The sequence below is a fragment of the Psychrobacter sp. ANT_WB68 genome (assembly GCF_008369115.1).
In the GTDB taxonomy this organism is placed as follows: Bacteria; Pseudomonadota; Gammaproteobacteria; order Pseudomonadales; family Moraxellaceae; genus Psychrobacter.
Genome location: NZ_VOAZ01000003.1, coordinates 288356 through 403698, shown reverse-complemented (window position 1 = coordinate 403698; position 115343 = coordinate 288356). Strand labels below are relative to the sequence as shown.

Here is a 115343-nt window from a genome sequence, read left to right as displayed (position 1 = left end):
TGGCTTTTACGCAATGGCTGACTGGCTCTAGTAGAAGCTGGTTTATTGTCGCCAATACTTTCTGCTTGAAATTTATAATCAGTCTTAGCGTTTTTTGGTAGGGTATTTACTTGAATGGTGTCAATTATAGTCATCGCTTTGTCATCGCTTTTGGTATCAGGTGATATAAATAGTGAATGTGGTGTTCAGAGCGCTTTCATCGGTTGGTTTTATATTAATGAACACTAAACCGTTTATCACTATAAACTATGCTTTTATTTTTATCCAGCGCTACGGTAGCTTGTTATTGATGGCGATTTTTATTTATTGAAAGAGGCAGCGGATAATTTGATGACAGCTAATATTGCTAAGCACGAAGTATATTTACAAATACAGATTATCTAGACGTGGCTTTTGACTAATGCTTACTATAGCGTGCCAGTTGGTTTAGCTCTAGTAAAAACACTCCGCTGTCAACAATCTACAACAGTAAGCAAAGCTTACGAAAGTTAATGGAAGTTTTAGCAAGATAGAGGTAATGAGGTTTGATTTAGATGAAGAAAACTTAAGAAGGTTTAGATATTTACTAACCTGCCAAATCATTCATATTCACAATCGGTAGCATCACCGCCATCACAATAATCATCACTACCACGCCCATGAGTACTAGCATTAACGGCTCAAGTAAAGACAGCAAAGTACTGATAAAGTTGGTCGCTTCCGCTTCTTGCATATTAGCCGCGCGGCTGAGCATATTTTCAAGCTCGCCTGAATTTTCACCACTTTTAATCATCTGTACCATCATTGGCGGAAAGTAGGCGGACTTTTCTAATTGACTTGATAAGCTTGAGCCTTCTGTCACCCTATCGGCTGCGGTGATAATGCTTTTTTGAATATGTAAGTTGGTCGTGACCGCAGCGCCTATATGTAAGGCCTCAATTAATGGCACACCTGAACGTACCAATATCGCCAATGTACTGGCAAAGCGTGCGGCATTAAGCCCTTTTGATAAGCGCGCCAATATCGGTAATCTGAGAACAATACTATCTATGGCTAATTTACCGGCTTGCGTCTGGGCAAAGCGATAAAACAAAAATGCCGTCGCTGCCAAGACGAGTAACATCAACCACCACCACTGAGTGATGATGTTTGATAAGCTCAGCACAATTTGGGTAATCAAAGGTAGCGCTTGCTCAGATTGCTCAAAGACTTTGACAATTTTGGGCACCACAAAGCTCATCAAACCCATAATCACCCCAATCGCCATCACCATCAGCACAATAGGATAGACCATCGCCCCTTGAATTTTCTTTTGCAGAGCAAAGCGGTTTTCGGTGTAATCTGCCAACTGATTGAGGATTAAATCTAAGTGACCAGACTTTTCCCCTGCCGCAATGGTAGCAATATAAAGGGGTGGAAAACTGGTTGCCTGCTGCAACGCACGCGCCAAGCTTAAACCTTCTAGCACATGCGAGCGTACGGCAAGCATGAGAGATTTGATGTGGGTTTTTGGTGACTGTTTGGCGACCGCCGCAAGCGATTCTTCAAGTGGAATACCGGCTGCCAGTAATACTGATAACTGACGCGTCAGCAATGCCAATTCATAAGCAGACGGTTTTTTATAGCGGTTTTTGTTTTGGTTCTGTCTGTCATTGACGGCGGTGACTTCAACGGGCGTCCATTGTTTATCACGCAGCTGCTGGCGAACTTGGCGCGCAGAATCGCCTTCGAGCAAGCCTTTTTGAACACTGCCATGGTCGTCTAACGCTTTATAATGATAAGCGGGCATAGCAGCGAATATCCTAAGGTAGTCAATGAGGAAAGATAATAGATAAGGGCTTATAGAGAGCGTGTATTTAGCATTAATATCTTAAAAAAGTGGCGTAGAATCACTGCTATCTGGCATCAAACCTTGTAATAATAAAACGTCTAAATGCTGTTGTTGCAGCTTCTTATCGAAATCATTGACCTCGGCAATCAGCATTCTCTCGATACGCTTATCGCTGGCAAATACGCTTAATCGCGCACAAATAACCGCCAGTTGATAAATACGTTTTTTGCAATAACCATCTAAGCCTTGTAGTAGCCGCACCATATGCGGCGTCTCTAGACTGGCGTATTCATAGCCGCTCACGACCTGCGGACCGAGCGCGGTAACACCATAACTGATAGACAGATGGGCGCAAAAATAGCAGCTAAATAAATAGCCAACCACATGACCAATATAATAACCGCGGTCATAAGTAAAGCTACTGACCCCAAAATGCCCCAGGACATAACTGTTTAAACTGCCTTGATCTACGATAGGCTTGTCATGTTTAAGCTTACCAACGGTAGCAAGGCACAGCGGATTGTGTCCATCTTGCGTCGTTAGTTGCCAACCGGCTGGCTGCTGAGCGGGCATATGACGCACGATATCTTCGATAATATCATCAACCACATGCAGCTGCTGCCAAAGGCGCTCTAGTCCATCCGTATCCATAAGGCCACGTTTATCAAGCTGCTGCGCGAGTAAATATTGCTGATATTCTGCAAACTGTGTTTTTAGCGTTTGCACCAGATAGGTAGGACGGGTAGCGGCAGACGCCATATAGAGTTGGCGCGTGCGCTCATGCTGAGTGTGATAAAGCGTCACACGCTGGGCGGCGACATTAGTCTCGCTGTTAGCATTAGGCAGGGTATGATTGGCAGGTATTGGATTAGTAGTATTTAGATGTGATTGCTCAGAACTTAGTTCAGAATTTAACTGGGCATTTGGCAAGGTAAATAATGCCAATAATGCGGCCTTATCAAGCGCGTCCGTTACTTGACTTTTTTGCTTATTTTTTGCAGCCTGTTTACTACTCTTCACCTTACTTTTAACGTCTTCTTTATTAACGCTGTCTGTATGGGTGGCAGGCGTAGTCGCACCTTGGTGGTCATTTAAGGTTACGGTTGGTTTAGCGGTCGGTTCAGTCATAAAATACCATCAGCTGCAAAAAATCAACATCGCCCAAGTCATATTAGGTATCAGCATCGCATAGCTGTCATACCATGAGATTTAGATATAACATGCTAAAAAAGCAACGTATCAACACATTTAGTCTGGGGCAACTCATAATTCTATAGTACCTGAACCTCAGTACATTGTCAGCTGTCCATCGCCGAAATACTAGGCATCAAAATAAATGATAAAGGCTGGGTTAAGCAGCGAAAACAGTTAGTAAACTAGCATAATCAATATAAAAAAACGCTCAGGCAAATAAATAACCTGAGCGCTTTTTAGAGATAAACGACAGTTAAGAGCTGACTAAGCAAGCTTTCGTTGCTGATACTGTTGGCGATAGGCTTTTGGCGAGACCCCATAAACACGCTTAAATGCTTGGCTAAAGGTCGAATCTGAGGCGTAACCGACCAATTCACTGATACGGCTAATGCTATTTTGCTGCAAACGCAAATAGCGGGCGGCTAAGCGCAAGCGATAATCCAGTAAATAGGTCAATGGCGGTATACCCACCACCTCTTTAAAACGCTGCGCAAAGCTTGAGCGTGACATGCCTGCCACCTCAGCGAGCTTATGAATCGTCCAGCTTTTGTCTGGCGATTCGTGCATCGCTACCAACGCTTTGGTTAAAAACGGATCTTTCATAGCTATCAGCCAATTATCGGTGGCTTCAGGCAGACTCTCAATATATACCCGCAGACATTCAATCATCATAATACTTGCCCAATGATTGATGACCGCAGCTTTACCCATACGCTCGCGCTCAGCCTCTAGCGTCAGTAGCCTAATCTCAACATCAATGACTTCAAACCGACCATCAGAATCATCATTAATTTCAGGTAATATCGCTGGCAGCATCGACAATAAAGGCCGAATCATTGCCTTGTCGTACTTACACTCGATCAGTATCAATGATGATTCAGAATCACCATCGCCCTTTACATCCAGCGTATGCTCTTTACAGTTTGTCAGTAAATCATCCAACGCCTGAGCCTCATTACCATGATAGTTTAGCGCATAACTCACATGCTGATGCGAGCTTGGAATCATAATCATATCACCGGCTCGCGTTTCTCGTGGGCCATTGCCGACATCGATACAAAAACCACCAGACATGACCAAATAAAACAAAATCGTATCTTGTCTAGTGATTGAGTAAGACCAATTACCCACACCATTCAAACGATAATATTTCGTTTCGAACAAATGCACATTTTGTAGCAACATGCTCAGTGCGTCCATCCATCCCTTCCTCAGTAATATACATTTAATACGGTCAAATTTAAAAAAACACAGATAAAGCGGTTATCACTGCAAAATCTTTTAAAGCACTCAAGCAACAATTTTTATTTTTATTTGATAGGCATTTTATTTTTGATAAAGTCACAACAAAGACGTACCAAAAAAGCATGAAGCAAATAGTTTGGTTCAAAAACTGAATTTCAGAATGATTTTCAAATAATAAAAAGTCATCAATAACATCTATCATAAGAAAAGAACGAAAAAAGGCCAGCAACGCTTAGATAAATAAATGCCTCAGCAGTTTATAACTCACGATAGTAAAAACAAACATGATAGTTTGAATAGCATCATCATTTAGAAAGCATTCATTGATATTAAACAGACAGGCACAAAAAAATGCCAACAATGGCAAGTAGAATGGTTTTAATAATTTTTGGATTTAATAAGGAAGGTAATACAGAATAAAATATGGGGCGACTGATGGGACTCGAACCCACGACAACCGAGATCACAACCCGGGGCTCTACCAACTGAGCTACAACCGCCATAACTGTTGCCAAAAAAGGCAAGATTGACAGGCTAAATGGTGCGCCTGGCAGGATTCGAACCTGCGGCCACCTCCTTAGAAGGGAGATGCTCTATCCAACTGAGCTACAGGCGCTCTTAGAGGACTTTTATATATTTTGGTCAGTCTAGCATAGCAGAAACTAAACCATTATACATAAAAAAAAGCCTGTAAGGCTCTTTAAATAGATGGTCGGAGTGATAGGATTCGAACCTACGACCCTCTGGTCCCAAACCAGATGCGCTACCAAACTGCGCCACACTCCGAAATTCTCTATTATCACGATAGTCTGCTACTTAACTCATTATCGGTAATACCGCTAACTGGTTAATGTTCCTCGCTATCGAGGTGCACATATTAAGGGGTAAAGCTGATGGTGTCAACACTTATTTTTGATTATTTTCAAAGAATCGTTAAATTCTTTTAAAAACGTTCAATCTTCCTAAAAATAGCGGTGACGCAACGTTTATTTTTACCAACCATAATACATACTGTCGTTTTCGACAGCGCTCATTATACTACATTCCAGTCCGGAAGCAAGCCACCGTTTATATTTCCGCTAATAACATTGAAGGGAATGAGCCATAATCGAGCGGGATTTGACTGTATGTTAGAGGTTTTACGACAGTCTGTACTATCACCTTTATCATAAACTTGTTGCCTAAGCTCGATGGGTTGCCTGATATCATCTTGTACCGGATAAACTAACCATACTTGCTCTGCGCGATAAGCCTGCGCATAACTCGTTAACTGATAAGCATCGTTAGCATTAATCGCGCCTGCGTGCGCTAGATGCTTCCATTTTATATCAATCACGTGGCTATAATGCCCTAACCTCTCACTAACTGCCACATCACCCTGATTTTGAACTTGACCTAGACTTAAATCAGCACCGTTGTCAGCAGCTGCTTTATATATCAATAAATCTGGACGAATAGACAGACACGCCTGCCCTTCTGCATCGTTTAGCCACACACTTTGCGTTTGAAATAAGGGCTTATAAGCCAAATTGATTTGCTGAAACATATTGGCTATACGCTGGCTTGCCCACTGCTCAAATGCCTGATTCATATCTATCAATAAACATAAGCGTGATTGAGAGGGATTGGTACTTGATGATGTTCGCGCATTAATACCATTACCAGTATGAGCGTCAGATTGTTGCAACAACCAATAAGTCAAATCTAATAACTGCTGCGCTGCTTGTAGTTGCTGTCGAGATAAAGGCTGCAGCACTAACTGCCGCTTTGCTTGCTGATATAGCGGCTCTAGCCGCTGCCGCTCATAACGACTCAGTGCTGGCACTTGTTGCCACCGCTTTAATGATGGCAGTAACATCGATGCCGGAAATAGCGGAGTAAGTAAGACAAGCGCGCTTTTAATTAAGCGATTACTAAGCATGTCTTGGCTCAGCACACTGCTCTCACAGACAAACTTATGCGGCTGCATACAGTTATGGCGCAACTGTTTTTTGATCAGCAAGCGACCTTGTAGCACTGCTTGGTTGTGGATTTGCGCTTGATAGTGCTTGGTCGGTCGATAATGAGACAAACGCCTTAAAAACTGAGCCACCAACCAGTCTGATAATGGCAGTGCTTTGATCGGTAGCGCTGCCAACTGAGTACTAAATTGACCTAAGTTTTTCGTATTGGGTAGCTTGCTTTGAGAGTGGTGGCCATTGGTTAAATCAGCCAGCATATCCTGTACCCATTGGCGCGTCTGATTGATGTCATTGGATTTAGATACATCGTGTGGCTGCTGATAATCAGTCAGCTTGTTTGCTATCAGTTTGGGCAATATCTCAAGCGTCATACCGCTAGGCAGCAAAATAACACCGATATAATGCCCGATCTTTAGCTGCCATTGTCCTTGCTGACGTTTAATGCTAAAAACAGCAAATTCTTGCGCCATTAACCAGTGAAAATCTGATACGTGCACAAAATCACGCGCAGTTAAACGCTGGTGTTCAAATACCGTGATAATACCAGCACCAAGTACAGTCGTATTGACGCTATCAGCAATATTAGTGCTATTCACGTTGCTACCTATTGCTTTGCCATCAGACTGTAATCCCCTACTCATCACTAGCTAGCCACCTTATTAATATAGACGCTGATAGACAAAAGGCTTTGTAAACTCAGCGCTGTTATTCATCAAATCTACATTAATCCTATAATTCCCAGTACTTATAGACTGATCGAGAAAGGAGTGATGACCTGCAAACATTTGATTTGAACTATTGGAATTGGCCGAATTATTTGAATCATTATTGATGAGTGCTTGGCTATCTTGGATAAACTGTGCGCTCATCGGCTGCTGCTCATCTTGAAAAATATATTGCAAAATAGTGAGTTGTCCACCAGCCGCTTGTGCCAATTGCGGAATGATTTGTTCAGCGAGCACCGTTTGCAATTGCTTAAGATTGGCTACTGACCATAAAAATGCATGACCTAATTGCGCCTCTGCCCCTAGCGTTTGCATAATACGATTATTTAAACCAGTTAGTAATTTAGCCAAATCTATCGTTTCTGCTGAATTAATTATTTCTGAGTTAAGTGTTCCTGAATCAGCCGTCTCGGACTCTTGATTGAGACTAATAACCGGCAATAACTCAGGCTGCGGCGAACAGTCAACAAAGCGAAAACGTCGACGCAATGCCATATCAAGCGGCGCTAATGAGTGGTCTTGAGTGTTCATCGTGGCATAAATATCAACGTTGGCAGGGACGCTAAATGTCCGCCCTGAATACGCCAAATTAACCGTCATCGCGTTTGCCATACCGGCACGCTTGTCTGTCTCAATCAAACTTAATAGCTCGCCAAAGACGCGTGAAACGTTAGCCCGATTGATCTCATCAATTAGCATCGCATAACGCTGCTCAGGATCGTTGGCAGCGCGCTGGCATAATTTTAAGAATGTGCCATCTTGAATGGCATAACTCATTTGAGATGAACTATGCGTTGTATGGCTGGACGCCGCCATCACAGGGCGAATACCTTCAACAAACTCCTCATAACCATACGCTTGATGGAAGCTGACCATACTGAAGCGCTGCTGGCTGAAATTTTGGTCTTGGTTATTATTCTCGCGCTGCGCCTGCTGAAACTCTGCTAATTGCTGCGCTAACTCGCTTAATAAATCCATGCTTTCGGGGAGCAGATACCATGCACCGCTATTGTCTTTATCAAAATATGCCTGGCTGGCTCGATTTTTATAACTCACCGTTTGTGAGTTCGTAGGCGTATGCATTTGTAGCACAGACCATGCCGTATTGCTTAAGTTTTTCTCGCGTGCATTTTGCGTTGCTTTGGTGACAAAAAACTCATGATTGACAATTTCTGGCACCTTGACCAAATCTTGTTTTTTAGACTTAAAATCTAAAAATATTAAACAGACCACATCACGCCAGCTCAATGCCTGTAGTAGCTGCCCCAATAAATCCTTATCATTTACCCTTGGCAAATAGTCGGTATATTGCTGAGCAATTTGTAGCAAACGATAAGTTTTACCCGTGCCAGCGACGCCGGTATAAATTATATTGGTCGGTTTTTGAGCAGACATATCTGGCATAACCTTATTCAGCATTAAAAAATCACGGCAACGATACTTCAGTACTTTAGCCACGTAAAAGTCTAGTTATTATAACGTGGCTTTTTTTAAATTAAGCGTTATAGATAATGTGACGTTATTGCTAATATTTATTGTGAGCATTTAAGGTATCGTTACGTTAGTCCTATTTTATAATCGCAGCAGTTCATGTTAATAATAGTAGCGATACGGCGCTTAATGTACCATAGTTAGAAATTTATTAAGTTAGAAATGCGCCAACGCTAAAAGAGCGGCTAAGATAAAGCGTATTATTTTGCCCGTTCATCGCTCATTTTCTAAGCATCCATTCATTAACTCCGTTCACGAGCTGCGTTAATGAATATGATCAAACCACTCTACATTGAGGAATGTTGTATGTCAGGATTATTAAAAAAACTCCCTACCAAGCTGACCAACAAACTGCCAGCCAAAGTAGCTGACAACACAAGATTGCCAGTCGAAAAACCAAATAGCACCTTGAAACCTATCAGTAACCAATTTACCAAGCTGCTATCAGTCACTAAGTATTTACCTGCTGCTGCGCGCGCCAGCATTTTATCAAAAGCCTTTGGTAAAGTGGTGCCGTATGTTGGTACAACGGGTATCTACTATGAGACAGTCGACCCCAATCAAGTGGTGGTCAGCTTAAACAATACCAAAGCGGTACAAAACCACATTGGCTCAGTCCATGCCGTTGCCATCACCTTACTCGCTGAAACGGCAACAGGGTTTATTTTGGGTTTAAACCTACCTTCTGACCGCGTATTATTGATTAAATCTTATTCGGTGAATTTTTATCGTCCAATTAAAAAAGGTCAGATTGCCGCCGTGGCGTCATTGTCGGATGAGCAGCGCTTGGATATTTTGAACACGCCAAAAGGTGAGATGGTGATTCCTTGCGTGATTCATGACCGTGAGTCTGATAGCGACCGTGACCCAATCGTCGTTGAGATGACGTGGGCTTGGATACCAAAATCTGAATTAGAAGCACGCCGTCAAGGTAAAGCGACTAAAGCAGAGCTAGAGAACGAACAACTTGACAATGCGATGTCTGAGAGTGAAGAAAGCAGTAAGCAGTCTTCAAAAGAGCTTGAGAGCAATTAGTTTTAATTTTTTAAAACAAAAATAATCATACGTTAAAAAATGGATTTTTATAAAACCATAATAATAAGGAGACAACCGTGTCTACATATATCAATCAATTGACTACTAACTTATCTAAAGCATTGCTGATTAGCGCCTGCTCATTAGGCTTGGGCTTTGCCGCTACGGCTAATGCGGCGCCAGCGAAGAATAATGCAACCATCACCAAATCTAGTCCAGTATTTCTCGGTGATGGCGGCAATTATCCATTTTCAGAAGCGGTACGTGTCGGCGACACTTTATATATGTCTGGTCAGATTGGTTTTAAAGATGGCAAGCTGGTCAAAGGCGGCGTAAAAGCGGAAGCCAAACAAGCCCTCGATAATATCAATGAAACCTTATTAAAGTACGGCTACCAAAAGTCAGACATCGTAAAATGTATGGCAATGCTGACCGACATGGATGACTTTGATGACTTTAATAAAGTCTATAAAGCAGAGTTGGCTAAGCCTTACCCTGTACGCTCAGCTTTTGGCGTCTCAGAACTGGCAGCGGGTGCAAGCGTTGAAGTTGAGTGTATCGCTGCAAAATGATAGCAACTCGAAAATTTAAGATACTAGAGTCAAATAACTGGCTTTTATAGCCAGTTATTTGATTGATTGTCTTACAAATACCTTCTCTAAGCATTTTATATCAATATCGTGTCATCGGTGATGGCGCTTTCTTTGGTGACCCGCAGTACCTCTTCTAACGTCGTCCGACCCTCCATGACTTTGCGTAAACCATCAGCACGTATTGATGGTGTCTGCTGGCGGGCGTATTCTTCTAACTCGTACTCGGCAGTATTGCTATGAATCATACGGCGCAAGGTATCGTCAACCGGCACCACTTCATAGATCGCCGTCCGCCCTTTAAAGCCTGAATTATTACATTTATCACAGCCAACGGGTTTGGGTAAATTAATCGTCTGTGCTGTTAAATTTTCAGCATTTAACCCTATGCCAATTTCAGTAAACAATTTGGCCTGTTCGCTATCAGCAGCCTGCCAACCATGACAGTGTGTACATAAAGTACGCACCAAGCGCTGGGCGACAACACCTATCAGCGATGACGATAATAAAAATGGCTCAATGCCCATATCCTGCAAACGCGTGACCGCCCCAATGGCGGTATTGGTATGCAGCGTTGATAATACCAAGTGTCCTGTCAAAGACGCTTGTACGGCAATTTCAGCGGTTTCTAAATCGCGAATTTCACCAACCATGACCACGTCTGGATCTTGCCGTAGCATGGCGCGCAAACTTTTGGCAAAGGTCATATCGACCTTGTTATTCACTTGCGTTTGCCCAATACCATCGAGTTGAAACTCAATTGGATCTTCGGCAGTTAAAATATTTCGGGTTTGGTCATTGAGGTCAGTCAATGCTGAATATAGGGTGGTAGTTTTACCCGAACCCGTCGGTCCGGTCACCAAAATAATGCCATGCGGACGATGGATCAAGCGCTTAAGCTCGGTGTAGTCATTATCAGAAAGTCCAAGATAAGTCATATTCAGACGACCCGCCTGTTTATCGAGCAATCGCATCACTACCCGCTCGCCAAAGCTTGACGGCAGCGTTGATACGCGCACATCAACCTCACGCCCTGCCAGTCTTAGGCTAATACGACCGTCTTGTGGCACGCGCTTTTCGGCGATATCAAGCTTCGCCATAACCTTGATACGCGAGACGAGTAACGGCGCTAATTGGCGTTTTGGTGTGATGATTTCTTTGAGCTCACCATCAACCCGAAAGCGTACCACTAAGCGTTTCTCAAAAGTCTCAATATGAATATCCGAGGCATTTAGACGAATCGCTTCGGACAACAGCGCATTAATGAGACGAATAATGGGCGCGTCATCCTGTTGGTCCATCAAATCTTCAGTTTCAGGAACGCTATCTGCCAAACTATCAAGGTCAGGATGGTCTTCAAGACCTGCGGCAATATGCTGCGACTCACCCGTATTACCCGCGTAGGCAGCATTCATGCGTTTTTCGAAATCATCGATACTGATACTTTCGTAATTGGGTACACCGCGCACGCCTTGTTGCTGTAAAAAACGTACCGCTTCATTAATCGCCGAAAGTGGCGTGGCTTTGGTCAACACCAACGTTGGTGGCAGCTCGGGATCAATAGCAAGAATGGCCAAAACTTGATGACGTTTTGCAAAACTGTACGGTAGCTGCAGCATAAAGACGACCTAGTGAGTGACAAATTTAAAAAGGAGCTTATGAGATATAATCTAATGAATGCTAAAAAATACTGCTGATTTTCATCGTTAAAGCCGCTTGCCTAAATCGTTAAACTGGGTAAAGATTGTCAGTAAGCGCGCATGAGTTTGTTATAATAGCATTTTGCTTTACGCAAGTAGCAAGGCTTTCATGTGATTTATCGCATGGTAGGTTAAGCTTCAGTATTATTAGGCATTAGAAAGTACAATCCTCTATTTGACCTATGACGACTACCGGTCTTTAATTATTGATATTGTTGATAGAAGTCCTTGTTCATCACCTTTTTCGCCACTTTATAGTCACCTTTGTTCGCCCGCTATTAGGATTATCCTTATGTCACAAGCCACAAATTCTACCGCCACTTCGATGTCACTTCCGCAAGACACTCTTTTACAAGATACTTTCATTGTCGGCAGTCGTACATTCTCTTCTCGATTGTTGGTCGGTACTGGGAAATATAAAGATATGGCTGAAACGGGTGCTGCTATTGCCGCCTCAGAAGCAGAGATTGTCACCGTCGCTATTCGCCGCACCAATATTGGTCAAAATAGCAATGAGCCTAATCTGCTTGACGTGATTTCACCGGATAAATATACCATCTTACCCAATACGGCGGGCTGCTTTGATGCTGAAACAGCGATTCGTACGTGTAAGCTTGCTCGCGAGTTATTAGGCGGGCATAATCTGGTTAAGCTGGAAGTGTTAGGCGATGAAAAGACCCTTTATCCAAATGTGATGGAAACCTTAAAAGCGGCAAAAGTGCTAATCGATGATGGCTTCGAAGTTATGGTTTATACTTCAGACGACCCTATTGTCGCTCAAGAGCTCGAAAGCATGGGCTGCGCGGCGATTATGCCGCTCGGCAGCTTGATTGGCTCTGGTCTTGGTTTGCTCAATCGCCATACGCTCAGTCTCATTATCGAAAACGCTAAGGTGCCGGTATTGGTTGATGCGGGTGTCGGCACGGCTTCTGATGCAGCGATTGCCATGGAGCTTGGCTGTGATGGTGTGCTGATGAACTCAGCCATTGCCAATGCGCAAAATCCCGTCCTGATGGCGCAGGCCATGAAGCATGCAATTTGGGCAGGACGTCAGGCTTTCTTAGCAGGTCGTATGCCGATGCGTAAAATGGCCATTGCCAGCTCACCGCAGACCGGATACTTTTTTCAGTAGCGTTTAAACTTATAACTCAATGGAATTTATAATCAGCTTAAATCTCTAAAAACATGGGTTATGGCTTAATAAAATAATAAAAGCCCCGTAACCCATGCTTTTTATATTAAGATGTTTTTATGGCTATCTTTAGGTTTTTGCTCGCTTCTTACTAAACGCTTTATCTTTTTTTAACTGCATACTTATTCATTGCCATTTTTCATACCTCGTCATAAAAGGATTTATTATGCGACTTCTCACAGCAGTCGACCAGTTGTTCTTACTTCTTGAGTCGCGTAAACAACCCATGCATGTTGGGGGTCTATTCCTATTCGAATTACCAGAAAATGCGGATAACAGTTTTGTGTGCCAATTGGTCAAACAGATGCAAGAGTCTGAGGTGCCGCCAACGTTTCCTTTTAACCAAGTACTTGAGCATTTGATTTTTTGGAAAAAAGACAAACATTTTGATGTTGAGCATCACTTGCATCATGTCGCACTACCAAAACCCGCCCGTGTACGCGAGCTCTTAATGTACGTTTCAAGAGAGCATGGTCGTCTACTGGACCGCGCGATGCCGCTGTGGGAATGTCACGTCATTGAAGGTATTGAACCAGAAAACGAAGGTGCTCCTGAACGTTTTGCTTTATATTTCAAAATCCATCATTCTTTGGTTGATGGCATCGCGGCTATGCGACTGGTCAAAAAATCTTTATCTCAATCACCGAGCGAACCTGTCACACTACCGATTTGGTCGTTAATGGCACGCCATCGCAACCAAGTCGATGCTATCTTGCCTAAAGAGCGCTCTGCTTTAGGCATCCTTAAAGAGCAAGTTTCTACCATTAAGCCAGTATTTACAGAATTGCTCGACAGTTTAAAAAATTATGGTGACGACAGTTATGTCAGTACCTTTGCCGCGCCGATGAGTGTGCTCAATAAACGCATTTCAGCATCACGGCGCATCGCCGCCCAGTCGTATGAGATACAGCGCTTTAACGATATCGCCGAGCGTTTAAACATCAGTAAAAATGATGTGGTACTCGCCGTTTGTGCCGGTGCCATTCGTCGTTATTTATTATCGATAGATGCCCTACCGAGCAAGCCATTGATTGCCTTTGTACCGATGTCATTACGTACAGATGATAGTGTGGCAGGCAATCAGCTGTCCTTTGTACTGGCAAATTTAGGTACCCATTTAGACAATCCACTCAGCAGAATCGAGTTGATTCATCGCAGTATGAATAATGGTAAACGTCGCTTTCGCCGCATGAACCAAGCGCAAGTTATTAACTATAGTGTCATCTCCTATGCATGGGAAGGCATTAACCTGGCAACTGGTCTCTTTCCTAAGAAGCAAGCTTTTAACCTGATTATCTCGAATGTGCCCGGCTCTGAAAAACCGCTCTATTGGAATGGCGCGCGTATGCAATCCTTATACCCAGCATCCATTGTATTCAATGGCCAAGCGATGAATATCACTCTTGCCAGCTATTTGGATAAGATTGAATTTGGTATTACCGCTTGTAGTAAAGCTTTGCCGCATGTACAAGACATGCTCGAACTTATAGAAGAAGAGTTGCAGCTGTTAGAGCGCACCAGTAAAGAGCTTGCGTTCCAAGGCATTACGGTTGAGGATAAAAGTGGCGATAAAGGCAATGATAAAACAAAAAAGCTGGCTCCATAATGGAACCAGCTTTTTAGCATTAAGTTGTCTCAGTGGTCAATCATGCTTAAAACGCATCACCCCATGCTGGTACAACCACTTGCATCAAAGGTTTTAATAATTTGATATTACATGCAAAGATAGAGCCTGAAGTCATCGAATTGTGGGCGCCTGTATGGTCAACCACCACACCGCGTGCTTCCGTCACGATCAACTCGCCAGCAGCGATATCCCAAGGCTTAATAGACATCTCAAAATAACCATCAAAGCGACCAGCAGCGACATAACATAAATCAAGCGCAGCTGACCCTAAACGGCGAACTTGACCGCCTGCTTCAGAGATTTTTTGTAAGCTTTCAAAATGCTGCTTGGCATAAGAGATGATTTCACCATTACGTTTACGCTCAAGCGGATGACCAGTGGTAAATAAACCCCCGTCAATCGTTTTACGCTCGCTAACATTGATACGGCGTTGGTTTAAACGCGCGCCTTTACCACGGCTGGCAGAGAACATCTCATCACGGACAGGATCATAGATAACACCGTGCTGGGTAACGCCTTTATGCTGCACAGCGATAGACACACAAAACTGTGGCACACCATGCACGAAGTTTTTTGTGCCATCTAGCGGATCGATAATCCAGCACCAATCAGCATCTTCGCCGCGACCTTCTTGCATACCAAACTCTTCACCCAAAAACGAGTGATTTGGATAGCTGGCTTTTAGTGTCTCAATCGTCAGCTCTTCACTGAAACGATCAATGCGGGTGACCAAACCATCAAGTCCTTTAGACTCGATATCTAGCTCGATTTTGTGGCGGTTCTGATGCGCATATAAAATCTCTTTACCGACTTTTTCAGCAGCACGCGCTGCGATGACGACCATGGGTTCCATAAATAACCTATTTGCTTGATGAATGAATACTACTTAAGAGAGGTGACTCATAAAATTTACGAAAAATAAAACCTATTTAAAAACTGACTCATATTAATAACCATAGCCGTCTAGCAAACCAAATAGATGATTGCCAGCAGTTGTACCGCCCAAGTTGTCAAATAATTCACACCTACGGCAAGTAGGCGAGGTTTAAGCAAGGAACAGAAATACTTTATTTTTCAATCCGCTATTTTAGCAATTTTTTATAGATTATAGTATTTTATTTTAACAATTGCTGGAGCTGACTGACCACTCCTGAAACATCCAGACCACAGTCAGCCATTTGTTCTACTTGCGAACCATGAGCGACAAAACGATCAGGGATACCAATATTAAGGATTGCTGGGCGATTATGTTTAAAAGCTGGCGATTCGTTAAGTAAATATTCATTTACCGCACTGCCCGCGCCGCCCATAATCATATGCTCTTCTAAAGTGGCGATATGCGTTATGCCTTGCTCGATTAAGGTCTCTAGCAAATGGGTATCTAAAGGTTTTACCCAGCGCATATTTACCACATGTACCTGACAGGGTGATTCTACATCATCGCTAATTAGGCTTTCTGCAGCTTGCTGAGCAGTTGCAACCATAGTACCAAACGCCAATAACGCCAATTTATTAGGGGCGTCATCTTGACCTAATACCGACTCTACCACTGCTTTGCCAATAGGATAAAATTGTACGGGCTGCTCTATAACAGCACCTGTACCAACACCACGCGGATAGCGCACTGCTGTACAGCCTTGATATTCATAGCAAGTATTCAGCAGATGATAACATTCGTTTTCGTCTTTTGGCGCCGCAACTACCATATTGGGTACGCAGCGTAAAAAGGCAAAATCGAATACGCCTGCATGCGTCGCGCCATCTTCGCCGACCAAACCGGCGCGATCGACAGCAAACATTACATCAAGGTTTTGCAAAGCCACATCATGAATAAGCTGATCATAGCCGCGCTGCAAGAATGTCGAATAAATCGCGACAATAGGTTTGACGCCTTGGGTTGCCATGCCACCTGCTAAAGTTACCGCATGTTGCTCAGCAATCGCCACATCAAAAAAGCGCTTCGGGAATTGACGCGCAAACTCAATCATTCCCGAGCCTTCTTCCATAGCTGGAGTAATGGCGAGTAGCTTCTCGTCAGCAGCGGCTTTGTCACATAAAAACTGCCCAAATACTTGCGAGTATTTTAAAAGCGGTGTGCTAGTAATTAGACTATCTTTTACCGCTTCCTTTTCACTCTCTTCAGCAGGCAATCTACTAATAGCGTGATAACCCACTGGATCTAATTCAGCGGGCGCAAAGCCTTTACCTTTAGTGGTATAAATATGGACCAACACGGGGCCTTTTAATTGCTTGGCAATCGATAGCACGCGCAGCAGCTCGGGAATATTATGCCCATCGAACGGACCAAAATAGGTAAAGCCAATCGCCTTAAATAAATTGTCTTCTAACTGTGGGACATCGCGCAGCTCTTTATGACGTTTACGGCGGTCAAAGGCTTGCATATCGGGGCGCTGACACAGTATTGGCTCACCTGCATCAGAGATATCAACCTGATAGCCTGATTCCCATAATGTCGCTAAATGCCGCGAAAAACCACCGATAGAGCAAGATATTGACATGTCATTGTCATTTAAAATCACTAGCAAGTCAGCGTCTTGTTGTACCGCGTCGTTCATCGCTTCAAAAGCCATGCCGCCCGTCATCGCCCCATCACCAATAATACAGGCAACCGTTTGCGTACGTCCTTGATAGCGTAGCGCTAAGCTCATACCCAAACCAGCAGAGATGGATGTCGATGAATGACCAACCCCAAAGGTATCGTAGACCGACTCGGCACGTTCAGGAAACGCGGTCAAACCGTCTTTTGAGCGAATGCTGCCAAGCTTATCACGGCGACCTGTTAATACTTTATGAGCATAAGCTTGATGACCCACATCCCAAACGATCTGATCTTGCGGCGCATCTAACAGATAATGCAGCGCAATGGTCAACTCAATCACGCCTAGGTTGGCACCAAAATGACCGCCACTTTGACCGGCTGAATAGAGCAGAAAAAGACGTAGCTCATCCGCCAAAGTGATTAGCTGACTCTCACTAAACGCTTTCAGATCAATCGGTGCGTCCACCGTATCAAGCAGCGGCGTATGAGGACGCTCACGCGGAATCGCTGCATACGTTTTCTGCAGGTTTGATAGCGGTGCAGCAGAATCAATGGCTGACGCAGATAATGACTGAGACTGTGGGGAATGAGTTGACTGCTGCATAAAACGTACGATACCTACCAATCTGCTGACAAGATGCTACCTTAGAATACAGCGATGGCGATAACAGGGCTGATATTCTAAGTGGCGTTAATAATAGCGAGGGCATCATAATTTTATTGATACCATCAACTATATAATTATTGATACAGCTTCTAAAATAGTTGTGAATAACGAAAAATACGCTATCTAATATAAGGGGCTACTTTTAACCTTATACCGCTACAGGCAATCATGACGACGGTTATCAAGGCTGTTATAAATCATGATAATGTTCAGTACTAATGCTTAATGATTTTGCATGCATATCGAACATTGGTGACGACATAGTAATGTAAGGGCAAAGACTTGTCACTGTATCCGTCAAAATAGTATGGCATAATAGCATTTATTTTTAATTGTCGCTTTAATCATCGTGCGCCGTCTGTGAACGTTATGTGTTTTTATTATAAACACAATCAGTATGCTCTTTTAATCAGCAGCGCATATGCAACACCTTAGCTATTATTATAAAGCTTTAACAGACCTCTAGCGTCACGATGATCGGCTTATGCAGGACATTAATGTCATATAAATTTATCACTAGTGCCAAACTACCTACTCGTCACGGCGAGTTTGACATTCATATCTTTGAGAACCAAGACGGTCAAGAGCATGTGATGCTTACCGTGGGTCTGCCTGTAGTCAATCAAGACGCCATCGATATGTTAAATCAGCATGATGCGGCGCTCAATCAACAACATGAGTCGCTATCAGAGCGCCCTGTGCCACTGATACGCATTCATTCTGAATGTCTCACTGGCGATGCCTTTAGCTCATTAAAGTGCGATTGTGGCCCACAGCTGAATACTGCCATGCAAGCGATACAAGAGATGGGCTGCGGAGCGATACTATACCTGCGCCAAGAAGGTCGCGGTATTGGTCTGACCAATAAAATCCGCGCTTACGCCTTGCAAGATCAGGGTCATGATACCTTAGACGCCAATCTCATGTTAGGCTTACCGGCTGATGCCCGCGTTTATGATATGTGCGGACCAATGCTTGCCCATGTCGGAGTTGATACCGTGCGCCTAATTACCAATAATCCCAATAAAGTTGCTTATTTAACGCAGCATGGTATCGATGTCGTTGAACGGGTGCCATTATTGGTTGGGGTCAATGATATGAATGCTGAATATCTAGCGACCAAACGCGATCGCATGGGTCATCTACTGGATAAAGACTTCAACACTGCCTTACACCTTAATAAATAGTAAATAATTAGATATTTTATGAGTATGCCAAATATAGAGAATAGTACCAATCCTTTAGTCACAGATTCAGTGTCAGATTCAATGACGGCACCGACCCATAATGACATTATGCGTGTTCGTGAGTTTTTGGTCGATTTGCAAGCGCGTATCTGTCAAGCCTTAGAGGCGCAAGAGCGCGATGGCAGTAGCAATAGCCAACCTGCCACTTTCGTTCCTGATGATTGGGAGCGCCCTGAAGGCGGCGGCGGTCGCTCGTGCGTCCTAGCAGATGGTGAAGTGATTGAAAAAGCGGGCGTGATGTTTAGTCATATCCATGTGCAGAACTTGCCCGCTTCGGCAACGGCTCGCCATCCTGATATTGCTGGTCGTAAAGCGCAAGCCATGGGCGTTTCATTGGTCGTGCATCCTAAGAATCCTAATGTTCCAACCAGCCATGCCAATGTGCGTTTATTCATTGCAGAAGCTGAGGGCGAAGACCCCATTTGGTGGTTTGGCGGCGGTTTCGATTTGACGCCATTTTACCCTGTACTTGCTGACTGCGTGCATTGGCATCAGGTCTGCCATGACCTCTGCGCGCCTTTTGGTGACAATATCTATCCTGATTTTAAGCAATGGTGTGATGAATACTTCCATCTGCGCCATCGTGATGAGCAGCGCGGTATCGGTGGCTTATTTTATGATGACGTCAATTTTGAGAGTCGCGGCTGGGATTTTGCAACTTGCTTTAAATTTATGCAAGCGGTAGGCAACGGCTATCTTGAGGGTATATTGCCCATCTTTGAGCAGCGTAAAAATGTTCCGTATACTGGAGCACAGCGCGAGTTCCAGCTATATCGCCGTGGACGCTACGTCGAATACAACCTTGTTTATGACCGTGGTACGTTATTTGGGCTACAAAGTAATGGACGTATCGAATCTATCCTAGTCAGCATGCCACCGCTTGCCAGCTGGCATTATCGCTTTGAGCCTGTTGAAGGGTCACCTGAATTCGAATTGACCGATTTTTATCTAAAGCCCCGTGATTGGTTGACTTTATAGTCGTCATTGGCATAATAAAGCACAGACGGCGTTAGTGTTTGCATCAGTAATAGCTATTTTTGATATCTGTAAGCTATACAAGATAAATGATAGCAACGACTTAACGTATTGATTACTTATAATATTTACAGCTTACGTTATAAAATAATAAGGGTCAGCGGTAAATGCTGACCCTTGTTATTTAATTAACAGCGATACGGGTGTAAAAACAACCTGTTAAGCACATAGCAGACATAGTCGTCTTTCATACTTAAAACAACCATATAAAATTTATTTTAATAGTCGCGATTTAATTGGGTGGCGAGCATGACTATGCTACGGCACCTTTTTATTAGCCACGTATAAAGGAGCAATACAGATGGCACAGCTTTCTAATAACAAATCATTCAAGTCTATCATCGGCATAACTTTAATGGCAGCTGCTCTAGGTCTAACTGCTTGTAGTACGCCAGTTGACCCTGACGTTAAAGCGCGCCAAGACAGCATGAAAAGCTGGGGTGATGCAATGGGTATTATGGGTGATATGGCGGAAGCACCAGATACGTTTGATGCCGAAGTATTTAAAGAACAAGCCGCATTTTTAGCGAAAGACTCAGCAAGTCCTTGGAGCCATTTTGAAAACGAAGCAGCCACTGGTAATGCCACTGAAGCGGTTTGGAGCAATGCTGATGGTTTCCGCACTGAAGCAGACAACTTTCAAAAAGCCACTGCTGAGTTAAATACCGTGGCTCAAACAGCAACCAGTATCGATCAGGTCTTGCCCGCATTCGGTCAAGTGGGTGAAAGCTGTAAATCATGTCATACTGACTTTAAAGTGAAAAAAGACTAATAAGCATCAGTTTTCAGACATAAAAAAGCCGCTATAGTTAATATAGCGGCTTTTTTATTGGCGCTGTTTTAAAAAGCATGAATATGTTTAGATAAATCCGTCTTTTTAGACAAATCTACTGCATTCATAAACTCATTAAACCTTTACCAATCTAGCCCATTAAATCTGCTTGTACGATTTCAATCCAGTAACCATCAACGTCTTTAATAAAGGCGATATTTTTCATGCTACCGTCTTCTGGACGTTTTTTAAATTCGACGTCATTTTTATCGAACCAAGCAACCGCCTCATCAAGGCTCGGTACACTAAAGCAGATATGACCAAAACCTTGTGGCTCACCATTGCCATCGTGATAACTAAAATCCGCTTGGGTTTCAGTGCCGTAGTTATGGGTTAACTCTAGAATACCGCGCTGACGAAAAGCAAAAATCTCTAAATCGTCACCCGATGGTAAATTATCACGCTCGCTCTCAGTGAGCTTGGCTAAAAAGTATAAATCAAAACCCATCGCAGGGAATTTTTTTACCGCCAGTAACGTCATGCCTAAGACGCCCGTATAAAATGCCAATGACTTAGCAGGGTCTTTTACACGGAGCATGGTATGGTTAAACGTATAGCCTGTTGTTTGAGCTGAAATTGCCTTTACGCCTTCTGCTTTTACACTGCTCTCGGGCTGCGCTATTACTTTTTGATCGATAGTCACTTGGTTGTTATTCACGTTTGCTGAATCAGTCATAATTATTCTCATTTTTGAGTTTTTTAATCGTTAATAGCTGATACGGTCTCGATGTTACCGCATACCAACGGTACTCTAACTATGATAGACATTTAATACTAAATGTCCATTAAACATCTAAAAACCGAACCTTTCCTGTCTCTAAATTGTACTCGGCACCAACGACAAGCAGCTGACCGCTATTGGTTAAGTCTTCTAATGCGCGCGAACCGTGCTTTAATTGGCTGACCGACATGCGTACATTGGCGCGAATAGAGCGATCGACCAGCTCATCAGCATCGACGTCTTGACCGTTGGCAGTCGCCAGCTCATGCAGGTTATAGACACTGGGACGGATACGATCGACGATTGATTGTAAATTCGGCGAGTAGTTTTGCTCAGGATTGATCAGCGCTTCTACGCACGCGGTCACAGCGCCGCAATGCGAATGTCCAAGTACCACCACCAATTTGGTACCAAATTTTTCGGCGGCAAACTCGACTGAACCAATCTGCGATGGCGCAACCACATTGCCCGCCACTCGTATGACAAACAAATCGCCCAGGCCTTGATCAAACACAATCTCAACCGGCACACGTGCATCCGAGCAGCCCAAAATAATCGCTAGAGGGTCTTGGTCATTGATCAGTTCTGGACGTTTTTGGGTACAGGGGTCGGTGCTGGTCAAACTATCAACATAGCGTGCGTTGCCTTCTTTAAGTAGCGCCAATGCTTCTTGACCAGTTTTTGGGCGGGTATCGTTAGGCATAAAGGGGTCCTTTATTATTAATATGATTGACATTCTACATTGCGCTAGCGTTCTCTTTTTCACGTTGGCTTATTCTTTAAGCGCAGCCGCTTGCTATTGCAAATATCACTGTATTTAGCATACATAGAATGATTGTATAGGAAGCAAGCCAAAAAAATGGTAAAAATTCTTTATTTTAATATGACTTATCGCTTTGCTGATTTATTAAAAGCCATTAAAAAACCATAATCAATAGGCACAGACAATAGGGTAAAAACGGTCGTACAAAATACCCTATTCAATCAAATTAAAATATGAAACTAAAAAGTATAAAAAGCGCTTAGAGTGACTTTTGGGCTATTTGTGCTGCAAAGAACCATTGCAACCAACCAACGAATAACGAACTTGCACTAATTTACCGCAAGGGTTTGTTATAATACGCAGCAACCAGACCACATATATCCCCATCGCTTATAGCCATGCCACACAACTTGCAATACCAAATGACTCAATAAACCACTAGTCATGCTCAATGACTTGTCTGACCAAGAAGCCATTATGCTACTGACATTGCTGACAGTATCTACTATTGATAACGCTACTGAGGTTTTGGTATTTTAGGAATTAACTTTATGACCGAATCAAATCTACAGACGCAGTCCACTCCTACCTCACCCCATACGGACAAGGTGCTGCTACAACTGACTGGTCTACAAAAAATCTATGATCAAACCGAAGTATTAAAGGACATCAACCTTGATATTCAGCATGGTGAGTTTATCACCCTGCTTGGTCCGTCAGGTTGCGGTAAAACGACCTTATTACGGTTGATTGCAGGTTTCGAGCAGCCCAATGCTGGGGCAATTTATCTTGATGGTGTACAGATGGCAGGCTTGCCAGCAGATAAACGTCCGGTCAATACCGTGTTTCAGCAATATGCGTTATTTCCGCATATGACGGTGGCACAAAACGTTGCTTATGGTCTTAAACTCAAAAAAGTCCCAAAAGATGAGATTCAAACGCGCGTGCGTGAGATGCTGGCGATGGTACAACTTGAGCATCTTGCCAATCGCAAACCGCAAGATTTATCAGGCGGTCAGCAGCAGCGCGTGGCGATTGCACGCGCGGTGATCAATCGCCCTAAATTACTCTTGCTCGATGAACCACTATCGGCGCTCGACCATAAACTGCGTTTGCAAATGCAATCTGAGCTTAAGCGTCTGCAACGTGAGCTTGGCATTACTTTTGTCTTTGTCACCCATGATCAAGAAGAAGCACTATCGATGTCAGACCGCATTGCGGTGATGAAAGACGGCAGATTTCAGCAAATTGGCACGCCCATTGAGATTTATGAGACCCCTGCCAATTTGTTTACCGCTAAATTTATCGGCGAAACCAATTTGTTTAAAGCGGAAGTCAAAGGCGTTTATCCTGAGCAGCCCGATCGTGATGGGCACGTGACTAATGGACGTATTGAAGTCGAAGTTTGCGAAGCACAAGCGCAAGCTGGTCCCACCACCTTACGTAATCTGCGCCGTCCTGACTTTGCCAATGACGTCCAAGTCGGCGATATCGTTAATTTACTATTGCGTCCAGAAGATTTACGCATTTATGACCCCAATGATACAGAGCATGGCGGCTTGCTGGGGCGTGTGATTGAAAGTAATTATAAAGGCAGCACCTTAGACTCGATTATTGAGCTGGCTAACGGTCATATTATTAAAGCATCAGAATTCTTTGATGAAGATGACCCAAGTTTTGATTATAAGCTTAATGAAGGCGTTAAAGTATCCTGGGTAGATGGCTGGGAATGGGTGTTGCCAGAAGATGCTACGCTTGATGATGAAGGAAATCATAAAGCCACTATTCTAGCTGCCCAGAAGGATATCAGCTAATGGCGCGTACTCATTCAAGCAATAAAAACTTAAGCAACAAGAGCCCTTTTCGTACCGCAACGCTATGGCTGATTTGGGGTTGGCTGCTCATCTTTGCTTTATTGCCAAATATACTGGTCATTGCAGTCAGCTTTTTGACGCGTGATCGCAGTGCTTTTATTAGCGTACCAGTCACTATCGACAGCTACGTGCGCATGATTGACCCGCTTTATTTTGATGTCTTTGTGCATTCATTGTGGATGGCAGGCATCACCACGGTCATCTGCTTATTACTCGGCTACCCCTTTGCTTGGTTTGTTTCTCGAGTCAGTAAACGCTGGCAGCCTCTCTTGATGCTCATGCTGATATTGCCATTTTGGACCAATTCTTTGGTGCGGACCTATGCGCTGAAGCTGCTATTCGCTAGTAATGGCTTGATTAATAAATCTTTATTAGCGCTCGGCATCATCGATGCGCCTATTGATATTTTATATACCCAAGGCGCAGTAATTGCCGGTTTAACTTATTTGTTATTTCCTTTTATGGTGCTTCCCTTGTACGCCGTATTTAGTGATTTGCGCAATGATATGCTCCTTGCCTCGCAAGATTTGGGCGCCTCAAACAAACAAACCTTTTGGCATGTGGTACTGCCGTTGACCACACCTGGAATTATCTCAGGTGTGCTGTTAGTACTGTTACCAGCGATGGGCATGTTTTATGTCGCCGATATTTTGGGTGGCTCGCGCAATTTATTGGTGGGCAATATTATCAAAAACCAGTTTTTAGATGCACGTGACTGGCCATTTGGCGCCGCAGCCAGTGTGCTATTGACGCTTGCCATGGCCGTATTATTACTCGCTTATCGCGCCAGTAGCCGCCGTATTGGCAAAACTGATTTTAGTGAGGTGGCCTAATGTCTGATCGTTTAATAAATAGCTCACCAATAAAAACCAAACGCTCTATTAAGTCACCTAGCATCGGCAGTATTGCCGCTAAAGGCTACCTCGGCCTGATTTACACTTTATTATACTTACCCATCATTGTATTGGTGGTGATGTCCTTTAATAAGTCAAAAATTGGCTATAACTGGGGCGGCTTTAGTCTAAAGTGGTACGAGTCGTTATTTAATAATCAGGCGATGCTTGATGCCTTTTGGCATTCTATCGTGTTGGGTTTGGTTGCCGCCACGGTATCAACCATCATCGGTACATTAACGGCACTTGCGCTACATCGCTATGACTTTCGTGGCAAAGGGCTGCTAAATGGTTTGTTGTTTGTACTGATGATGTCGCCTGAGATTGTCTTGGCAATATCGCTATTGGCGTTATTTTTATTAATCGGCCTGCAGCTCGGGTTTGTCTCGCTGTTATTGGCACACATTACTTTTTGCTTACCGTTTGTGGTCATTACCGTCTTTGCGCGCTTAAGCAGTTTAGACGAGCGGTTGATGGAAGCAGCGCGAGATTTGGGTGCGAGCGAATCAATGATGGTACGTACGGTATTGATTCCAGTGATTTTTCCGGCGGTGATGGCAGGCTGGTTGCTTGCCTTTACCTTATCGCTTGATGATGTGGTGGTATCGACCTTTGTGACCGGTCCTAGTTATGAGATTTTGCCGCTACGTATTTATTCTATGGTGCGTGTAGGACTTAAACCTGAGGTCAATGCTATTGGAACCATTCTACTCGTCGCCTCGTTAATTTTAGTGGTTATCTCGCAATTGCTACTACGTCGGCGTTAGTTTTAAATGTTACTTTAGCTTTTACGGCGGCAATAGTGTTGACGTAAGATTAGTCATAAAGCATTGACGATTTTTTAAGTTTGTATAACACGCAATTTCTTATTTTTTTAACTTCAGTGGTTAGGTTATTTTATGCTAGAGCTCCGTCATCTTAATACGCTAACTGCGCTGCGAGCACATGGCTCACTGGCTGCCGCTGCCGATGAGCTGCATGTCACTGCCTCTGCAGTCTCCCATCAGTTAAAAGAGCTAGAAAATTACTACGATATCAGCTTGGTCAATCGGCGCACGCGGCCGCTAACCTTTACCCCAGCGGGCAAAACGGTACTGGCACTGGCAGACAGTATCATGCCGCAAGTCACGCGCACCAAAGCAAACTTAAAACGCTTAGCCCACGGTCAAGCGGGCAGATTGCGCTTAGCGTCTGAATGTCATAGCTGTTTTGATTGGTTGATGCCGATCCTTAATCAGTATCGCCGCGAATGGTCGGATGTCGAATTGGACTTTGCCACCGGTTTTGAGCCTGAGCCGCATCATTTATTGATGGAAGGTGATATCGACCTGCTGATTACTACCAGCAATTTACCGATAGAAGGCATCAGCTATCAGCCATTATTTGAGTATGAGAGCCGTTTGGTGCTGTCGCCTACGCATGATTTGGCTGAGCAGACATTTATTCGTGCCCAAGACTTGGTTGATCAGACCTTAATTGCCTATCCGGTGGAAGCTAAGCGTCTAGATATCATTGCTAATTTTATGACGCCAGAGCAAGTCAGCTTTAAAAGCATGCGTACCACCGAGCTGACCGCCATGTTGATTCAATTGGTTGCTAGCGAACGCGGGGTGGCGGCATTACCTGATTGGGTCGTTGCTGAATATGAGAAAAAAGGCTGGGTGGTTTCACGACCATTAGGTAACGGCGTCTACTGTCAGCTGTATGCCGCGACGCGCACCTCGAGCCAAGAGACCGCTTACATGCAAGGGTTTGCAAGTTTATTAGAAGGGATAGTAAAACCGTTGTAATTTCATTACCAATTAGTTTTTTATAATTATGAAATATTAGCCACTTTTTCATATCATAACGACTATTATGGTAAATGATGGTTCCCTAGTGAGGACCTGAAGGTTTGGCTGTAGGCTAAGACTATCAAATGGTTTTGGTTGTTTACTTTATTGATAATACACTTAACAGATAATTTTTAATTACTGAGACAAACCTATGATTTTTCCTATAACCAAGTTAACCGCCACTTTTTGCGTTGTCTTCTTATCGCCTATGCTACTTATAGGCTGTCATAAAATGCATAGTACAACGAGTCCACAAATTTCTCAGGTGCAACCGCTAATTGAAGAAAGTGGTGAGATTATAAAACTAAAAAGATTGGCTGAAAAAGGCAATGCTGAAGCACAGTATAAACTTGGCTTAATGTATGACATGGGTGAAGTCGTAAATCAGGACTATAGCAAAGCGTTTGAATGGTATGAAAAATCTGCTAACCAAGGACTAGCAAGTTCACAAAGTAAACTGGGTTCAATGTATCGATATGGCAAAGGAGTAGAGGTAAATCATGCTAAAGCGAGTGAATGGTACTGGAAAGCCTATGAACAAGGAAATGAAGAAGCTCATTATCAGCTTGGTACGATATATATATCAAACAAAGAGAAACTTAGCCATTAAAAAACCATTCTGGTGTCACATGAGTCGATTTTCACTGGGGTATACCCTACAGGAACTAACTAAACAGACTTCTTAAACTATTCATAGACCACCCAAAATAAACTGTTAATTAAATGATATTCATTAAAGCTCAAAGCACCAACTTAAAAAAGTAAAATCCCAGCGCGGTTGCTAATAATGTCAGCCCTACGTGTAACCCAATAAGTCCTAAGCCCGCAAGCAGTTTGCCGTTATTGATAAAGGTAAATACTTCAACGCTAAAGGTACTAAAAGTCGTCAGTCCGCCCAAAAAACCAGTAATCACAAACAATCTGACATTTGGAGACAAGCCGCTGCCCACGCGTTCAAACCACACCAACGCTAGCCCTATCAATAGTCCGCCCAAAACATTGGCACCAAGCGTCCCAAGAGGTATCCAATGGTGTAGCGGATTGAAACGTGCCAGCCACCCTCGCAGGCAAGCGCCAATGGCAGCACCTAATCCAATCGCAAGCCACTGCATAAGTCATCCTTGAGTGATATTAAGTATTAACAAGTTGGGTTTAAGCTAGCTGCTAGTGTTTATACAGCGGGCAACTCTGTCATCGGCCAACGTGGTACGCAGCTGACAGCCAAATCATCCGCCTGACCTGCTTGCAGTCGCTCGTAACCGGCATAAGCAATCATTGCGCCATTATCTGTGCATAAGGCTGGCGGTGCGTAATGAACAGTGGCATTAATTTTAGCAAGCTCACTCTCTAATGTCTCACGTAAATGGCTATTAGCACTGACGCCACCAGCAATGACCAATCGGCTCATCTCGACTTGTTTAAGCGCTTTGACGCATTTCTTCACCAAGGTATCGACCACCGCATGCTGGAAACTGGCGGCAATATCGGCGCGAATTTGTGGGTCGTTCTCAGAACTATTTCCCGAACCGCCTGAGCCATCAGTATCTTTAATCAGATTGTGCACTGCCGTTTTCATACCGCTAAAAGAAAAATCCAAACCGCGATGCAGCATTGGACGAGGTAAGTCATAGGCGTTTTGATCACCCGTTTCCGCCAATTTTGCAATATTAGGACCACCCGGATATGGTAGACCGAGCATTTTTGCCGCTTTATCAAAGCACTCACCCGCCGCATCATCGATGGACTCACCAAGGATTTCATATTGACCTATACCATGGGCGGCAATGAGCAGCGTATGCCCACCGGAAACCAGTAGCGACACAAATGGAAACGCCGGTGGATTGGCACCCATCAATGGCGCCAATAAATGCCCTTCCATATGATGAACACCAATCGCTGGAATATCCAAACCATAAGCCAAGCTGCGGCCAAACAAAGCGCCTGTCATTAGAGCACCGATAAGCCCAGGGCCTTTGGTATATGCAATAGCATCAATCTCATCTTTAGTGATGTCACACTGCTCTAACAGCTCATGGAATAAAGGCACCAGCTTACGAATATGATCTCGACTGGCAAGCTCAGGCACCACACCGCCATAAAGAGCGTGTAGCTCTATCTGTGAATACAGTACCTGCCCTAGCAGACCTTTATTGTCGCTCGTTATCTGCTCGCTGTCAAAAATTGCCAGACCCGTCTCATCGCAAGAGGTCTCTAAACCCAATACTTTCATCTATGTGCCTTTATATGTTGCCTTGCATTGTTTATTGCGTAGAAAGAACTTCTCAGAATATGCTTTTTGTCGTTATTGTGTCGTTAATAAAAAAACCGCCACTGTTGGCTTACAATGGCGGTCAGTCTAGCAAATTTCAACAACCAATATTAGCTAACGGCAGCGACCATATAATCAACCGCGGCATGAACTTGGGCTTCACTTATTTCAGCATTTGCTTGCGCAGGCATTTTGTTAAACCCTTTAGCAGAATGCATATGTAGCGTATCAATACCTTTGGCAATTCTTGGTGCCCATGCTTCTTTATCACCGAATACTGGTGCGGCTAACAAACCTTTTTCATGACAAACTTTACACTGTTTTTCATACAATACAGCACCAGCATCAGCAGCTAACACTTCAGGCTCAGCGGCAGCTTTGGGCTCAGCTTCTACGACTGGCACTTCCGTAGGCTCTGCTTCAACCGCTGGCTGAGGGGTTACCACCTCGGTTTCTGCAGCAGGCGCTTCTGGCTCTACTACTACCGTTTCTGTCTCATTGACCGCGGCAGGTTCTTCTGCCTTATTGTCACCGCCACTACAAGCACTTAGTGTTAATAACGCACTAAGACTTAGGCCCGACAGCACCAATTTAGCAAGCGATTTTTCCTTCACATTTTTTTGAATAGTCATAGTTATGCCCTCGTCCATAGCTTGTTAGTGACACTGCTCATTATTAAATACTGCCTGCAGGCATGATTAGTTTGTTGCCGGTGCAGCTTCAGTGGCAGCGGCATCCGTCGCTGGCATTTCAGCACTATTGGTAGTATCGGCAGTTGCCACAGCGGTATCAGTGCTATCGGCACTCGCCGTTGCATCAGCTGCTGTTCCCTCTGCCGCAGTTGATGCTTCAGTACCCATAGTGGCATCTGTTGTCGCCTCCGCTGCTGGCATTGGCGCTGTTTCTGGGAAATCCATCTCTTCAGCAGCAGGCGCATTTTTGCGAGCGAGCGCTGCCGCCTCATCAACGCGATCTTTTGCCAATACTTCGTGCGATTCACCTTGTTTATCACCACTGCAAGCACTGATACCAAAACCAAGAGCAACGATAAATGCTGTGCTTAGCGCCGTATTTAGTACTGATTTTTTCATTACAACATCCTCAATAAAGTGCAGATAAAACGATTGATATAATGCAAATTATCATAGCATAAACTCTGGCTAAACCGTTATAGACAGTAGGGTTTTTTATTTATAATCATGGGAGGCAGTCATTTTCTCTATTCATACACTCTTACAGAAAATAATGTAAAAAAATCATGAGTCTAAATTATTTACTGCCTTTATTGCTGATAACAGCGTGCAACTTAATGATAATTATAGATTAATGCGCAAAAGCCTTTGACTTTACTGCCATTTTTGATTAAAATAGGCGCCCTTGTGCTATTGCGCAAGACTATCCTAGTTTGAGCTGATGCCGGTAATCTTGAGATATTACGGCTAAATACTAATATACAGCCAAACTAATGCCCTTATATCTCATCCTAATCAAGGAGATTTCATGCCTGCAGTTAAGGTTAAAGAAAACGAACCAGTTGATATCGCTATCCGTCGTTTCAAACGTGCTTGTGAAAAAGCTGGCGTATTGTCAGATGTACGTAAGCGTGAATTTTATGAAAAACCAACGCAAGTACGCAAGCGCAAAAAAGCCGCTGCTGTAAAGCGTTATAAAAAGAAATTACAACGCGAAACTATTCGTACCACTCGTATGTACTAATCACTAATACGATTAGCTAAATACCAGCGCTACACTAACGCCACTGTTATCGATGAATAACAGTGGCGTTTTTTATGCTACAATTTTCATTATTAATGGTGATTAATTGTTTTATATCGCAATTTCAAATGCAAAATTATTGATGACAGCGCTTTTTGTCATCAAAGCTGCATTGCCAAGTTAAAAGCTATTAGCCATTTTTTATTTAGAACATTATCTCTACTCATAAGGAATAATAACAATGAGCCAACTTAAACAGACCTTGTCTGACAGCATCAAAACTTCTATGAAAGCGCGTGAGATTGAGCGCGTCAAAGTGTTGCGTAACGTCCAATCCGTGGTCAAACAAATTGAGATTGACCGCCAAACCGAACTTGATGATGCGCAAGTATTGGAAGTGCTACAAAAGCAGCTTAAGCAGCGTCATGAATCACTGACTATCTTTACAGAAAATGGCCGTGATGATTTAGCGACTAAAGAGCAGTTTGAAATCGATATCATCAACGAGTTTATGCCAAAACAAATGGACGATGCCGAGCTTGCCGCTTTGGTTAATGCAGAAATCGCTGAGCAAGGCGCCACCTCAATGCGTGATATGGGCAGCGTGATGGGTGTGTTAAAAAATAAAACCGCTGGCCGTGCTGACCCTGCGTTAATCTCTAAACTGGTAAAAGATGCGCTGCAGGGTTAATTAAAGTTAAGAAAAACGATATATTCTTAATCTGTGTATAGACTCAAGCGATAAAAACAACCGCCTAAGGCTTAAAGTCTTTGGCGGTTTTTACGGCTTTGATTTCAGCATTAATATTGGCCAATAGCGGACCGGCGCTACTGGCTTGAGCGGTATTTTGCATCTGCTCGGTCAATTGCTTGGCTTGCGTCAACGAGGTCAGCGCACGGTCATAGCGGCCACTCCAGAGCTGGTCATGACTGCGATAACGCAACGCATTAATGGTAGCAATTTTCGCAAGCGGCGCTGAATCGGTGGTTTTGGCAATCTTCTCATTGGCCAATTGCAAGCTTTGCCACGCATAACGGTCACTTGGTTGCTGCTCAGTCAAGGGCTTAAGTAATGCTTGCGCTTTGGCTGGCTGATTACTATTGGTCAGTGCTTCGGCTAAATATAGACGTAAATCGCGGCGCTCAGGATATAGGCGCTGCTGACTCTCGAGCAGTTCAGCCGCTTGTTGCCATTTATTTTGCTCGGTAAGGATTTGGCTTTGGGTAATGGACAATAAAGGCTCTAATACTTGGCGCTGCGGCGCAGGCAACGCTGACAGCTCAGTATATAGATCATTAGCTTCTTTAAAACGCTGCTGCTCGCCATACCAATACATCAATGCTAATTTTGCCCCGACGCTATTTTTAGCAGCGGTCGTCAGTGCAGTTTCAGAGACATGCTTGCCAGTACTTTGCGTACGCCAATACAGTAAATCAAACAACGCTTGATGGCGCTGCTGCTTTGACAAGGGCAATGCATCATAACGTTGAGCGCGGCTTTGCGACTCGCTTAACCGCTCATTACTCAAAGGATGCGAGCGCACAAAACTGGGTAAGAATTGATTGGCGGTTTGGTTCAGTTGGCTTTTTTGATTCATCGTCGCAAAGAAGCGCGGCATCGCGCGTGGATCATAACCAGCTTGGTTCATAATTTGCATACCAACGCGGTCAGCATCACGCTCATTATTACGGCTAAAAGCCATGCTGCTATTCATAGTAGCCGTTTGACTGCCCATCATGACTGCTGCTGCCGCATCACCATCGACGGCTGACGCGGCAATCGCCGCGAGCATACCGCCTATTTGCATCAACAAGGCTTTTTTACGCTCATCCGCCCCACTCTCATAATGGTGCTGGCTAATATGTGCCACCTCATGCGCGATGACGCTGGCAAGCTCATCCATACTGCTCGCCGCTAGTATCGTCCCGGTATTAAGCCCAATAACCCCGCCGGGTGCCGCAAAAGCATTAATACTAGGGTTATCAATAATGACTAAGCCTAGTGGCGCTTGCTGGCGGGCTTGAGCATTCAGCCGCCATGTTATGTCCTTGACAGTTTCGTGTATCCAAGGGTCATGCTCCATCTTAGTGCGGCCATTGATATTTCTTAATGACCATTCGCCAAGCAATTTGTTTTGATACTGTTCAGCGAAGCTTAACCCCTGCCCACGCAAATTGGGCAAATCTAATTCTTCTTCATTGCTAGGCTTCCATGAATCATAAGCAAATGGCGCAGCTTGCGTGCCAAGACTATAAGCGGTTGTTGCCATTGTCAGTAAAGTAGCAGACATGCCTACCTTTAGCGCAAAAGAGCTTTCTTTTAATGTATTTAGCATCGATTTTTTAAGCAGCGATAGTCTATGAAAATAATACAAGTGCGTATCCTATACGAGTAATCATAACGTCTTTTCGACTATACGAGCTTGTTTATTCAAGGTCAATTGCCATCTGTTTTTGGCTACCAATCACGCCGACGTGTGTCACGATTGTGCAACATAGTTGTGTAAATCTAGGCGGTGTAAATAGAAACGGTAAGTTTAAAGTATCAATCTATTATCCAATGATAATAGGGTGTCCTGATTGACCAAACATTGTGATGACTATATTCAACTGCAATTGTATAGTGGCAATTTGCTATAATAGCAGGTCATGATACAGGCTGTTTAGCAATGCTCTACCAGACCAAGCTTTCTCAAACATTGATATTTTAAAGGTTTATTCTATGTCCGCTGATAACCAATCCATCATTGTACGAGGCTCGCATACTATTTATTTGTCAGAATCTTTGTCTGAAGCAGCACAGCAATTAATGATACCGCTGCTGGATTTATTACCAACAGCTAGTTTTAACATAAACGATAGCGCAGGTTTGGCACAAGCGTCGATTATTATTAAAGATATGGTGGACGGGCGCGGACTTGCCTGCCCTATGCCACTGCTAAAAACCAAAGTAGCGCTGCGTCATGTGGCTACTGGTGAGTCCTTGTACGTGGTTGCAACCGATCCAAACTCGCAAGCGGATATCACTGCTTTTTGTGAGCAGAGCCAAAAAACAGACACCATAAACCCATTATTATTGGTCATCAATCAGGCAACGGCAGCAAGTAGCGAAGATATAACAACAGCTAATTCTAAACATTCTGTTGATACAATATATCACTTCATCATTACCAAAACTGATAGCAACTAAGCGGCGCTATCCTTTACAATTACAACTATAAAGATTTTTATCTGACGCATTGCTTATCTATTTAACCAAGGTCAAGAATATGGCTAATACTTCTACTAACGCTGCAAATTCTGGTAAAAAAGACAGCGCAGCGCCTGAAAAAAACGAAGCACGTGATGCAGCGCTAAAAGCTGCTGCTGCGCGCCCACCTTATGACGCCAGTGTGCTCGGCGATACCAGTACCCGTGACTTAGTACCGGCAATGCCAACGCATTTATCTGCGCCTGGGGTAAACTTGGGTGCTTATATCAATACGGTGCATCAAATACCGATTTTGACACCGACTCAAGAGCAAGAACTCGCCCATCGCTATTATGATGAAGGTGATGTTGAAGCGGCGCGTCTGCTGGTCATGTCGCATCTGCGCTTTGTCATTCATATTGCACGTAGCTACTCGGGCTATGGCCTGCCGCAAGCGGATTTAATTCAAGAAGGTAATTTAGGCTTAATGAAAGCCGTTAAACGCTTTGACCCTAATAAAGGCGTACGTTTGGTGTCATTTGCCGTACATTGGATTAAGGCTGAAATTCACGAATTTGTCATTCGTAATTGGCGCATTGTCAAAGTTGCTACTACCAAGGCACACCGTAAATTATTCTTTAACTTACGCAGTCTTAAAAAGACCAATAATCAGTTGACCCTTGAAGAAGCTGATGCGATTGCCAATGATTTAAACGTGACACGCAAGCAAGTGCTTGAGATGGAATCACGTCTAACGTCTTATGATGCGTCATTTGAAGCGCAATCGAGCGATGATGATGATGGACGCTATGCGCCGCAGCTGTTCTTAGAGGACGGTATTGATCCGGCTGAGATGGTTGAAGAGTCTGATTGGGAAGAAAACAATTCATCTGCCTTACTTGCTGCAATGGATACCTTAGATGATCGCTCGCGTGATATTGTCGAGCAGCGTTGGCTTTCTGAGCAAAAATCAACCTTGCATGAGCTGGCGGCGGTTTACTCTATCTCGGCAGAACGTGTGCGCCAAATTGAGAAAAATGCCATGGATAAAATCCGTGAAGCAATGACGATTGATAGCGTGATTTTACCGGATGATATCCAGTAAGTTACAGTTTATCAGTTAAAAGATACCCACTATCAACGCCCTGTTTATAACACGAGTTTTACCATGTTAAATTGGATAAGTATTGCGGCGGTTAATATGGCTATCGCCGTTGCTTTGGGCGCCTTTGGTGCTCATGGTCTTAAAGCTATCGTCAGTCCCCAGCAGCTTGAATGGTGGCAAACAGCAACCTTATACTGGTTTATACATGGGCTTGGATTATTGCTTGTGGCAATCCTTATTCGGTTGAATTATGCGACTCAAACCACAGCTTGGTTATTACAAATCGGGGTAATTATCTTTGCCGGCAGTTTATATGCGATGACGCTTGGTGCGCCGCGCTGGTTTGGGGCGATTACCCCTATCGGTGGTGTATTGATGATTGCAGGTTGGTTATGGCTTGCGGTATCGACATTCCGCTTAAATAACGTTGCTGTTTAATAGATATTTTCTTAATAATTACTTTATTAATAGTCATTTTCTTAATAGCTATTTTGGTTTAGATCACTCACCCCCTTAAACGACCATATAACATCTATGATGCAACTGGTAACCATCTATATAATATCAATTAAAGACAATTACGGATCAAAGATAAATTGATAAAAAGGAATCTTAAGTCATTAGGGAGCACATACTATGAGTAGTATAAATGTAAACGGTAAAACACTGCAGACTACGCACCAAACGGTACAACTGGTGGTCAATGAGTTGGGGCTTAGCAAAGGTCGCTATGCCGTTGAAGTCGATGGTGAGCTGATACCAAAAAGTGAGCTTGATAAACTGCGTATCGTTGAAGGCATGAATATCGAAGTGGTACAAGCGGTTGGCGGTGGCTAGTATTTATGAATCACACCGTCTAAAAAAAGACCTCAACGACAATTCGTTAGAGGTCTTTTTTTGCTTAGCTTGTCATGTTTGCTCTTTGTTGAGCCTGTCATCTATTCAAATTCATTGCTATCCGATTATTGATGAATCACAATTCATTTGATAGTTATACCAATTTAATAAACCTGCTATTTTTATGTTTGTTTATCATTTGTTTATTAGCTAAGCGTTATCAAACGGCGACAATACATGAGGCTATCACTAAACTGCGGGTTCTGCTTCAGCAGTTGTTGAATCTTCATAGCGTCCATCACGCCCTGCACCCTGTGTCTTTTTACTCTCCAATTTGGTTTTATACTTGCGCACTTGTCTATCAAGTTTGTCTGCCATCTCATTTATGGCTTTATACATATCGTCATCAAGCGCTTGGACAAACATCTCTTTACCCGAGACTCGCATGATAGCTTCAGCCTTATGGCTCTTTTGAGCTCCACTGTTATCTAGCGATAGAATAACTTGAATACTCTGAATCTGATCAAAGTGACGCTCTACTTTTTCAAGTTTTTCGCGAACTGCTTTTTCCATGGCATCGGTAATACTGATATGGTGACCACTGATAGAAACATTCATATTATTGTCCTTTTATTATTGCTTATATTGTTACTTACAATCAACAGATGAGCCAGCATTTCTGCTTTTATCACCCTGCCTTACCAATATCTGACCTAGTATCTTCAAGGGTTAGCATTTAGCTTGTTTCATCTCTAACGTCTTTATCTCTCTACCTTTATTAAAATACAAACGCGATTTTTATCGTATTTTAGAGTCACAATTGATACAAATTAGCTAAACCGGTACTTGGCTTTCGTTGTTGGTATGACTCTAATTTGTCATGAAAAGAGAATAGTAGCAAGACATTAAAACGTAACTAAATGTAATAAAAACGGATGTTTCTTGCATGTTTCTATATAATCAAAAAATTTTATTTTTTATATTCACACTAAAATGTTTTGCTTACAGCAGCCATATATTGATAAGCCATTGAATAGCAACATTTAATATTTTTGTTTGCGCTGTGTAGAGGAGCCAATATTCATCGCTTCACGATATTTGGCCACCGTTCTTCTGGCGATATCGATACCTTCTGCCAATAGAAAATCTTTTATTCGACTGTCAGATAATGGTCTTTTGGGGTCTTCATCAATGATAAGTTGTTTAATCATGGCGCTGATGGCGGTTGAAGAGATATCCCCGTCGCTGCTACTGACGTGAGATGAGAAGAAATGCTTGAGGGAAAACAACCCTTGTGGGGTCAAGATGCTCTTGCTATTGGTCAGGCGTGAAACGGTAGATTCATGTAAATCTACTTCTTCGGCAATGGCTTTTAGAATAAGGGGCTGCATGGCAGTCGCGCCATGCTGCAAAAACTCTTGCTGATGGCGCACGATACTGGTCGCTACTTTTAACAGATTTTGATTACGCTCTTCAATACTACGAATAAATAAGCGCGCATCGGTGAGGTTTTCACGCAGATATTGGTTGTCAGGGCTGTCATCACGGCGTTTGACTAGATTGGCATATTCTTGATTGACCCGCAATTTGGGCAAGGTCTCAGGGTTCAGACGCACATGCCAGCCATCTACTTGCGCAGTAATATCATCTCTATTGCTATTATTGCTATTATGACGGCGAATAGGCGTAACCAACACATCAGGAATATCGTAGCTTTCTGACGGTTGCATATAATCAGGCTGGCGACTTTGGAATAGCAAGCCAGGTGACGGATTTAAAGTACGTAGCAGGCTAAGTGCGGGGGTTATATGTTCAGGCGCGAGTCCCGTCATCTCAGTGAGTGCTTTAATATTATTGCTGACCAGATGCTCGCTGGCGGATAATAAAGCGTGCGCTTCTTTTAGATAGCCAGTAGTAGGATTGAGTTTACACAATTGAAGCGCTAAGCATTCATTGAGATTGCGCGCGCCAACCCCAAACGGGTCACATGATTGAATAATACGCAGTACCGCCATAACCTCGTCATGCTCAACGCGTTGATCCCATTGATAAAAGCTTGCCATGGTATCAAAGCTTTGCAGCAACTCATCGATATCAAGGCGCACAAAGCCCATATCATCCATGGAGTCCATCAGGTATTCAGCGATGAGTGTATCTGTTTCAGAGAGATGTTTAAAATTCAACTGCCAGCGCACATGGTCTTGAATCGTCGCGCTGGTGCTACCTTGATAACTATCAAATTCTTCATTGCCTCCATGACTGCCAGCGCTAGTCGCCGCAGAGGCATAGTTACTATTTTCAAAACCACTATAATAGTCGCTATCTAGAGTATAGGTGTCTATCGCCTCATCATCAAAATTAGCTTGCTGTAACTTATCAAAACTATCGCTGCTGCCTTCATCACTGATAGTGCCATCACTGCTATTTTCATAATAGTCGAAACCATCATCCGAGGCGCTAGTAGCAGAGGTGGAAAACGCATCAACGCTTGTGCTTTGATTCCAACCATCCAGCGTTAATGATTCGCCAAACTCATCAAGTGTCTCATCTTTATGACTGTCGTACTCCTCTTCATCGTCCTCGATACGTTCGAGTAATGGATTGCTGTCTAATTTCGCCTGCACCTCCTGTGCGAGCTCAAGACTAGAGAGCTGCAACAATTTAATAGCTTGCTGCATTTGCGGGGTCAGTTTTTGCGAGGTGCTCAGCGTGGTCGCCAATCCAAACGACATACTCATGGGTGACTTATTACACTCCGATCGTGGTGAGATTCTATATATTATGTTGGTTAAAGGCTGCAATTATGGATGCATACACTGATTAAAAAGGCGCTTTAACCTGTCAGGTCATGACGATAGCATTTTTTGCTACAATGTTGCTATGATAATTTATATCCTGTCCAGATAAGGTATTTTTACGCACTTGCTCAAATTATAAAAACCCCACTGTCTTTGTAGGAGTGCTTAGTGCTTAAACAATGAAAAGACTGGGCATGAAAATCGCGAATAACCATAAGATAAAAAGCAAATAAGAGCAAAAACTCTATCAAGTCTAAAAAATCGGGAAAAATAGTATGAATAATATGAGAAATAACGAGCAGCTAACCGTTGCTGCCGTCCAAATGAATAGCCAGCAAAATATTGAAGACAACTTAGCAGATATAAAGATCGCTATTATCAATGCTCGTGCACAAGGCGCTCAGTTAGTCGTTTTACCGGAGAACTGCTGCAGCATGGGCAAGCAATTTGTCACCGCAGAGCGCTTTGATGCGCTGTCAGCAACGATAGCTGACTATGCGCGTACTTATGGTCTCTACGTGCTAGCAGGCTCATTGCCTTGCCTTTATCGCCCTGATGGCATCATCGTACCCGATGGTAGGTTGCGTCAAGTTAGCCAGTTATTTGCCCCTGACGGTACACGAGTGGCACGCTACGATAAGATTCATTTATTTACTGCGACGGTTGCGGACAAACAAGGCAGTTATAATGAAGCGGCGACCTTTGAGCCAGGCACAAAGACAGTCGTAGCAGCTCTAGAAGCAAATGATACCGTTTATCAGCTCGGTATGATGGTCTGTTTTGATTTGCGTTTTCCAGCCTTGGCGCAACGCCTACGGCAAGCAGGTGCAGAATTATTAAGTGCACCGTCCGCCTTTACCTATCTGACAGGGCAAGCACACTGGTCGCTCTTATTACGCGCACGTGCTTTAGACAGCCAATGTATGGTGATTGGTGCAGCTCAAGGTGGTGAGCACGTTTATAAAGATGGTCATACACGGCAGACATGGGGGCATGCAGCTATCACCGCTTATGATGGAACCGTTATGAGTAGCTATGAAGATAGTGAATTAAACCATTCTGCTAATAAAGATCATAAAAATTATGCTTTGGTTTTGGCAACCTTAGATAAACAGGCACAACAGCAAGGGCGACAAAAAATGCCTATTTTTGACTGTCATCGTTTGGCATAAGGCAGTTTTCTAGCAAGATGAATTTTTAGAAAACATTTTTAGAAAGTCATTTTATGAGATTAAGTGGTTGGATTGCTATCTTTAGGTGCGTGAGTCGCACGAGGATGGGCGCGGTCATAAACTTGCGTTAATTTAGCAAAATCAACATGGGTATAAATTTGCGTGGTGCTGATATCGCTGTGACCAAGCATTTCTTGGACGGCTCGTAAGTCGCCACTGCCTGACAGCATGTGTGAGGCAAAGCAATGACGCAATAGATGCGGATACATATTTTGTGCGATACCCGCACGAGTGGCCGCAACTTTGAGACGCTGTTGCACTGCCCTTGTTGATAAGCGTGTGCCTAATTTCTCACTGATGAATAAGGCGCTATCCATCTGCTCTACCCACAGATTTCGGTGCGGTAGATAACGCTTAATCGCCTCTGCTGCTTTGACGCCTAATGGCACCAAGCGCGTTTTATTGCCTTTACCCGTCACGCGAACACGCAAATCAGCCAAATCCATGTCTGCCATATCAAGCGCAACCAGCTCGCCGACACGTAAGCCACTGCTATAAAGCAATTCAAACATCGCCTTATCACGTAACCATAAGCGCGCCTGCTCGGGCGTATCAGGAATCTCTTGGTCAAGCAGCTGAGTAAGCAAATCTACATCGGCAATAGACGGCAGCGGTCTAGGGCTGCGCTTAAGCTGATAGCCCGTGGTTGGATTGATACGTGCCAAATCCTCTTCTATCAGCCAACCATAAAAGTGGCGAATAGCGGACAGCTCTTGCTGGACGCTGGCAAGTGCAAGCTTGTCTTCATCGAGGCGCTGGCTGATATGCTGGGCTAACTGCCGCTTGTCACAGCGCGTCCACGTCAAGCGTTTACCGCGTAAAAACAGCGCTAATTGATTTAAGCCCGCAAAATAAGCCGTTAATGTGTGCGGTGAATGATTACGCACCGACAGCATGTTTAGCCAGCGATGCACTGGTGCTAACAATTCTCTTAGCGCTGCATCCGACTCTATAGTAGCGGCGTGCTCAGCTGATAGCCATGCTTTTGACTCAGAATCTGATATAGGCGCTGTCGTCATTATCTATTAGCCTTCTGGATTTGGCTTAATGCCTGCTTGAGCCATCAGACCATCTGGGCTAAAGACACCTTCATAGACAAATGCCGTTGGACCGGTCATCATCACTGAATAGCCTGGTTGCCATTTGATAATCATGCTGCCGCCATAAAGCTGCGCGCGTATGTCTTCGCCTTCATCGAGCCAACCTTCACGGATACCAACAGCCACTGCCGCACAAGCGCCTGTCCCACACGCTTGGGTCTCGCCGACACCGCGCTCATACACTCGCAAGCGTATATGACGCTGATTCATCACCTGCATAAAGCCGACATTGACGCGCTCTGGAAACGCTGGGTGTGATTCAATGGCTTTTCCCAAGGTTTCAACGTCGGCATCGAGTACGTCGTCGACTTTGATGACGGCGTGCGGATTGCCCATATTAGCGACATACAGCTGCACCGGCGTGCCATTGACATCGAGATGATAGGCGTTTTGAATTTTGGTCGTAGCTCTAGGAGTAAAGGGAATCTCGCTTGGCTCAAACTTGGGCTTACCCATATCGACTTCGACCCAGCCATAACGGTCAGTCGTCAGCGAAATAATACCGCTCGCCGTCTCAACACGCAGGCGCTGCTTAAATGACAGCTTACGCGCTTGCACAAAACGAGCAAAACAGCGTGCACCATTACCGCATTGTTCAACCTCTGTTCCATCGGTGTTAAAAATGCGATAACTAAAGTCAACATCAGGACGCATCGGCGGCTCAACGACAAGCAATTGATCAAAGCCAATACCTAAATGACGATCGCCCAACAGTTGCACCAAATCCTTGGTTAACTCTAAGCGCTGGGTTACCAAATCGATGACCATAAAATCATTGCCCAGCCCATGCATCTTTGTAAATTCTATTAGCATATCCTTGTTATCCTATCCTATTTTTATGTATGCCTTATATTAGCACGCTGTCAGATACAATCATAATTATCACCGCTATCAAACGCTAAGTTAGTTTCATATGTTCAAACCACTATTTTTCATTCAAGCTTGCCATAAAAAACCCACTATCATTACGATAATGGGTTGTTTTTTTGAGATGCTTTATATTGCTTAGCAGTTAACTCTGCCACAATATTTCGTCTGCATATAGCGCTTCAACACTTTCACGTTTACGAATCAGTTGATGACGATCAGCAGCCACCATTATCTCACTGGCACGACCGCGCGAGTTGTAATTACTACTCATGGTGAAGCCATACGCGCCAGCACCTGTTATCGCCAAAATATCGCCTGTTGCTAATGCTAATAAACGGTCTTTTGCTAAAAAGTCACCCGTTTCACAAATAGCGCCAACGATATCCCAAGGCTGCGTACCGTCAGTATCAATGCCATTGTCAGGTAAGACACTTGGAATCACTGCCATTTCAGCTTGATATAAAGCGGGGCGAATTAAGTCGTTCATTGCGGCATCAACAATGGCAAAGTTCTTATGCTTGGTTGGCTTTAGTACATCAACCTTAGTTAACAGCACGCCCGCATTGGCCACAATGCTGCGACCCGGCTCAAAGAATACCGTTAAGCCAAGCTCAGACAGTTTTGGCAATAATGCTTGCGCAAACTCATCGATAGATACCGGCGTCTCATCGATATAACGTACACCCAGACCGCCGCCCAAATCGATATGACGCAGCGTAATCCCTTTATCACGTAGGCTATGTATCAGCTCAATCACTTTGTCCAATGCCGCGACGAATGGGGCAACCTCAGTTAACTGTGAGCCAATATGGCAATCGATTCCGACGATATCGATATGGGATAATTGCGCGGCTTGCTGATAAACAGCAACGGCATCTTCATGGCTAATGCCAAATTTATTGTCTTTTAGACCTGTTGAGATATACGGATGGGTTTTGGCATCGACATTGGGATTGACCCGTAACGAGATTGGCGCTGATTTATCTAGTGTCTTTGCGACGTCATTGATTAAGGTCAACTCGCTAATCGATTCGACGTTAAAGCAGCAAATACCTTGGGTGAGCGCATACTCGATATCGCTATAAGTCTTGCCAACGCCCGAGAATACCACGCGTGATGCTTCGCCACCTGCTGCTAACACGCGCATCAACTCGCCGCGAGAAACGATATCGAATCCTGCGCCTGCTTGCGCTAATACGCCAAGTACAGCAAGGTTAGAGTTTGCCTTAACGGCATAACAAATCTGATGATTTAAGCTGGCAAAGCTATCGGTGTAGGCTTGATAAACGTCTAAAATCGCTTGCTTTGAGTACACATAGCACGGCGTACCATAGTGTTTGACTACCTCATCAATACTGACCTGCTCCATATACAAGGCACCGTCGCGATAATCCAGCGCGGGCAAATGGGCGGTTAAGGCTTCAGGATTAACGTACAATCCCTGCTCAGTTTGGGTAGTGACTGACTGACTCATATAAATATCTCTAATATAATCAAGGTGTTAAGGTTTTAATGTATCAAGATAAATAGCATGTCGGAGACGCTAACAATCGCTTTAGCGTTGGTATTATGATAAGCAATAATCAACCATTAATAATCGTTAGGATCACTGCTGGGTTCAGGCAGCTGAAAATCCTCTGTGTTTTGCTCATTATTTTGCTGCTTGTCGTCAATCTTAGCAAAAGCAGCATCTTGCGGATAACTGGTACTATCAAGCGCAGGCGCATTGTCTTTAACCGTTTGGCTGCTCGAGTCTGTGAGATACAAATCGCCTTTTTGCCCGCAGCCTGTCAATACTGCTGACCCTATCACGATAGTAGCTACAATTAGCTTATAAATAGCAGGGCGACTGGCACTAACGCTTAAATCGGCGTCATTAATATTAGAAGTACGGCGTATAGTAAACATAGAATGGCTAACCTTTAATCTTGCAACGGTTTGGCTGTAATACAAATAACTATCTGCGAAAAACAATCAAGGCTGCAATAGGGATAATAGGATAATTTTTTAATCATAGCATTATTCGATAAAGCTGTGCGCCTATGACATCTTATTGACCCATAAATTCATTAAAATAAATGACTGACACTATCAATAAACAGCTTTGATAAATAGCCCATATGTCATTGATGAAGCTTCATCCTGTAAACCCAGAAAAATTTACTTACAATTTTTATAGAGAGGGTTTTCGTCGCATGATAGCGGCTAAGCACTGATTACCTTCGGTGTACACCTGTATTCAATACTCAGTTGCTTGCTCATTAAAGCCTTATAGTTATTGTGGTATAAGCGTAAAAATATGGTACATTATACTGAACCCTTGGCGCTGTGACGAGGCGGTAGCCTGCGCTTTATCGACCCTTAACCGTACTTAAAATACAGATTTTTCAAAACAGGTATTTCAAAATCTGTAAGCGGCTTTAAAAAAGCGTCAGCCCAAGTAGGATAAAAATCAGCGATGTGATTGTTTGCGTATGTCAGCTGTTTGACGTGCTCCAGCAAGGATATGGCTGGTTTTTGTTTATCTAACCGGTGATAATCGATGACGATTCACCACTTACAAAATATAATCTAAGGATAGAGTATGAGCGCCAGCCTAACCACGACTTTTGATGACAAAAATACCGAAACATCAAACCTGACCAATCCCACCTTAGTCCTTAACTGCGGTTCTTCTTCTATCAAATACGCGCTGATTAGCGAAGACAACTCTACTCGTATCACAGGTTTGGCCGAAAACTTAGGACTCGATACTGCCCGTATCAAACACACCACCTTAAATGGTGAAAAGTTAGAAATCGCCATTGCTGGTGGTCGTCATGAACTTGCCTTGAAAAGAATCCTTGAGCTATTAGAGCAGTATCACTTTATTGCCGTCGGTCATCGCGTGGTCCATGGCGGTCGTGAATACTCAGAAGCGGTTCGGGTGAATCAACATGTGCTAGAAGAAGTGAAGCGCTTAAAAGTGCTGGCACCATTGCATAACCCCGCCAACGCTTTAGGTATCGAAGCCGTACAAGCTATTTATCCTGAGATTCCACAAGTGGTGGTATTTGACACCGCCTTCCATCAAACCATGCCTCCCGTTGCTTTCCGCTATCCGCTGCCAAAAGCCCTTTATGAAGATCACAAAATCCGTCGTTATGGCTTCCATGGCACCTCACATGCTTATGTATCAGAACGTGCCAGCGAAATTACCAGCGCGACAGGACCTCACGGTTGGCTAACGGCGCATTTAGGTAATGGCTGTTCAGCAACGGCTGTCTACGATGGCAAAAGTCTCGATACCAGTATGGGTCTGACCCCACTTGAAGGGCTAATGATGGGTACGCGCAGCGGTGATGTTGACCCAAGCTTACATATTCATCTTAAGCGTCAACTGGGCATGAGCTTGGAAGAGATTGATAAGATGCTCAATAACGAAAGCGGTCTGCTTGGTATTTCAGGCTTATCAAATGACTTGCGTACCATTGAGCAAGCAGCTAATGAAGGTCATCAAGACGCCAAGCTTGCCATTGAGATGTTCTGCTATCGGGTCGCTAAATACCTTGCTAGCTTGAGCTGCGCCCTACCTAATTTTACCGGCATTGTGTTTACGGGTGGTATCGGTGAAAACTCGGTCTCCACGCGTACGCGTATTTTAGAGATGATGCCGCATTTTGGTATTAAAGTAGATGCTGATAAAAATGCCAGCTTGGTCGGTGGTAGCGAAGGCAGTTTCCAGGCCGACGATAGCAGCATCGAGCTATGGGTTGTGCCAACTGATGAAGAATGCCGTATCGCCCAAGAGACGCGTCAAGCATTGGGCTTACTATAACGATAGTAATGCTATAAGAAGTCCTTATCGCCTCTTATAGCTCCAAGGAAGCAACCTTCTTTAAAAATATAATAAACCGTAGGATACATTATGCAAACTATTTTACTTGTGCCCATCAGCCGCGGTATCGGTGTGACGTCAGCGGCATTAGGCTTGATTCGAGCTTTTGATTATAACGGTATGAAAGCCGGCTTTATGAAGCCGTTTTTACAAGACGATACGCTGGATAAGCAAAACAGTTTAGACAGCTCAAGCGCCTTAGCGATGCATGCTTTTGGTCTTAAGCCACCCGAATCTATCAGCCGTCAACGGGTTGAGCGTATGCTTGGTGATGGCAATCTTGATGACTTGATGGAAGAAGTGGTCGTCAACTATCATACCCTCGGCGATGACTATGATGTGGTCATCTGCGAAGGCTTGGTGCCGACCACCGAAACCTCTTATGCCTCACAAATAAACCGCGCCATTGCCCATGCGCTAGATGCCAAAATCGTTTTTGTCAGCACCGCTGACACCAGTAAGCCCGCCTATTTAGCCGATAAACTTGACGTCCATGCCCGCGAATTTGGTGGTATGGCCAGTGATCGCACGCTCGGCTGCATTTTGATGCGTATACATGACTTGCCGAATACGCAAAGTGCTTTAGAAAATCAAATCGTTGCCCCTGGTGAAGCCGTCGTGCAACTAGATGAAGGCTTTATGCAAGAAGTACAGCGTCTATCACCGCATTTTAATACCGAACAGTTTCGCTTAATTGGCGTGGTACCTTTTAGCGACTCATTATCTGTAGCCCGTACGTGGGATATTGCCGCTGAACTTGATGCCACTTGGCTCAATGTTGGTGAGGCAAAATCACGCCGTATCAATCGTATCAGTTTGACGGCGCGCTCGGTTGCGCGCGTTGATGAAGTATTCAAACGTGGCACCCTTATCGTCGTACCCGGTGACCGTGATGATTTATTATTGGCAGCGGGACTTGCCTGCATCAACGGCATTCCACTGGCAGGATTGGTCTTAACTGGCGGCGTGGTACCAAGTCAAACGGTAGCTGAGCTCTGGCAATCGGCACTTAAAACTGGCATCCCCGTCATGAGCGTCGAAAGTGACAGCTATGAGACAGTACAAAGCCTCGTACACATGAGCTCAGAGATTCCAAGCGATGATACTGAGCGCGCGGAAGAAGTGGCGCGTTACGTTGCTGCACATTTGGATTTGAGCTGGATTAAAGCCTACTTTAGCCAAAATCATGAGCCGCGTTTGTCCCCATCAGCGTTCCGTCATCAGGTGGTGAAAAAAGCCCAAAATGCCAAAAAACGTATCGTGCTACCAGAAGGCTCTGAGCCGCGTACGGTCGAAGCTGCCTGTATCTGTCAAAGCCGAGGTATTGCCAATTGCGTACTACTCGCTAAGCGTAGCGATGTCGAACAAGTCGCTAAAAACCGCGACTTGGTCTTGCCAGAAGGTCTTGAAATCATCGACCCTGACACGCTTGATATGGATAAATATATCGCCGCCGTGGTCGAGCGCCGTAAAGGCAAAACCAATGCCGAAGTCGCTGCTGAATATCTAAAAGATACGGTTTATTTAGGCACGACCATGCTACAGATGGACGAAGTTGATGGTTTGGTCTCTGGTGCGATACATACGACCGCTAATACCGTCCGCCCAGCGTTCCAGTTAATTAAAACCGCGCCGCAGTATTCATTAGTGTCGTCAGTTTTCTTTATGCTGTTACCTGAGCAAGTGGTCGTCTATGGTGACTGCGCCATCAATCCAGACCCAACAGCGGAAGAGCTCGCTGAGATTGCTATTCAATCGGCGCAATCGGCAGCGGCCTTTGGTATTAACCCAAAAGTGGCGATGATAAGCTACTCAACCGGCGCTTCAGGTACGGGCGCTGACGTCGAAAAAGTCATCCGTGCGACTGAAATCGTCCGCCAGCGCGCGCCACATCTTGCGGTCGATGGACCTCTGCAATATGATGCCGCTTCGGTCATGAGTGTCGGTAAACAAAAAGCACCGGATTCTCCCGTTGCTGGACAAGCCAACGTCTTTATCTTCCCAGACCTCAATACCGGTAACACCACTTATAAAGCGGTACAACGTAGTGCTAATGTGGTCAGTGTTGGACCGATGCTGCAAGGCTTAAATAAGCCGGTCAATGACTTGTCCCGTGGTGCCTTGGTCGATGACATTATTTATACCATCGCTCTAACTGCCATCCAAGCCGATAGCGATGCAATTTAATTGCGTTAAAATTTATGAGTAATCATTCTATATTTAACCGACTATCAAAATGATGGTCGGTTTTTTTATGGCTGTTAAACGCTATAGTTAGGCCTAATAAAATCGATAAGCGCGATAAGTGGATAATCACATGTTATAGTCCATTTAAAATACATTCATCATAACCGTTTTTTTATCAGCTTTTTATTCACTTATTTATGCCAAATACTGTTAACCATCACTCTGTAACCCATACTGCCCCAGCCATTCGTGCTTATTTGGGTGGCTCATTTGATCCTGTGCATAGCGGTCATTTGCAACTGGCGATTTACGTTTATCAAAGTCTGCTACCGCTAGCTAAGCAGCAGCAACGCGAGCTACAGGTGTCATTATTGCCCAATGCGCGCTCACCCTTTAAAGAGGACAGCACCCATCCTGAGCATCGATTGGCCATGCTAAGACTGGCAACGCAAGAGACACCTTTACAAATTAATGAGCTTGAGCTGTGGCAAGCGCCGCCCGTCTATACTATCGATAGTGTGCAGATATTACGCGCCCGCTATCCAAATGACAGCCTGATATTTATCATGGGGATGGACAGTGCACGCAGTTTGGATAAATGGAAGGATGGTTTATCGCTGACCGATTATGTCAATCTATGGGTTTTTAATCGTGAGGAAAATCCTGATATTCATAAAAGATTTTCTGAAACTGATTTGCTGATCCAGTTAAAATCTCAACTTCCTGTGCCATTGCAACCTTTAGTCACTGTTTCAGCTACTGAACTGGTCATACCGCCTTTTCGACATTTAACAGATAGCCCTATCTTGAAAAATGCTTATCAAGGTCGCATTTATATAGACCCGCGTCCCGTAGCAGCGATATCAAGTACGCAAGTTCGGCAGTACCTGCATCAATCACACTCGCGAACGCCTCACTCATTACATATAAAGCACGCTGCTGAAACGCAAATCGCATTTTTACAACCAATAAATGCTATCATTAGCAATACTGCACCCAATTCATTCGCTAAATGGCTAAATCCTGCTGTTTATCAATATATTATTGCCCATCAGCTATATTCTGCTGCCCAATTCCGTTAAAATCGTCTTATACTTTTAATTTTGCCCACTTTGTGCATTTTGTCTTAAAAAAACGTCTGCCTATATGTGGCTCGTTAGAGAATGCACTGTGACGATTTACCATTTTATTTTTAATATTTACGATTCAAGAGATTACAATTTATGACCAACACCATGACTGAAGAACGCTTAGAAGAATGCTTAGCGGTAGTCGAAAACGCGCTAGACGATATGAAAGCAAAAAACATCACCGTAATGGATGTAGCAGAATTAACAGATGTGATGGAACGTATTGTCATCGCTGACGGTACTTCTAAGCGCCATGTGCGCGCGATGGCTGACAGTGTCGGCGCTGAAGCAAAGCAAGCGGGCTTTATGCCACTTGGTCGCGAAGGCGGTATCGACTCTGACTGGACCTTGATTGATTTGGGCGCTGTGGTCGTGCACATGATGACGCCAGCGGCGCGTGAGTTCTATGACTTAGAAGGTCTATGGTCATCACCGGATCAATTGGCTGAGCTGGTCGCTGTACCGCGTGAAAAGAAAACCGCTGGTCGCCGCAATAAAAATAAATAATCTTATTCATTGCCAACACTGCTTAAAAAAAGACCAGATAGCTATTCTGGTCTTTTTTTATTTAACATTTGGCATTAATAAACTTTAAATTTTTTATAACTGTTAACGTTCTGACAGAACCTGTAATGCTGAACCATTCTGAAATACGAATACCCTATAACTGAGCACACTATTAGGCTAAGATAATACACATTATTATTAATACTAGCATTGACATCGATATAGCCACTCGCCTAATGAATCACTATAGATTAGGAATCTTCCATGAGCATAGAACCTATAAACCCAAAAACGATAGCATCTTCTACTCAAAAAAATAGTACTGATTTCAATCAAGCGCTTCCGCTACATATCGCCACTCTAACCTGCGTCCGTGCTGGCAAAGCCATGCCATTCGCCCGTGAAGAGATGAGCGCGATTGATAAAGCGCCTATCAAAGCGCCTGTCGCGGTCAATTTTATGGGTCTCACCACCGATGAACAAGCCGACCGACGCCATCATGGCGGTCCACTAAAGGCGGTACATCAACTAGCAACGGCGACTTACGATAAGATTAACGCAGAGTTTGGTCTAAAAGTACGCGTTGGGACATTGGGTGAAAATTTAACCACCGAAGCAGTAAATGGTCTGCCTGCAATGGATGAGTCTACGGTGTGTATTGGTGATGTCTTTGAATATGGCAATACTGATGATAACGACAGCGTACAACTTCGTATCGTCCAACCGCGACGACCATGCTATAAAATCAATGACCAAATCGGACAATTTAGTAAAGTGCCCAATATCGCCTCTTGGGTGACTAAGCAAGGTATCGCTGGCTGGTATTTTCAGGTCGTGCGTGATGGCATGATTAGCGCTGATTTACCAGTTTATTTAATTGAACGTCCCTATCCTTTTGCAACACTTGAGACATTGTGGCAGCTATCAAATTCAAAAGAAAAATTTGCAGCGGAAGTCATTGAACCTTGGCTAAAGATTGAGTGTTTAGAAGATAGTTGGAAGACGGTACTTAAAAAGAAGATTCAGCAGGATTGAAAATAGAACCCTAGAAAACTTTATAATAATGAATACTCCTATCATCTTAAAATAAAGGTGAGCACCATCGCCCACCTTTTTTCATACAGAGCATTTCATGGTAAAAAACATTAAATCTTTAGCATTGGCATCGGTATTAACATCGTTTATGACGCTACCACTTATTAGCTGCGTATCAATTCCAACCACAGAGCCGCGCTACATCATCGATAGCGATACCTATCAAGCCCAAGGCAAGAGCGAGCGAATTAAATCCATCGTCCTGCACTATACCGTCTCAGATAATGACCGATCCATAAAGACATTGACTACAGGTCAAGTCAGCGCCCACTATCTGATTTTAGACCATAACGATGACAAGATTTATAACTTAGTACCTGAAAGTGAACGCGCTTGGCATGCTGGCGATGGTGGCTTTGCAGGTAGAATGATACTCAACGATACCTCTATCGGCATCGAGATTGTCAATAGCGGCATTAAACCTGAATATCGAGACGCTTTAAAAAACGGCAATCTCGACTACCATCCGTATGAGCACTATGTTGCATTTGATGAATTGCAGATTAAAAAAGTCGCACAATTGGTGCAAGATTTGGCAGCGAGATATAACATTTCACCAAAGAATATCATCGGTCATGCAGATATGGCACCTTCACGTAAGATTGACCCCGGTGCAAAATTCCCGTGGCAACGGCTGTATAAAGAGTATGGGATTGGTGCTTGGTATGATGAGTTTGATAAGCAATTTTTTATGCATCAAGACGCGTTTGCAGCGGCAACGATACCTGAGATTAAGCAAGCGTTTCGCGATTATGGCTATCAAATCAATGACACTGATGAATGGGATATAGACAGTCGCAATGTCGTTTATGCCTTTCAATTGCACTTCAGACCGCAGCAGCCAACGGGCGAGCTGGATTTAGAAACTTATGCTATTTTAAAGGCACTCAATAAGAAGTATGCTGGTCGTGATGACTTTTATTAATGAATAAAAAATATTAGGATATATAAGCCATGAGTAACTCTCAACCAAATGAGCAAGACGAGCTGCAGAAGTATCTAGAAGAAAAAGCCCAACAAGAGCAAGCAAAACAGCAAGAAGCTGAACCTCTCTCTGCATATGATGCTTGTGTGCTAAAGGAAAGCGCGAAGATTCATGATTTAATAGCTGAGGCTCAGAAGAAGCATAAAAAAAGTTCAGAAAATGAGTAAGCATGTGGGGTGGGTTATTTTCTAAATTTCCGTAAGGAATGTTAGGAAAATCAACCCACCATCTATATATATGCGGCGGCTTTTATACCTTGATACAAATTACGCTACTTTTAATCCGCATCACTATTATTAGTCTCATCTAAAGCTGTAATAGCAGGATTAAAGTACGCATTAATAAGATATCTAATTTGTGCCTCACTAACTTTACCTTTTCTAGATTCTATTTCATTCTCTAATAAACTCACTACTTCTCTTAACCAATCTAATTCTGGTAAAAAAACCTCAATGCTTGGCGTTTTCTTGTATCTAGATGAAATTCCTAACGCAATACTTCTTCTCGCATAGGGTTCGGTTTCAATAAAAGCTCTTACAAAATCATTTGGTGTTATATACTTTAACACTGGTTCTTTTTGGTAAATAATTACCGAACCAGTATAGTATATTTTTTTATAGAAACTATCCGCATCATTTTTTATATCTTCTAATAACTCCTTAGCAATTTCTGGTAAATTATCTGAAATCTGCTTTTTAGATACTTCAGTCATATATTCTAATAATCTTATAAACTTGCTATCGTTTCTATTACGAAACTCTAATCCAAATGTCTGCGTATCATCATAAATTTCAACATAATCAAAATGCGGTATTTCTCTCCCTTCCATAATCAAGTTATCAATATTATTTTTAGCTATTTCAAAAACTTCTTCTTTCGTCATATCTAAAAGACTGCGGTCTACAAGCTCTAAAAACAAGCCAGTTACATGCCTTATCTCACCTAATTCTTTATATTCTTTACTGCGAAACTGCTCTTTCACGATAGTTAAAAGACTATCAAAATCACTATCTCTCAAATACATAAAATGCCAGAGTTGCATCCACTCTGGTTTGTTTTCGCTATGGAAATAACGCGAACTTCTTAAGGATTCGTGTACCTTTTCATTATCGATTAACCCCTTATCAAATATATCTTTCCATACTGACTTTTCTAGCAACATATCTAAAGGATCAAACATGGGATATTTCTCTTTTAATTCTATATAGAAGCCGTCAATTTCGACCTCTTTACCGCCACCCTTATGTGCGAGTTCAGTAAAATACAAATCTTCAAGTTTATCAATATCAACAGGCGACATTTTTCCACTTTTTATCTCAAAAGAAAGCACTAAATATATAGACAACAACTCTTCGATAACATCTTCTCTTTCTCTAATATCACTAGAAACAAACTCTATTAATCTCGCGAAATCCATTAATGCTTGTCTTAGGTGTCTTAAGTTTAAATAACCAGAACGTAGATAGTAATCTTTAATTAAGTCTATATTATTATTAAAAAATTTCTGTGTAGCAGCATTTTCTATTTCATTAATAAAATTATTAATTGCTAAATCAAGGCGAGGCTGAATTTCGAAAGTTTTACCAATCAATTTTTCTTTTATACGTCTATAACTGGCTTCTTTTTTTTCCTCTTTATCAAATAACTCCTCTTCGTTAGCTATAATTATTACCTTATAACCTTGATGCTCAACGAAATAGTTGATATAGCCTAATAAGCCCTCTAAATCCATTGAAGCTCGCTCTAGGTCATCAAAAACTAAGATTAAACCTTCTGTATTACGCAAATAATCTGGTAAGTTTATATCAGGAACTTGAGATACTACACTAGCATCACTTTTGCCATCACCATCTAGATCAATCTTTAGGGTAGTTTTAAGAAGCCCTTTCCCAATTTTTCCTACTAACGCCATACCTTTAGATGATAATACAGGATGAAGCTGTCTAAAAAATTCATTTTCTATTTCTTCAAAACTAGCGACGCCATATAAACTCACATATAAGTGCGTTTTTACTCGATAGTCAGAGTTATACAGATTTCCCATCATTTCTTTTAAAAACCAAGTTTTACCGACACCCCATTTACCTTTTAGTAAAACAGCATAGTGTGGTGAATTTTTTAACTCGAAATAGTATTTCAAAAAATCTTCAATGTGTTCGTTTGAATTACTCATATATTTCTCTTTTATTTTTAAAATCTAGTCAGAGCTAAATGTACTGAGTTTATTAATATAGCAGATATCAATCTGATACTGATTACAACATAAGATAAAACGCCCCCCCCTACTTTAAAAACCTAAATCCCAAACACAAAAAAGGTGAGCCGAAGCCCACCTTTTTTTATGTTTAAAACAGTGATTTAAAACAACTTAAGCTATATCCTAACGCAACCAAGCACGAGCGTTACGGAACATACGCATCCACGCGCCGTCTTCGTCCCACTCTTCTGGTTTCCAACTGTGATTGTAAGCACGTAGCGTACGCTCAGGATGCGGCATCATGATGGTGACGCGACCGTCAGTGCTACATAGACCCGTGACACCACCGACCGAACCATTTGGATTGAGCGGATAAGTCTCAGTTGACTGACCTTGACTATCGACGAAGCGCATGGCAAGTTGACCATGTTTTGCCATACCATCGATTTCTGTCTCGTTAAGGGTGGCATAGCCTTCACCGTGGGCGATAGCGATTGGTAAGATACTGTCTTGCATACCTTTAAACAGGATAGACTTGGTGCGCTCAACTTTTACGTTGACCGTACGCGCTTCAAAGCGAGCCGATTTATTGGCGATAAAGCGTGGGAAGTTTTCCGCGCCTGGGATGAGGTCTTTTAACTGCGCCATCATCTGACAACCGTTACAGACGCCGAGTGAGAAGGTATCCGAACGGGCAAAGAAGCGCACAAACTGCATGCGCAACTCGTCATGGAACAAGATAGAGTTTGCCCAACCAGAGCCTGCGCCCAGTACGTCACCGTAACTAAAGCCACCACAAGCAACCAAACCATCGAAGTCACGTAGATTGATGCGACCGCTGAGCAAGTCGCTCATGTGGACATCGACCGCTTCAAAGCCTGCTTGAGTAAAACCTGCTGCCATTTCTGTCTGACCGTTGACGCCTTGCTCGCGCAGGATAGCGACTCTTGGTTTGTTTTCGCGGCTAGCTAGATATGGTTCTTCAACTTTTTGATTGAGATCAAAGTTTGGCGCAGCGATAAGACCTTGATGGCTGACATCGCTAATCAAGTCATATTCTTGCTGTACGCAAGCTGGGTTATCACGGCGGCGGGCGATTTGATAGCTGACCTGACTCCACTCTTGTTGCAGCTCGCTACGGCTAAAGCTAAGCGTTTTATCACCGTTTAGCGTTGGCGTTTGGATAATTAAGCTGTCTTCCTCAATGCTTTGACCGACAAGGCTAAGCATATCGCTGACATTAAATTCTACTGCCATTTGCATTAAAGCCGCGACGTTTTCTGGTAATACTTGAATAACCGCGCCCAGCTCTTCACTGAATAATTGACCCAATAAGTTGTCATCGGTCAACGACAGCTTGATACCTTGACGGCTAGTGAATTGCATCTCAGCGATAGTCGCCAGTAGTCCGCCATCACCTATATCGTGATAAGCGCTGATGACGCCTTGCGCGTTACCCGCTTGGATAAAGTTAAAGAAGTCGACCAAGTCGCTTGGCTGTGCTAAATCTGGGCAGTCGTTACCCAATTGGCTTAAAGTTTGCGCAAGGATTGAACCGCCTAAACGCAATTTTCCTTTAGACAAGTCAATACGATAGAAGGCGCTATCACCGTTAATAAGTTCAGGCGTTAAGGTTTTTGCGACATCAATAACAGGGGCAAAAGCAGTGATAACCAAGCTCATTGGTGAGACGACTGATTTATCTTGGCTACCGCTTTCAGCATTGTCGTCTGTCCAATTGGCACGCATCGATAACGAGTCTTTACCGACTGGAATAGCGATACCAAGTGCTGGGCATAGCTCTTCACCAACGGTATAGACGGCATCAAACAATGCCGCGTCTTCCGCATCATCGCCACACGCTGCCATCCAGTTTGCTGACATAGTGATATCGGATAACTGACTAATACGTGCGCCTGCGATATTGGTAATTGCTTCACCAACGGCTAAGCGTGCAGAGGCTTTTGGATTAATCAAAGCAACTGGCGTACGTTCACCGACACTCATTGCTTCACCGCTCATTGGCTGACCATCAAGCGCAATCAAGCCTGAAGCAGTAACGGCGCAATCGGCAACAGGCACTTGATAACGACCAACATACTGATCACGGACAACCATACCGGTGATAGAGCGGTCACCAATGCTAATCAAGAATGATTTGCTAGCAACGGTTGGATGACGTAATACGTCTTTGATTGATTCGGCTAGATTGACTTCGCCAAGCTCTAGAGCTGGTAAGGTACTCTCTTGACGCTCAAAACTACGCTTCATCTGCGGCGTACCACCGAGCAATACTTGCATCGGCATATCGACTGGCTGTTCTGGTAGCAATTCGTCGTTAACGACTAGCTGACGTATTTCAGTGGCTTCCCCTAAGATGGCATACGGGCAGCGCTCACGAGCACAGATGGCATCGAACTGATCTTTACTTTCAGGGCGAATTGCCAAGACATAACGCTCTTGTGCTTCGTTCGACCAGATGGCCATTGGCGACATGCCGGCTTCTAGCGATGGGATTTTACGTAGATTAAGTACTGCGCCCATTTCATGGTCATTGACCAGTTCTGGCATGGCATTTGATAGACCACCGGCACCGACGTCATGTAATGAGACGATTGGGTTGCCATCTTTACTGTTGTTACTAGCGTCAATATCGTTGCCCGCTAATGCCCAACAGCGATCGATGACTTCTTGACAGCGACGTTCCATCTCAGCGTTATCACGCTGTACAGAAGCAAAGTCCAAGCCTTCATCAAGTGAGCCGCTATCGACAGAAGAGGCCGCACCGCCACCTAGACCAATTTGCATCGCAGGACCACCAAGGACGATTAATAAATCACCTCGCTGAATGGCGTTTTTTTCAATGAGGTTGCGTTTGATATTACCGTAACCACCTGCCAGCATGATTGGCTTATGATAGCCGCGCATTTGACTGCCATCTTTTTCCGCTGAGGTATCCAATTGGAAACTACGGAAATAACCGCATAAATTTGGACGACCAAATTCATTAGAAAAGTTGGCTGAACCCAATGGTGCTTCAGTCATAATTTCAAGACTGGTTGCCATACGATCCGGCGTACCATAGTCCTGCGTACTTAATTGACCTGACTGCTCCCATTTTTCCGCAAGCTCTGGGATATGTAAGTGCGAGACGTGAAAACCCGTTAGCCCTGCTTTTGGCTTACCGCCGCGACCGGTTGCGCCTTCATCACGAATCTCACCACCAGCGCCAGTTGCTGCACCCGCATAAGGAGCTATTGCGGTTGGATGGTTATGAGTTTCAACTTTCATTAAGATATCGATTTCTTCTTGATGGAAATCGTAAGGATGCGCAGAGTTGACATCCATCGCATCAGTAGGCACAGGATAAAAACGCATACCGTCAGACCCTGCCATTACTGCGGCGTTGTCTTTATAAGCCGACAAGATACCTTGCGGATTGGCTTTATAAGTATTCTTAATCATCTGAAACAGTGACTTAGGTTGTACTGCACCATCTACTGTCCACTCTGCATTGAAAATCTTATGACGGCAATGCTCTGAGTTTGCTTGTGCAAACATCATTAGCTCAACGTCGGTCGGATTACGCTTTAGCTCATTGACATACGCATTCATCAAATAATCAATATCTTCGCTCGATAAGGCGAAACCGAATTCTGTATTGGCGGCTTCTAACGCTGCCTGACCTTCACCAATCACATCAATATGATTTAATGATGCAGGCTGCTCATCATCAAATAATTTATTCACATCATTTAAATCATAAACCAAGCTCTGGGTCATGCGGTCAAATAATAATTGCTCAGCGTCTACTGGCAGTTTATCGCCTGCCTCTCCATCGACAGTTAGCGTATAAACAATCACACGCTCGACACGATTGATCGCAATTTCACAGTTATTAAAAATATCAGTCGCTTTACTTGCCCATGGCGATATGGTGCCAAAACGTGGGCCAACGGTGACTTGTAACTGGTTGCTTTTTGGCGCGGCAAGGACAGTGGTACTGTCGACAGCAAGTAAGTCTAGTGCTTTTTTATGCTCATCACCTTCGAGTTCTCGTGATAACACATACACTTGCTGGGTATGAATCTGGCTGACATTTAGCTCGGTTTTTTGCTGAAACTGACTGATGAGTTGCTGCGTCTGAAAATCGGTAAGAAACGGTTGTCCGGCGATGGTCATCATAAAGGCATATTCCATAGGATATAGGCAATAACAGGCATCTCTGCCATGCTAAGTAAATGGTTCGCGTATTATAACAAGAAGCCCTGTAATAAGCAGGTCAAAACCAAGATAAATTGCGCAAGTGGTTAGATATAGATTTGGCAAACCGTTGCCAAACAATTAGGGCTAAATAACTGTGCTGACTTTATCTTAGCCTTGTCTTTTTGGCTTCTGTATTACCCCTCTAACTTGACACATAAGCTTTTCATCATAGAAAGCTTTAGCGTTTAACGTCACAATTTTTACTCAATCCTTATAGTCCTTACAAACACTCACATCGCATTACTGGCCACCTATATAAACAACCTACCAGTAGTCGTTATTCTAGGTAGCAGTTGCTGGCGAGTTAATTTCTTACCTATCTAAGGCTTAACCGTCTAACTAAAGATTTAATGAATTAAAAACTTAATCAATAACAATAATCCATTAACGAAAAACCAATCACTATAATGACAAAGGATAATCACCATGAGTAACCAAGAGCATATCGATAAAATTCAAGACGTTATTAAAGACATTAAATTTTCTATGATGAGTACCACCAATAAAAAAGGTGATATTCATGCTTGGCCCATGACCACTAACGAAGTCAATCTCAATAATAAAGAAATTTGGTTTATTGGTGATAAATCCTCAGACGTCGTCAAAGACATTCAAGATGATGCAAGAATCGGTCTGACTTATGCCACTCAAGATGAGAAGAACTTCGTATCTATCAGTGGTGATGCAGAACTTGTTTCGGATAAAGACAAACTAGATGAGCTATGGTCACCTGTCTATAACGCTTTTTTTGCCGATGGCAAAGAAGATGAAAACGTACAATTGATTAAGGTTGTGCCTCATGGTGCAGAATGCTGGCTCAGCGGCAGTACTGTCGTGAACATGTTCAAAATGGCGGCAGCGGCGCTACAAGAGGGTAAAACCGCTGAAGATATGGGTGAAACCTTTTCTGTCTCTTTATAAGCTATCAGTAGCGCACTGAAGGTAAATAAAAGGAAGGTAGATAAAAAGAAGATAAATAACAACGCCAGTAGCGATATGCTTACTGGCGTTTTTTTATCGCTTAAATCTTTCCTATATTTCCATAAATTCCTTTATATTTTCAATAGCATAAAAGCTTACAAAGCATCACAGCCCATTACAGAGTACCTATATAGTTTTATCGGGCAACTTCATTATATTAACAACTGATTCTACATTTATTGGGTCATTCACTAAGATTTATGAACGACGTATTATTTTACTAAAGCATAATTTCCTGACGACTTTTAAAGCCAAAATTTTTAACTTAACATTTCAATAGTAAAGGACAGCTATCATGAATAAACAAGCGCAAATGGACACCATCCAAGCGATGGTAAAAGATATTAAATACACCATGATGACCACGCGCAATGGCGAAAATCATCTGCACTCTTGCCCGATGAATACCACCGAGACCAGTATTGGCGCTAAAGAGATTTGGTTTATTGGTCATAAGCCTTCTGAGACCGTTGATAATATTAAACAAAATCCAGAAGTGAATTTGGCTTATGTCACTCAAGAATCTGATAAGTATTTATCTATTTCTGGTAGCGCTGAATTGGTTGAAGATGAAGAAAAGCTCAATGAGCTTTGGTCGGTCATGTATAACGCTTATTTTGAACAAGGCAAGGAAGATCCAAGCGTGCAACTTATCAAAGTAGTGCCACATGGTGCGGAATACTGGGCCAATGGCAATGCGATTACTAGTGCTGTCAAAATGGCAGCAGCGGCTTTGACTGATAATGCAGTTGAAAAAAGCTTAGGTGATAACTTTTCTATCAAGCTGTAATAACTTAATAATGAGTAGAAGTAAAATAAGTAATCACGAATACAAATAATAAAAACGCCAGTCGCTTATCACGATTGGCGTTTTTTATAATTCATTTAATCATGCATCAATCAGGCATGATTGATAATTATTGTGGCGGCTTTGCATATGCATTATCTGCTGGAAATGCCTTTGGCGATTTTGATTTTGGCTCAGGTCGTTTAGGCTTAGTAGGATCGTAAAGCTCATAAATGACGGTACCAATTACTCCGGTATTTTCTATAGAACCGCTATCGGTATTAGCGGCATAAGCATTGTCTGGTTTGCTGAAAATAAAGGAGGCAACCGCACTGTCACTTTTTCGGAAGCCCTCAATGACCAACTCATCATGGGGTCTTAACACGTAACCACCATCATAACGACTCGCCGTACTGCCATCAACAACATTTAAGCCATCGACACTGGCGACGATTTCGTAAGTATTGGCGCTATTATTATTATAAACCAAACGATAAGCCTGACCTGCTTTTCCTTGTAGATAGTAGTTACTACCATCACGGTAAAGTGGTAATTTGCCGTTATCAGTGGCGGCTGAAAACTCAACTTTTCCAGCGAGCAATGACATACTATTTACCGCACGCCCCTTATAATTTTTATCGGCATAGGAAACCTGCATTTGTGCAATAGGCTCGTCACTGACACGACTTAGATCGACGACGGTCACTTGAGAGTCCACATCATCACCCCACTGAGTACCCAAACGTTCTGAGGCAGTCGCATCTTGCGTTGACTCTGCCTGCATTGAATCAGCTTGCTTATTTGCCGCAGTGTCTTGGGCAGACTCTGCTTGCGTACTTTGTGCCACCTCTGCTGTTTCTTTTTGCATCGTTGGCGATGATGAACAACCCGTTAATAAGGCAAATAATAAAACGACGCTAAACGACAGCCCCTCACGTAGCTTCATGCGATACTCCTTATCTGGATTATTATTTCCATATTTTTACTTATCTATTTTGGCTATCATTTACTATTTTTAGTATATCTTAACGAGACAAACAATCAACATTTAAAACAGTCATATCAAAGTGTTAAGGCAATACTAAGAATAAAAAAACACCAGTAGTATCAAGCTACTGGTGTTTTTTACAATCAAATGGCGCCTCATAATCATGGCAAGTTAGCCACTTTGTTTTAAATAAGGCCAGGCGGCTTTTAGATAAATCATCATCGACCATAAAGTCAGAACCACTGCCGCTACCATCAATACATAGCCAATGGTTTCAAGCGATTCCCAGTTTAACAGTAAGACGGTGATGGCGATCATCTGAAAAGTAGTTTTGAGTTTACCAACATAAGAAACCGCCACACTGGTACTTTTACCGAGCTCTGCCATCCATTCACGCAATGCCGATACGGCGATTTCACGCGAGATAATCACAATCGCGGCAATAGCCATAATGATATTGGGATGCCACTGTACCAAGATAATCAGCGCGGCGGCTACCATCAACTTATCAGCGACGGGGTCTAAAAAACGTCCAAAAGCAGATACCACGTTGAGTTTGCGGGCAAAATAACCATCAAGCCAATCGGTAATCGCCGCTAAGATAAACACGCCCGTTAATAATAAGTGACGCAATAGACTATCGCTAAAGTCACTCATACCAACCTTCGCAATGACGTTATCAGAAATCGCTGGCATGCCAATCCCCATCGCAGGTGGCCAATAGGCGATCGCTACAAATAGCGGAATCATTAAAATACGCGCAATCGTTAGATTATTAGGCAGATTAAAAATGCTTTTATCATTTTGCGCCGGCAGCGGTTTTTCTTCTGGCGTGTGCAGCTGTGTACTCTCGGTCATGGCAAACCCAGTTATAATGAACAATAAGAATGTGGTTAGCTTAGCATTTTTCGGGCATGGCGTCATGCCATCTCTGTCGCTTGGTTTTGGCCTTAACAAATTATCAATCATTTTAGCCAATAAACACTTATATAGACCTTGTTATCCTACTCAGCCTTTAACGTTCATCTTAGCCACTCATAATGCCCAAAACGTAATGACATGTAAGCAAACTAGGTAAATTACTAAATTTCGGTTATGATGAAAAAGTAAAAAATACAGTTGTACACTGGAATTTGTAAGCAGATGTAAGAATTTCTTGAAATATGGGGTTTTGACATCATCTTTATATTAACAATAATAAATCTTGCTCAATTTATTTGTGACTCGTAAGCCTTAACATTAGAGCAGTTGCATGATAAGTTTTCCTCAGCCCACGACCCCTCCTTCGTGGGCTCTTTTTTTGCCTGTGCTTTACATTATTTAGTTTTATTATTTCTATGGCTTACTATTCCTATCGATTGGTATCGCTATCTCGACTGCTAAAAATGATGCCTTTCTAATAAAGTTTGTTGCATTCTAAAGGGTATCGAACATTAGAGCTTATCTTTTGATTTAAAGGGCTCTGAGAACTGCAAAATTAAAAAGCCCACAAACGATAAAATAATAGCAATCTCATAGCGACCGTAGGCCACCGAAATACCGATAGCGCCGGTATTCCATAAACTCGCTGCCGTTGCTGTGCTTTTGGAGCCTTCTTCGTTTTTAAAAATCGCCCCACCACCGATAAAACCCATGCCGGTGATAATGGCATACATGATTCTCGCCTCACCAGTCGAATCATAGATATCCATGCCTACGAGCATAAAAGCACAAGAAGCAATGGTCACTAAGGGGAAAGTTCTAAGCCCAGCGCCATTGTCTTTCATCTCACGATTGAGTGCAATCGGCAAAGAGAGAATAAAGGCAATACCCAATTGAAAAAAATGGTATTGCATCAGCTGTATATCGATATCAAATCCAAACATAGCCTACTACCTCTTTTTACTTAATTGGCGCAGATTAATTAATCCGCACTAATTAATGAGTGCGCGCAAATCCTTGCGACGGCTTGTGTTGCCATTTGATAGCAGCTTTCGATATTGCCTTGTCCACACCAATCACCACTGACAATCCATTGCTTCTCGTTATCAACCAACACTCCTAATTCGTCTTTATTAGCATTCGTGATGGTCGCAGCATAACGCCAACGATGACAGTCTACTTGGCTCGGCATACTGTCTGCATTCCAACCTAAAGCTTGCTTGGCGGCTACGAGCAACTGCGCTTTTACGGTATCAATGTCGGCATCGACATGCTGCTCCGACCAATCATTGCGCGCATCAATAGTGATGCTAGGTAATAGCTCGTTATGTGCAGGCTTTTGATGCTCGATAAATATTCTATCAAGTATAGAATTCTGTACATAAGCCACATCCCACGCCATTTCCTGACAGCTTAGCGCCTCAGGCAATGGTTGCTTATCATCCCAGCCGAGCATCAAGGTATAGCAGGCTTGCATTTGTGACTCAGTAATTTTTGTTTGTTCAGCAAAGCCCCTATCTGCCATTAGCTCTACAGCCTGAGCATTTGGCGCGGTGCAAATGACCCAATCAAAACTGCCAAGACTGTTGCCCTCTTCGTCAAATAGCTCAGTTTTCTTATTAGTTTTTCTGCTGGCTTTATTAGCGAGAGTTTGGTTATATTGAGCCAAAGGTGCAACGCGAGTTTTAAAATTGATGGTGGTATGCTGTAACTCATCGGCTAATGCTCGCCCCCAACTGGTCATCTTTGGCGTGCTGATATAGCGCGCTTGTATACTGCTCCATTGCTCTTTAGGTTGAATATCAGGTGTCTGATTATTCGCATTTATTGGGATTAAATTCACTACTTGCGCGCACCAAGGCTGTAGTAAATCCGTCTTTAACCAAGGCTTAATAAACTGCTGAAAGCTTGCACTTTTGGCGGTAAAAAACTGCGCCCCAAATGCCCATTGCCAGTTTTTATTAGTATGGCTATCGGTGCGATAACGAGTCGCTAAGCGCCCAACGCTGCGCGATTTTTCAAAAATAGTGATTTGCGGTAGCAGAGATTTGTTATCGTTTTGCTTGTCATTAATTTGGCTAAAAGCACGTTCTAATAAGGTAGCAGTAAATAGCCCCGTCAAACCCCCACCGATAATGGCAATTTTCGGCGATGATGTCTGAGTAGGTTGCAAAGAAGAGTCAGGCATAATGACAGTAAACCTTATAAAGTGTGGGGCAAAATAGGAACGATAACCGTTGTGCTATAAAAACAGCGCAGCAATTTTAGTATATTGAACCTTTAAAGCCTGCCAATATCAATATTACCTACGTAAAAAAGCCATGCTATCTTTAATAACATGGCTTTTTAGAAATTAAGCGTCAGTTTACTGAATGTTTTTTAGCAATACCCAACTGTTAATACTAATATCTAGTCTCCGCGTTCAGCCTTGACCACGTCAACCAACTCATTGATAACGGAGCTATCAGCAAGGGTAGACAAATCACCCAGTCCAACATACTGGCCTGCTGCGAGGTTACGCAGGATACGGCGCATAATTTTCCCAGAGCGTGTCTTGGGTAAAACATCAACGATATAGATAGCATCTAAATTGGCAATTGGACCAATCTCCGCGCGCACATGGCGATTCAGCTCTGCTTTTAGTGATTCAGTGGCGGTTTCACCCGACTTGAGAATAATAAAGGCGCAAATACCCATACCGCGAATCTCATGCGGCATACCGACGATAGCTGCCTCAGCGGTCGCTGGATGCGCAACCACCGCGCTCTCAATCTCTGCAGTGCCCAAGCGATGCCCCGAGACATTAAGCACATCATCCACCCGTCCGGTAATCCAGTAATGCCCGTCTTCGTCACGCTGCGCGCCATCACCAGTGAAATAATAACCCGGATACTCTGTAAAATAGGTTTCTAAAAAGCGCTTATGATCATTATAAATGGTGCGCATCTGCCCCGGCCAGCCGCCGCTTATCGCAAGATTGCCTTCCGCAGCACCTTCGAGTATCTCGCCATCACCATCAACGATGACTGGTATGATACCGTACAAGGGGTTCATCGCCGCACCTGGTTTCATATCTACCGTGCCCGGTATCGGCGCCAGTAAAATACCGCCTGTTTCCGTCTGCCACCACGTATCGACAATCGGACATTTGCTGCCGCCGACGACATGATAGTACCAGTCCCAAGCTTCAGGATTGATCGGCTCACCAACGGTACCGAGCAAGCGCAAGCTTGAGCGATCCGACTCACGGACAAAGGTATCACCTTCTTTCATCATGGCACGGATAGCCGTCGGTGCCGTGTATAAAACCGTGACTTGGTGTTTATCAATGATATGTCCGATACGCGCCCACGTTGGATATTCTGGTACACCTTCAAACATAACCGTCGTCGTGCCATTGGCAAGCGGTGCATAAGTGGCATACGTATGACCTGTCACCCAGCCGACATCAGCCGTACACCAGTAGATATCATCCTCTTTAATATCAAAGACATCTCGAAACGTAGATAGTGCATAAGTGATATAGCCACCAGTCGTATGCAACACGCCTTTGGGTTTGCCCGTTGAGCCCGAGGTATATAATAAAAATAGCGGATCTTCAGCGTTCATAACCTCAGGTTCGCAATGCTTTGATTCACCATCGACCAAGCTGTGATACCAAACATCACGGCGACCACTCATCGGTACCGAATTACCCGTACGATGCACGACAATGACGTTGGTCACGCTGTCCGTGCCATCCATGTCTAACGCACGGTCGACACTGGCTTTAAGCGGCGTTCGCTTATTGCCACGAATACCTTCGTCAGCAGTAATGACCAATTTAGACTGGCTATCGATGATACGGTTGCCCAAACTCTCAGCAGAAAAGCCGCCAAACACTACCGAATGCACCGCCCCAATGCGTGTACACGCCAGCATGGCCACTATAGCCTCTGGTATCATTGGCATATATAAAGTGACGCGATCGCCCTTTTTGACCCCAAGCTTACGCATCGCATTGCCTAGGCGACAAACTGCTTCATGCAGCTCTTTAAATGAGATAATTTTATGCAGTGATGGATGGTCCCCTTCCCAAATAATGGCAGGCTTATAGGGGTTGTTTTTGACATGACGATCAAGACAGTTGACCGAGATATTGAGCTCACCATCTTCATACCATTTGATACGGAAGTCTTCTAAATCGTAGCTGACGTCGCTGATTTTGGTGGGCTTTTTTATCCAATCGATCAGCTCGGCACGCTTTGCCCAAAAGGCATCGTTTGCCTCGGGTGATTCAATAGATTGTTGATAATCTTTGGCGTATTGCTCGGCAGTGGTGTTGGCAGCGGCGACAAATTCAGCCGCGATAGGAAATGATTTCTGAGTCATCGTGGTCATCCTTTTCTAATTATTATGACCTGTAGCGGTTATCGTCGAACATTAGTTGTCGAGCAATAAACGCTACAGGTAATAAGAGTCATCTTCCATAATGTGACCCTTAAGGACAGTTTGACAAATAAGCGGGAGGGTTGCAAGACATCAACCGTGAATCACAACAATTGCATAGCACACCATTGTATTTAACAATAAAGATTGTATAGCAGCTGTTTTTTACAATGCAGCTGCAACAATGCTATTTAATCCTTGTAACCTGTTATAAAACATGGACAATAGCAAACTGATATAAAGCGCTGCAACTTCTATCCTCATTCTTTATATCACAACAGGCTCTACGAGTTTTACTTGCTCTTTTAAAATCAGGAATTATCAACCATGGACAATCACCGCACTGCCTCACAATACTCGCATTATGATGTCATAATCATTGGCGCTGGTGCGTCAGGGTTATATTGTGCACTCACCGCAGGTCGCCGTGGTCGCCGCGTCTTGGTGCTCGACCATGCCAATAAAGCTGGTAAAAAAATCCTCATGTCCGGTGGTGGGCGCTGTAACTTTACCAATTACTTCGTCGAGCCTGAGCATTTTATCGGCAGCAATACACATTTTTGTAAATCAGCGCTCAGTCGTTATCCGAGTTGGGAATTTATCGCCATGGTTGAGCAACATAAAATCCCCTACCATGAGCGCGAGCACGGGCAGCTATTTTGTGATGACTCGGCGCAAGATATTTTAACCATGCTCCTTGATGAATGTGCCGCCGTCGGTGTACAAGTCAAGCTCAATACCCAAATCGACAGCGTGCAAGCACTCGAAAACGATAAAAAATCCCGCTTTCAATTATCAACAACCAAAGCGCTCAGTAAAAAAGAAAAACAAGAGAGAAAAGAGTCAGCCAATCAGACCAAGCTGCCACAAACCAACTATCGCTGTCAGTCACTCGTGGTAGCGACGGGCGGCTTATCGATTCCGACATTAGGTGCTAGTGGCTTTGGTTATGAGCTTGCGCAGCAGTTCGGGCATACGCTGATAGCAACCGATGCAAGTCTTGTTCCCTTTACCTTTACCGATAAAACTGGTGAGCTGATTCGTACGCTTGCTGGTATTAGTCTGCCGGTGATTGCCAGTAATGAGCGCATCTCCTTTAAGTTGCCGCTGCTATTTACCCATCGCGGACTATCTGGACCTGCCATGCTGCAACTGTCCAACTATTGGCATGTTGGCGAAACCATCACCATCAATTTGCTGCCTGATATCGATATGACTGCGCTTTTGCTAACTCATAAAAAATCACACCCACGGCAGCTCATCCGGACGGTTTTGGCAGACAAGACCGACAATGCTTTACCGAAAAAACTGCTGGCAGCGCTACAAACGCATTTGTGGGACGATATCAAAGACACAGAGCTTGCCAATATTAAAGATGAGCGCCTGATAGAGCTTGGCGCAATGCTCAATGGCTGGCAACTAAAACCGTCTGGCACCGAAGGCTATCGTACCGCTGAAGTCACGCGCGGCGGCATAACAACCGATGAGGTATCGTCAAAGACCATGCAAAGCAAACATCAAGATGGGCTTTATTTTATCGGTGAAGTGCTCGACGTCACAGGCTGGCTTGGTGGCTACAATTTTCAATGGGCGTGGGCCAGTGGTTTTATCTGCGGCGAAGTGGTTTGATATACCCTTATCTTTATAAAATCTAAGCCTTATAAAACATCAGTGTTTTAAAATCTAAACTCATAAAGTCTCAATGTTGTTGCGAGATGACCATTAATAGACTGATTTGGAAACATACCTCTTGATAATTATTAACACAAACACCATTTTATATTATACAGGTGTAGATATGCTTAATAATTATAATTTATGAAAAGTAGATCTATCGTCATAAAATAAGGCTTTTAAGCTTGCGAGGTTTGTTATGCGTTCAATCAAACATATTCATGGCGATAAAGCGCCACATTGGGTCGGCGACGGTTTTTATGTAAAAACCTTGATCAATCACCTAGATAACCATGCTGATTTTAATTATCGTCATACCGATCCATTTTTATTATTGGACTATGGTCAGCCAATAAACTTTGCACCAAATCCAAACTACGAGTCGCAGCCGCACGGCGTCGGACAGCATCCGCATAAAGGCTTTGAGACGGTTACGATTGCCTATGCTGGCGAAATTAGCCATGCCGATTCGGCTGGCGGCTATGGCGTCATTCAAGAAGGCGATGTGCAATGGATGACCGCTGGACGCGGTATTATGCACCAAGAATTCCACTCGCTAGCCTTTGGCCAACGTGGTGGAGCCTTTAGCATGGTGCAATTGTGGGTTAATTTACCAAGTGCCCATAAGCTTACCGATCCCAAGTATCAAACCCTAAAACGGGCTGAATTACCCATCGTTGACTTAACGGATAATGAAGACCGACATGCTATTGGTAAAGCGGCTATTATTGCTGGCGAATGGCAAGACACTACGGGCGCGGCAAGTACCTTTACGCCTATCAATTTATGGGATCTCGAGTTACATCAATCAGGGACAACGACGCTGCAAGTGCCAAACACCCATAATGTCTTGATCTTGGTGCAAGAAGGCGCGTTACTGATTAATGATACGCCAGTGAGCGCGGGTAATCTGATTCAATTTACCGCACCAACTGATACAGATTCTTTCAATGAGAAGTTAGTAACGCAAGCGAGCGATAGTATTAAGCTGACGTATCCTAATCTATCTGATGACGAGCAAACCCCAAGCCCTGTCAAATTGCTACTATTAAGCGGTAAACCTATCGGTGAGCCAGTGGCAGGATATGGGCCGTTCGTCATGAATACGCAAGCTGAGCTAAAACAAACGTTTCGTGATTATCAAACCGGCAACTTTGGTAAATAATTTAGATTAACAATTCGGCTAAATAGCCAAAATTCACCCATCAAAAAAGCCACTTTGCTATCGTTAGCAAGGTGGCTTTTTTATATATCATCGCTCTATTTTCATCAATCCATAAAGCGAGTTATCCGATAAACACTTAAGCTTGGTTTAAAAACGGATAATCGGTATAGCCTTCTATACCGCCACCATAAAAGCTTTGCGGATGCTGCTCATTAAGCGGCGCACCTTGGCGGATACGCTCAGCTAAGTCAGGGTTGGCAATATAGTCACGACCAAAAGCAACCGCGTCGATATAGCCCTCTTTAATATTCTTCTCAGCTTTTTCGGCAGTATAGCCACCAGCGGCAATAATCATTTGCCCAAAAGCATCTCGAACACGTTGACGGAATTCAGTGCTATAAGGCGTACCACCTGCCCAGTCAGGCTCAGAGAGATGCAAATACATCAAACCGCGCTTATTAATCTGCTCAATCAGCCAAATATTTTCGTCTTCATTGTAGCCCGCTTCGACATTATTAAACGTACCAAGCGGTGATACGCGAATACCGATATGATCAGCATCCCACGCAGCGACACAAGCATCGATGACATCAAGGGTCAAACGGGCACGGTTTTCGCGGCTACCGCCATATTCATCATCACGCTGATTGGTTTGCTCCACCCAAAACTGATGCAACAGATAACCATGAGCGCCGTGAATCTCTACGCCATCAAAGCCCGCTTCTTTGGCATTTTTGGTCGCAAGACCAAAGTCAGCGATGACTTGCTGCACTTCTTCAAGCGTGGCTGGACGTGGCGTGGTTGCTTCAACGCGAATGGCTTGATTGTTGCTGTCGCGCAGTGACGTACGTACCCCCACATGAACATCAGACGCTGAAATAGGCGCTTTGCCATCAGGTTGGACGCTTTCGTGTGCAACCAAACCTGTGTGCCATAACTGTACGACAATTTTTCCACCTTTGGCATGGACATTATCAACGATGGTTTTCCATGCGGTCGTTTGGTCTTCGGTATGAATACCGGGGGCGCCCGCATAGCCTTTTGCTTGAAAAGATACCTGCGTCGCTTCAGTGATGACCAATCCTGCGCCACTACGCTGCGCATAATACTCGCTCGCTAGCGCAGTAGGAACATCGCCCGGCTCGACCGCGCGTAAGCGAGTTAAGGGTGCCATAATGATACGGTTTTTCAGGGTTTGGGTGCCCATTTTGACGGGTTCGAATAAGTTATCGTGTGCCATAAAAAGCCTTGTTTGTTGTTATAAAAATACGGTTATAAAATTTATGTGTAATAGATAAACAGCGCTTAAAATGCTTAAACCTTCTACTTATTAGCCGTATTCTTTATAGGGGTAGATACGAAGATTCCAAGTAAAACTTACAAACAAAAACACCAGTATAACTATCTCTTTAATTTTTAAAGCGCTACTATTTATGCAGTCTTATAAGCTTATTAAGCTATTAGAATGAGTGACATTAAGCCCATTTTTTATTTTTGGTTTTCCCCTTATCTAAAGGACATAACCTATGCAAAAATTTCTGTTGTCACTCGCCATTGGTATGAGCTTGCTGTTGACGCTAAGCGCTTGCCAGCCAAAATCAGCAGCAGCGCCTGAAGGAGAGGTAAAAGACAGCGCCGACCAAATCCGACAACCATCGGTGGACAAGTCGACTAAGCCTGAGATTGCTAATAATTCAGCGGTAGATGCCAAGACCTGCTTGGCTCTCAGTAACGCTATGCAAAAAGTGGATAACACCAGCAAGATTGAAGCCATTTATGCCATTCGAAAACCGCTGCAATCCTGTTTGCCAACGGCTAGTAATGCCGAAGTCTTAAATTTACTAAAAGACTATCAAGCGATGTATGAACGTTTTTTATGGGAGGAAACTAATCTTAACAATTCAGAATTTGACCAAGATTTTTTTGACGTGATGAATGCCTTAGAGCAAGGCGAAAAAGCGCCGGAAGAAAAACTAAAAAATCTGAGCCCACGCGTACGCTACTTGATTGGACTCATCCAAAATGGTGCCGATGTTAGAGTTTATAATTTAGGCGAAGGTTACTATGCATTCAATCATGATTTGAAAGCAATGGCTGATATATTTACCCCTTATTTGCGTAGTGACCAAAAAGCATTTATCCAGCAAATGGCAAAAGACAATAAAGATATTTTTTTGAGCGATGCCGCCATTACTACTTCTTTTGAAGAGTTGGTTGAGCGCGCGGTATTTTGGGAGGATTATATAACGCGCTATCCAAATGGCTACGCGGTGAAAGATGCCAAAACCATACTAGACTCGTATCGCTATTACTTATTTTTTGGCTCAGATAATACAGGATGGACGGATGATGATATCCGTGAGTTTCTTGAACCAGAGTATAAGCAGACGATGGTTGCACTTACCAAACGTCCCGATAGCGTCTTGGCAAAAGATGCAACAAACTATCTTAATTTCATGGCGTTATCCGATAACGAACGTCAAGAGCACTATCCAGCGCCTAGTACCGATGAAGATGGTTACGAGATGAATGAGTGGGCAATGACCTTCTATCGATTAAATCAAGCAATGCAGATACCATCTTTTTGGAATACTAATGGTGATAATAGAGATTGCTCAAACGGGGTGATTTGCCAAGATGAGCGTCTCGACTAACAAGGTAGTAGAGAAATATATTTCGAGGAGCTCAGAACCACAAAAATATGCCAACAATCATTCGCTACTGTTTTTAGCCTTTATTTAAAGGATGTATCGCATGCAAAACACTCTATTATCTCTTACCACAGCAATGGGCTTACTGGTTGCCTTAAGTGGTTGTCAACCTAAGGTAGAAACGCCTGCTGCATCAAATGACACGCAAAAAGCAGAGCAAAATAACAAGCAACCCCTAAGCGTAGAACAATCTAAACCAGCAGTGGTCACAGATCCAGCGATAGACGCAAAAACTTGCTTGGCGTTGAGTAAATCCATGGAAAAGATAGATGACACCAGCAAGATTGAAGCTATTTATGCCATTCAAAAACAATTAAAAACCTGCTTACCAACGGCGAATAATACCGAAGTATTGAGCTTGCTAACAGATTACGAAGCGATGTATGAGCGTTTTTTAACCATAAGTCATACTATAGAGGATGAGAATTTTTATACCGTTATGAGCATGGCAGACGAAGGCAAAAAGGCGCTCGAGCCTCTATTGAAGACGCTAAACCCAAGATTGCAATATCTCATTAGATTGATAGAGGACGACGCTGACGTAAAGGTGATATATTTAGGCGAAGGCTATTACCAATTCACTCATAATTTACCAGCAATGGTAGATATATTTACCCCTTATCTGAGCCAAGATCAAAAAGCGTTTATTGGCCGTATGGCAATGGACAATCAAGATATTCTTTGGAACGATGGTGGGATTGCGATTCCATTTGCAGAAGTGATCGAGCGCGCGCAGTTTTGGGAAGATTATGTAGCACGTTATCCAAATGGCTACGCACATCAAGACGCCAAATATTTATTTGAGGTATATCGTTATTTACTATTGTTTGGTTCAGAAAATACGCAATGGACAGATGACAGCATTCATGAATTCGTAGCACCAGAATATCGGCCGTTAATGCTTAAATTGGCCAGACGTCCCAATAGTGTTTTGGCTAGAGACGCTCAAGCCTTGTTAGACTTTATAGCGCTAACCGATAGTCAGCGTCAGGAGAAATACCCTACCCCCGATATGGATGAAAATGGTTATAAGATGGATGAATGGTCAATCGCCCATTACCAAATAGCAAAAGCGCTACCGCTTGAATCACCATGGCAAGCCGCTACCAAGAATTGTTTTATTGGCGTCGTTTGCGTAGAAAACGACACTGAATAATGATACTAAGTTGTTATTGGCAGTGTCGATAAAGCCTAAACTAACGCTTTTAATATAAAAAAACCTACTTAAAAAACTAGGTTTTTTTATATAGGTCATAAAATTTAATAGCCATTAACCACTCATATCTATGGTTGCTTAATGATTTAAAGCAGCAGTTAGAAATGATAGCCAAGTTTCATGCCAAGTGCATAGCCTGTTCCATCATCAATATTGGCCACACGACCATCAACCTTGGTATCGACTGGACCGCCTTCAAACCACATATATTGACCGCCCGCAGCGATACTTAGCTGTTCGGTCAATTTATACTGCGCGCTTAGGCCCAAGCTTTTGATAGAATCATAAGGTCCCAATAAGCTGAGCGGCGCACCGGTGCCATGGTCATAGCCTACACGTACTTCGCCTGAAACTTTTGGATTGAACTGCTTACCTAATGCCACTTCAACCGCGTAGCCGTCTCTTTTATAGGCGGCTAAAGGTTCTTGTGTCGCTAATGAGGCTAAAGGCGGGGCAACACTAAAATTACTCCAATCTACCCAACGGGCATTGACCATACCCAGCAACTGATATTTCTCACTCAGTCCCGTTTGGAAGTCTAAATTGACCGACTGTGGCATCTTAACCTCAGTCTTACCCACTAGCGGTAATGCCACTTCATCGGTAGCTGGCGACGGCGTGACGCCATCACCGCCAGCGATAGGCGGCAAAATAACTTGCAGATTTTCTACACCTGATACCTGATATTTAGCGGGTGCACGATACGTTAATGCCGCTCGCAAGGCAATTTCAGGCATTTCATACGCCATGCCAATCACTGGCGCTAGCGTGCTTTCGTTTTCAAAGTCCAACGTATAATACGTCGGTGCTGTCGCCACAGGATTGACGGCAGCTTCATTAATAGCGTTTAAACTCGCGGCTTCAGCTGGCGTAATCGTGCCGTTATTCTGTTTATTGACCAAGTCATAATAAGCGCTCGTCGTTGGAATACCAAAGAGCGCACCCGCTTGATCGATCACCTGTGACACCGCCGTGGTGAAGCCAACTGGCTGCGCGCCCGTTACCTTACCTTTTAGCGTTTGGTATTCAAGACCGCCATATAGCCAAATATTATTACTGATCTTACCACCGCCTAAAAGCGTGATACCGGTCGTCTCTACCCGTGCCTCGGTCGTGCCCATGCGATTGTTAAAAATATTACCTGCTGAATATTCAGTATCGACACCAAAGGGCTTTTCGTAAATCACTGCCAACGCTGTATTGGCTGTTGGGGCAATTTTAATGGCGGCACCGGGTAAATCGAAGCTGTCCATCATGTCGTTGATTTTATTACCAGCGGCATCGGTGCCTTCAATTTTTGGATCAACATGAGCATAAGATAGCTCGGCATAATTACCCGGTTCAAAAAAAGGCGCTACCGATTGTTTGCTGTATTCGATCCCAGCCGCATGCGCTGAGCTGATGGCAAGACTCAGTACCGTTAGAGTACCGGCAGTGAGCAAATAGCGCGAAGAACGATAAAGGGTGACAGAATCTGTAAATCCTAAAAGCAGCTGAGCGCTCATGACAATATCCTTTTGTCAGTTAAAAACACGACCAAACCATAAACCGTTAACACTTTTTATAGTTGGTATTGGTTTTTAGATTAAATAGCGAATGTCGACCTTTGTCAATATATCAGCATCAACTTTATGGGATTCTCTATTTAATTAGACAAAGGTAACCGTTAGCCTTTCAATACTTATATAAATTTTTGCTGCTAAAAATATTGATGCTTTACTTGTATTTATTTTGCAAACTAGCCAACTTATTTATGCGAATTGGCTTAATATCATATTTAACAATCCTTTCTCGATTGCCACTTATTTGATTAAGCAGAAAAAAACATGATGTCAAAATCAGTCTCAAAGCTATTCCCAAAATCATGTTTAGCTACCGTATTAGGTTTAGGGCTAGGTTTAAGCGGCTGTATCGCTACAGAAAAGCTTGTTGATTATCAATTGATGCGCCAAGAAGATGCAAAATGGGTTGCCGATGAGCAATTTACCGACATCATTATCGCGGTCGGCAAGCCCGCCGCGCCTATTCAAGGTGTGGAGCATGCGATTGTATTTGCTGGAGAAAAGCGCAGCTATTTGGTACAGAGCATCAATAGAGATAGTGAGTTTATTGATATTTTAGATCAAGTAGATTTGGCTTATTTTTCTTTTAAGCCCATGGCGTCTATTGATACGCCGCACTTTAACATCAGAATAGGCGAAAAAGGCTGCACCTCAACGCAAGGCTGTATCGCAACGACACTGTGGTTTGAAAAACCGACGCATCTACTAGTCGCAAGTGAAACGGCTAAACTTGAAGGTTTTGATTTTACTTGTAATGATGGCTTTGCAGGTGGCATAACACGCTGCACAAAAAGCCTATGGCGACTCCCTGTGACAGTGGCACCAGCGGTGAAAAATATTAATACGTTATCATATCGCTTGCATCAACCGACCACGCTAAATTTTTATAATTATCAGCCAGACAAAGCATTAGCAGAAGAAAAAAGGCTCAAAGCGCTGATGCCACTTGCCAAGGCCTTTGACATCATCACTTTTCCGATTCAATTTATCATGGTAGAAGGTATCAAATAAGTGCAATTTATTAAAAGGCTGCTAATCAATTCAAACCAAATATCTTAAAAAATAGCGTTCTGTTGTTATAACAGTTTAAGATTTAAGCATTTTTTTGATAGACAGCTCTAAAGACAGATAAGTACCAAACAATATCACCATTGAGCCAATAATCGCTGGTGTATCTAAAGCCTCACCAAGCAGCAGATAACCAAAAATAATGGCAAAAATCGGAATCACTAAGGTAATACTGGTCGCTCGCATCGGACCGATACTTTTAATCAATTGATTCATAAAAATCAGCGCGATGGCGGTTGAGAATACACCAATACAAATCACTGCTGCCCAAGCAGTAAGACTGATGGTTTTCCCGTAGGGAAATTCATAGATGGCTATCGGTAGCATAATAATACTGGCAATGATAAGCGAGCCTGCGGTAATCGCTACTGGCGAGACATTATATAAATAGTTTTTGGTGATATTAGCGCCGACCGCATAACCAACGCAGGCCAATAACGCGTAGCCCATAGGCAGCAAACCTGAACCTGACTTAGTACCCTGCCCGCTAGCGCCCAACAAGTTCTCACTCATCAAAATAATCACACCAATAACGCCAATGATTAAGCCGATAATTTGTTTTTTTGACAGCCTGTCTTTAAAAAAGGTACTGGCGATAAAACCGCTCATCATCGGCACAGACGCATTAAGCACCGCCAATACCCCAGCATTGACCGAGCGCGCTGAAAAAGCAAATAAGATAAAAGGGATAGCCGCAGAAAACAGCCCGACCAACGCCAATACTTTCCAGTTATCCCGTATGCCTTCTCTGTTTTTTGGGCTGATTAAGACAAAAACTAGCATGGTCAGTCCAGCAAATACCACCCGCAGACTGGCAAATGCTAGCGAGCCAAATTCTGGCACACCGATACGGTAAAATATAAAAGACAGCGACCACATAAAGGACAGTGTCATAAAAATAATGAGGTCGCGGTTAGACATGAGGTAATCCTATCGAGCATTAAGAAGTAAAAAAACTCCGATGATAACTTTTTAATCGCTCAATGGATGTTGTATTTTCTGTATTTATGACCAATTTTTCTACAAATCTACTTTATCTAAAATAAAATCAATATCTTTATCGCCGCGCCCTGATAAATTGACCAAAATCGTCTCATCCGCTGACATATCTTTAGCGACTTTCATCGCATAGGCAATAGCATGTGCCGACTCTAACGCAGGAATGATACCTTCGAGGCGTGACAGAGCCATAAACGCTTCTAAACATTCAGCATCAGTCGCCGACTCATAAGTAGCCAGTTGTAAATCTCTTAGGTGCGAATGCTGTGGCCCAACGCCAGGATAATCCAAACCTGAGGCAATCGAATGGACGGGAGCTGGCTCGCCTTTTTCATCGAGCAGCACGTAACATTTAAAACCATGAATCTCACCTTTCACGCCTAATGACATGGTCGCTGCATGATTGGGCGTATCCAAGCCTTCACCGGCGGGTTCCACGCCTATTTTTTCCACATTTTCATCATCAAAAAATCCGCTAAACATACCAATAGCGTTAGAGCCACCGCCAATACAAGCCACAACCTTATTAGGTAGCTTGCCCGTCGTCGCTAAGAATTGCGCCCGTGCTTCATGTCCAACCACCGATTGAAAATAGCTGACCATTTCAGGATATGGCGCTGGTCCTAATGCTGAGCCAATCGCGAACATACTGCTATCAAGCTCATTTAAATAAGTCTCAAAAGCGCTATCGACTGCTTCTTTTAGTGTACCTGCGCCGCGTGAGACTGGTACGATATTGGCGCCCAAAATCTTCATACGGCTGACGTTTGGATGTTCTTTTTTAATATCAACCACGCCCATATGTATTTCACACTCTAAGCCCATCAAGGCCGCTGCCGTTGCTAACGCTACGCCATGTTGCCCTGCACCTGTTTCCGCAATCACCTTTGTTTTGCCTAATTTTTTGGCTAATAATACCTCACCTAAACAGTGATTAATCTTATGCGCGCCCGTATGGTTCAAATCTTCGCGCTTAAAATAAATCTGGGCGCCGCCGCAATGCTCTGACAAACGCTGCGCATGATAAATGGGACTTGGACGACCCACGTAAGTCTCACGTAGGCGCTTCATCTCAGCGATAAAGTCATGGTCTTTAATAATTTCACGAAAGCCTACTTCGATTTCTGCCATTGCTTTGGCCAGCTCAGGATGAGCAATTTTGCCACCGAACTCACCATATAAGCCATCGCCATTAGGTAATATTGATGCGTGTAAACCGTAACCAGTTGCTGTATTTTGCGTTGTCATATAAAAGCCTTATTATTTTAAATGGAGTATTAATATTGGCGCTTTCGCCTAATTATTTAGCATTTTTAATGATGAAAATAGTTTAATGTATTTGTGTTCTAGTACATTGAAACAAGATAATAAGGGAAATTTTCTATTCGGTCAAGTTTACGAATCAATCTAACAAGATTAGCCGAGTGGTTGATTAAAAGCTGGCAAGGACTATGAGTAAATTAAAGTCCTTTTTCCTATAAGCATTGAATCAATCGCGTGACTGAAATAATAACGCAACATTTGTTTGTTATTATGATGCTCGCTTGGCTTAGCGCACCTTTGCAGGCGAAAGCGAATAGTATTCAATATGAGCTTTTTTAGCTTAAATCTTAACACTAGGACATACCATGCAACGACGTCAACTGATTAAAGCCATGGGTTTAAGCTTAGGCGCTATCAGCACCTCCGCTGCGGTAAGTGGCTGTCAAACGCTTGCCAAGCAACCAAAACTACCCAGCACCATCACCCAAGTGGGACACTTCCCTAGTATCATCATTGGTAGTGGTTATGGCGGCGCAGTATCAGCACTGCGGTTGAGCGAAAAAGGTCATAAAGTGTTGATACTTGAGATGGGGATGCGCTGGGACAGAACACCCGAGCATGATACCTTTTGCAAAATGATTACTGCTGATAAACGCTCAAGCTGGTTTAGCAATATGCCAAACGCCCCTATCCCGATTCCGATACCTATCAGGAAATATCCTGGGGTTTTGGATTTAATCGAATATGATAATATGAAAGTATTCGCAGGACGTGCTTACGGTGGCGGCTCTATCGTCAATGGCGCGATTGCCATTCAGCCAAGACGCGCGCACTTTGAAGAAGTGTTTCCTTGGATTGATAGTGATGAGATGTACGACACTTACTTCCCGCGTGCTATGAAAGAGCTAAAAGTCAGCCAAATTCCTGAGTCATTTTTTAATGAGTCCGAGCATTACGAATTCACTCGCTCGGCTGAACGCCAAGCAGAAAAGGCGGGACTCAAAACAGAGTTTTTCGGTAATAGCTACGACTTTGATTACATGCAAAAGGAAGCGAAGGGCGAAGTCTATAAATCTGGCCTTGGCGGTGAAGTCATCTATGGCAACAATGCGGGCAAGTTTTCACTGGATTTAACCTACCTAAAAGACGCTGAAGCCACGGGCAATGTCACCGTAAAAACCTTACGCAAAGTAAATAGCATCCAAGCGCTCGATAATGAGCAACTCAGATTAGAAGTCCACGTCCTAAATACTACAGGCGGTATTGATAAAGTTGAGCATTATACCTGCGATAAGTTGTTTCTGAATGCTGGCAGTACAGGCACTTCAGAGCTGCTACTCAAAAGCCAAGCGGAAGGCAAATTAAACAACCTAAACGAACATATCGGACAACATTGGGGCCCAAACGGCAACATCATGACCGGGCGCAATTTCGTCCACGCCGCGGGCATCACCCAATCTACCATTCCAGTCAAAGGCATCAATATGTGGGACGGCGATAGAGACGGCTCGAAGTACAAAATATTTGCCGAACTCGCACCATTACCGCTAGGACTTGAGACGTGGACGACACTATATCTCGCCATCACTGATAATCCAGAACGCGGCAACTATTACTATGATAAAGCCAGCAAAACCGTCAAACTCAACTGGAAACGCGAGCAAAACGAGTACTCGGTAAACGCTGCCAAAGAGCTGATTGAAAAGCTAGCTAAAGTAAATGGCGGCTCTACTTCGAGTTTACTATTCACCAAAGGCTTCGGCGATAACTTCTGCTATCACCCGCTCGGCGGCTGCGTACTTAGCAAAGCCACTGATGAATTTGGACGCGTAAAGGGGCACGAAAATATCTACGTGCAAGATGGTGCGCTAATCCCCGGCAGCGCTGGCGTCAATCCGTATGTGTTTATCACGGGACTTGCTGAGCGCAATATGGCGACTATTTTAAAGGAAGATTTTGGTTAAGTTATAAAAGGGTAATTGATCTGTACCCAGCATATAATGCTATTACTTAAACCAATAATAATCATTATCTGTAGGAGAATCTTACTGTGAAGATAGCTATGGCTTTAGCAGTGATAAGTACTTGTCTTATTAGTGGATGTGCCACGATAACTAATGGAATATCTGATGGTGTCACTAAGACCCAGTATTACGATACCGATGGGAAATCAAAAGTTATTTCATTTAGTAAATATGTACCCGCAAGCGGTAAAGAACTCAGAGAAAATGACATAACTGGCTATTTTCAAGACATCACCACAGGCGATGAGGTCACTATTTTTAAATATAGTGATGGAAAGACTTTTAGCCTCATTAACTTAGATACTGCTCAGCCCATAAAGATTATAACTAAAGAAACATTCCATGCTTTAGGTAATGCTAAATCATTCAAGTTTTACGAGTTTGGTAAAGGTATTATTGAACCTGCCATTTTTCAATCCCAAAATGGTATCTGTAAGGACTTTAATAACGCCCAAGGTATTAAAGTAAATTTCGCGACAAACTATTATCCTAATATTGTTAAAACACCAAATGAGTTTTTTACTACTTATGCAAGTGCGAAACTGGGTGAAAAAAGCAAAAATAAGTTACTAAGTACGAAGTTTACCGTTACTTCTAACGACTCTAAAGTGCGTGAACAAATAAATGCCATGTGGAAAAAGGATAAAGATCAATTACTACAAACGGATGTCTCTAAACTTCGCAGCTTCATTAAATATCTTTGTAGTAAGTAATAACTAGTAACCAAGGACGAACCAAATAGAGCTCTGCTAAGTTTATTACATCTACATAATACTGCTAGGCACCTTGCCTAGCTTTTTTTTGCTTGATGCCTTCTTTGATTTGCAGCTTCTGCTAACCCTACCATAGAATAATTGAGTTTTACCTTCGTATCAGTAACAATAGCGCTAGCCAACCCTCTATGTTATTTAAACCATACCTATAAAAAACATCCTGCAATAGAACCAATAAGGAAGAATAATGAAACTACGCATCTTAAAATCTGCCGTGACCAACCCTTGGTTTAATCTTGCGACCGAGGATTGGATATTTAATACTCTCAATCCCGACTCGCACACACTGTTCTTATGGCGCAATAGCGAGACCGTGGTCATTGGGCGCTCACAAAACCCATGGGTAGAATGCAAAATCGATAAGATGGAAGCTGACGATGTATTTTTGGCGCGGCGTCAGAGTGGCGGTGGCGCGGTGTTTCATGATTTGGGCAATACCAACTTTACCTTTTTATCACCCAAAGACGACTATGACCAAGACGCGAACTTTACCATTATCATCAATGCGCTAAAGAAATTGGGTATAGAGGCGGATTTGTCCGGTCGTAACGACATGCAAGTTGGCGATAAGAAGATATCAGGCAGCGCCTTTAAACATGCGGCGGATCGCAGCTTTCATCACGGGACATTACTCGTCAATGCCAATATGCAAAAGCTGGGCGACTATCTCAACCCGCATCCGTTAAAACTCAAAGCCAAAGGTATCAAATCTGTCCGTTCTCGCGTCGCTAATCTGGTCGAGTTTAACGAGGATATCAATCATGAGACTTTATCAGATGCGATTATCGAAGCATTTTGTGAGTATTATGGCGACACCGCGCCCGTAGAAGAATTGGATGAAGCCAGTCTCGCCAAACAGCCTAGCCTGAATGAATACTACCAACAAATGGCAGATTGGGGTTGGCGCTTTGGTAAGACTCCTGAATTCACCCATCACATTGAGACGCGCTTTGATTGGGGCATTATTGATTTGCACCTTGATGTGAAACACGCAGTCATTACTGAGGTGGTTATCTTCTCTGATGCACTAAACGTTGAATTGATTGACCTATTAAAAGACATACTGACTGGCGTTAAATATGACAAGCATGATATTACAGTTAAGTTTGATGAATTTGGTAAGGAGCATCCTGATTTAGCAGCACAGATTGATGATGTATCGGAATGGCTGACTAGTGAAATGGAAGGTTAGATTTCTAGAAGTAAGGTAGCAATCGGTTATTTTCACTAATAACAAAATACAAAAAAACGGCAGGAAATATTTCTCTGCCGTTTTTTGTATTTTGTTATTGTGCTTTAGATGACGCTTAAATACTCGCCGCGACCTCAGCACCATCACGAATCGCGCGTTTGGCATCCAGTTCAGCCGCAAGCTTTGCACCGCCGATCAGATGGTATTGCGCATCTGGCGCATCACCGACGTTTGGCATCAGCTCAACGACTGACTCTTGACCGGCACAGACCACAACGCTATCGACTCGCAATAGCTGACTTTGACCTTGGTTATTGGTAATCCAAATACCTTCATTGGTGATTTTATCGTACTGGGCACCTGATACTTGGATGACGCCGTGCGATTTGACATGGGCGCGATGTACCCAGCCTGAGGTTTTATTGAGACCACTGCCCAAGCGACCTTTGGTACGCTGCATCAAATACACTTGGCGAATAGGTTTAATGGCTTCAGGTTTAAGCAGACCGCCCTCGGTTTGATAATTGGTGTCAGAAGTAACGCCCCATTCTTCACGCCACTCTTCAATAGATTGAGCTTTTGGACGATAGCTTGGGTCTTTTAATAACTCAGGACCTAGCTCATCAAGCGGCTGACCATGTTTGGCGGTCAAATATTCACTAACATCAAAACCAATACCACCCGCACCGATGACGGCGACGGTGTCACCGACTGATTTTTCACCAGAGAGTAATTCAGCATAGCTCATCACTTGTGGCAAATCAGCCCCTTCCAGCTTACCTGCTAGACTTCTAGGAACAACACCAGTCGCAACGATGACATGGTGAAATTTGGCTTTCTCTAACATCGCTTTATCAACTTTGGTATTGAGTTTAATCTTAACGCCTAAGTGCTCAAGCTCATTGATATAGTAGCGAATGGTCTCAAAGAATTCTTCTTTACCAGGGATGACTTTGGCATAGTTAAACTGTCCACCTAAGATATCTTTTGCTTCAAATAAAGTCACTTCATGACCACGTAGCGCGGCAACATGCGCCGCTGACATACCAGCGACACCGCCACCGATGACGGCAACTTTTCTAGGTCTCTTGGTTTTTTTATAAACCAATTCTGTCTCATAACACGCTTGTGGATTGACCAAACAAGTCGAGCGTTTATTCTCAAAAGTATGATCGAGGCAGGCTTGGTTGCAGGCGATACAGGTATTGATGCGATCGGCTTGACCATTTTTGGCTTTATTCACCCAATGCGCATCAGCTAAAAACGGACGTGCCATTTGAATCATATCTGCCTGACCACTGGCGACAATTTCTTCAGCCGTTTCTGGCATATTGATACGGTTGGCCGCCATCATTGGGATATTTATATGCTTTTTAATTTCGGCAGTGAAATTAACAAAGGCCGCACGCGGTACACTAGTGACAATCGTCGGAACGCGTGCTTCATGCCAGCCGATACCGGTATTCATGATGGTGACGCCCGCTTCTTCTAGCGCTTTAGCGACAGTAATGACTTCGTCCATGACGTTACCGTCTTTGACCAAATCAATCACTGATAAGCGGAATAAAATAATAAAATCTTCACCTGTAGCTTCGCGTACCGCTTTGACCACATCAACCGGAAACTTCATACGGTTTTGAATATCACCGCCATATTCATCCGTGCGTTTATTGACATGGCGCGATAAAAACTGATTGAGCAAATAGCCTTCTGAGCCCATGATTTCGACACCATCATAACCAGCTTGTTTAGCCAATTTTGCCGAACGCGCATAGTCTTTTACCGTTTGCTCAATATTTTTTATGCTCATCTTACGCGGTTTGAAAGGCGAGATTGGCGATTTAATCGGGCTTGATGACACGACAAATGGATGGTAACCATAACGACCACTGTGCAAGATTTGCATGATGATTTTGCTGTCATACTTATGTGCGGCGCGGGTGACACGCTGATGATTAATAACGTCAGCACGCGTATTCATGGTACCGCCAGCAGGCAGCAACCAGCCTTCGCGATTGGGCGAAATGCCGCCCGTAATCATCATCGCCACGCCGCCCTTGGCACGCTCTGCAAAATACGCCGCCAGTTTACCGTAGTTATAAAAACGATCTTCAAGCCCCGTATGCATCGAACCCATGACCAGACGGTTTTTAAGCGTCGTAAAACCTAAATCTAACGGCTCAAATAAATGCGGGTAGTGTTCATTGGTGTTGGCAGTTTCAATCGTATTGGCAGTGCGGCTGGCGGACATATCATTTTCCTTATGAATGGTTTGCTGGGATTGCTTCGTTAGTATAGTTATGCTGCGGGATTTAACGTTATGCTATCCTAACACACCGCTATTATTATCAGCTATGCAGACAAGCGACTGATGAGTGAACACTAATTAATAGCAGCGCTGAATGATTCTATCTAATGATGAGGTTTTTGCAGCTAGTTAAATAAACTCCACAAAACCCGTCCAAATTTTGCCTGCGACTGTCTATAATAATCAGACCCTGATACAGTCGATTGGCGACAGCAGCGCACCATTACTGCGTCATCCACTATAAAAACATACGATAAAGGACTATCCTAATGACAGACTTCCATACCGGTCTCGGCAAAAATGCAGCCAACTATCAACCGCTTACCCCTATTGACTTCATTATCCGCAGCGCTCAGGTCTATCCTGACAGAACCGCTATTATCTATGACGATCTTGAACATAATAATCTGACCCAAACATGGCAACAGACTTACGATCGTTGTCGTCAACTGTCTGATGGGCTGCGCAAATTAGGCATCGATAAAAATGACACAGTTGCAGTCATGATGCCGAACACGCCAGCGATGGTCGAATGCGCCTTTGGGGTGCCTATGTCAGGCGGGGTACTTTGCACCCTTAATACCCGTCTTGATATTAACGCCCTGACCTTTTGTCTGCAACACTCAGAAGCCAAAGTATTAATCTTAGATAGCGAGTTTGCTGAGCATGCTGAGATGATCAACGAAGCCTTTCCCAACCTTATCGTAATTCATGCGACCGATGCAGCGCTCGATATCGAGCGCTTTGGGCAAATGAGCTATGAAGAATTAATCGCCAGCGCAGACAGTTTGGACAATTGGGAAAAACCGCTCGATGAATGGGATGCTATTGCGCTCAATTATACCTCTGGTACCACTGGCAAACCCAAAGGCGTGGTGTATCATCATCGCGGTGCCACGCTCAATGCTGTATCCAATATTTTAGATTGGGATATGCCCAAGCATCCCATGTATCTATGGACGCTGCCATTATTCCATTGTAATGGTTGGTGCTTTCCGTGGACGATTGCCGAACGTGCAGGCGTCAACGTCTGCTTGCGTAAGATTGACGCCGATTTGATTTTGCAGCTGATTGCCAAGTATAAAGTCTCGCATTATTGCTCAGCGCCTGTGGTGCACAATATGATTGCCGGTGGCAAGTCTGAATATAAACAAGCCATTACTCATGAAGTTAAAGGCTGGGTCGCTGGTGCACCACCGTCTGAAACCATGCTCGCTGCGATGGAGGAAATGGGCTTTCATATCTCGCACGTTTATGGCCTCACCGAAGTCTATGGTCCAGTCACCGTCTGTGCTGAGCAACAAGAATGGGATAATCTTGATGTCGCTGCGCGCGCGCAGAAAAAATCACGTCAAGGCGTGACCTCGCATTTGATGACTGGGTTTGAGGTATTTAAACAAGGCACCACTGAGCCAGTTGCCGCTGATGGCGAAGTGATGGGAGAGCTGGCACTGCGCGGCAATATGGTGATGAAAGGCTATCTAAAAAGCCGTAAAGCCACCGAAGAAGCCTTTGCTGACGGTTGGTTCCGTACTGGTGATTTGGGCGTCAAATATCCTGATGGTTATATCAAAATCATGGACAGGCTCAAAGACATCATCATCTCAGGCGGGGAGAATATCTCTAGTATCGAAGTCGAAAACGTCTTATATAAAATGCCTGAAATCCAAAGCTGTGCTGTCGTTGCCGCACCACATGACAAATGGGGCGAAGTGCCCGTAGCCTTTATCGAGATTCATGCTGGCAGTACCTTACAGCGCGACCATGTCATGGAACACTGCAAGCAGCACTTAGCAGGTTTTAAAGTGCCAAAATATATTATCTTTGCTGAAATACCAAAGACCAGCACCGGTAAAGTACAGAAGTTTGAGCTACGTCAAGCGGCCAAATCGTTGGCACACGAAACACCTAAAGTAATAGCAAGCGCCAAATAAGCCTCTGAAAGATTAAATTATGATTTATAAAAAAGGGCCAGACTAATTAAATTAGACTGACCCTTTTTTAATTCAGTACTCACTTATTCTTGAGCCTGCTATTAATCCATCTATCAACCAAGCCCATATTAATTAAGCTTAGGCTCGAGCCATTGGTAAACCAGCATGCCTATTATCATTGCTGGGATAAAGACATAAGCTTGCCACTGTCCCGTGCCAAGTAGCACAATTCCAGGGCCTGGGCAAATACCGACCAAACCCCAACCGATACCGAACAACATCGCGCCTATTAACAGTTTTTTATTGATAGTGGTTTTGGTTGGCATCTCAATTAAGGTACCAATCCAGCTGCTCTGTTGACGCTTGGCCAATTGCACACCGACAAGCGCTACTATTAGCCCCCCACCCATCACCAGCGCCAGTGAAATGTCCCATGCACCAAAGACGTCCAAAAAGCCCTGTACTTTAACAGGATCGGTCATACCTGATATCAGCAGTCCAAAGCCGAATAATAACCCTGCCAGTAACCCAATTATATTTTTTAGCATGTTTTTTCTCGCACCTAATATGTTAATTCAAGCTGTTATAAATAGTATTGAACGCTGTCTTCGCAACGTACCGTCTATATGCTCTTTAAATGAAGCCCAAGACATGCCGACCAAGATAAACGGTCACAATACCAAACAACATAAAGGTCACCGTCGCCGCCATTGAACGTGGCGATAGTCGCGCATTACCACAAATACCATGTCCACTCGTACAGCCTGAACCCAAACGCGTACCAAAGCCAACCAATAAACCTGCAACGATTAATAGCGGTAACGAGGTACTGACCTCGACATCCGGTAGCGGTCTTACCAATTTATATAACAATGGCGAGATGACCAAACCTGCGATAAATAATACTTGCCACATCTCTACACGCTTGGGTTTGAGCAGGCTGGAAAATATACCACTAATACCCGCAATACGACCAATACCTAACAATAGAATAACGGTCGCCACTCCTAGCATTAAACCGCCTACCAAGGAGATTGGCGTAAATGCCTGCCAGTCTATTTGTATACTCATAATATTTACCTAAGCCAATTTTTATCAAAAACAGTTTTGAGATTCGCTTTATATAAATACATTATATAATAAAATATAATAAAAAGGTAAAAAATACTGAACCCTCGTTACAAAGGCTCAGTATTTTTTGTACGCTAAAAATATCTTATACGATAAAGATATTATTTAGCCAACACCTCATCAAGCGCTTTTTCAAAACGTTGTACTGCACCGTCCACATCAGTCAATTTATCGAGACCAAATAAACCCAAGCGGAAGGTTTTAAAATTATCAGGCTCGCCTACTTTTAATGGTACACCAGCAGCGATTTGCATGCCAGCTTCAGCGAAAGCACTGCCTTTATGCATGTCATCACGGTCGGTGTAAGCAACCACTACACCAGGCGCTTCAAAACCTTTTGCTGCAACGCTTTCAATACCTTTGGCTGCTAGTACTTCACGAATACGCGTGCCAAGCTCCCACTGTGCCGCGCATAATGTTTCAAAACCAACTTCTTTGGCCTCGTTAACGGTATCGCGGAACTGGCGTAAGCTATCGGTTGGCATCGTTGCATGGTAAGCATGGCCGCCATTTTCATAAGCGCGCATGATGTTTAACCACTGTTTTAAATCTAGGCTGAAGCTATCAGACTCGGTGCTGTCTACTTTTTGCACGGCAGCGTCGCTCAGCATGACCAGACCTGCGCCCGGTGTGCTGCTCCAGCCCTTTTGCGGCGCGCTGATAAGCACATCAATGCCCAAATCTTTCATATCAAGCCAGACGCAACCTGATGCGATACAGTCAATGACCAATAAGCCGCCAACGCTATGAACGGCCTCGGCCAATGCTTTGATATAATCTTCTGATAAAATAATACCAGATGAGGTTTCGACGTGCGGAGCAAAAACCATCGCTGGTTTTTCAGCTTTGATTTTAGCAACCGCTTCATCGATAGCGACTGGAGAAAACGGCTTTGGCGTATCACCCTCTTCACGATTGGCAGTCAATACTGTAGAGGATTTGGCAATCTTGCCTTTTTCTAAAATTTGCGTCCAACGGTAGCTAAACCAACCGTTACGGATAATTAAACAGTCTTCGTCATTAGCCAATTGGCGCGCCACTGCTTCCATTCCATAAGTACCAGAACCAGGAACGATAGCAACTGCATCAGCGTTATAGACGGATTTTAGGTCGCTAGATAAGTCTTTCATCACTTGCTGAAAGACTGTTGACATGTGGTTTAGGGCGCGGTCAGTATAGACCACTGAATATTCTAATAAGCCGTTTGGATCAATATCTTGACGTAATGCAGTCATGGGACGCTCCTAGTATAATAAGAGAAAATGTTGTTACTGAGTTTTTAGGTTTTGGGCATGATTGAGACTTTGCCACATCACTGATGTTTTTTTGCTCTACCGATTATAGGGGGTAACTTAGCAAAAAACCAACCCTTGTTTAGCGATTGGTTTGGCAAATGGTTTAGTGACTGGCTTGAAAAATGGCTTAACGACCTCGATGCGCCTCTTGTAATCCCGACACTACAAAATCTAGCAATTCATTGTCACCCTCACGTGCCGCTTTACGCATCAGCTTCGATGGTGCGTGGGTTAGCGTCTGAGTCAAACGTCGTGACAGCTCAGTAATAATGTCCTCAGGGCTGGCATTATCCTGTTGCAACTTAGCAATGGATTCATGCAGCAGTTTATCTACTTGGTCATGGGTTCGCGCGCGATACTGCTGAATATCTTTGCCGACTTGGCGCACTTGAAAGCGCCGATCCATCTCAACGACCAATTGACTGACGAGCAGCTCCGCATCGACCGCCGCTTGCCTACGCTGCTCAATATTACCAGCAATCACATGTTGTAAGTCATCGACCGAATACAGATAAACATCATCGATACGGCTAATGGTAGAGTCGATATCGCGCGGCACTGCCAAGTCAATCATCAGCATCGGCTGATAGCGACGGCTTTTAAGCGCGCGCAAGGTCATGGTTTTATCTATCAGCACATCCATGCTACCACTACAGCTACTGACAATATCAGCTTCTGCCAATACTTGCGGCAATTCTTGCAGCGCTCTCACCTCTACGACACGATCTGGTCGACGCAGTTCAGCGGCCAATGCTTCAGCGCGCTCAGGATTACGGTTACAAATAATAACCTTTCCGACCCCAAGCCCGGCGATATGGGTCGCCACCAAGCGATTCATCTCGCCTGCTGCGACGACTAATAAGGTGCGACTGGGTAACTCGTCAAATATCTGCGTCACCAATTTGGCAGCAGCATAGCTGAGTGAGACTGCTTGAGCACCCACTTGGGTCTCGTTACGCACGCGTTTAGCGGCAGCAAATACCTGATCGACAATCCAGCCGAGCTGATTGCTCAGTGCTTTTTGATCCTGCGCCAAATGGACGGAACGCTTGATTTGACCGAGTATCTGCGGTTCACCCAATATCATTGAGTCAAGCCCAGCGGCAACCCTGAGCCAATGGGTCAAGGCATGAGTGTCACGGTGTACATAAAGATAAGGGTCAATCTCGTCCAATGACAGCTGTTTAAAATCAGCCAGCCATGCTTTGATTTTTAAAATATGGACACTGATGGCCGCCGAAGAAGTTTGCGCACCCATTGCGTTATTACTAGCAATAGCAGTAGCAACTTGCGGCTCTGATAAATGTGCGCTTGATTCTGCCGGTAATGACATTTGCGGCACCAGTGCGTAAATTTCAGTGCGGTTACAAGTAGAGACAATCACGCTACCATCGGTAAAGCGCTCTAGCTGCTTAAGGGCGATATTCACATCGTCACCCACAAGCGCCAAGCGCTCTCGTAGAGCGACTGGTGCGGTTTTGTGATTGACCCCAATGACCACTAATCTCATTATTGATAGACCATAAATATAACGTTTACCTGCCAGCCAAACGCTCTCAGAATGTAAAGAAACCCTATTCAATCAGCAGTGCTAAAAAACAGCTTTTCACAGACAGCGCTTGATAAACTGTCTTTGAAAAAATGTCTTTAACTAACCATACTCAATGTGAACGCCTAAAAAGCGCTTATTATATCATTATTGGCAGCTTTATTTAACAGGCAACGCTAAGCGATGGTATTTGTCTGTATCTGGGCGCAGCGGCGATAAATCAACTGCTATGCCGACTTTAAAGTAAATGCTGCGAGCCTTTCAAATTTGTCTCATTTGCCGTTACGGTTGTTTACTAGCGATTGGGTGATAGGCGATTCAATTTAAAAAGCATGCCGTGCGGCTGGGATGCTTGCTTTTGAAATATAGGTTGCGAAATCTCTATCGTGCCAAGCCCACAGCAGGCGAGGAAAACTTATCCCAACAGAACGCTATTTTGAATATATCTTTTTTATATTAAATTGATTATATTAGAAATCATTTAGGGTCATTTATAGTAGTTACTTAATCGCATAAATATTCCTAATATCTGAGTAACACGGACGCTATTGTTTATCACTTCAATCTACTCTTATAATGCTAGTGACAAGTTTTGTTCGCAGCTATTTCTAAAATAATAACAATAAAATCACCTTGTTATGCTGCAAACGATTTGACGGGCAAATAATAGGTAAACACTGCTAGCTATGATTTTTTTTGGCTCATCCTTTAGATTGCAACCTATGCATCATGATCAGTCTCGCCTGCGCTCTTTATTGCACGCTATTATTGAGCGGCTATGCCAGCGTCATCAGCTAACTTTATCGTTGGCCGTTTGCTTATGCCTAGGATTACCTGCTCATGCCAATCATGCAAACTCATCATCAACCATAAAACTACCTGAAACACCGTCAGTTATCGCCAATGAGGCAGCTGCCACTGCTAGTACCTCTCCTAACATGCTTAATACGCAAACTCAGATAACGGAAAGTGTGAGCGATATAAATCGTTTACCACCCAGCGAAACGCCAGCTAATTTTGGTGAACCAAGCTTGTACGCACTTTTGGATGCAGAGTTTGCAGCAGATCGCGATGATACCGCGCGCGCAGTGACCATCTATAAACAGCAGTCTTTTAAACAAGATGCAACGGCGGTATTTGAGAGGGCGCTAAGCTTATCTTTACGTAACGAAAGCGTTGAGGATTCATTACGCTTTGCTAAAGCGTGGCAAGACCAAAACCCCGACCACGTACCCGCTTGGTTTTATGTGGCGCATTTGGCATTACGGGCACATGATTATGAGTTGGCGGGCGAAACCCTCAATCGTATCTTAAGTTATGATCCGCGTGCTGATCTTAGTGAAATCCTGATTGGCATTTATCCCAATACCGATGAAGACAAACGCGAACTACTCGCCGCTCTGCAACCTATCGATAGTGAGCAAAACGCCTCCCTCTCGGTATTAAAAGCCGGTTTGCTCTATCAGTTTAATGAGCCTGAAATCGCCATTGTCCATATCGATCGCGCCTTAGCGCGTCAGCCCGACTATGTGCCTTTTATCACTTTAAGAGCCGATATATTGCGCAAAACCGAGCCATCAGAGACGGTCATCAACTATGTCAGCCAAGCACGTCTACGTAACCCTGATAGCAAAAGCCTATACTTATATGAGATTCGCTACTTACTTGACTTGAAACAAAACGAGCAGGCTTGGCAACTGTTGCTTGACGCTCATGAGCGCTTTGTCGATGATGAGGAAATCACTTTGCTAGCAGCGCTTGTTAGCTTGGACGTTGAAGAGTACGCCAGTGCTGACCAACTACTTAATATGTTGGCTAAAAGTCCGGCTTACCTAGATCAAGCCTATTACTATCTTGGTATCAGTGCCGAGCGTCAACAGCGCTTTGAGCAAGCAAAATACTATCTCAATGGCGTCATGCAAGAGGACTTAGTATTAGAAGCGCGCCGAAAAGTGGTGTCGTTTGAGCTGCTCAATGATGACGTCGATGCAGCCGTCGCCACTCTAGAAAAGCTGCGTAAAGACTTTAGCGTCTTCGCACCTGATAGCTTTGTGATGCAAGCGGATATCTTGTGGCAGCAAAATGAATCCGATGAGGCGCTACGTTTATTAACGCGCGCCAGTCGCAAATACCCCAATAATGAGATGCTCCTATTTGCTCGCGCCCAATTGCTTGATGACAAAAACGATTATATTGTTAAGCGTACCTTGCTGAACCATTTGCAAGCGCTCGACCCGACCAACCTTTCTTATCAGCTTAGCTACGCACAACTACTGCTAGCTAATGAACGCAGCTCTGAGCAAGCTTTGGCGATGGCAACGGCCATCATCCAAATCCGTTATGATGACCCGCGTTATGACAATGAGCTGCACTTGCAAGCATTGAACGTACTGGCAGCGGATGCCTTAGCGACTGAGAACTACCAGCAAGTCATCGACTATCTACAAACGCCCTATGACGTCTTCCCAACCCTGCGTTCAGGCACGCTCTTGCTACGCGCTTATCAAGGTTTGGGGAACAATGAAAAAGTTGAGGCATTACTCACAGATTTACAACAGCGTTTCTCATTCGGGCAGCGCAACGTTAACGACCGTATACAGCTCTATTAACTTTCTATTGTGCTAAAGCCTATTTGATACTCACAATAAAATGCGGATAAAAGCAGAAAAACGGTTGCCATAAAAACTACACGCCAGTTATAAGAAATGAACAGCCACGCATCACCGAGTAACAAATAGCGCTTAAGCTACTCTCTTTTCGAAACAGTTTTTTTGAAATCTCTAATTATCGAAACTTCTAAACATTGATTTTGTAAATTTGTCACTTTTGAGGAACAACCATGTCCGTATTAATAAAAAACCACCAGCCAACTAAACTTGCGCTATTCACTGCTTTAACCACAGCGCTCGTTATTACTTCTGGTTGCCAGTCAATGAAAACCGCCAACGCCACCATCCAGCCTAGCACTACCATCCAAGGTCAAAACGCTGAACAACCTAAAAAGCTTGAAAACTTTAATATCACTGGCAAAATCGGGGTGACAACGCCTGGCAAGGACAATACAGGAAACCAAGGCGGTAGTGCGTTTTATGCCTGGGGTCAACAAAATGACCGCTTTGCCATCGAATTGATTGGCGCATTAGGTATTGGCAAAACCAATATCGAATATAATGGTCAGTCAGCTACTTTAGTGAGCGAAAAAACAGGCACCTTAACCGCTGATGATCCTGAAACCTTGCTAAAAAAAGCCACGGGTTGGCAAGCACCTATCTCACAAATGCCATATTGGATATCTGGGCGCCCAGCACCTTCAGACAGCGCGCCACAACTGGATGCTCAGAACCGTTTGGTTAGCTCAGTTAATGGTGAATGGCAAGCCAACTTCACTTATAAAGGCAATGATAAACTGCCAAATAAAATCAGCGCGATTCAATCACAAGGTAATAAAGTGGTGATGACCATTGACCATCAAAAACAATAACACGCAGAACTTATTATTATCTTGACCAACTATTCATAAAGACAGCTATCTATGACCAAAAGTACTACAGCAACATCGGTTGTCACACGCTTATCACCAGCAAAGATCAATTTATTTTTGCATATTAACGGTAAGCGTGCTGATGGCTATCATGACTTGCAAACCGTCTTTCGTTTGCTCAACTGGGGCGATTATCTGCATTTTTCGGCCATAGATAACGCAATAGCTACTATTGATAGCCTAGTAGATAGTAGCGCCATAGATACTGATAACCTGTGTGGTCAGCTACTAACGTTAGCTGGTGCAGAAACCATAACAAGCAGCATAGAGGACAATTTAATCTTTAAAGCGGCTAGCGCCCTACTGGCAGCCGCCATAGAATCAAATAGGCTACCCAAACAGTTGCCACAGATACAAATTACCTTAGACAAAAACTTACCAATGGGCGCAGGCTTAGGTGGTGGCTCATCCAATGCTGCGATAACATTATCAGTCTTAAATGAGATTTGGCAGCTTAACCTCACTCAAAATGAACTAATAAAAATCGGTGCTAAAGTGGGCGCGGATGTACCGATCTTTATTTTTGGACAAGATGCGATTGCCATGGGCATTGGTGAGCAATTAACTGCCATTGATTTGCCAGATCAACAATATTTAATCTTGACACCTGCTGCCCATGTCAATACTGCCGAACTGTTCGCGCACCCCAAGCTACAGAGAGATATCTCTGAGCTACCAATTGAAACTATTAAGAACCAATCCCATGATTATGTGCAATATTTAAACACGCCTTATCAAAATGTCTTTACGCCTATAGTCACCAGCCTCGCTCCTGCCGTCAATGAAGCGCTACGATATTTGCAAGGGTTAGAGTCACAATTATTGGGCACAGCACGGATGACCGGCTCTGGTAGTGCCGTATTTTTGCCATTAGATGCGAGTATTGCTACGGATAAGGCGATTTTGGCAAAATGGATTGCAGAGGCGCCTTGTGCGGGGTATGTAGCGGGGAATTTGCAAGCTAATACTTAAGAGATAACTTGCATCCAACGCACCGTTTTTAAGAGGTACGTATTTTTTCTATGTGCTGAGCGTGCACTACTCAAACTCTAAAATAGGTGGTATTGATATGAGCCATTTATATTTACATAAGAGTCTAATAGCAGCTGCGGTTTTTGTATACCTGTCATCAGGTTTAGCTGGATGTACGTCACTACCCAAATCGCGGGGTGACTCTAATCCTAATCGCTTGTCCGATAATATAGCTTTACCACAGCAATTAGATATAAAAGCAAAAGACAATCTTCAAAAGATTGCTGTTTCTCAGCAATATTCTCAAGACAGCTCACCTGCTGAACTATTTACTTATGCCACTACTCTTTCAATGCGAGAGATAAATTTTGTTTTCAAAGGTAAATACGTTATCAAAAATAACTGCTTATACTTTGTCAAAAACAACAACGAGTATCTTAGTCCTATTTTTTATCCCGATAGAGCCATTCTTTTTGAGAATGAACAAACCATTTCTCTAAATGGAACCAAAGTTAAACTTGGTGAGGAAGTTGTCACTAGCGGTATAATTAAAGAGCAAATAGGTAGTTACTATTTACTAAAAGGTGACACCGTTATCGATGACCCAAAAAATACAGCTTGTTTGACAGAACCTGCGGTGTTTATGAGTGGTAGAGTGGTGAATCCTCTCGTCTAAAAGTAACTCGCACAGCATTAGCTTACGATTGAAAGACGTAATAAAAAACCTCTATTCACTACAATAGTAGTTATGGGACTTAGGATAATTCGCTTAGTTTCGAATAAAAGCCATAAAAACACCTAAAGACCTTGCAAAATCTGAAAACTTATTTATAATAGGTCGCCTCAATAGGGGTATAGCCAAGTTGGTAAGGCATCAGGTTTTGATCCTGACATCCGTTGGTTCGAGTCCAGCTACCCCTGCCATTTTTAAGCTCAAAGCATTTGATGTGTACTTATTATAAGCCGTTTATAGATAACCGCTTATCTTATTGACATTGACAATGTTATCCCAGTTTCGGTATAGTTCGCAATGAACACCGTTGGGGAAAAGTTATGTTGTAGACGGTTTATCCGTTTATTAGATAACGAACAGGTCGTGACGCTATTTTAAGAATAACTGTTAAAAGCTATGATTAGATATCGACGTACACAGCCTAGATATTACAGGGGTATAGCCAAGTTGGTAAGGCATCAGGTTTTGATCCTGACATCCGTTGGTTCGAGTCCAGCTACCCCTGCCATTTTTTACTGTAATAGTAGTCATCAATACTTTTCTCCACTCTTTTCTGAATTTGAGCAGTTTGACACTGCTTAGCGGTCGCTGCTTGAGTCAATCAATAGGACTTCTGTCATGCCTTATTTGGCGATTTTTACGGGTAATGCCCACCCTGAATTAGCAAAAACCGTAGCCGATCATCTCCATATACCTCTTGGTAAAGCTGACATCACGCGTTTTTCTGATGGCGAAATTGCCGTAGAAATCAAAGAACACGTGCGCGGTAAAGACGTGTTTATCATGCAGCCTACTTGTGCACCGACCAACGACAATTTGATGGAAATCATGATGATGGCTGACGCCTTGCGTCGCTCTAGTGCTGGTCGTATCACAGCAGTCATGCCGTATTTTGGTTATGCGCGTCAAGACCGTCGTCCTCGTTCAGCTCGTGTGCCTATCTCTGCTAAAGTCGTCGCTGACATGTTAAACATCGTTAGTATAGATCGCGTCATGACCGTTGATTTGCATTCAGATCAGATTCAGGGCTTCTTTGATATCCCTGTCGATAACATCTACGGCACCCCTGTATTATTAAACGACCTCAAAAAACAAGATTACGACAATATCATGGTGGTTTCACCTGACGTTGGCGGTGTGGTACGTGCGCGTGCCATGGCTAAGCAATTAGGCGACACTGACATGGCGATTATTGATAAACGCCGTGCTCGTGCCAATGAGTCACAAGTGATGCATATCATCGGTGATGTCCGTGACCGTGATTGTGTCATCGTTGATGATATGGTTGATACTGCAGGTACTTTATGCAAAGCCGCTGAAGCATTAAAAGCAAACGGCGCTCGCCGCGTATTGGCTTACATTACCCACCCTGTCCTATCGGGTAATGCGCTAAAAAATATCAGCGAGTCGGCATTGGATGAGATTGTGGTTACTGATACCATTCCACTGTCTGATGCTGCTAAAGCCTGTAGCAAAATTCGCCAAGTGAGTATTGCACCGATGCTGGCTGAAAGCTTGCGCCGTATCAATAACGAAGAATCTATCAGCGCTATGTTTGATGCCTAGTCTGACGCTTAAGATTCTCTTCTGCTAAAAAAAGCGCTAAGTTTTATTGCTTGGCGCTTTTTTTGTGCCCTATTTTTAAGCTACTTTTACACATAGACTTTTTCTGTATCAGCACAGCAAGCAAGAAAAACTTATTCCAGTGGTACTTTATAATATTTATCCTTTTTTATTTAGGACTGATTATAGGTGTTTTGTCTAGGCGTTTTATATAGCCATTTTACGTAGGTCTTTATTATTGCTACAAAATCACGTATAATGCGCGCCTGTATTCATCATTAGCTAACATCTATTATTTTTAGGTATTTTTATACTTAGCGACATGATTGATACTTTCTAAAGTATTGATTATCCAGTGGTAGACTGGTCGCAAGTCTATTATTGCTGGTAGATACTTCACATACTCTCTATAGGATTATATCCATGGCTATTGATCATTTTGCAATCAACGCGGTTGACCGCTCTGCTGAACAACAAGGTAAAGGTGCGAGCCGCCGCCTACGTAAGCAGAACCTAGTTCCTGCTATCATTTATGGTGGTAATGAGGAGCCTATGGCTATCTCAATCAAAATCAACGAGCTAGTAAAGTCGCTTGAATACGAAGCCTTCTTCTCACAAATCTTGACCATCACTACTGATAAAGGTGATGAGCATCAAGTCGTTATCAAAGACTTGCAACGCCATCCTGCTAAAGGTTTCCCAATGCATGCTGACTTTCAGCGCGTTGTGAAAGGTCAAAAAATCAACATGAACGTTCCTGTTCATTTCGCGGGTCGTGAAGAAGCGCCAGGTACGAAAGCGGGTGGTATTCTATCAACGCTAGTAACTGATATTGAAATCGTTTGCCTACCATCACAACTACCTGAATACCTAGAACTTGACGTATCAGGCATGGAAATCGGTGATCTATTCCGCCTATCAGACATCAAACTGCCTGAAGGTGTTATCATCTTTGATCTTGATATGGAAGATGCACACGACCGTACAGTGGTTAACATGCAGCCACCAACCGTTGAAGAAGTTGACGCTGAAGTAGTTGATGCAGCTGACGTACCTGCAACTGCCCAAGCTACTGAAGACAAGAAAGACGGCGAATAATATACAACCTTTATCCTTATAATAATATACAACCTTTATCCTTATATAGAGACCTTGCGGTTGCTATAATAACAAAAGGTTCGTTTAGTCAAAAAAATAGCAGGTGATGAATATCTCCTGCTGTTTTTGTAAGTAAGGTTTGAAAATAGAATGGATTTATCTTGTTTTTCAAACCTTATCACTTATTTATTAAATTTAAGCAGGGTGTTTTTATGGCCATAAAGCTTATTGTCGGTCTTGGTAATCCTGGTCAGCAGTATATGTTTACGCGTCATAATGCAGGATTTTGGTTCGTCCATCATTTGGCTCAGCAGTTTAATATTACCCTCACCCCTGACAAAAAATTTCACGGGGTGACCGGACGCGGGCAAATTCATGGGCACGATGTGCGTCTCTTGATGCCACTCACCTTTATGAATAAATCCGGTCAGTCAGTGGTGCCGATGGTCAATTTTTACGGCATTGCTAATGATGAATTGCTGATTGCTCATGATGAGCTCGATATTCCAGCTGGCAGCATCAAGCTCAAAACGGATGGCGGTCATGGCGGTCATAATGGTTTGCGTGATATCACGCCACATATTGGCAACGACTTTCATCGCCTGCGTATCGGTATTGGTCATCCTGGTCATAAGTCTAAAGTCAGTGGTCACGTGTTGTCCAAAGCGGCACCCGATGAGCAAGTTGCCATTGATAGCGCTTTAACCGCCGCCTTTGAGGCATTACCATTGTTATTAGATGGTGATATTGAAAAAGCGCGCTCGCAGATTAATGGTTTTAAATTACCTGAATAGCGTTTCGTTATTTGCATAGCCTTCAGTCATTTAAATTGCTGAAGCGTGAATTTAACCGTGACTTTTATGCAAAGAACTTTTATTCTAGCAACCTTGTCCCCATTAAGCTTTTGATTTGACTCATTTATATCAGTTACCCTAAGGAAGCAACCTATGCTACTTAACATGCTCAAGTGCAAATTACATCGCGCCCGTGTTACTCACGCTGAACTGCACTACGAAGGCTCATGCGGTATCGACGGTGACTTATTAGACCTTGCCGGTCTGCGTGAAAACGAATCTATCGATATTTACAATGTCACCAATGGCAAACGCTTTCGTACTTATGCGATTCGCGCTGAAGCGGGCTCTGGTATTATCTCGTTAAACGGTGCCGCCGCTCATATGGCAGACTTAGGTGATATCGTTATCATCTGTGCTTATGCGCACTTTGATGAAGCAGAAGCTGAAACGTACCAGCCAAAACTGGTCTATTGCAACGAAGATAATACGGTTAAAGACACCGCCAATATCATTCCAGTACAAGTGGCTTAATCGTTGCATATACTGAGACGCGATATAGTCGCTTACACTGAAACGCGATTGCATTGATTTAAGCTAATACAAATAGCTATCGATCATTAGTGCTAAGGTATTTAGAATATTATTGTCATCAAAAGCTGAATCTACAGAAGGTTCGGCTTTTTTTATATTTATTCATGCATTTGTAATAGAATTTGCCAAAATTTGAATAGTAAGGAAAATGAATGCAAGTACTATCGCGAGTAGACTGAGCCAGTACAAAGCAAAGTTGACAACGCTAAGCGTATTTTCCGGATTTAGTAACAACATGGCTCAAACATCGTTACTATCGCGCTGCTATTAGATGCAACCGTACTCATAAGCCCCTTGATCATCCATAAAGGCATCGTTGAACTTAATCTGCCGCACTTGCTACTGATTACCGCTTTGACAGCTTGGCAGTTGCGTGACGGGCTGCTGAGCCTAAATGATGAACTGCTGATATGGGCATTGCTTGTGGTAGTTTTAGCTATTCAAATCGTGATGAGCTTAGGTGAAGGCAGCTCAAATACATTAGACAAGATTATGGATGGCGCTGTCACTACAGCTAACTGTCAGACAGTCATTTATTAGATAATGAAGTAGCAGAAATAGGTGATACATAACCTAGCTTAATGCATGGTCTAGGTCGGCTATTTATTGGGTTATTAATGCTGGTCGCTAGCCCGTCAACAGGTTTAAAGGCGATGAGCGTCATCACTTTATGGCTTATGGTACTTATAAACAAACCCGCATTTGGTCGCACTTCTGCTGCGATGCTGATGCTGTTTTTTTTCGGACATACGCTATGGCTGATGTAAACTGCTAATATGTAATGTCATTTGAATTTATAACTTTTATAACCTTAAATACTGAGCGTCTTATTTATTTGCTTTGCGATTTCTAATTACCCGCCATAACCCTTCATTCTCTGTTTTTGGCATTTTTAAGGTGATGGTATTGGATAGTATGTCTTGTACCGCAAGACCGCGACTATTAAACAAGCAAAAGACATAGTTAAAGACAAAACCCAAAAAAGTACTGGTCAATAAGATAGCTCGTGAGCCGCCGATGACACTCCCAATGAGACCAAATATCAGTGGCATAAGACTTGCCGCTAAGATACGTTTAAACGACTGCCCCCACGTCAATAAATGACCGCTATTATTGACCGTTTTTAAGCGCCACGTTTGCATGCCTAATGTTTGACCACCACGGCGCCAAAATAGCCCATAGAAGCCCACTAACGTTAATATAAAAGACGGTGTCATAACGACATTCTGATACCACGTTGGCAGTGATCTGGCCTCTTGTGATTGCGTGCCTGTCTCCATCGTCAGTAGCGTGCCTATCACGGTCAGCACTGTACCAACTAGGAATAGTAAAGCCAAAATCAACATCCCATCATAAAGAATAGCTGCTAGACGAGTGCCAGGTTTGGCAACCATCGCTTCTTCAACATCAGAGGCTTGACGCGCTGAATTTTTGACTGATGATTTTGCTTTAGCAGCAGCTTTTGGCGACGATTTTGACATGATACAAGCCCATAACAAGCGGAAAATAGAGCGCTCATTGTACCGTAATTCAGGCGCTTAGCGTACACTATGATGAGAGAAGACTATGGATATAGCAGCAGCTACTCTAAATTGATAATAAAGGTAGAGGGATAAGCCCGTTTCTTTATAAAGCGTTTATGTATAAAGCACCTGCTCATAAAGAAACTATTTATACAAATGATAGACATAAATTATAAAAATGACAGACATAAAAAAATCGCCAAATTGTCATAAGACAGGCGATTAATTTAGTTTTAGCTTAATGGTTGTATTAACAAATAAGCCAGTATGCAAATGGTGCGCTTGGAGAGATTCGAACTCCCGACCCCTTAGTTCGTAGCCAAGTGCTCTATCCAACTGAGCTACAAGCGCGTACTTTGCACATTATCTACTGCGTTGTTAATAACAATTACAGTAAATTAGGTTGGTTATTATATAGATAATATCGCTTGTGTCAACATCTTTTTTAGTTAAATTCAAATTATTTTTGAACTCGATACTAAAAAAATCATTAACGCCAATTTTTGCGTCACTACTCTTTATAACAACTGAATAAATGGCGGTGAAGGAGGGATTCGAACCCTCGATACGCTTACACGTATGGTTCCTTAGCAGGGAACTGGTTTCAGCCACTCACCCACTTCACCGAACGATTTAAGACACTTATCAAAGTACTTTTTAATAAAAACACTTCTTTAAACACAGTATCGATGCTAATGATACGTCTTATGCCGTGGGCGAGTATTATAGCAAAGCCAAAACGAATTGCAAGCGTTGTCTACAGATTTAACGCGGCTTTTGCCATAATTATCGATTTAAATGACTTTATCTCTTTTTAAAAGTAAAAATCGCCTGATTTGGCCGTGAAAACTCTAATATATGGTAAGGTTTTACGGCCAATCTGCTAGGATTGAATGGCTATGGCTTTTTTGGTAGTGGATGGCTATAGTATTTGTTATTGATTATAGAGCAAATAAAAGGAAGGGTTATGCGATCAGTGGTACTGTGTTTTTCAGGATTGGATCCGTCAGGCGGTGCTGGATTACAAGCGGACATCGAAGCCATCGGCCAAGCCGGTGCTCATGCTGCCATCGCTTGCACGGCTGTCACCATACAAAACTCGCAGCAAGTATTTGGCTTTGAGGCCTGTTCAGCAAGCTTGGTGAAGAATCAAGCTACTGCAGTGCTCGATGATTTGCCTGTCAGTGTCATCAAATCGGGCATGCTTGGCACTACTGACAACATTGCTATGCTTACGCGTCTATTTGCTGAGCAAATTATCCCCGCTGAGACGCCCTTTGTACTCGACCCAGTATTGGTTGCCAATAGTGGTGGCAGCTTAGGCGATGAGCAAACACTGGTGACGGCGTTTAGAGAACTGCTTCCCTATGCGACTTTAATCACCCCAAATACGCATGAGCTGCGTGCTTTAAGCGGAGAGCAAGATTTGCATATCGGTGCGCGAAAATTATGCACCCAAGGTACTCATGCGGTACTGGTCAAAACCTCACACGACTTCGATAGCGGTGATATTAAGCAGTATTTATATATCAAAGGTGAGATGGTACATAAAAGTGTCTTACCACGCTTAGCCGGTGAATTTCATGGCTCTGGCTGCTCATTAGCGAGCTTTATTGCTGGACGCTTGGCAATGGGTGACGCGCTTATTGAGGCGGTAAAGGCTGCAGATAGTTGGATTACCCAAACGCTGCGTGCCGCTGATGCGCCGCACCCTGATAATGCCAATGCCCAATTGATACCCAATCGTTTTGTAGAATTTTAGAATAATCTATAGATGGTAAATAAAAAAAGGCGCTCTATATTTTATAAAGCGCCTTTTTATTCAGTGTTCGATTTTATACTAACTTTTACTTAATACTTTTTACTTAATGAATTTAACTTAGCCCAACATCGGCATAAAGCTTGATGCCAATCCACCGATAAATATCTCAAGCAGATAAAAGGCAAAAAAGGCAACCATTGGTGATAAATCAATCATACCTAAGTTTGGCGTGATTCGACGGAATGGTGCCAAGATCGGCTCCGCTAAATTAACAATGATACCAATGATCGGATGCTGAGACTGGGTAAACACCACAATCCAGCTCACAATGATAGAGCCGATAACCAGATAGCGGCACATACGCAAAAAGTCTAATACCAAGCTGACAGTACCAGTAAAAAATAGTGGTACAGGCGCAATGCCTTTATGGGTTAACGCCGCCTTACCAGAGATATCAATCAAGCGGATTAAAAACATCAAGACAATGGCAGCAATACTAATACGGCCTTGGGCGACGGTTGGAAAAATACGCCCAAACACATCGACGATATGGGTGGCTTTATAAGCTGGGGCAATCATAGGATTGCGAGCATCCATTCCCGCAAACTGTAGCATAAAGCGGATAAATACCAACATCATAGCGAAGGTGGTGACCAAGTCAAAAATTTGCAATAACAGGTTGTTCATGAAGTGCTACTCAATGTGACATTATTAACGGGATTTAGGATGACGAATGTCATTATCAGGTATTTTTTATGACTTTAAATTTTTTATGATTTTAAACAGGGCATCTCATGACTCATGACATACCCTATCAATAGAGTACTAACCATTAAGGGCTATTTGCTCATCTCTTCACTCAGGGCTTGGCTACGATCATAACAGGCCTGCATAGCCTCAACGATTTGACGACCGATGTCATTGGCCTGCATGGACTCAATAGCTGCTTGGGTCGTACCATTTGGTGAAGTCACTTTGCGACGTAGCTCGCTTGGCGCATCCTCACTACTCATCGCCATTTTTGCTGCGCCCAGCATGGTTTGCATTGCCAGCGCAGAGGCTTGCTCTTTATCCAGACCTAACGCCACCGCTCCATCGACCATCGATTCAATGAAATAGAACATATAAGCAGGCGCTGATCCTGACACCGCAGTTACCGCGTGCATGTGTTCTTCATTGTCGACCCACATGACCAAACCTGATGCTTCCATCACTGCGGTTGCCAATTGCTTTTGTTCGGCAGAAATATCGTCCGTACCGTAGAGACCGGTCGCGCCCATTTGAATCATTGCCGGTGTATTTGGCATCGCACGGACGATATTGCCATAACCACCCAACATGTCAGACAACAATGCAGTCGATAGCCCTGCTGCCACTGAAATCACCAGCTGCTTGTCTAACACATCAGCGAAGCTACTGACCACCGCTTTCATGACTTGCGGCTTTACGGCCAGCACCACGATGTCAGCATTGATAACTGCAGCTTTTGCATCGGCAGTTGGATCAACCGTATTCAATCCTTTAGCAGCCAATTGCTCGCGCGCTTCGCTATTCGGATCAGCAACAGTAATCAGACTCGGTTTGACGCCGCAGCTGACTAGCCCGCTAATCAAAGCCTGCGCCATATTTCCACCACCGATGAAGCTGATTTTTTTATTATCTAAGACTGACATAGCTGTCTCCTATTCAAAAAATGCAAAGGCATTCAAACTAACATAATGATAGGTAAAATGACACTCAGTTTACCATACTGCTACTAGCGCCGTTTGATAAATTCAAAGGCTCAGTAATGGCGCTACCGTTTAAGTAATCAATATAGTGGACGCCGCATCTTTATTATTTACCATGTTTTACGCACAGCTAGCTGGCTTTTGATAAGGGTGGCAAGTTGCTTTACATCCACATTAATACTCGACTGTTCAGCAGCCAACACCCAGCTTTCGAAAGGTGATAATAATAAAATAGGACAGTTTATCGGGCGCTCATTGTCTAGAAGCTCATTTCCAATGTTTCTGTCATTTATAAAAGTTACGCTAACTACCACCAAACTCTCGCGCAGCCATGGTGGGATACCCAATGTTTGATAAAGCTTTTTACCCGCTTGTGGGCGTGACGCCAGTACCGTTTGCACACGCTGATGACGATCTAATGGCGCAAAGGTGAACTTAACCTTATCTTTATAGATTTCTAATGGTTGCGCTACTTCATTTGGCATAATCTGCAATTGCCAAGTAAATTTATTATCATTACGTAAGGTCATGGAAACGGACTTACTGTGAGTTGTATGAATAACAGTAAGATTAGACTCAGTATGACTAGATAAGGTCTGCGTCTGCTCGGTAAAGGGTAACTCTAACCATTTGAGCCAGTCACTGCTGAGACGATAAAGCTGCTGACGGTAGCGGCGAACAGTATACGACTGCTTGCGACCTTGCCAAAATAGCACCGTTTGGTGATCATTATCATCACGTTGGCTTAGGCGTAAAACATCATCAACGAGCTGCTTTGCAGGCGGCAATGGCTCATCTTGACCGAGCCAATGGTGCAATAATTGTCGCTGACGATAGGATGGTAAGGTTTGTAGTTTATCTATATTTAGTACGCGCTGTGCATATTGAAGTTGTAACGGTGCAACCTCTATCTGCTGCAAATCCTCGACTGCTTGGGCATTGATAATTAATTGAGCATCGCTTAATAACTGCGTGCTACGAGCAATATTATCAATGACGTTTGGATTATAGGTCGCCAATATCGGCATGATATCTCGGCGCAGTCCACTACGCACATTATCGCCAGCCTCATTGGTTGGGTCATCGATATAGGGTAGCTTTATACGCTGAGCATAGGCGCTGATATCGGCGCGTTTGACCGTCAGCCAAGGTCGCCATAAGGCTATACGATGTGCGTCCTGCGTTTGGATGTGCCATGGCTGCATACCTGATAGACCATTGACCCCAGCGCCTTGAATCAAGCGCATTAACACCGTTTCTGCTTGGTCATCAGCATGATGGGCCAAAAGCAATACATCATCTTGATTAAGTTGGACACGCATCACGTCATAGCGTGCTTGCCGTGCCGCTTGCTCATCATGACCGTCCACTTGAGCGCGTAAAATCTGGCACGGTATGTTTTGTACCTTTGCCCAATCGGCAACGTGCTGTGCCCAAGCGCCACTATCTGCTTGCAGACCATGATTAACATGCAGTAATTGCGGCAAAAATGGCAACTTACCTTGCTGATAGAGCTGCACACACAGTGCTGCGAGTGCCAACGAATCACGCCCACCACTACAGGCCAGCCAAACTCGCCGTCCATGCAGCTGTTCGCTATACTCAGCCAGACTGCTTAATAACGCTTCTGCTAGAACATTATCAATAGGCAGAGTGACTATCGAATCAATAGGGTGGGAAAGGATTGCGCTATTCGTCATTATCAACCTTATTAATCATTAAATCACTTAAGAGCTCATGCAGTTTTTCTAGGATAAATGAATCGGCACAAAAAAACGCGCCATAAAATGACACGTTTTTATTTTAACATTAAGCACAGACCTTCAGGGCTAAAAGCTGATCATTAGCCATCTAGCAGCTAGAGCACTAGCAAGGCAACATGACTTCTGAATTAAAGGATTTCAGCTTCTCATAACGTAGTTCGCAACGCTCATGCGCATCCATGTCTTTAAGCTCATTTAGTTGCTCAAAGATTAATGCCTTGAGCGCAGTCATGACTGGCTGCGGCTGAATATGTGCGCCCTCGCCTTCATCGATAACTGCATCAATTAAGCCCATTTGATAGAGATTGATGGCATTTAATTTCAATGCTTCACTGGCATCTTGTGCCTTTTCAGCCGTTTTCCACAAAATAGACGCACAGCCTTCAGGAGAGATGACAGAGTAAATACTGTTTTGCAGCATATTTACCTTATCGCCAACCCCTATCGCCAATGCACCGCCTGAGCCACCTTCACCGATAATGGTGACGATGATAGGCACTTTAAGGCTTGAAAACACTGCGATACTTTCGGCGATGGCTTGCGCTTGACCGCGCTCTTCAGCACCGATACCTGGGTAGGCGCCTTGGGTATCGACAAAGGTCATCACCGGGATATTAAAACGCTCAGCCATTTTGACCAAGCGAATCACCTTACGATAGCCTTCGGGATTGGCCATACCAAAATTATGGGCGATACGCTCGCGCGTACTGCGACCACGATGCTGGCCAATAACCATCACCGGCATACCATCTAGGCGCGCAAGACCACCAAGAATGGCCTTATCATCCGCATAAGCACGGTCGCCATGCAACTCATCAAACTCGGTAAACAATTGATTCACATAGTCCATAAATAATGGACGTTTGGCATGCCGTGCAAGCTGAACGCTATCCCAGACGGTACTCATAGACGCTTCCCTTTCATAATTATAGGTAATGTGGTGATGTTTAAAATGACCTTGTTATCAGCTTTTGAACAATCTCGGCTTTTTGATAATCAAAGTACAGTTGTAAACTCAATAGAAGCTATAGTAGCACATCTTAAATGGCATGACATTACTGACAAAGCCGCTTTTGTTACGTTAATCTGTAGCTCAATTATTACAATAGTAACGGCTTAGCATTAAGAATCAGTATTAAAAACCATTGTTAAGAATCAGTGCTAGCACTCAGCGCTGATGGCTCAACTACACTCGGCCTCAACCACGCTCAGTTTCACGCCCCATTTAGCGAACTGTTCAACCTCAGTATGCAAATCTGATAACAAGAAAGCATAGTGCTCACTACTCTCGCCAACCGTGATTTGCCAGCGATTATCCTCCAGCACTTTTAGCGCTAGCTTTGGTAATTCATGATCGCTACGACTATGATGCGCCAGTACCGCTAAGCGTAGCAACAAACACAAATAAACGAGCTGTTCACCACCGATGGTACAAGTCTGCTCTAACATATCAGCTTTGAGCTTACGGCGATGATTCAGCATCAATTGCGCCATACGCTTTTGATCCACTTGCGAAAATCCTGGAATATCAGAGTATTCAATCAAGTAAGCACTGTGCTTATGATAACTGCTATGAGCAATCGCCAAGCCTATTTCGTGTAAGGACGCCGCCCGTCTGAGCAAATCACCATCTTCACTATTGAGGCTAAGCTGACTTTTTACCTGCTCAAATAGATTAAGACTGGTTTTAACCACTTGTTTGGCTTGTTTTTTATCGCCTGAATAACGCTTTATCAGCGCCAAGACACTGCGGTCACGCACGTCTTCGCTGGCAAAGCGGCCGAGCATGTCGTACATGACGCCTTCGCGTAGCGCGCCATCTGAGTAAACCATGGTCTCGATGCCCAATACTTTCATGATCGCACGTAATACTGCCACACCTGCTGGAAAGACCGCTTTACGATGCTCTTTCACGCCTTCTAAATCAATATCATCAACGTTGCCAATTTTTAGCAATAACTTCTCTAACTTTTTAACGCCTTTATAGGTAATGCGCTCTTGCTCGTCCGCCCAGCCTTTTGAGACAAGGACGTTGCGCACCGCTTTAATCGTGCCACTCGAGCCAACGACACTACTCCAGCCTACTTTTTGGTAACGTCCATTAATCGCTAACACCTCTTTACGCGCGCTCGAGATAGCATTATTAAAGGCTTCTTTGGTAATTAATCCGTCCGAAAAATACTTTTGAGTAAAGGCCACACAGCCCATCTGTAAGCTCTCGGTCAATAGTGGATCGAATTCTTGACCAATAATAAACTCTGTCGAACCGCCACCAATATCAATGACCAAACGCTTATCACTACTGGCATTGGTATGTGAGACCCCCAAATAAATCAAACGCGCCTCTTCTCGTCCGGCGATAATCTCAATGGGTTTGGGCAAAATTTTATTGGCACGGGTGATGAAGTCATTGGCATTTTTGGCTTGGCGCAAAGCGTTGGTCGCGACGACGCGAATACGCTCAGGCGGCACCGAATCTAAACGCGCAACAAATCGGCTTAAGCACTCTAGACCACGCTTTTCAGCAGAAGCGCCCAAGATGTTATTCTCATCGAGTCCTGCAGCGAGCTGCACCTTTTCAGACATAGACACTACTTTTCGCACCTCACCATGATCGAGGCGAGCAATGGCTAAATGAAAGCTGTTGGAGCCAATATCAATGGCTGCCATCATCTCATCATCAGCAAGTGGTGGGTTTTTCAGGTAATCTTTAGGCATAAGAGAGATCGTTACCGTATTAGATAAAAAGGTATTTAAGAGCATCAGGGCTTTTAAAATGAGGATTATAGCAAGTTTTGCTATTAAAATATTTATGCAAAACGCTGGTGAGTCAGAGACTTGCACCGTTACCTATAGATTAAGCGAGAAACAAATATGCTTTAATCCTGAAAAGTAGCAGCCAAAATCTCGGGCGCACTTTAACATAGCCTATTTTAACAATAACGGCTTGCTACAACTGCAATTCTCTATATTATAATAAAGAACAAGCACTTACTCATGGCGATAAATGTTCGATATATATATAACTCGATATATAATAAGCACCCATCTTTGCCATTAAAGCCCATCACGGACTGATGACGCTCAATCAATAACAACCTGCAAGGAAGCAAAAACCATGAATCAGACGACCACCCAAGCCTCAACCGCCAAATCTTCTGCTGGCACTGAACAAGCCAGTCATGGCAGCCTTATCCACCTAAAACGTCCAGCTAAGGTGAATTTTTACGATTTTTATTTAAATGAGCATCAAAACATTGCCTGCCGCCGTTTGCATTTTGCCAGTAGCAGTTTTGGACTTTTGGGATTGGCAAAATCCATTAAGAACCGCTCGGCAAAGCCGCTGCTTAAAGGTATTGCCGCAGGATATGCCTGTGCGTGGGTCGGACATTTTTTCTTTGAGAAAAACAAACCCGCTTCTTTTAAATTCCCAATACAGAGCTTTGTCAGTGACTTTCGCATGTATAGCGATGTGCTACGCGGCAGACTCAGCTTAAAAGATCGTAAATTTGATAAGGTCAGATAAAGCCAAACCTTTCAGTGATTATTAAGGTGCTATATGGAAAATGTAAAAAAACACTGGGCTGCAATTTTTTGCAGCTCAGTGTTTTTATAACTTCCAGAGCTTAAATATCTTTAAGAGTTTCGATGATATTAAGCACTTTTATAAATTAAATAAAATGCGCCTTTAGCGTAAAGATTTACGTAATATCTTACCGACTGCCGTCTTAGGTAATTCATCGATGAATTCGTATGACTGCGGACGTTTATAGCCTGTGAGACGCTCGCTTGCAAAGTCTTGTAGCTCCTCTACCGTCAAGCTCGAATCTTTTTTGACCACAAACGCTTTGGGTACTTCACCGCTATGCACATCTGCAATACCAATTACCGCTACTTCTAGCACTTTTGGGTGCTCAGTCAACGCCGCTTCTACTTCGTTGGGATAAACGTTAAAGCCTGAGACCAATATCATGTCTTTCTTACGGTCAACAAGCGTCAAGAAGCCTTCAGCATTCATTACTCCGATATCGCCAGATTTAAAATAGCCGTCTTCAGTAAAAGTATCAGTATTGTCTCTTTGCCAATAACCACGCATCACTTGTGGTCCTTTGATAGCGACTTCTCCACGTACACCTATCGCACAAGCGCCGCCATCTTCATCAATGATTTTGATATCCATCATAGCTAGTGGCAGACCCACGCTACCATTAAAACTGCTAATCCCAGGCGGATTAAAAGAGATAACTGGAGAGGTTTCGGACATGCCGTAACCTTCATTGATTATCATGCCGGTGACTTGTTGCCACTGATCAGATACTGCTTTTATGATTGCGGTACCACCACCGATAGATAAGGCCAAGCGACTAAAATCAAGACTGGCAAACTTCGGGTGATGCAGCATACCAATAAATAAAGTATTGACTGAAGGTATGACATGCGGACGATGCTGCTCAATGGTTTTGACTAGCCCGTCAATATCACGCGGGTTAATGACCAATATATCTTCCCAACCACCATATATTCCAAGCAAACCACAAACCGTAAATGAGAAAATATGATAGAGCGGCAAAGGATTGAGTATCTTAATCTGCTCACTACGTCCTGCTTCAATCGCACTGCCAAACATTGCATAACACTGGCAGACATTGGCCATGACATTATAATGCGTCAACATCGCGCCTTTGGGCTTACCTGTTGTACCACCAGTATATTGTAATAACGCTAAATCCTCGCACTCGATAGTCACAGCTTTAAAGTCTTGCTCGCGATGAGACTGCATAATATGTGCAAATTTTATGTTCTCAGGCGCTATATTTTCTTGCGATGATGGCTCATTATCCATTACTGATTCTGATACATTATGGGAGTCATTGGTTGAGTTGGTCTGATTTGCGCCAATCTGACTCAATAAGGCAATATCATTATCAGATATCGCAGCGTTAGGATCTATAGAACATCTGACGACCCATTTAAGTTGCGCCTTAACTGCATCGTCTAACTGCTCATAAGCAGAGCTCATCCCATCGAGGACGATAAGACCACAGGCTTGAGCATCCGTCAGCTGATGCGCCAATTCATAATGGGTATACATCGGATTGACATTGACCAGTACCGCTCCTGCCCGCAGACAACCAAGTAAAACCACGGCATACTGCAATATATTGGGCAGTTGGACGGCGATGCGGTCACCTTTATTTATACCTTGTGCTTGCAAAAAAGCAGCAAAGCGGCGACTAGCGATATCTAACTGCCCAAAGGTTAGCGTTGCAGACCCCATACTAAAGGCCACAGAGTCGCTATGCTGATCTATCTTTGGTTGTAGTAAGTCTATTAGGTTTTGCTTACCTTCTAACGCATCTAGGTTATTTCTGAGTCCATACTGCTCATAAGCAGCCTGCCATAGCGGCGGCGTGGTACTGCTAGGTGCATTATTGTCAAAACTAGTATTCATCGGTTAGCATCCTTGCTCAATTGTCATTATTAGTCTCAGAATAGCACAACTTATTGTCTATTTTGCAATCACTCAACAAAGGATTTATCTCAGTCTTATTTTTTTTAAATTATAAAGTCACTATCAAAAAAACTTTATTTTTTATAATGAATTTATAAAATTTAGACACAAAAAAACCAGCACAATGGCTGGTTTTTATTTATAGGGCTAAACTTCAAAGCAGTAAACTAAGCTTTTGCCATTTCTGCAAAAATCTCGTCAGCCGCTTTAATAGTAGCTTCAATGTCTGCATCACTATGCTTGATGGACATAAAGCCCGCTTCATAAGCAGATGGCGCAAGGTAGATACCGCGATCTAGCATGCCATGGAAGAAAGTATTAAAGACATCCATATCGCATTCGGTGACGTCATCGAAATTCTGGGGTACGTTTGTTGCCTTGTCTTTAACAAAGAACATGCCAAACATACCGCCCAATTTATTGGTGCGCAAGTTAATACCATGCTTATCTGCCGCAGCTTGGAAGCCATCAACGAGCTGGTCTACTTTCGCTGATAATTCAGCATAGAAACCATCGACGGTTAAGTCTTCAAACATCGCGATACCAGCACGCATTGCCAATGGGTTGCCTGATAACGTACCCGCTTGATAGACGCCGCCAAGTGGCGCGATACAAGACATCACTTCTTTTTTGCCACCAAAAGCACCGACTGGTAAACCAGCACCGATGATTTTACCAAAGCAAGTTAAATCAGGGTCAATGCCAAAATGCGCTTGTGCGCCGCCAAGTCCAACACGAAAGCCGGTCATTACTTCATCAAAAATCAATACCGCACCATTGGCGGTACATTCTGCACGCAAGGTATCATGGAATTCTTGGGTCGGAATGACCATATTCATGTTGCCAGCGATTGGTTCAACAATCACGCAAGCAATCTCACTACCCCATTTCTCAAAGCAATCTTTAATCGCTTGTGGGTCATTATAAGGAATGGTAATCGTATGCTTAGCAAAATCCGCTGGCACGCCTTTTGATGTTGGTTCGCCAATATCAAGCATGCCTGAGCCCGCTTTTACCAATAAGCTGTCTGAATGACCATGGTAGCAGCCTTCAAATTTGACGATTTTGTCACGCTCCGTAAACCCGCGCGCTAAACGAATCGCGCTCATGGTCGCTTCTGTACCAGAGCTAGTCATACGAATCATCTCAACGCTTGGGACGATGTCGCAAATCTTATCAGCAACCGTGGTTTCAAACGGTGTTGGTGTACCAAAGCTCAAACCATCATCAGCGGCTTTTTTAACGGCATCAATGACTTTTGGATGCGCGTGACCTAAAATCATGGGACCCCAAGAGCCGACATAATCGATATAAGCGTTGTCTTCGGTGTCATAGATCTTGCTACCGTTAGCACGGTGCATAAAAATAGGCGTGCCACCGACACCGGCAAAGGCGCGAACCGGTGAGTTTACGCCGCCAGGAATATGCTTACGTGCTTGCGCGAAAAGTTGTTCATTTTTAGTACTCATACTGATTCTCTACTTATTGATTTGGTCTTATTTTATTAACAATAAATTAGGCTTTTTTAACCACCGACGATTTCAGCTTCATTGGTCCATAACCATCGAGTTTACAGTCGATATCATGACCATCAGACGCATCGGGCAGTAGGCGGATACCTTTTGCTCTCGTACCGACTTTGATAATAGTTGAGGAACCTTTGACCTTTAAGTCTTTAATCACGGTGACGGTATCGCCATCTTGCAGCTCATTACCGACCGCGTCACGAATGACCGCGTCTTGCTCTTCAGCTTGCGCCGCATCGGTTTCAGCCGCGGTCCACTCATGCGCACACATGGGGCATACCAGTAACGCACCATCTTCGTACGTATATTCAGCATCGCATTTTGGGCAATTGGGTAAGCTCATAATTTCCTCGTCAGCCGTGATAAATTGGGTGTATTCTAGAGCTAACATTGTACCGTAACTCGCCAACTTTAACCAATCGCTTCGATTGTAAACACCGTACTGTGCCCAATTTATACATTTTATGCATGCGCTGATACCTTAAAATAGACATTAAACGGACATTTTTTATCACCCAGTTTTTTGTGGTACTCTGCTTTAACTAAATTTGGTTTGATAGCCATGTATGTTTGGATGGTAAAAACCTCAACAGCTACTTTAGCAATTATTTTAATAACTCAGTGTTCACCATAATATCTGAGGCGATATCGACTGATAAATAGGACTATAACAATGACTCAATCAAGTATATCAACACTGCCACAATTTGCTCAGCTAACCATTCAAGGTGAAGACGCGGAAAAATTCTTACAAGGACAATTGACCTCTGATGTCACCAAGCTCGGACTCAGTTATCAAGCAACAGCGCTTAGTAATTTAAAAGGTCGCATCGATTTTGGTCTATGGATAAAAAAACAAGAAGAAAAGCACTATGATGTGGTTATCAGTGCCGATTGCGTTGAGGCTTTCCAAGCCCATTTAAAAAAGTTTGGCGCCTTTTCAAAATTTGATACCAGTGCGCTAGCGCCGATTTATCCTTGCGTGGTTGATGGGTTGCCAACCTTTAGCCATAAAGAGGAACATAGCACGCCAGCAGATACCCAAGCGTGGATGCAAGCGAGTCTCGCAATCGGTAACTATTGGATAGTTGCTGCCACACAAGGTTTGTTTCAGCCGCAAGAGCTACGGCTGCATCAGCGCGGCGGTATGGATTACGATAAAGGCTGCTACCTTGGTCAAGAAGTCATTGCCCGTATTTACTTTAAAGCGGCGCCAAAAGCTTTTTTACATTATGTTAGCGGCACAGGCGACGTACCAGCAGCAGGTGACAAGCTCGATAAAATCCAAGTGGTCAATGCGATTGCAGATGAGAGTGGCTTTAAGGCATTGGTCGTCGCCCGTCCAGAACATATAGCGGATAGCGAGCTTACGATATTAGACTTACCGCCAGCACTGCAAGCGGATGTCGCCCGCCAAAAATAATGCGAAACGATTAGCACTCTTTAAAGCACTTTTACTAAAAACGCAGCAGAGCAATTTATGAGTCATATTACGGTACTCGGAGCGGGCGTGGTGGGCGTGACCACCGCATGGTATCTTCGCCAAGCAGGCTACGATGTAACCGTCATTGAACGTGAGTCAGCCGCAGGTATGCAAACTTCATTTGCCAATGGTGGGCAGATATCTGTCTCGCACGCGACGCCTTGGGCCAATCCTGCTGCCCCAATGAAAGCCCTTAAATGGCTGTTTCGCGAGGATGCGCCGCTACTATATCGCTTGCGTGCTGATAAGGCACAGCTTAAGTGGGCGATGCAGTTTTTACAAGAATGCCGCGCAGAACGAGCCGATGCCAATTTGGTACAAATGGTACGCTTAGGCTTGTATTCACGAGATGCACTACAACAGCTGCGTGCTGATATCGATATTGATTATGAGCAGCAAACGCGCGGCATCATGCATTTTTA

Annotated in this window: 97 protein-coding genes and 7 tRNA genes (2 of these 104 running past the window's edge); 52 read left to right on the top strand and 52 right to left on the bottom strand. The window is 43.6% G+C overall.

Translation table 11 applies throughout. From position 1 onward, the window contains the following. The 9 genes from gspG to FQ084_RS10190 form a co-directional block, all read right to left on the bottom strand. Positions 1-134, bottom strand: the start of a protein-coding gene (gspG, locus tag FQ084_RS10230; protein ID WP_149490525.1) for a type II secretion system major pseudopilin GspG. Its footprint begins 406 nt before the window's first position; only the first 134 of its 540 coding nucleotides appear in the window; the start codon lies at positions 132-134; its stop codon lies off the left edge, out of view. 431 nt (positions 135-565) lie between these two features. Then, complete coding sequence (gene gspF / locus FQ084_RS10225) at positions 566-1768, bottom strand: type II secretion system inner membrane protein GspF (protein WP_149490524.1); 1203 nt, start codon at positions 1766-1768, stop codon at positions 566-568. A gap of 81 nt (positions 1769-1849) precedes the next feature. Beyond that, on the bottom strand, positions 1850-2938 hold the full coding sequence (locus FQ084_RS10220; RefSeq protein WP_149490523.1) for a hypothetical protein: 1089 nt from the start codon (positions 2936-2938) through the stop codon (positions 1850-1852). A 330-nt stretch (positions 2939-3268) separates the two neighbouring features. Next, positions 3269-4204 carry an AraC family transcriptional regulator gene (locus tag FQ084_RS10215; RefSeq protein ID WP_149490522.1) on the bottom strand — a complete coding sequence of 312 codons (936 nt, stop codon included), beginning with the start codon at positions 4202-4204 and terminating at the stop codon, positions 3269-3271. A gap of 469 nt (positions 4205-4673) precedes the next feature. Further along, positions 4674-4749: transfer RNA gene (locus FQ084_RS10210), tRNA-His, on the bottom strand. A gap of 39 nt (positions 4750-4788) precedes the next feature. Next, positions 4789-4865, bottom strand: a tRNA-Arg gene (locus tag FQ084_RS10205). A 93-nt stretch (positions 4866-4958) separates the two neighbouring features. Beyond that, a tRNA-Pro gene (locus tag FQ084_RS10200) sits at positions 4959-5035 on the bottom strand. Between the two features lie 247 nt (positions 5036-5282). Continuing rightward, the gene (locus FQ084_RS10195) at positions 5283-6851 is read right to left on the bottom strand and encodes an McrC family protein (RefSeq protein ID WP_149490521.1); all 1569 of its coding nucleotides are present in this window, start codon (positions 6849-6851) and stop codon (positions 5283-5285) included. A gap of 18 nt (positions 6852-6869) precedes the next feature. Continuing rightward, the gene (locus tag FQ084_RS10190; RefSeq protein WP_262880729.1) at positions 6870-8330 is read right to left on the bottom strand and encodes an McrB family protein; all 1461 of its coding nucleotides are present in this window, start codon (positions 8328-8330) and stop codon (positions 6870-6872) included. Between the two features lie 402 nt (positions 8331-8732). Between FQ084_RS10190 and FQ084_RS10185 the strand changes: the two genes are divergently transcribed. Both FQ084_RS10185 and FQ084_RS10180 read left to right on the top strand, forming a co-directional pair. Beyond that, positions 8733-9461, top strand: coding sequence for a DUF4442 domain-containing protein (locus tag FQ084_RS10185; RefSeq protein ID WP_149490520.1), 729 nt, complete (start codon positions 8733-8735; stop codon positions 9459-9461). Positions 9462-9538: 77 nt separating this feature from the next. Beyond that, positions 9539-10033: a RidA family protein gene (locus FQ084_RS10180; protein ID WP_149490519.1), complete on the top strand. Its 495-nt coding sequence runs from the start codon at positions 9539-9541 to the stop codon at positions 10031-10033. Positions 10034-10128: 95 nt separating this feature from the next. Here FQ084_RS10180 and gspE read toward each other — a convergent pair whose 3' ends face one another. Continuing rightward, positions 10129-11670, bottom strand: a complete 1542-nt coding sequence (gene gspE, locus FQ084_RS10175) for a type II secretion system ATPase GspE (protein WP_149490518.1) — start codon at positions 11668-11670, stop codon at positions 10129-10131. Between the two features lie 406 nt (positions 11671-12076). On the opposite strand from gspE, the gene FQ084_RS10170 reads away from it, so the two are divergent. Both FQ084_RS10170 and FQ084_RS10165 read left to right on the top strand, forming a co-directional pair. Continuing rightward, a complete protein-coding gene (locus FQ084_RS10170) occupies positions 12077-12883 on the top strand; it encodes a thiazole synthase (RefSeq protein WP_149490707.1) in 807 nt (268 codons plus the stop codon). 226 nt (positions 12884-13109) lie between these two features. Next, complete coding sequence (locus FQ084_RS10165) at positions 13110-14549, top strand: WS/DGAT/MGAT family O-acyltransferase (protein WP_149490517.1); 1440 nt, start codon at positions 13110-13112, stop codon at positions 14547-14549. Between the two features lie 46 nt (positions 14550-14595). Here the strand turns inward: FQ084_RS10165 and FQ084_RS10160 are convergent, their stop codons facing one another. Both FQ084_RS10160 and dxs read right to left on the bottom strand, forming a co-directional pair. Beyond that, a complete protein-coding gene (locus FQ084_RS10160; RefSeq protein ID WP_149490516.1) occupies positions 14596-15423 on the bottom strand; it encodes an inositol monophosphatase family protein in 828 nt (275 codons plus the stop codon). A 262-nt stretch (positions 15424-15685) separates the two neighbouring features. Then, entirely contained in the window at positions 15686-17734 is a 2049-nt protein-coding gene (gene dxs, locus FQ084_RS10155) for a 1-deoxy-D-xylulose-5-phosphate synthase (protein WP_149490515.1), read from the bottom strand. Positions 17735-18294: 560 nt separating this feature from the next. On the opposite strand from dxs, the gene ribA reads away from it, so the two are divergent. The 3 genes from ribA to FQ084_RS10140 all read left to right on the top strand — a co-directional run bounded on the left by ribA (position 18295) and on the right by FQ084_RS10140 (position 20851). Further along, positions 18295-18984 carry a GTP cyclohydrolase II gene (ribA, locus tag FQ084_RS10150; protein ID WP_149490514.1) on the top strand — a complete coding sequence of 230 codons (690 nt, stop codon included), beginning with the start codon at positions 18295-18297 and terminating at the stop codon, positions 18982-18984. Between the two features lie 81 nt (positions 18985-19065). Beyond that, entirely contained in the window at positions 19066-20022 is a 957-nt protein-coding gene (gene hemF, locus FQ084_RS10145; protein WP_188032954.1) for an oxygen-dependent coproporphyrinogen oxidase, read from the top strand. A 358-nt stretch (positions 20023-20380) separates the two neighbouring features. Next, the gene (locus FQ084_RS10140) at positions 20381-20851 is read left to right on the top strand and encodes a c-type cytochrome (RefSeq protein ID WP_149490512.1); all 471 of its coding nucleotides are present in this window, start codon (positions 20381-20383) and stop codon (positions 20849-20851) included. 151 nt (positions 20852-21002) lie between these two features. Here FQ084_RS10140 and gloA read toward each other — a convergent pair whose 3' ends face one another. Together gloA and FQ084_RS10130 are read right to left on the bottom strand one after the other, a co-directional pair. Further along, the gene (gloA, locus tag FQ084_RS10135; protein WP_149490511.1) at positions 21003-21587 is read right to left on the bottom strand and encodes a lactoylglutathione lyase; all 585 of its coding nucleotides are present in this window, start codon (positions 21585-21587) and stop codon (positions 21003-21005) included. A gap of 109 nt (positions 21588-21696) precedes the next feature. Continuing rightward, positions 21697-22335 carry a carbonic anhydrase gene (locus tag FQ084_RS10130; RefSeq protein ID WP_149490510.1) on the bottom strand — a complete coding sequence of 213 codons (639 nt, stop codon included), beginning with the start codon at positions 22333-22335 and terminating at the stop codon, positions 21697-21699. Positions 22336-22946: 611 nt separating this feature from the next. Here FQ084_RS10130 and potA point away from each other — a divergent pair. The 5 genes from potA to FQ084_RS13395 all read left to right on the top strand — a co-directional run bounded on the left by potA (position 22947) and on the right by FQ084_RS13395 (position 27607). Then, positions 22947-24209: a spermidine/putrescine ABC transporter ATP-binding protein PotA gene (potA, locus tag FQ084_RS10125; protein ID WP_149490509.1), complete on the top strand. Its 1263-nt coding sequence runs from the start codon at positions 22947-22949 to the stop codon at positions 24207-24209. Then, positions 24209-25102: a spermidine/putrescine ABC transporter permease PotB gene (potB, locus tag FQ084_RS10120; RefSeq protein ID WP_149490508.1), complete on the top strand. Its 894-nt coding sequence runs from the start codon at positions 24209-24211 to the stop codon at positions 25100-25102. Before potA ends, potB begins: the two co-directional genes overlap by 1 nt. Beyond that, positions 25102-25929, top strand: a complete 828-nt coding sequence (gene potC, locus FQ084_RS10115) for a spermidine/putrescine ABC transporter permease PotC (RefSeq protein ID WP_262880728.1) — start codon at positions 25102-25104, stop codon at positions 25927-25929. The genes potB and potC overlap by 1 nt, the downstream gene beginning before the upstream one ends. 132 nt (positions 25930-26061) lie before the next feature. Continuing rightward, positions 26062-26952 (top strand): LysR family transcriptional regulator, encoded by an 891-nt coding sequence (locus FQ084_RS10110; protein WP_149490507.1) that lies wholly within the window; start codon positions 26062-26064, stop codon positions 26950-26952. Between the two features lie 277 nt (positions 26953-27229). Continuing rightward, positions 27230-27607, top strand: a complete 378-nt coding sequence (locus tag FQ084_RS13395; protein WP_410477340.1) for a tetratricopeptide repeat protein — start codon at positions 27230-27232, stop codon at positions 27605-27607. 130 nt (positions 27608-27737) lie between these two features. On the opposite strand, the gene FQ084_RS10100 is transcribed toward FQ084_RS13395, so the two are convergent. The 4 genes from FQ084_RS10100 to FQ084_RS10085 form a co-directional block, all read right to left on the bottom strand. Further along, on the bottom strand, positions 27738-28109 hold the full coding sequence (locus FQ084_RS10100; RefSeq protein ID WP_149490506.1) for a CrcB family protein: 372 nt from the start codon (positions 28107-28109) through the stop codon (positions 27738-27740). Positions 28110-28168: 59 nt separating this feature from the next. Further along, positions 28169-29227 carry a tRNA (adenosine(37)-N6)-threonylcarbamoyltransferase complex transferase subunit TsaD gene (gene tsaD, locus FQ084_RS10095; RefSeq protein ID WP_149490505.1) on the bottom strand — a complete coding sequence of 353 codons (1059 nt, stop codon included), beginning with the start codon at positions 29225-29227 and terminating at the stop codon, positions 28169-28171. Between the two features lie 149 nt (positions 29228-29376). Further along, on the bottom strand, positions 29377-29898 hold the full coding sequence (locus tag FQ084_RS10090; protein ID WP_149490504.1) for a c-type cytochrome: 522 nt from the start codon (positions 29896-29898) through the stop codon (positions 29377-29379). 66 nt (positions 29899-29964) lie between these two features. Continuing rightward, on the bottom strand, positions 29965-30357 hold the full coding sequence (locus tag FQ084_RS10085; RefSeq protein ID WP_149490503.1) for a hypothetical protein: 393 nt from the start codon (positions 30355-30357) through the stop codon (positions 29965-29967). A gap of 409 nt (positions 30358-30766) precedes the next feature. On the opposite strand from FQ084_RS10085, the gene rpsU reads away from it, so the two are divergent. Together rpsU and FQ084_RS10075 are read left to right on the top strand one after the other, a co-directional pair. Next, the gene (gene rpsU / locus FQ084_RS10080) at positions 30767-30982 is read left to right on the top strand and encodes a 30S ribosomal protein S21 (RefSeq protein ID WP_010195908.1); all 216 of its coding nucleotides are present in this window, start codon (positions 30767-30769) and stop codon (positions 30980-30982) included. A gap of 241 nt (positions 30983-31223) precedes the next feature. Continuing rightward, a complete protein-coding gene (locus FQ084_RS10075; protein ID WP_149490502.1) occupies positions 31224-31673 on the top strand; it encodes a GatB/YqeY domain-containing protein in 450 nt (149 codons plus the stop codon). A 64-nt stretch (positions 31674-31737) separates the two neighbouring features. Here the strand turns inward: FQ084_RS10075 and FQ084_RS10070 are convergent, their stop codons facing one another. After that, on the bottom strand, positions 31738-33273 hold the full coding sequence (locus FQ084_RS10070) for a M48 family metallopeptidase (RefSeq protein WP_262880727.1): 1536 nt from the start codon (positions 33271-33273) through the stop codon (positions 31738-31740). A gap of 431 nt (positions 33274-33704) precedes the next feature. Here FQ084_RS10070 and FQ084_RS10065 point away from each other — a divergent pair, with 431 nt between their 5' ends. From FQ084_RS10065 to thiS, 4 genes are all read left to right on the top strand, one after another. Continuing rightward, positions 33705-34172, top strand: a complete 468-nt coding sequence (locus FQ084_RS10065) for a sulfurtransferase TusA family protein (RefSeq protein WP_149490501.1) — start codon at positions 33705-33707, stop codon at positions 34170-34172. Between the two features lie 241 nt (positions 34173-34413). Further along, a complete protein-coding gene (gene rpoH, locus FQ084_RS10060) occupies positions 34414-35277 on the top strand; it encodes an RNA polymerase sigma factor RpoH (protein ID WP_201545792.1) in 864 nt (287 codons plus the stop codon). 63 nt (positions 35278-35340) lie between these two features. Next, a complete protein-coding gene (locus tag FQ084_RS10055) occupies positions 35341-35715 on the top strand; it encodes a DUF423 domain-containing protein (RefSeq protein ID WP_149490499.1) in 375 nt (124 codons plus the stop codon). Positions 35716-35913: 198 nt separating this feature from the next. Further along, positions 35914-36114, top strand: a complete 201-nt coding sequence (gene thiS, locus FQ084_RS10050) for a sulfur carrier protein ThiS (protein ID WP_149490498.1) — start codon at positions 35914-35916, stop codon at positions 36112-36114. 249 nt (positions 36115-36363) lie between these two features. Here thiS and hpf read toward each other — a convergent pair whose 3' ends face one another. Beyond that, the gene (gene hpf / locus FQ084_RS10045; RefSeq protein WP_149490497.1) at positions 36364-36732 is read right to left on the bottom strand and encodes a ribosome hibernation-promoting factor, HPF/YfiA family; all 369 of its coding nucleotides are present in this window, start codon (positions 36730-36732) and stop codon (positions 36364-36366) included. A gap of 425 nt (positions 36733-37157) precedes the next feature. Next, positions 37158-38852: an RNA polymerase factor sigma-54 gene (gene rpoN, locus FQ084_RS10040; RefSeq protein ID WP_149490496.1), complete on the bottom strand. Its 1695-nt coding sequence runs from the start codon at positions 38850-38852 to the stop codon at positions 37158-37160. A gap of 335 nt (positions 38853-39187) precedes the next feature. On the opposite strand from rpoN, the gene FQ084_RS10035 reads away from it, so the two are divergent. Then, positions 39188-40084, top strand: a complete 897-nt coding sequence (locus tag FQ084_RS10035; protein ID WP_149490495.1) for a nitrilase-related carbon-nitrogen hydrolase — start codon at positions 39188-39190, stop codon at positions 40082-40084. Positions 40085-40143: 59 nt separating this feature from the next. Here the strand turns inward: FQ084_RS10035 and FQ084_RS10030 are convergent, their stop codons facing one another. From FQ084_RS10030 to lptM, 4 genes are all read right to left on the bottom strand, one after another. Further along, complete coding sequence (locus FQ084_RS10030) at positions 40144-41163, bottom strand: tyrosine recombinase XerC (protein WP_149490494.1); 1020 nt, start codon at positions 41161-41163, stop codon at positions 40144-40146. A gap of 6 nt (positions 41164-41169) precedes the next feature. Then, positions 41170-42057 (bottom strand): diaminopimelate epimerase, encoded by an 888-nt coding sequence (gene dapF, locus FQ084_RS10025; RefSeq protein ID WP_149490493.1) that lies wholly within the window; start codon positions 42055-42057, stop codon positions 41170-41172. 199 nt (positions 42058-42256) lie between these two features. Further along, positions 42257-43588: a diaminopimelate decarboxylase gene (gene lysA, locus FQ084_RS10020; RefSeq protein ID WP_149490492.1), complete on the bottom strand. Its 1332-nt coding sequence runs from the start codon at positions 43586-43588 to the stop codon at positions 42257-42259. Between the two features lie 116 nt (positions 43589-43704). Beyond that, positions 43705-44022: an LPS translocon maturation chaperone LptM gene (lptM, locus tag FQ084_RS10015; RefSeq protein ID WP_149490491.1), complete on the bottom strand. Its 318-nt coding sequence runs from the start codon at positions 44020-44022 to the stop codon at positions 43705-43707. A 676-nt stretch (positions 44023-44698) separates the two neighbouring features. Here lptM and FQ084_RS10010 point away from each other — a divergent pair. The 7 genes from FQ084_RS10010 to FQ084_RS09980 all read left to right on the top strand — a co-directional run bounded on the left by FQ084_RS10010 (position 44699) and on the right by FQ084_RS09980 (position 52062). Beyond that, positions 44699-45931, top strand: a complete 1233-nt coding sequence (locus FQ084_RS10010; protein ID WP_149490490.1) for an acetate/propionate family kinase — start codon at positions 44699-44701, stop codon at positions 45929-45931. A gap of 90 nt (positions 45932-46021) precedes the next feature. After that, positions 46022-48178 carry a phosphate acetyltransferase gene (gene pta, locus FQ084_RS10005; RefSeq protein ID WP_149490489.1) on the top strand — a complete coding sequence of 719 codons (2157 nt, stop codon included), beginning with the start codon at positions 46022-46024 and terminating at the stop codon, positions 48176-48178. Positions 48179-48375: 197 nt separating this feature from the next. Further along, a complete protein-coding gene (locus FQ084_RS10000) occupies positions 48376-49260 on the top strand; it encodes a nicotinate-nicotinamide nucleotide adenylyltransferase (RefSeq protein WP_149490488.1) in 885 nt (294 codons plus the stop codon). Between the two features lie 141 nt (positions 49261-49401). After that, positions 49402-49815 carry a ribosome silencing factor gene (gene rsfS, locus FQ084_RS09995; protein WP_149490487.1) on the top strand — a complete coding sequence of 138 codons (414 nt, stop codon included), beginning with the start codon at positions 49402-49404 and terminating at the stop codon, positions 49813-49815. Positions 49816-50079: 264 nt separating this feature from the next. Then, positions 50080-50850 (top strand): MOSC domain-containing protein, encoded by a 771-nt coding sequence (locus tag FQ084_RS09990; RefSeq protein WP_149490486.1) that lies wholly within the window; start codon positions 50080-50082, stop codon positions 50848-50850. Between the two features lie 97 nt (positions 50851-50947). Then, the gene (locus tag FQ084_RS09985; RefSeq protein ID WP_149490485.1) at positions 50948-51835 is read left to right on the top strand and encodes an N-acetylmuramoyl-L-alanine amidase; all 888 of its coding nucleotides are present in this window, start codon (positions 50948-50950) and stop codon (positions 51833-51835) included. Between the two features lie 29 nt (positions 51836-51864). Continuing rightward, on the top strand, positions 51865-52062 hold the full coding sequence (locus FQ084_RS09980) for a hypothetical protein (protein ID WP_149490484.1): 198 nt from the start codon (positions 51865-51867) through the stop codon (positions 52060-52062). A gap of 110 nt (positions 52063-52172) precedes the next feature. Here FQ084_RS09980 and FQ084_RS09975 read toward each other — a convergent pair whose 3' ends face one another. Beyond that, entirely contained in the window at positions 52173-54068 is a 1896-nt protein-coding gene (locus FQ084_RS09975) for a P-loop NTPase fold protein (RefSeq protein ID WP_149490483.1), read from the bottom strand. 207 nt (positions 54069-54275) lie between these two features. Then, positions 54276-58277, bottom strand: coding sequence for a phosphoribosylformylglycinamidine synthase (gene purL, locus FQ084_RS09970; RefSeq protein WP_149490482.1), 4002 nt, complete (start codon positions 58275-58277; stop codon positions 54276-54278). Between the two features lie 507 nt (positions 58278-58784). Between purL and FQ084_RS09965 the strand changes: the two genes are divergently transcribed. Next, positions 58785-59279 carry a pyridoxamine 5'-phosphate oxidase family protein gene (locus FQ084_RS09965; protein WP_149490481.1) on the top strand — a complete coding sequence of 165 codons (495 nt, stop codon included), beginning with the start codon at positions 58785-58787 and terminating at the stop codon, positions 59277-59279. Positions 59280-59634: 355 nt separating this feature from the next. Next, entirely contained in the window at positions 59635-60129 is a 495-nt protein-coding gene (locus FQ084_RS09960; protein WP_149490480.1) for a pyridoxamine 5'-phosphate oxidase family protein, read from the top strand. A gap of 127 nt (positions 60130-60256) precedes the next feature. On the opposite strand, the gene FQ084_RS09955 is transcribed toward FQ084_RS09960, so the two are convergent. The 5 genes from FQ084_RS09955 to acs all read right to left on the bottom strand — a co-directional run bounded on the left by FQ084_RS09955 (position 60257) and on the right by acs (position 66406). Further along, positions 60257-60994: a hypothetical protein gene (locus FQ084_RS09955; RefSeq protein ID WP_410477343.1), complete on the bottom strand. Its 738-nt coding sequence runs from the start codon at positions 60992-60994 to the stop codon at positions 60257-60259. A 291-nt stretch (positions 60995-61285) separates the two neighbouring features. Beyond that, positions 61286-61972, bottom strand: coding sequence for a CDP-diacylglycerol--glycerol-3-phosphate 3-phosphatidyltransferase (gene pgsA, locus FQ084_RS09950; protein ID WP_149490478.1), 687 nt, complete (start codon positions 61970-61972; stop codon positions 61286-61288). A gap of 575 nt (positions 61973-62547) precedes the next feature. Further along, positions 62548-62979, bottom strand: a complete 432-nt coding sequence (locus FQ084_RS09945) for an MgtC/SapB family protein (protein WP_149490477.1) — start codon at positions 62977-62979, stop codon at positions 62548-62550. 38 nt (positions 62980-63017) lie between these two features. Further along, a complete protein-coding gene (locus tag FQ084_RS09940) occupies positions 63018-64223 on the bottom strand; it encodes an NAD(P)/FAD-dependent oxidoreductase (RefSeq protein ID WP_149490476.1) in 1206 nt (401 codons plus the stop codon). 221 nt (positions 64224-64444) lie between these two features. Next, on the bottom strand, positions 64445-66406 hold the full coding sequence (acs, locus tag FQ084_RS09935) for an acetate--CoA ligase (protein WP_149490475.1): 1962 nt from the start codon (positions 66404-66406) through the stop codon (positions 64445-64447). Between the two features lie 384 nt (positions 66407-66790). Between acs and FQ084_RS09930 the strand changes: the two genes are divergently transcribed. Then, on the top strand, positions 66791-68092 hold the full coding sequence (locus FQ084_RS09930; RefSeq protein WP_149490474.1) for an NAD(P)/FAD-dependent oxidoreductase: 1302 nt from the start codon (positions 66791-66793) through the stop codon (positions 68090-68092). A 244-nt stretch (positions 68093-68336) separates the two neighbouring features. Then, the gene (locus FQ084_RS09925) at positions 68337-69302 is read left to right on the top strand and encodes a pirin family protein (RefSeq protein WP_149490473.1); all 966 of its coding nucleotides are present in this window, start codon (positions 68337-68339) and stop codon (positions 69300-69302) included. A gap of 136 nt (positions 69303-69438) precedes the next feature. On the opposite strand, the gene FQ084_RS09920 is transcribed toward FQ084_RS09925, so the two are convergent. Then, complete coding sequence (locus FQ084_RS09920; protein WP_149490472.1) at positions 69439-70542, bottom strand: alkene reductase; 1104 nt, start codon at positions 70540-70542, stop codon at positions 69439-69441. A 286-nt stretch (positions 70543-70828) separates the two neighbouring features. Here FQ084_RS09920 and FQ084_RS09915 point away from each other — a divergent pair, with 286 nt between their 5' ends. Then, positions 70829-71956 carry a hypothetical protein gene (locus tag FQ084_RS09915; RefSeq protein ID WP_149490471.1) on the top strand — a complete coding sequence of 376 codons (1128 nt, stop codon included), beginning with the start codon at positions 70829-70831 and terminating at the stop codon, positions 71954-71956. Between the two features lie 100 nt (positions 71957-72056). Next, positions 72057-73169, top strand: coding sequence for a hypothetical protein (locus tag FQ084_RS09910; RefSeq protein WP_149490470.1), 1113 nt, complete (start codon positions 72057-72059; stop codon positions 73167-73169). A gap of 158 nt (positions 73170-73327) precedes the next feature. Here the strand turns inward: FQ084_RS09910 and FQ084_RS09905 are convergent, their stop codons facing one another. Continuing rightward, complete coding sequence (locus tag FQ084_RS09905) at positions 73328-74734, bottom strand: hypothetical protein (RefSeq protein ID WP_149490469.1); 1407 nt, start codon at positions 74732-74734, stop codon at positions 73328-73330. Between the two features lie 321 nt (positions 74735-75055). On the opposite strand from FQ084_RS09905, the gene FQ084_RS09900 reads away from it, so the two are divergent. After that, on the top strand, positions 75056-75802 hold the full coding sequence (locus tag FQ084_RS09900) for a hypothetical protein (RefSeq protein ID WP_149490468.1): 747 nt from the start codon (positions 75056-75058) through the stop codon (positions 75800-75802). A 75-nt stretch (positions 75803-75877) separates the two neighbouring features. Here the strand turns inward: FQ084_RS09900 and FQ084_RS09895 are convergent, their stop codons facing one another. Together FQ084_RS09895 and trpB are read right to left on the bottom strand one after the other, a co-directional pair. Further along, on the bottom strand, positions 75878-76780 hold the full coding sequence (locus FQ084_RS09895; protein WP_149490467.1) for a DMT family transporter: 903 nt from the start codon (positions 76778-76780) through the stop codon (positions 75878-75880). A 99-nt stretch (positions 76781-76879) separates the two neighbouring features. Beyond that, complete coding sequence (trpB, locus tag FQ084_RS09890) at positions 76880-78106, bottom strand: tryptophan synthase subunit beta (RefSeq protein WP_149490466.1); 1227 nt, start codon at positions 78104-78106, stop codon at positions 76880-76882. Positions 78107-78486: 380 nt separating this feature from the next. Between trpB and FQ084_RS09885 the strand changes: the two genes are divergently transcribed. From FQ084_RS09885 to FQ084_RS09875, 3 genes are all read left to right on the top strand, one after another. Next, complete coding sequence (locus FQ084_RS09885; protein WP_149490465.1) at positions 78487-80085, top strand: GMC oxidoreductase; 1599 nt, start codon at positions 78487-78489, stop codon at positions 80083-80085. A gap of 86 nt (positions 80086-80171) precedes the next feature. Beyond that, positions 80172-80858, top strand: coding sequence for a hypothetical protein (locus tag FQ084_RS09880; protein WP_149490464.1), 687 nt, complete (start codon positions 80172-80174; stop codon positions 80856-80858). Positions 80859-81105: 247 nt separating this feature from the next. Beyond that, the gene (locus tag FQ084_RS09875; RefSeq protein WP_149490463.1) at positions 81106-82110 is read left to right on the top strand and encodes a lipoate--protein ligase; all 1005 of its coding nucleotides are present in this window, start codon (positions 81106-81108) and stop codon (positions 82108-82110) included. A gap of 115 nt (positions 82111-82225) precedes the next feature. Here FQ084_RS09875 and FQ084_RS09870 read toward each other — a convergent pair whose 3' ends face one another. Next, complete coding sequence (locus tag FQ084_RS09870; RefSeq protein WP_149490462.1) at positions 82226-84361, bottom strand: NADPH-dependent 2,4-dienoyl-CoA reductase; 2136 nt, start codon at positions 84359-84361, stop codon at positions 82226-82228. 326 nt (positions 84362-84687) lie between these two features. Between FQ084_RS09870 and FQ084_RS09865 the strand changes: the two genes are divergently transcribed. Next, a complete protein-coding gene (locus FQ084_RS09865; RefSeq protein WP_149490461.1) occupies positions 84688-86352 on the top strand; it encodes an AMP-binding protein in 1665 nt (554 codons plus the stop codon). A gap of 128 nt (positions 86353-86480) precedes the next feature. Here FQ084_RS09865 and FQ084_RS09860 read toward each other — a convergent pair whose 3' ends face one another. From FQ084_RS09860 to hemA, 4 genes are all read right to left on the bottom strand, one after another. Continuing rightward, positions 86481-86900, bottom strand: coding sequence for a DUF6691 family protein (locus tag FQ084_RS09860; protein WP_149490460.1), 420 nt, complete (start codon positions 86898-86900; stop codon positions 86481-86483). 85 nt (positions 86901-86985) lie between these two features. Then, complete coding sequence (locus tag FQ084_RS09855) at positions 86986-87423, bottom strand: YeeE/YedE family protein (RefSeq protein WP_149490459.1); 438 nt, start codon at positions 87421-87423, stop codon at positions 86986-86988. A 161-nt stretch (positions 87424-87584) separates the two neighbouring features. After that, a complete protein-coding gene (locus FQ084_RS09850) occupies positions 87585-88718 on the bottom strand; it encodes an aminotransferase class V-fold PLP-dependent enzyme (protein WP_149490458.1) in 1134 nt (377 codons plus the stop codon). 187 nt (positions 88719-88905) lie between these two features. Continuing rightward, on the bottom strand, positions 88906-90288 hold the full coding sequence (hemA, locus tag FQ084_RS09845; RefSeq protein WP_149490457.1) for a glutamyl-tRNA reductase: 1383 nt from the start codon (positions 90286-90288) through the stop codon (positions 88906-88908). 761 nt (positions 90289-91049) lie between these two features. Here hemA and FQ084_RS09840 point away from each other — a divergent pair. The 11 genes from FQ084_RS09840 (at position 91050) to FQ084_RS09790 (ending at position 100162) form a co-directional block, all read left to right on the top strand. Beyond that, positions 91050-92936: a tetratricopeptide repeat protein gene (locus FQ084_RS09840; RefSeq protein ID WP_262880725.1), complete on the top strand. Its 1887-nt coding sequence runs from the start codon at positions 91050-91052 to the stop codon at positions 92934-92936. Between the two features lie 230 nt (positions 92937-93166). Then, positions 93167-93808 (top strand): lipoprotein insertase outer membrane protein LolB, encoded by a 642-nt coding sequence (gene lolB, locus FQ084_RS09835; RefSeq protein ID WP_149490455.1) that lies wholly within the window; start codon positions 93167-93169, stop codon positions 93806-93808. Between the two features lie 51 nt (positions 93809-93859). Beyond that, complete coding sequence (gene ispE, locus FQ084_RS09830; protein WP_149490454.1) at positions 93860-94840, top strand: 4-(cytidine 5'-diphospho)-2-C-methyl-D-erythritol kinase; 981 nt, start codon at positions 93860-93862, stop codon at positions 94838-94840. Between the two features lie 97 nt (positions 94841-94937). Then, entirely contained in the window at positions 94938-95516 is a 579-nt protein-coding gene (locus FQ084_RS09825) for a hypothetical protein (RefSeq protein WP_149490453.1), read from the top strand. Between the two features lie 172 nt (positions 95517-95688). After that, positions 95689-95764: transfer RNA gene (locus FQ084_RS09820), tRNA-Gln, on the top strand. A 241-nt stretch (positions 95765-96005) separates the two neighbouring features. After that, positions 96006-96081, top strand: a tRNA-Gln gene (locus FQ084_RS09815). 110 nt (positions 96082-96191) lie between these two features. Continuing rightward, positions 96192-97139 carry a ribose-phosphate pyrophosphokinase gene (locus tag FQ084_RS09810; protein WP_149490452.1) on the top strand — a complete coding sequence of 316 codons (948 nt, stop codon included), beginning with the start codon at positions 96192-96194 and terminating at the stop codon, positions 97137-97139. Between the two features lie 420 nt (positions 97140-97559). After that, the gene (locus FQ084_RS09805; protein ID WP_149490451.1) at positions 97560-98234 is read left to right on the top strand and encodes a 50S ribosomal protein L25/general stress protein Ctc; all 675 of its coding nucleotides are present in this window, start codon (positions 97560-97562) and stop codon (positions 98232-98234) included. Positions 98235-98446: 212 nt separating this feature from the next. After that, entirely contained in the window at positions 98447-99028 is a 582-nt protein-coding gene (gene pth / locus FQ084_RS09800; RefSeq protein ID WP_149490450.1) for an aminoacyl-tRNA hydrolase, read from the top strand. 153 nt (positions 99029-99181) lie between these two features. Beyond that, positions 99182-99562, top strand: a complete 381-nt coding sequence (panD, locus tag FQ084_RS09795) for an aspartate 1-decarboxylase (RefSeq protein WP_149490449.1) — start codon at positions 99182-99184, stop codon at positions 99560-99562. 354 nt (positions 99563-99916) lie between these two features. Further along, positions 99917-100162 carry a hypothetical protein gene (locus tag FQ084_RS09790; RefSeq protein WP_149490448.1) on the top strand — a complete coding sequence of 82 codons (246 nt, stop codon included), beginning with the start codon at positions 99917-99919 and terminating at the stop codon, positions 100160-100162. Between the two features lie 287 nt (positions 100163-100449). On the opposite strand, the gene FQ084_RS09785 is transcribed toward FQ084_RS09790, so the two are convergent. From FQ084_RS09785 to FQ084_RS09775, 3 genes are all read right to left on the bottom strand, one after another. After that, positions 100450-101103, bottom strand: a complete 654-nt coding sequence (locus FQ084_RS09785) for an RDD family protein (RefSeq protein ID WP_149490447.1) — start codon at positions 101101-101103, stop codon at positions 100450-100452. A gap of 316 nt (positions 101104-101419) precedes the next feature. Beyond that, positions 101420-101496 (bottom strand) — tRNA-Arg (locus FQ084_RS09780). A gap of 185 nt (positions 101497-101681) precedes the next feature. After that, a tRNA-Ser gene (locus FQ084_RS09775) sits at positions 101682-101771 on the bottom strand. A 341-nt stretch (positions 101772-102112) separates the two neighbouring features. Here FQ084_RS09775 and FQ084_RS09770 point away from each other — a divergent pair. Continuing rightward, positions 102113-102907 (top strand): hydroxymethylpyrimidine/phosphomethylpyrimidine kinase, encoded by a 795-nt coding sequence (locus tag FQ084_RS09770; protein ID WP_149490446.1) that lies wholly within the window; start codon positions 102113-102115, stop codon positions 102905-102907. A gap of 117 nt (positions 102908-103024) precedes the next feature. Here FQ084_RS09770 and FQ084_RS09765 read toward each other — a convergent pair whose 3' ends face one another. The 5 genes from FQ084_RS09765 to ppx form a co-directional block, all read right to left on the bottom strand. After that, positions 103025-103594, bottom strand: coding sequence for a YggT family protein (locus FQ084_RS09765; RefSeq protein WP_149490445.1), 570 nt, complete (start codon positions 103592-103594; stop codon positions 103025-103027). 152 nt (positions 103595-103746) lie between these two features. Beyond that, positions 103747-104580: a pyrroline-5-carboxylate reductase gene (gene proC, locus FQ084_RS09760; protein WP_149490444.1), complete on the bottom strand. Its 834-nt coding sequence runs from the start codon at positions 104578-104580 to the stop codon at positions 103747-103749. A gap of 167 nt (positions 104581-104747) precedes the next feature. Further along, complete coding sequence (gene tilS / locus FQ084_RS09755) at positions 104748-106337, bottom strand: tRNA lysidine(34) synthetase TilS (protein ID WP_149490443.1); 1590 nt, start codon at positions 106335-106337, stop codon at positions 104748-104750. Between the two features lie 166 nt (positions 106338-106503). Continuing rightward, positions 106504-107307 (bottom strand): acetyl-CoA carboxylase carboxyltransferase subunit alpha, encoded by an 804-nt coding sequence (locus tag FQ084_RS09750; protein ID WP_149490442.1) that lies wholly within the window; start codon positions 107305-107307, stop codon positions 106504-106506. A gap of 275 nt (positions 107308-107582) precedes the next feature. Further along, positions 107583-109118 (bottom strand): exopolyphosphatase, encoded by a 1536-nt coding sequence (gene ppx, locus FQ084_RS09745; RefSeq protein WP_149490441.1) that lies wholly within the window; start codon positions 109116-109118, stop codon positions 107583-107585. A gap of 400 nt (positions 109119-109518) precedes the next feature. On the opposite strand from ppx, the gene FQ084_RS09740 reads away from it, so the two are divergent. Then, positions 109519-109926 (top strand): DUF962 domain-containing protein, encoded by a 408-nt coding sequence (locus FQ084_RS09740; protein WP_149490440.1) that lies wholly within the window; start codon positions 109519-109521, stop codon positions 109924-109926. Positions 109927-110088: 162 nt separating this feature from the next. Here the strand turns inward: FQ084_RS09740 and FQ084_RS09735 are convergent, their stop codons facing one another. From FQ084_RS09735 to FQ084_RS09725, 3 genes are all read right to left on the bottom strand, one after another. Next, a complete protein-coding gene (locus tag FQ084_RS09735) occupies positions 110089-111852 on the bottom strand; it encodes an AMP-binding protein (RefSeq protein ID WP_149490439.1) in 1764 nt (587 codons plus the stop codon). A 227-nt stretch (positions 111853-112079) separates the two neighbouring features. Continuing rightward, entirely contained in the window at positions 112080-113381 is a 1302-nt protein-coding gene (gene hemL / locus FQ084_RS09730; protein ID WP_149490438.1) for a glutamate-1-semialdehyde 2,1-aminomutase, read from the bottom strand. Between the two features lie 46 nt (positions 113382-113427). Beyond that, the gene (locus FQ084_RS09725) at positions 113428-113781 is read right to left on the bottom strand and encodes a zinc ribbon domain-containing protein YjdM (protein ID WP_149490437.1); all 354 of its coding nucleotides are present in this window, start codon (positions 113779-113781) and stop codon (positions 113428-113430) included. Between the two features lie 330 nt (positions 113782-114111). Between FQ084_RS09725 and FQ084_RS09720 the strand changes: the two genes are divergently transcribed. Together FQ084_RS09720 and FQ084_RS09715 are read left to right on the top strand one after the other, a co-directional pair. Beyond that, positions 114112-114861, top strand: coding sequence for a YgfZ/GcvT domain-containing protein (locus tag FQ084_RS09720; RefSeq protein ID WP_149490436.1), 750 nt, complete (start codon positions 114112-114114; stop codon positions 114859-114861). 57 nt (positions 114862-114918) lie between these two features. Continuing rightward, on the top strand, positions 114919-115343 hold the start of the coding sequence (locus FQ084_RS09715; protein WP_149490435.1) for a D-amino acid dehydrogenase. Its footprint extends 901 nt past the window's final position; only the first 425 of its 1326 coding nucleotides appear in the window; the start codon lies at positions 114919-114921; its stop codon lies beyond the right edge, outside the window.

Coding starts and splice junctions, on each gene's coding strand:
- gspF (WP_149490524.1), bottom strand. CDS start 1,768: ATGCCCGCTTATCATTATAAAGCGTTAGACGACCATGGCAGTGTTCAA.
- FQ084_RS10220 (WP_149490523.1), bottom strand. CDS start 2,938: ATGACTGAACCGACCGCTAAACCAACCGTAACCTTAAATGACCACCAA.
- FQ084_RS10215 (WP_149490522.1), bottom strand. CDS start 4,204: ATGGACGCACTGAGCATGTTGCTACAAAATGTGCATTTGTTCGAAACG.
- FQ084_RS10195 (WP_149490521.1), bottom strand. CDS start 6,851: ATGAGTAGGGGATTACAGTCTGATGGCAAAGCAATAGGTAGCAACGTG.
- FQ084_RS10190 (WP_262880729.1), bottom strand. CDS start 8,330: ATGTCTGCTCAAAAACCGACCAATATAATTTATACCGGCGTCGCTGGC.
- FQ084_RS10185 (WP_149490520.1), top strand. CDS start 8,733: ATGTCAGGATTATTAAAAAAACTCCCTACCAAGCTGACCAACAAACTG.
- gspE (WP_149490518.1), bottom strand. CDS start 11,670: ATGCTGCAGCTACCGTACAGTTTTGCAAAACGTCATCAAGTTTTGGCC.
- FQ084_RS10170 (WP_149490707.1), top strand. CDS start 12,077: ATGTCACTTCCGCAAGACACTCTTTTACAAGATACTTTCATTGTCGGC.
- FQ084_RS10165 (WP_149490517.1), top strand. CDS start 13,110: ATGCGACTTCTCACAGCAGTCGACCAGTTGTTCTTACTTCTTGAGTCG.
- FQ084_RS10160 (WP_149490516.1), bottom strand. CDS start 15,423: ATGGAACCCATGGTCGTCATCGCAGCGCGTGCTGCTGAAAAAGTCGGT.
- dxs (WP_149490515.1), bottom strand. CDS start 17,734: ATGCAGCAGTCAACTCATTCCCCACAGTCTCAGTCATTATCTGCGTCA.
- ribA (WP_149490514.1), top strand. CDS start 18,295: ATGTCATATAAATTTATCACTAGTGCCAAACTACCTACTCGTCACGGC.
- hemF (WP_188032954.1), top strand. CDS start 19,066: ATGACGGCACCGACCCATAATGACATTATGCGTGTTCGTGAGTTTTTG.
- FQ084_RS10140 (WP_149490512.1), top strand. CDS start 20,381: ATGGCACAGCTTTCTAATAACAAATCATTCAAGTCTATCATCGGCATA.
- gloA (WP_149490511.1), bottom strand. CDS start 21,587: ATGACTGATTCAGCAAACGTGAATAACAACCAAGTGACTATCGATCAA.
- FQ084_RS10130 (WP_149490510.1), bottom strand. CDS start 22,335: ATGCCTAACGATACCCGCCCAAAAACTGGTCAAGAAGCATTGGCGCTA.
- potA (WP_149490509.1), top strand. CDS start 22,947: ATGACCGAATCAAATCTACAGACGCAGTCCACTCCTACCTCACCCCAT.
- potB (WP_149490508.1), top strand. CDS start 24,209: ATGGCGCGTACTCATTCAAGCAATAAAAACTTAAGCAACAAGAGCCCT.
- potC (WP_262880728.1), top strand. CDS start 25,102: ATGTCTGATCGTTTAATAAATAGCTCACCAATAAAAACCAAACGCTCT.
- FQ084_RS10110 (WP_149490507.1), top strand. CDS start 26,062: ATGCTAGAGCTCCGTCATCTTAATACGCTAACTGCGCTGCGAGCACAT.
- FQ084_RS13395 (WP_410477340.1), top strand. CDS start 27,230: ATGCATAGTACAACGAGTCCACAAATTTCTCAGGTGCAACCGCTAATT.
- FQ084_RS10100 (WP_149490506.1), bottom strand. CDS start 28,109: ATGCAGTGGCTTGCGATTGGATTAGGTGCTGCCATTGGCGCTTGCCTG.
- tsaD (WP_149490505.1), bottom strand. CDS start 29,227: ATGAAAGTATTGGGTTTAGAGACCTCTTGCGATGAGACGGGTCTGGCA.
- FQ084_RS10090 (WP_149490504.1), bottom strand. CDS start 29,898: ATGACTATTCAAAAAAATGTGAAGGAAAAATCGCTTGCTAAATTGGTG.
- FQ084_RS10085 (WP_149490503.1), bottom strand. CDS start 30,357: ATGAAAAAATCAGTACTAAATACGGCGCTAAGCACAGCATTTATCGTT.
- rpsU (WP_010195908.1), top strand. CDS start 30,767: ATGCCTGCAGTTAAGGTTAAAGAAAACGAACCAGTTGATATCGCTATC.
- FQ084_RS10075 (WP_149490502.1), top strand. CDS start 31,224: ATGAGCCAACTTAAACAGACCTTGTCTGACAGCATCAAAACTTCTATG.
- FQ084_RS10070 (WP_262880727.1), bottom strand. CDS start 33,273: ATGTCTGCTACTTTACTGACAATGGCAACAACCGCTTATAGTCTTGGC.
- FQ084_RS10065 (WP_149490501.1), top strand. CDS start 33,705: ATGTCCGCTGATAACCAATCCATCATTGTACGAGGCTCGCATACTATT.
- rpoH (WP_201545792.1), top strand. CDS start 34,414: ATGCCAACGCATTTATCTGCGCCTGGGGTAAACTTGGGTGCTTATATC.
- FQ084_RS10055 (WP_149490499.1), top strand. CDS start 35,341: ATGTTAAATTGGATAAGTATTGCGGCGGTTAATATGGCTATCGCCGTT.
- thiS (WP_149490498.1), top strand. CDS start 35,914: ATGAGTAGTATAAATGTAAACGGTAAAACACTGCAGACTACGCACCAA.
- hpf (WP_149490497.1), bottom strand. CDS start 36,732: ATGAATGTTTCTATCAGTGGTCACCATATCAGTATTACCGATGCCATG.
- rpoN (WP_149490496.1), bottom strand. CDS start 38,852: ATGAGTATGTCGTTTGGATTGGCGACCACGCTGAGCACCTCGCAAAAA.
- FQ084_RS10035 (WP_149490495.1), top strand. CDS start 39,188: ATGAATAATATGAGAAATAACGAGCAGCTAACCGTTGCTGCCGTCCAA.
- FQ084_RS10030 (WP_149490494.1), bottom strand. CDS start 41,163: ATGACGACAGCGCCTATATCAGATTCTGAGTCAAAAGCATGGCTATCA.
- dapF (WP_149490493.1), bottom strand. CDS start 42,057: ATGCTAATAGAATTTACAAAGATGCATGGGCTGGGCAATGATTTTATG.
- lysA (WP_149490492.1), bottom strand. CDS start 43,588: ATGAGTCAGTCAGTCACTACCCAAACTGAGCAGGGATTGTACGTTAAT.
- lptM (WP_149490491.1), bottom strand. CDS start 44,022: ATGTTTACTATACGCCGTACTTCTAATATTAATGACGCCGATTTAAGC.
- FQ084_RS10010 (WP_149490490.1), top strand. CDS start 44,699: ATGAGCGCCAGCCTAACCACGACTTTTGATGACAAAAATACCGAAACA.
- pta (WP_149490489.1), top strand. CDS start 46,022: ATGCAAACTATTTTACTTGTGCCCATCAGCCGCGGTATCGGTGTGACG.
- FQ084_RS10000 (WP_149490488.1), top strand. CDS start 48,376: ATGCCAAATACTGTTAACCATCACTCTGTAACCCATACTGCCCCAGCC.
- rsfS (WP_149490487.1), top strand. CDS start 49,402: ATGACCAACACCATGACTGAAGAACGCTTAGAAGAATGCTTAGCGGTA.
- FQ084_RS09990 (WP_149490486.1), top strand. CDS start 50,080: ATGAGCATAGAACCTATAAACCCAAAAACGATAGCATCTTCTACTCAA.
- FQ084_RS09985 (WP_149490485.1), top strand. CDS start 50,948: ATGGTAAAAAACATTAAATCTTTAGCATTGGCATCGGTATTAACATCG.
- FQ084_RS09980 (WP_149490484.1), top strand. CDS start 51,865: ATGAGTAACTCTCAACCAAATGAGCAAGACGAGCTGCAGAAGTATCTA.
- FQ084_RS09975 (WP_149490483.1), bottom strand. CDS start 54,068: ATGAGTAATTCAAACGAACACATTGAAGATTTTTTGAAATACTATTTC.
- purL (WP_149490482.1), bottom strand. CDS start 58,277: ATGATGACCATCGCCGGACAACCGTTTCTTACCGATTTTCAGACGCAG.
- FQ084_RS09965 (WP_149490481.1), top strand. CDS start 58,785: ATGAGTAACCAAGAGCATATCGATAAAATTCAAGACGTTATTAAAGAC.
- FQ084_RS09960 (WP_149490480.1), top strand. CDS start 59,635: ATGAATAAACAAGCGCAAATGGACACCATCCAAGCGATGGTAAAAGAT.
- FQ084_RS09955 (WP_410477343.1), bottom strand. CDS start 60,994: ATGCAAAAAGAAACAGCAGAGGTGGCACAAAGTACGCAAGCAGAGTCT.
- pgsA (WP_149490478.1), bottom strand. CDS start 61,972: ATGACCGAGAGTACACAGCTGCACACGCCAGAAGAAAAACCGCTGCCG.
- FQ084_RS09945 (WP_149490477.1), bottom strand. CDS start 62,979: ATGTTTGGATTTGATATCGATATACAGCTGATGCAATACCATTTTTTT.
- FQ084_RS09940 (WP_149490476.1), bottom strand. CDS start 64,223: ATGCCTGACTCTTCTTTGCAACCTACTCAGACATCATCGCCGAAAATT.
- acs (WP_149490475.1), bottom strand. CDS start 66,406: ATGACTCAGAAATCATTTCCTATCGCGGCTGAATTTGTCGCCGCTGCC.
- FQ084_RS09930 (WP_149490474.1), top strand. CDS start 66,791: ATGGACAATCACCGCACTGCCTCACAATACTCGCATTATGATGTCATA.
- FQ084_RS09925 (WP_149490473.1), top strand. CDS start 68,337: ATGCGTTCAATCAAACATATTCATGGCGATAAAGCGCCACATTGGGTC.
- FQ084_RS09920 (WP_149490472.1), bottom strand. CDS start 70,542: ATGGCACACGATAACTTATTCGAACCCGTCAAAATGGGCACCCAAACC.
- FQ084_RS09915 (WP_149490471.1), top strand. CDS start 70,829: ATGCAAAAATTTCTGTTGTCACTCGCCATTGGTATGAGCTTGCTGTTG.
- FQ084_RS09910 (WP_149490470.1), top strand. CDS start 72,057: ATGCAAAACACTCTATTATCTCTTACCACAGCAATGGGCTTACTGGTT.
- FQ084_RS09905 (WP_149490469.1), bottom strand. CDS start 74,734: ATGAGCGCTCAGCTGCTTTTAGGATTTACAGATTCTGTCACCCTTTAT.
- FQ084_RS09900 (WP_149490468.1), top strand. CDS start 75,056: ATGATGTCAAAATCAGTCTCAAAGCTATTCCCAAAATCATGTTTAGCT.
- FQ084_RS09895 (WP_149490467.1), bottom strand. CDS start 76,780: ATGTCTAACCGCGACCTCATTATTTTTATGACACTGTCCTTTATGTGG.
- trpB (WP_149490466.1), bottom strand. CDS start 78,106: ATGACAACGCAAAATACAGCAACTGGTTACGGTTTACACGCATCAATA.
- FQ084_RS09885 (WP_149490465.1), top strand. CDS start 78,487: ATGCAACGACGTCAACTGATTAAAGCCATGGGTTTAAGCTTAGGCGCT.
- FQ084_RS09875 (WP_149490463.1), top strand. CDS start 81,106: ATGAAACTACGCATCTTAAAATCTGCCGTGACCAACCCTTGGTTTAAT.
- FQ084_RS09870 (WP_149490462.1), bottom strand. CDS start 84,361: ATGTCCGCCAGCCGCACTGCCAATACGATTGAAACTGCCAACACCAAT.
- FQ084_RS09865 (WP_149490461.1), top strand. CDS start 84,688: ATGACAGACTTCCATACCGGTCTCGGCAAAAATGCAGCCAACTATCAA.
- FQ084_RS09860 (WP_149490460.1), bottom strand. CDS start 86,900: ATGCTAAAAAATATAATTGGGTTACTGGCAGGGTTATTATTCGGCTTT.
- FQ084_RS09855 (WP_149490459.1), bottom strand. CDS start 87,423: ATGAGTATACAAATAGACTGGCAGGCATTTACGCCAATCTCCTTGGTA.
- FQ084_RS09850 (WP_149490458.1), bottom strand. CDS start 88,718: ATGACTGCATTACGTCAAGATATTGATCCAAACGGCTTATTAGAATAT.
- hemA (WP_149490457.1), bottom strand. CDS start 90,288: ATGAGATTAGTGGTCATTGGGGTCAATCACAAAACCGCACCAGTCGCT.
- FQ084_RS09840 (WP_262880725.1), top strand. CDS start 91,050: ATGCATCATGATCAGTCTCGCCTGCGCTCTTTATTGCACGCTATTATT.
- lolB (WP_149490455.1), top strand. CDS start 93,167: ATGTCCGTATTAATAAAAAACCACCAGCCAACTAAACTTGCGCTATTC.
- ispE (WP_149490454.1), top strand. CDS start 93,860: ATGACCAAAAGTACTACAGCAACATCGGTTGTCACACGCTTATCACCA.
- FQ084_RS09825 (WP_149490453.1), top strand. CDS start 94,938: ATGAGCCATTTATATTTACATAAGAGTCTAATAGCAGCTGCGGTTTTT.
- FQ084_RS09810 (WP_149490452.1), top strand. CDS start 96,192: ATGCCTTATTTGGCGATTTTTACGGGTAATGCCCACCCTGAATTAGCA.
- FQ084_RS09805 (WP_149490451.1), top strand. CDS start 97,560: ATGGCTATTGATCATTTTGCAATCAACGCGGTTGACCGCTCTGCTGAA.
- pth (WP_149490450.1), top strand. CDS start 98,447: ATGGCCATAAAGCTTATTGTCGGTCTTGGTAATCCTGGTCAGCAGTAT.
- panD (WP_149490449.1), top strand. CDS start 99,182: ATGCTACTTAACATGCTCAAGTGCAAATTACATCGCGCCCGTGTTACT.
- FQ084_RS09785 (WP_149490447.1), bottom strand. CDS start 101,103: ATGTCAAAATCGTCGCCAAAAGCTGCTGCTAAAGCAAAATCATCAGTC.
- FQ084_RS09770 (WP_149490446.1), top strand. CDS start 102,113: ATGCGATCAGTGGTACTGTGTTTTTCAGGATTGGATCCGTCAGGCGGT.
- FQ084_RS09765 (WP_149490445.1), bottom strand. CDS start 103,594: ATGAACAACCTGTTATTGCAAATTTTTGACTTGGTCACCACCTTCGCT.
- proC (WP_149490444.1), bottom strand. CDS start 104,580: ATGTCAGTCTTAGATAATAAAAAAATCAGCTTCATCGGTGGTGGAAAT.
- tilS (WP_149490443.1), bottom strand. CDS start 106,337: ATGACGAATAGCGCAATCCTTTCCCACCCTATTGATTCGATAGTCACT.
- FQ084_RS09750 (WP_149490442.1), bottom strand. CDS start 107,307: ATGAGTACCGTCTGGGATAGCGTTCAGCTTGCACGGCATGCCAAACGT.
- ppx (WP_149490441.1), bottom strand. CDS start 109,118: ATGCCTAAAGATTACCTGAAAAACCCACCACTTGCTGATGATGAGATG.
- FQ084_RS09740 (WP_149490440.1), top strand. CDS start 109,519: ATGAATCAGACGACCACCCAAGCCTCAACCGCCAAATCTTCTGCTGGC.
- FQ084_RS09735 (WP_149490439.1), bottom strand. CDS start 111,852: ATGAATACTAGTTTTGACAATAATGCACCTAGCAGTACCACGCCGCCG.
- hemL (WP_149490438.1), bottom strand. CDS start 113,381: ATGAGTACTAAAAATGAACAACTTTTCGCGCAAGCACGTAAGCATATT.
- FQ084_RS09725 (WP_149490437.1), bottom strand. CDS start 113,781: ATGAGCTTACCCAATTGCCCAAAATGCGATGCTGAATATACGTACGAA.
- FQ084_RS09720 (WP_149490436.1), top strand. CDS start 114,112: ATGACTCAATCAAGTATATCAACACTGCCACAATTTGCTCAGCTAACC.